A 115,343-nucleotide genomic window follows, 5' to 3' on the forward strand; every position below is an offset into this window, starting at 1 on the left:
CATTAATCCATGTTAAACACTGTATTCCTTAACAACATTTCGGTACAATACAACTACAACGATTTTAAATGAGGTGATGTTCATGGCAAAGCGCTATGAAAATATGGATAATGCAAGTACAAAAAAATCAATTCGCTCCTTCTTACGTTGGCGTAAAGAGAGAAAGCAAAACAAAAAAGACTTTTCTTTTCTAGTAGAACAATCACCTGTTAAACAAAGTAAATTTCTACTAAATAACTTTGAAAAAACGACTGTCACATGGATTGGTCATTCAACTTTTCTCATTCAAACGAACGGCTTAAATATTTTAACAGATCCAGTATGGGCAAATAAATTAAAGTTAGTTCCACGACTTACTGAGCCAGGGCTCACTATAAAAGAACTACCTAAAATCGATATCGTTCTTATTTCACACGGTCATTACGATCATTTAGACTTTTCATCTCTTCGTCAACTAAATGATGATACCTTATACCTTGTTCCTATTGGGCTAAAAAAATTATTTACTCGTAAAAAATTCACCAATGTAGAAGAATACAACTGGTGGGAAAGTACAACAATTGAGGAAGTCTCTTTTCACTTCGTACCTGCCCAGCACTGGACGAGAAGAACATTATTTGATATGAACACCTCTCACTGGGGAGGATGGATCATTGATAATATGACTTCTTCAGAAACCATTTATTTTTGTGGTGATAGTGGTTATTTCCAAGGATTTAAAGAGATTGGCAAACGTTTTTCAATCGATATTGCACTTATGCCAATTGGTGCCTATGAACCAGAATGGTTTATGAAAGTATCCCATGTTTCACCGGAAGAAGCTGTGCAAGCCTATCTAGATATAAACGCTACACACTTTATTCCAATGCACTACGGTACTTTTGCGCTAGCAAATGAAACGCCGAGGGAAGCTGTAACACGGCTTCGTAATAACTGGAATTTACGCATGCTACCGTGGGAACAACTTCATGTTCTCTTTTTGGGCCAAACTTTCACTTATAGCCCTACTGTTCCAGATAAAGAACTAGAAAAAATCACAGAAATCTCTCATGTATAACAGAACTACTTTTTTGAATAATTTATCATATACTATAGAAAATCGAAAAGGGTGTTTTCCATGAACGATTATTTACAGACTCGCTATATCATTAGCGGAAGCGCCTGTATTGCCCTTCTCATTTCTTACTTCATATACACATAAAAAAGCTACTTGAAAATTCATTTCAAGTAGCTTTTTTATTACTCTGCTAAATACATAAAACCAATTGCTCCTGGTCCTGTATGAGTACTGATAACTGGTGTTGTATAGAAAATCTCTGATTGAGTGAATCCATTCACTTTTTCAACAGCAGCTTTTACACTTTCTGCTAAAGGAATTGCTTTAGCATGTGGAATCGCAACAGCTTTCACTACTTTTCCAGCAGTATCTTCCTCGAATATTTTAGCCAATGTTTTTACAATCTGCCCTTGGCTACGTACTTTCGTTACCGGATTATATACGCCGCCTTCTAAACTTGCGATTGGTTTAATATTAAGTAAAGAACCAATAAGTGCTTTACCTTTACCAATGCGTCCACCTTTTACTAAGTTTTCTAATGTATCTACGACAACATATAAACGAGTATTCTTTCTTACTTCATCAATACGTTTTAAAATATCTTCTAGTGAGCATTCTTCTTTTGCCATTTTTGCAGCTTCAATTACTTGATATGCTAAAGCATGTGTAATGAATTGAGAATCAACAACTGTTACTTTCGTATCTGTCATTGATGCAGCGCTATTCGCTGTTGCGACAGTACCGCTCATTCCACCTGTCATATGAATGGAAAGTACTTCACTTCCATCTTCGCCTAGCTTGTCATACATTTCTACAAATGTACCCATAGCCGGTTGTGATGTTTTTGGTAATTCTTCTGATTTAATCATTTCTTCAATAAATTCATCCGGTTGCAAATCTACACGATCTAAGTATGTTTGTCCATTTACAGAAATAGATAATGGTAGAACATGAACATCATACTTCTCAATCACTTCTGGAGATAAATCTGCCGTTGAATCTGTTACAATTTTAATTTTTTGCATATTATATTCTTCCCTTTCCAATACGCTCTCCCTGTTATTATACTAGTATTCCCGATGCTTTCAACAATTTCGAATAAATTTCACCAAATTAATTATATTTTTATACCTAAAATGAAAAAGACAGAGCCTACCTAACTCTGTCCCTGCTGTGTATTATGCATTCTTTTCAAGAGTATTTGTCTTATATACATTTGAATAATCATTCCACTTCAAACAACTTTGTAAATATTCACGGAAAGAGTACGAGAATCTTGGGTTTTTATGTTTTTGAATTTTCGCAATAAATAATTGAAGACGAGACTGAATTAGAAACGCTAATGGATGCTGTGTTTGTAGGACAGGGATTTCAAATATTTTAATACAATTCCCTGTTGCATGAGTGAAATAAAAACTTTTCGTAATCACAATATCAATCCTCTTTTTCGTTGGATTTTTGAACTTCCTCCACTTTATTCTTTAACACGTTTTTTAGTGTAGGTTTCCTATGAATACTAAAATATCCTTAAGCTGCCCCATTTAGAAGTTAATACTTCATTTATATCCACCTAATTCGAACCCTGTCCTATATATCCTTTGAGACGGGAGTCTTATTACCCATATATAGCTTGATAACTTCAGTATAAACTTATAAAAATGAAAAGTTTGTCTAAATTTTGGAGATTCTATAATTTTTTCCTTCTATATATTGTATACAATTATAGCTAGAGTATAACAAATAAATTAAAAAGTGCCTTTATAACGAGGCACTTTTCGACTGTATTTCTTCTTCTCTTTTCTGTTTTCGTTTACTAACTATCTTTGATAAAGCGATACTGATTTCATAAATACAAATAAGCGGTACCGCTACTAAACTATGTGATAAAAAATCTGGTGGCGATATACATGATGCAATTATAATCAACACGACATAAGCATATCTTCTTATTTTCTGAAGAAATTCTGCCGTTAGAAGACCTATACTCGTTAAAAACATAACAACTACAGGTAATTCAAATATAACAGCAAACGGAACTGTTAAATTTAATACGAAATGAAAATATTTTTCCGTTGTAAACATCGTATTAAACATCTCATTACCAATTGTAGTTAGGAAATGAAATAAAAATGGCATGACGATAAAATAACCGAAAGATAGGCCTGCTATAAATAATATAGACAATACCGGTATATACATTAATGTCATTTTTTGTTCATTGGGATGTAAACCTGGTTTTACAAATAACCAAATTTGTATCGCAGCAAAAGGAATTGTACAAACGATAGCAAATACTGTAGCAATCGAGAAAAAAATCCACAACACATCACTTGGACCGAGAACAGTTAATTTCATTGGTAAATCTTTTACAAGCCAAAAATAAATATCCTTCGTAAAAGTAAATCCAATAATTAAAAATAATACAAAGGATAATACTGTATATATTACTCGTTTGCGAAGCTCAACAATATGTTCTACTACGCTCATTTCCCGATCTTCCATCTCGTTCACCACACTTTATTTATCCATTCCGAGAAAAACTTCAGCATATTCTTTTATTTATTTTTTTCTTTCTCTTGAAATGCCTCATCAGTCAATTCTTTTGTTGATTTTTTAAATTCTTTTAACGTTTCCCCTAAAGCTTTCCCAATTTCCGGTAACTTTTTTGGGCCAAATAAAATTAACACTGCTACTAAAATTAAAATTAACCCTGGAAAGCCAATATTTGAAAACATTTCCCCATCCCCTTCATAAGTAGATTCCTTGTCCTACTATTCCATAAGTTCATTTTGTCAAAAAATTTCGTAAACGTCAATGTATCCGTTGCCTTTTGTCAAAAAAATTCAAAAATATAATCAATTAAATATCATTTTCTATTCCTTTTGTATATGATATGGTTAAGGAAGATATAACTTATCTCAATACAGTGAAAGGGATTAACATTATGACGCAAAAAATTAAAAGAATGACCCAATTTGTAAAAGAAGAAATTGCGAATGCAATTATCCATGGTATCGGTGCCATTTTAAGCATCCCTGCCTTAATCATATTAATTATTCATGCTTCCAAACATGGCACAGCATCTGCTGTTGTTGGCTTTACCGTTTATGGCGTAAGCATGTTCTTGCTATACTTATTTTCTACACTGCTACATAGTATCCATCATCCAAAAGTAGAAAAGTTATTTACCATTTTAGATCACTCCGCCATATATTTATTAATTGCCGGCACGTATACACCATTTCTACTCATTACACTGCGTGGCCCGCTCGGTTGGACTTTACTCGCAATTATTTGGACCCTTGCGATTGGTGGCATTATTTTCAAAATTTTCTTTGTTCGTCGCTTTATTAAAACATCAACATTATGTTATATCATTATGGGTTGGCTCATCATCGTTGCCATTAAACCCCTTTATGAAAATTTAACCGGTCACGGCTTCTCACTACTATTAATAGGCGGCATTTTGTATTCTGTCGGAGCTATATTCTTCCTTTGGGAAAAGCTTCCGTTCAATCATGCCATTTGGCATCTCTTCGTACTAGGCGGTAGTACAATGATGTTTTTCTGCGTACTGTTTTATGTCTTACCCGCAGCATAAAAAAAGTTTCAGCTTGTTTAAGCTGAAGCTTTTTTTATTACTTATGTAATTGAGATGCAATAATATCTTTTGTATGCTGGGTTAACTCTTTAGCATCCATACTTGCATATTCTTCAGGTGTAATTGGCTTAGAAATTGTTAATGTTGCATGAGCTGGTTTCATACGATTTCCATTAGCCTCAAACATCTTATATGTACCATCTAAAGTTACTGGTAATATAGATACGCCAGATTTTACAGCAAGGTGAAAACTCCCTGCTTTAAACTCACCGATTTCGCCACCCTTACTTCTCGTTCCCTCTGGAAAAATCACGATAGAATGCCCGCTCTTTAACAGTTCAATTCCATCTTTAATTGCCTTAAGAGATTGACGACGATCGCTACGGTCCATAAACACACAATTCATTAGTTCCATCCATGTTGGCACAACCGGAAACTTTTTAATTTCCGCTTTTGAAACGAATCCAATTGGCTTATTTAAGTAACCTAGTAACACAGGAATATCCATATTACTTTGATGATTACTTACAACTAGCACTGGCTTGTCTTTCGGAACATTTTCAAGTCCCTTTACTTCTACAGTCGATCCAGTTACACGCACCATTTTCTTACCAAACCAGTTTGTTGTTTTATACACAACACTATCTTTTTCTTGCGGTGACATCGCATTTGCTTTTCTTTTTATACGCCACAACCTTGGTGTAATCGCAATTACGATTAAAATTAAATAAAAGATTTTAAAAAACGTTTGAATCATACAGAACCCCCACCTATTATCATTCCGACCTTCATTATACTAGACAAACGAAGGAAAAAGAAGAAAAAATGTCCAAACAACAAGTGTTTGGACATTTTGAAGTTTTCTATATTAGAAACGTTTTGCTAATTCGCGTGCACTTGCAATTGCTGCTTCTTTAATGTCTTGTGCTTTTTCAGGATTTGCATTCATTCCTTCAACTGCAATATATTCAGTGTCTGATACACCCATGAATCCTAATACTGCATTTAAATGATTGCGACCGAAGTCCATAGATGCGTATGCTCCTTCAGAGTAAACGCCGCCTGTAGCTTGAATATGAAGTGCTTTTTTTCCTTCTAGTAAGCCAACTGGACCATTTTCAGTATATTTAAATGTTTTACCTGCGATTGATAAGTTATCTAAGTATGCTTTCACTACTGCTGGGTAGCTGAAGTTCCACATTGGAGTCACGAATACATAACGATCTGCATGCATAAATGTTTCTAAGTTATTGTTCATTGCTGCAACTTTTTGTTGCTGATTTTCACTTAAAGCTTCGAATCCTTCGCCTGCTGCAAATTTACCCCAAGCAGCGAATACGTCTGCATCGATTGCTGGTACAGTTGTATTGAATAAATCAATTGTTACAACTTCGTCTTGTGGATGTTCGTTTTTATATGCTTCGATAAAAGCTTCCCCTACTGCCATACCGAAAGAACCTTCTGCTGAATTTGGATTTGCTGTAATAAATAGTAATTTTGTCATTATATTATCTCCCTTTTTCTAATTTATCTTTAATTTGAGATTTATTATTTTATAGTAAATAACTTACCTTATGTAAGTATAATACAAAAAGTTTTAATGACTGTCAATAAAAATAGCTACCTTTTTTTCGTAAGTTAATAAGTTATATTATTTCAATTAGTTTTTGTATATAAGTATTAAGGTTTTAACCAAATAAAAAAACTACCTCCATATTTCATGGAGATAGTTTTCATCAATTACTACTTTTGAAAAACATGTTTCACTTTTTCAGCCGGAATATTACTTCCACCTCTACCTTTTACATCTTCAATCATCATTGTAATGACCATATCAGGTGAATTTAAATCAAACGCAGCGAACCAACCTAGTTCTTTTCCCTCTGCCTCTTTTGATACTTTTAATTCTGCTGTTCCTGTTTTACCAGCAAGGGTCATACCATCAATTTTCGCAATTTTCCCCGTACCATCTGGATCGTTAATTACTTTCGTTAAAGCCGTTTTCAATATATCTTGATTTTCTTTAGAAATCACGTTCTCTTTCCAAGCTTTTGGTTGTTTATCTGTTTTAATAAGATACGGTGACGGAATCTTTCCATCATTTACAATCGGTGCATACGTTAAAGCTAAATGAAGAGGAGTCATTAAGACTTGTCCTTGTCCATATCCTGTATCTGCCATTTGAATATCATTTTTTATGCCATCATTTGCGATTTTAGAAGCTGGGAATCCATATTCAATTGGTAATTTCTCATCAAATCCGAATTTTTTCGCCTCAGCCATAAATTTATCTTTTCCAATTTTCAAAGCTTCTTGTGCGAAATAAATATTATCCGAGTATTTCATTGCCTTATCAAAATCAATCGGATTTGCATCTTTTACACGTGTTACGTAATAATTGCCCCAAGAAGAATCTTTCGTCCACTTCAGTCCTTCAATTTTCAATTCTTCTTTTGGATCGATTGTTTTTGTTTCAAGACCAATTGCACCTGTAATTGGCTTAAATACAGAACCTGGTACCGATAATTGTGTAAATCGATTCGTCATCGGTTTTTTCGGGTCATTATTCCAAGCCTCGCGCTGTGCTTTTGATGTTCCTCGTGCAATTAAATTAGGATTATAAGCTGGACTACTTACAAGAGCAATTGTTTCTCCACTTTTCGGATTAATTGCCGCACTTGAACCAGCTTCTCCCTTCATTTCATTATACGTTTTTTCTTGTACAACACTATCGATAGTTAAAGTTACATTTTCTCCATCAACAGCATCTGTTTTCGCTAAATTTTTAATTTCTTTTCCTTGTGCATCTTCCATGAAGACACGGCCACCTTTTTTCCCGCGTAGCTGTTCTTCCAATACTTGCTCTAATCCAGCCTTACCAACTGGTTCATCGGCTTGATAGCCTTTCTTTTGAAGCGTTTTTAAATCTTCAGCATTTACTTTTCCGATATAACCAGTAAGATGCGCTGCTGCTTCCCCTAACGGATATGTACGAACATTTACAGGTTTTGCTGCAACACCAGGTAAATCAATATACATATTTTGCGTTGTCCCTTCAGGTAAAATTCCAATTGGTACAAGATACCCTGGTTTTACCCATTTAGCAGCTAGTTTTTGATCAATTTCTTCTACAGACATATTTAACAACTTCGCTACTGCTTCTTTCGTTTGCGGAGCAGTTTCATCTAATTTTTCTGGAACAATTCCAATCTCAGAAGCTTTCCCATTCGTCGCAAGACCTTTTCCATTACGATCGTATATTTCACCACGTTTTGGTTGTGTTGTTTGCATACGCACTTTACTATCTTTTGTCATGCCAGGGAAAATGAAATCAGGTGTCCAATCTATTTTCCAAGACTCTTTATCTCCATCTTTTTCTTTCACCATTTTTGCTTCATGACCAAAAGTGATTTTACCACCAACTGTATCCATGCTTACTTTAAAAGGAACAGGGCCTTCATCTTTTTTATCTTCTTTTACTTCCCCTGTTTCTACCTTTAAGTCTTTCACTTCAATACCAGAATAAATTTTTTCATATTTCTCAGTAAACTCTTTCTTTGAAATATCTTTTTTTGCATTTTCTGATAATTGATCGTACATATCTGCAAATTTTTGTTTATTCCATGCTTTTACATATGTATCAAACGCTTCTTGTGGTTTTTCTTCTTTACCACATCCAACTAACATGAATGTTAAGCAAAGAAAAAGAATCCCCCATATTTTTCTCAACTGATTCTCCTCCTTTTATTACATGGCGTACTTCTAACGATTTATAGCATTCTATACATGCTAACTCTCATTATAGCACTATCGAATCCCATCTATAAAGATACATCTGATAATATAAATAAAAAGATTGATGTGAATGCTCACATCAATCTTTTTTTATTGTTGCTTTTCATAAATATGATAATAGTACGTGTACGGATTTTTTTCATCCGTTAAGCCCTTCTCCACAAAAACTTCTTTCCAACCAGTCATATCCATTTCCGGGAAGAATGTATCTCCATCAAATGCATGATGAATCTTTGTTATATACAACTTCTCCACATACGGTAAGAATAAATCATAAATTTGCGCTCCTCCAAAAATAAAGATTTCTTCTTCATCTTTGCATAGCTCAAATACTTCTTCCACAGAATGAGCAACTTCACAACCTTCAACATGATAATCACCGTTACGCGTTACAATAATATTACGTCTTCCAGGCAATGGTCTACCAATTGCTTCATAGTTCTTTCTCCCCATAATAAGTGGGTGACCCATCGTCGTTTTCTTTACATACTGTAATTCACTCGGTAAACGCCAAGGTAAGTTATTATCTTTACCAATCACTCTATTCTCGTCCATTGCGACCATAAATGAAACAATCATCTTGTCATCTCCTCTACAATTACACTGCAACCGGTGCTTTAATCGCTGGGTGTGGATCATATCCTTCAATCGTTAAATCTTCCATCTCAAAATCAAACACAGATTTCACATCTGGATTTAATGTAAGTTTAGGGAACGGGCGTGGTTCACGTGCCAATTGCTTTTCTACTTGTTCAAAATGATTTGTATAAATGTGTGCATCTCCAATTGTATGAACAAACTCTCCTACTTCAAGACCACATTCATGTGCTATTAAATGTGTTAAAAGTGAATAGCTTGCAATGTTAAATGGAATGCCAAGGAATATGTCACCGCTTCTCTGATATAACTGACAAGAAAGCTTTCCATCTGCTACATAAAACTGGAATAGCGTATGACAAGGCGGTAAAGCCATACTTGGTACATCTTCAGGATTCCAAGCAGAAACAATTAGACGGCGTGAATCTGGCGTTTTCTTAATCATTTCAATTACATCTTTTAATTGATCAAGTGTCTCACCAGCTGTCGTTTTCCAAGCACGCCACTGCTTTCCGTATACGTCTCCTAAATATCCAAATTTCGTTGAGAATTCATCGTCTTCTAAAACGTTCTTTTTAAACAATTCCATTTGCTCATCGTATTGCTTCTTAAATTCCTCATCTTGTTGTGAGCGGAGACCGAAATCTGTCATATCAGGGCCAGTATAATCATCGCTTTCTACCCAGCTCTTAAATGCCCATTCATTCCAAATATTATTATTATGCTGCAATAAATAACGAATATTTGTATCACCTTTCATAAACCAAAGCAGTTCACTTGCTATAAGGCGAAACGGCACTCTCTTTGTCGTTAATAAAGGAAAACCATTACTTAGATCAAAACGCATTTGATATCCAAATACAGATACAGTGCCTGTCCCTGTACGATCTTCTTTCTTCGTACCATGCTCCATTACATGGCGGCATAAATTTAAGTATTCATATTCAGCATGTTTCATATGTAGTAAAACCTTCTTTCAATCTTATATGAAATTTATCATAACATGAAAAACAGCGAATTTAATAATCCAAATTAATAAAAATTCTTTCAATATTTCTTACAAAATTATTAACTTTCAATATTAAAAAAGGTTTTCACTTTTCTATTACAGAAAGTATAGTGCGGAACATAAAAATTATATTTGGAGGTTGGAAGCATGTCTAAAATCAAAACTCCTGTTTTAAGTACGTTACAACATAATGTTGAGAAGATGATGAAGGATTTACACGTTCCTGGCGCTGCTGTAGCTGTTATAAAAGATGGTGAGGTCATTATTTCAGAAGGTTTCGGCTATCGTAACATAGAGAAAAAAGAGGCCGTTACCCCGCAGACACGATTCGCAATCGGTTCTGCGACGAAAGCATTCGGTACACTTTCATTAAGCTTATTAGCACAGCAAAAAAAGTTTAATTGGGATACTCCTGTCCAAACTTACGTACCTAACTTCTCTTTATCCGATATGCTCGCTAACTCGCAAGTTACAGGACGAGATTTAGCTTCTCATCGTACTGGGGTAAGTCGTCACGATGCTCTTTGGTACAGCTCTTCTTTAACTCGAAAAGATATAGTAGAAAAAATAAAATATTTATCACTTGATGCTCCGTTCCGCACAGCATTTCTTTATAACAACTTAATGTATGCGACAATTAGTTATATTGTGGAAAATATTACGAATCAAACGTGGGAGCAATACGTTGCAGAACATATTTTAGAACCTTTAAATATGGATCAAACAAACTTCTCTGTTACAGACTCACAAAATACAGATGATTATGCTTTACCTTATATTGAAAATGACGGTGAAATAAAAGAAATTCCATTCCGAAATATCGATACAGTTGGAGCGGCTGGATGTATTAATTCTACCATTGAAGATATGGCAAAATGGGTTTTGCTTCATTTAAACGAAGGAAAAACAGAAAATCATGATTTGATTTCTACTGAACTACTCCAAGAAATGTATACACCACACACTCCAATCCCGAATCAGCCAATGTTATCAACGAGTGAATCACCATTAAATAGCTATGGACTCGGTTGGTTTATTAGTGCTTACCGCGGTTATAAAATGATTCATCACGGCGGTAATATTGATGGATTTTCTGCACTTGCTTCATTTATGCCAAACGAAAATATCGGTATTATCGTACTAACAAATTCTGGACAAACTTTACTTCCTACTTATATTACAAAGCATATTTACGATGAACTTCTCGGACTAGAATATATCGAATGGCATGAACGTGCTGTAGAAGATAGTGAAAAAATGAAAGAAATGATGAAAGAGGCAACTACATCACTTCCCGAACCAATAAAAGGGACTATCCCTTCTCATGCATTAGATGACTACACTGGAACTTTTGAGCATCCCGCTTATGGAACACTGAAAGTATACAAACAAGATGATTTCCTACATGTACAATTTATGGATATGGAATTTCAGCTAAAACATCATCATTACGACATCTTCTCAGCATCAATTAGTTTGTTCCAAATGAAAATGGGGCTTTTATTCGCTTATGATATGAATGTAAATGGTGAATTCCCGACTCTTCAATTACACGTACCTGCAACTTTAAGTACTCAGCCTCTTACATTTACGAAAATTAAATAACAAATTAAATAGAGGGAAGATTGTGCTTCCCTCTATTATTTTGGAACTAGAAACCCTTCCATAAACCGATAATTCTGTTATTTAATTAAACAAATAAATTAAGGGTAGCCCAAATACTAACTTATTAATCAAAAACAACTTAATGAACAAGCTATCTATTAATTGTTATATAATCTCAAAGAAATAACTTTTTTATTATCGATTTCCTGAATGAAGAAGAACATCATTATTATTGGCGCGTTTATTTTTCTTATCTCTCCATATAATTTTTTTCAAACACATAAAAACAGTAACTGAAATAGCGACTCCAACTGTAACATCTGAAGCAAAATGGGCTCCTACCACAATACGACTCATTGGTACTAGTATCTTATTAGTTGGTTCATATAGACTATTGGATATTTATAAGTCTGTAGATACATAGTAAAATAGCGAAGCTGGAAATTAATATCACTTTTCTATTTCTCCTACTTTCCACTATGTTTTAATATAAAATTCCCCATCTCAATTGCTAAATCTTCACTTTGAGGATAGACACCTACGTTATCTCCATAAGCGTGCCCCAACCCTCGATAAAGAACTGTCTCAGTATCAACTCCTTTTTTAGTTAATTTAGCTGCATACGCTAAACATTCAATCATTAAAAAATCATGCTCTCCTACCGTAATAAATGTACTTGGATAGTCTGGGGATACATCAACATATGGACTTAAATACTTCGAATGAATTTCTTTCGTACCAAGTACTTCTGACATACCTCCAACCATTGAATGCATTATATTAAGCATTTTTTCTAATCCTTTTTTATACTTAGGAGCAATTTCATATTTATCTATACTCCAAGAATAAAATTCATCTTCATAGTCACACATATTAAGTGTAGGATACAGAAGCAACTGTCCCTTCACGTACTTCCTACCATCTTCCATATCTTTAGTTGTACAATACTGTGTTAAGTTCCCTCCTGCACTATCACCTGCCACAAAGATATTATTCTTATCCCCGCCTAATGTATCAGTATTTTCATAAATCCACTTTAAAGTAGTGTAGCAATCTGTATGCCCAGTTGGAAAAGGATTTTCCGGAGCTAATCGATAATCCACAGAAACGGCTAGTATATCTATTTTTTCTACTATCAATTTCACAAGTTCTTCTACTACATCTGGTGATCCTGCCATAAATCCACCACCATGAATAAAGTATAAAACTGGCGCATTCTCTTGTTTAGAAACACTGTTATAAATTCTTATCGGAATATCATATCCATCTTCCGCTTTCACTGTTTTATGCGTAATATTAACGTCTTTAGTGACAATTGGAACACTCTTAATTCCATTAAATTGTTTTCGCATATTCCTTACCGATTTTTCAGAAGCGTCCATTTTCATCATATTTTTAGGCATAAACCTCATTACATTCATTTGAACCTTCGTGTCCTTATAAAGACGTGGATCCATCGCTCCTTTTTCATCACAATCTGGTATGTTTTTTACTAAAACTTTCGCCCCCTGTACATTAATGATTTCTTGTTTTTCTTGAATTTTTTCTAATAGGTTTAAGTCATATTTTCTAGTCATCTAGTATTCATCCTCCCTTATTTTAAACGCTTTTATTTCTTCAGATTAGATAAATCTCTATTGAATCTCACTTCATTTACTATTACTAAATAAAAAACGTTCCATGTACAAAATGTAACATGAAACGTTTTTTTATTGTTGTTCCTATTTGATTCGATTATTGTCATTTTTTGATATGATATTTTTCCTATACTGTAATGGTGTATATCCGTATTTTTCTTTAAACTGTGAAATAAATGATTTTACATTTGGAAATCCGTGTTTCACTGCTATATCTTGTATAGAATTTGTACTATTAATAATATCTTCATACGCTTTATAGAGCCTGTATCTCGTTAAAAAAGTGGTGAAATTTGATCCGAACGATTTTTTGAACATACGAGAAAAATGTTCTTCACTTACAAAAAAATGTTTAGCTACATCTTTCAGTTTAAGTTCTTCATCATAATGTTTATAAATATACGTAATCATTTCTTTCTGTTTATTTCCAAGTTGATAATTATTGTCTATACTCTCTCCATCTTTGCAATATCGCAATAGAATATAAACAATTTCATAAATTAAATTATTAATTTTTATGTAACTTAAATCATCAAAATTTGTGACTAACTCCTTTAATTCATAAAATATTTGCTGGAGGTTAGTTTTCTGAACAACTGATTCTTTTATATTAAATCTATATTTATCAAAATCTCCATTTACCTCTTTAAGAAATTCATAAGAAATAATTAACATCATTACTGCACAACTTGTATTTTTAACTTTTTCGAATTCATGAACATCGCCACTATTCACAAAAATAAATTCGCCAGCGGATACTTTCTTTTTTTGCCCATTCACATACAAGAAAACCTCTCCATATACGACTAGGCTAATTTCAATACTTCTATGCCAGTGAGGAGGAATATAATAGTGAAAACCAGTAGGTAACATTGTATCCTATATATATTCAACCATTCCTGGAATTCTATCGCGTAATTTTATTTCTTCATATTTGCCTTGCCTGATTTTCAATTTCCCACCCCCTTTTTATATTATAAAGTAGACGTCAAGATTTTCATTCCTTCATAAAAAAACTACATACATAGTATGTAAAGAGACCGTCTCATGAGTTATTTACAAATAGCAGGTGTGAGATTTCCCACCTGCTATCCTTATTTTTTATTCATCATTTCACTATCAAACCAGATTGGCTTTGATAATTCAAAGTTTTTATGATCCTCTAAAACTATAGTAAGACGCTCTAACGTATCCTCTAACATATGTGGTGCTGCTCGTAAACTCCAGACAACTGAAGAAAAAACCGTCATGCCAACGTACACCGCATATAATTTCCAGAACTCCTCTGGTATTCTCCCATTAAAGTATCCTTCTATTTGTCCGATTGAATACGGGATACTAATGTCTCTTGCAAATAATGCTATTTTTACGAAATCATGAAGTGGGTCGCCCCAGTCGTAGCCATTAAAATCAACAACACCTACATATTTCGCATCACGTACAATTATATTTTCTAAATGAAAATCATCGTGTTGAAATCGATTTGGGCGGTTCTTTACATACATTTCATTTTCATCTATAAACTTTATGATTCTATCATCATTTTCAATTTTAATTCCGCATGTTTTATACGCATCTAAATATTTTCTATGTTTTTTCATTGCTCTTTCATACCATGGGAGTATATCCTTAGGAGCTTCATGTGTATGCATTGTTGCTAAGTCTTTTCCTGCTGCTATACCAATATCATATTGTTCTTTTGGCGTATATGTAGGCAATAGCTTCTTAGCATCTTCTCCTTCTAAATATGAAAAAATACTATAACATAAATCTTCTTCCTCCAATATACCGAGTTCAATTGGTCTTTGAGCCTGCACGTTACGTTTTACCATTTCATTTAAAATTTGAAACTCTATTTTTTTCCTATCATACTCTTTTATATCACCTGTCCGTAATAAATATTTTTCATCATCAGTAGTCGTAATAATATATTTTTTATCAGGAGAGAAACCTTTAGAGATTTCTTCAATATTTGCAGCATCTTTTACTATTTGTATATTGTTTTTCCACGTTGTAATTGTCTTCATGTCTATTCTCCTTACATTTCTGTATTCGCTGTATACGCAACCTCTACAATAAAGCCCTTCGGGTCATAAAAGTCTATTGTATAGCAACATCCGAATAATGATTCATTTCAATTGGACCACGTATAACCTTCACCTTATTGCCAGTAAGAAACTTTGCTACCTAAAATTCAATATGATGAATACCTGCTCAAAGTTTATTTATATTAAGAATGTGCCGCCTGTACTACTTGCACAATTTCCCCTGGCGTATTAACCATATAATCTGGCGCGTCTCCTTTTACTGTCTCAATTACGTCATACCCCCAAGAAACCCAAATGACATTCACACCAGCTTTTTTACAAGCTGCAATATCACGTTGTTCATCACCGACATACAACATATCTTGTTCTGTTAGCTTTTTCGACTTTAAAAATCTTTTAATCATTTTATCTTTACCAAACAAATTTTTAGAACAATACACTTCTTGAATATTTTCTATGCCATTACTATGTAAAAATACCCTAATATGCTCTTCTGAGTTCGAAGATATAATCGCAATCCCGTAGCCTTTTTTATGTAGTTCATCTAATACATCTTTCATCCCATCGAATAAAACGAGATCTTTTATGGTAGGTTGATATAGTTTATAAAACTCTAACGCCAATATAGGAAGTTTATAAAGTGGTACATCGAGTTTTTTACACCTTTCAGAAATAGTCAATTTTTGTAAAGGCTCAATTTCTTCCTCACTCACTGTCTTATATCCATGCTTTTCAGCAAGTTGATTATAAATCGGTACAAATATATTTTGTGAATCTACTAATGTGCCATCACAGTCAAAAACAATGTATTTTTGCATTCCCCTACTCCCTTTGCTTTTTTTCCTAAACCTATATTATTCAACAACATAGTTTACCCTTTTATCAACATAAAAAAAGAACAAGATTTTCTCTCGTTCTTTTTAAGACAACCATTTCGGCGGTACATTCGTATTCCAATAAATATTTCCTAACTCATGGTGTCCTGAATATCCATCATCAAAACGATGATAGTGGAAATTAAAATAATATCCATCTTGCGGTGGATGATCTCTCCTCACATGAAATCGCAGTAAGTCATTTCCTGATTTCGTGTCATAAACATGAAAAATCTTTTCATTATTTCCGCCAGCCGGTCTTTGAGAAATCGCTAATGATTGCAAAGATTCTTCTGGCACATCATTTGCGAGTTCCGCAATTGCCTCTTCAATTTTAGGTAATACAACATCTTTAAATTCATCTTCAATTACAGGCCCAATTTTAGAGCCGAATTTTTGCATAGATTGCTTCTCTGCTTCTTGCATCGCATAGTTAACAAAAGTATCGGTGGTTAACCTATCATTTGTTTCTTCATATGTATAGGACGTACTCTCCAAATTTTGTTGCCCAGCTGTGCTCGTAGGCTTGTCCGCAGCTTTGGCATTATCAAGTAATATGGAAGGAGGCGTCACTAAACCAAACGTAAATACGGTAATTAATGCGACTAAGGTTTTTCTAAACCAATTTGGCATTTATGTTCCCTCCCCTTTCACTCATTATATTTTATATAACGGTTGTTTCTTCTATTATACAAAATGATTGTAATTTTTGCACTTTACAATTTTGTTAACGTTCACATATTTTTCACTTGAATATGAAATTGTAAGATTTCATACACTATAAATACAACAACAATGAGGGGGCAATCAGATGACTTTAGATGTCGTGTACTCCGCCGCAAGCATACTTCTTTTAGTATATTTTATTTATCAGTGTGTTACAGACTAGAAAAAGAGCCATTTCCGGCTCTTTTTCTATGGTAAAAATACAATCCAACCAATGAATACTATAAAAATAACCCCAATAATTACTGCTGGTAATAAATAAAACTGAGAAAGGATGACCGTCCCGTATATGAATACGACTGGAAGGAGCAAATAACGATCCGCCTTCCACCTTAATAATAGTAATTCTCCTTCATCACAATATAAATGTAGAAACATTTTCTTCGTAAATTCATTCCAATAATCACGCGCATAGCGAGAAATAGCAACTATAGCAAATACAAGAATAATAGCTGTTATCCACTGCGGAGTCACGATAATACCTACAGTACTTATACATACAATTTGAACATAAAACATTAAAGCACTACTTGTACGCAAAAATTCTTTTAAAAAAGCTTCTACAATACGCGAATCAGAATTTTTTCCTAATATCTTTTTAGACCGAGGGAACATCCACGGTTTTTTATTCGAACTACTTGGCTTAGCTGCATGACCACCAACTTGCATAATCCCTACAGTCCAGCGCATACTTTCTTCTTTTTCTTTCTCAACTTCTTTAAAAAAGAACTTTTTATAATTCATCTTTTCTTTTACTAAGACTACAGTAAGTACAGCTACTAGGCCGGTAAATAATATGAAATACAATGGATTTTTAAAAATAAAAAATACACTGATTCCAAAATAGACTAAACTTAAAGAAAATATAACATCTTTTATAATCAATAAAACCCATCGTTTCCCCACACGTACATTTATGAATCTCGTCAACAACGATAGCATAAATCGAAAAACAGTAAAGAACATCCAGAACAGTGCGATTTGTATAATTGTCACTCCCATACTTTTCATCAATATAGGCAGCATAATGAATACTACAATTGCGTTCGTTATTGCAATCCGAATTAACGTATATATAATGCCAAGCTTCATTAATTTTCGCATATGATTTGGGTACGAAATTAAAAATAAACTATCTGCTTGTTCAAAAAATGAGCGAAGTCCTCTTGAAAATGTGACAAAATAAAACGCAAGTAAACCTAACCCAAAATAAATGGTCTCTTCCATCGATAATTCTTTCATCCATAGTGAACGATAATAGATCCCCGCAAATATAAGTGCTGGAATAATAATATATAATGCTACTGTCCAATCTGTTACAGAACGAATCGCTTTCCATTTTCTTTGCAATTCATGACGTAACCTTTTATTAAACTGTTGTTTAATCATTTTGTTCCCGCCTTACAATTGCATCGAAACAATCTAACAGTGTACTTCCTGGCATTTCTGCTAACGATTGGATCGCCTCTAAATGCCCATCTGCTACTAATGTACCTTGCGAAATGAGTAAAAATCTTTCACAAATTCTTTCAGCTGTATCCAGCACGTGCGTACAAAGTAATATACCTGCTCCTCGCTCTTTTTCCTTATATAAATAATTCAAAAAGTCTTTCGTGGCTACTGGATCTAAACCGATAAAAGGCTCATCAATAATATAAAAATCTGGCTCTGTTAAAAATGCTAATATTAGCATCGATTTTTGTTTCATACCTTTTGAAAATTTTGATATGTATTCGTGTATATGTTTTTCCATTCGAAACGTATGTAATAATTCCCTTGCTTTGTCCTCCCAATTTCCCACTTCATTTCCACGGGCAGCCATTAGCAATTCAATATGCTCCCACAAAGTTAAGTAATCATAATAAGTGGGGTGCTCCGGTACATAAGCATATGGATTTTTCTTTTCACCAAACGAGATTTCACCATCCATATTGACAAGTAGACCGAGTATCGACTTAATTGTCGTACTCTTTCCTGCACCATTTGCGCCAATAAGAGCAACTAATTCCCCTTGTTCAATCGAAAAAGCAATATCATGAATTGTCTTTTCCCCTATATCATATCCAGCAGAGCGGATATTCACTTCTAACATACATTCCCCTTCTTTCCATTTCCAATACAATCAAGGAAAAGAATAACATATAACTATCTATATATCATTATAAAATATCTATTTTCGTAGCAGGAATAAATACTTTTTAACAGAATACTTAATGTTTGATTACATTTTATTGGAGTGGATAATATGTCTTTTCAAATTCGTGAAGCTACGATAGACGATATAGATGCACTTTGTTCTTTAACAAAAGAATTAAAAGGTTCCTCTATTTCCTATGAAGATATGAACAACCGATTGCAATTCGTACAAATGAGCCCTTTTGATTTTTTATATGTATATGAGGAAGATAATACTATTTTTGGATTACTAGGATTTCGTATACGTGAAAATTTAGAAGATGTAACTCGTTATGGAGAGATTTCAATTATTAGTGTTGATTCTACAATACGTCGAAAAGGTATTGGACAAGTGTTAATGGATTATGCAGAACAATTAGCAAAAGAGCATGACTGTATTGGTACTTGGCTTGTTAGTGGAATGAACCGCAAAGAAGCACACCCCTTCTATGAAAAATTGGGCTATGAAGTAAATGGGTATCGATTTGTAAAATATTTTTAAACTACTGGTACGAAGAAAGGACTATAACTATGACAAACATTGAAGCAATATTTATTGATCGTGACGGAACAATTGGCGGTGATACTACAATACATTATCCAGGTTCTTTCACGTTATTTCCTTTTACAAAGGAATCTTTACAAAAGTTAAAAGCTCAAAATATTAAACTATTCTCTTTTACGAATCAACCAGGTATCGCGGATGGAAAAGCAACTGCGAATGATTTTGTGCAAGAATTAAAAAGGTTTGGTTTTGATGATATTTATCTATGTCCTCATAAACATGGTGGCGGATGTGAATGCCGCAAACCGAGCACAGGTATGCTCCTGCAAGCAGCGGAAAAACATGGGCTTGATTTAACAAAATGCGCTGTAATCGGTGATCGCTGGACAGATATTGTTGCTGGGGCAAAAGTAAATGCAACGACTATATTAGTTCAAACTGGTGCTGGATATGATGCTTTACATACGTTCCGAGATAAATGGGCACATATTGAACCAAATTACATCGCAAAAAACTTTGAAGATGCTACAAATTGGATTTTAAATCATCAATAAAAAATTAAATGAGACGTCTTCATTTTGAAAACGTCTCATTTAACTATATATATTTCAAAAAGTTAATTCATAATGGAAATAACGATTATCTCTTAAATATCCATTTTCAGCATATAATCGCTGTGCTGATAAATTATCAATCTCTGTTTGTAATTTTACACCTTTTGCACCATTTTCTAATGCGAATTCTTTTGCGGCCTCTAACAATTTTTTACCTGTTCCGGCTCCGCGCTTCGCCTTTTGTACAAACAGATCATTTAAAATCCATAACTCTTTCATCGAAATAGAAGAAAATGATGGATATAGTTGCGTGAACCCGATATATTCTCCATCTTCAACTGCCACGAAAATAATGGATTCTTTTCTCTCGATTCGATTTCGTAAAAATACTTTTGCTCCTTCAATATCGGAATCTTGTCGATAAAATACGCGATAGTTATTAAAAACAGATGCTAGTCCATCTAAATCTGCAATTGTTGCCTCATATATTCTCATTTTGTTTTATTCCCCTTCCAATATTGTTTCATAATATCCGTTACCCATTTAGGCTGTAGAATTTCTTCTTTCGGCATAAACTCTTTCATTATCGGCTTTATATCCAGTATAGGGGTGCCATCAATAGCATCTAGCCCCTCAACAATAATTGATTTACCTTCTCTTTTGATCACCTTTACAATTGTTGCTCCTATGCGATTCGGACGATTTTTCCCGCGCTGTGCAAAAATGCCTACTTTAGGATAATCATTATTATTTCTAGGATGTCTAGCAAAATATTGAATTTGTTCATCAGTTACTTTATGAAAATAAAAGAAAACTTCAATATGAGAAAAATCTTCAATCCCTTGTATACTTTCCTCTGTATACATATCAGTTAAAGTAATATAAGATCTTACTTCTCCCCACTCATCATCTTTTATTTCCTTTCTTTCATTATGTACAAATGCGATTGGCTGAACTGAAAACATCCGCATTCCCCCTTAAATGTAACCACTTACATTATAAGATATTTTCTGAATGTTTTCCACACATACGATTGTTGTTTACATAATAAAATTATCTTCACTTTTTAAAGACATATTCACAGCTTCAATTGCGTGTATCCGGGCTGTATCAAATAAATGAACTACTGAATCTTCCTGTTTTACTAATAGTCCTATTTCCGTACAACCTAATATTATGCCTTTTGCTCCTCTTTGCGCCAAATCTTCCATTACATTTTTAAAATACTTCCTTGATTGTGGGTTTATTTTCCTAAACATAATTCGTTATATATTATTTTATTTATTCTCTCTCTATCTTCTTCTGTTGGTACGATTACTTTTATATCATTTTCTTCTATACGTAATTTATAGAAATCCTGCTCCATTGTGTATTTTGTCCCCAGTAGACCAACTGATTGAATTCCATGTTGTTGTATTTCCTTCGCTGTTGCATCAGCAATATGTAATATTGGAATACTGATTCTATTTTTTATATGCTTAATAACTTTATGCATTGTATTTGTACAAATTATTATAAAAGCAGCACCACCCTTCTCCAAAGAAGAAGCTGCATTTCCTAATACTTCTCCCGCTTTATTCCAATCCCCTTCAGATTGATATCGCTCAATTTCTTCAAAGTCAACACTATAAAGCAGACATTTCGCTGAATGTAATCCACCCAATCTCATTTTTACTTCTTCATTTATCATTTTGTAATACTCAGTAGATGACTCCCAGCTCATTCCGCCAATAAGACCTATTAATTTCATATATTCTCCTTCAAAATAAAATTTTAAAACGTGTAATTCATACTGTAATTTATACACAATAAATAATGTTATACTGAAATATAATCAATAATTTTATAACCATTAAAAAGTTATTTTTCATTTCCACGGAAATAATTAAAGAATATTCAGAAAATAACCCTTGTAGTAGACTCATATTTATAATCAAAGCATTTTCGATAGAGCTCTTTTATTTCATCATAAGAAGGAACTCGTGGATTATTTCCTGGGCTACCACTTGCAATTGCATCTTTCGCCATTTTAGAAATAGCATTTTCAAATTCAACTTCGTCAATTCCGTATTCTCTTAAATTAGGAATACGAAGATCAAAACAAAGTTTCTTAATTTCAGCAATCGTGTAGTTCGCTACTTCTTCATCAGAATGAGAATACAAATCTTTGTTTAAGCTACGTCCTACTTCTGCTAACCTTTTTATTGCACTCATTTTTGTAAACTCTAAAACTGTAGGTAATAGTATTGCATTCGATATTCCATGTGGTACATGGAATAATGCTCCCACTGGACGGGACATACCATGCACTAATGTAACAGATGCATTTGAAAAAGCAATCCCAGCTTGTAATGAAGCAATCATCATTGCTTCCCTTGCTTCCATATTATCTCCATCTTCATATGCGATACGTAAATATTTCATAATGCTTTCAATAGCTGAAAGAGCAAGAACATCTGTAAGAGGTTGTGAAACTTTAGAAATATAAGCTTCAATTGCATGGCATAATGCATCTACTCCCGTTGCTGCAGTAATATGAGGTGGTACCGAACTTGTAAAAATCGGGTCTATTATAGCAACATGAGGGATAAAGCTTGGATGTTTTATCATCATTTTCACATCTGTTTTTTTATTTGTAATTACTGCTACACTTGTTACTTCCGATCCAGTACCAGAAGTCGTCGGGATTGCGATTAGCGGTAGTGGATTGTATTCTATTTCTATATCCTTTTGGACGTAATCTTCAATTTCTCCACCATTTGTATATAACACCGCTACTGCTTTCGCAGCATCAATACAGCTTCCTCCTCCAATACCTATGATAAAATCGCATTTTCCTTCTTTACAAATAGATAACGCTTCCAATACGTGTAAATTTGTAGGCTCAGTGTTTACTTCATTGTACGTAATAACAGTAATCCCTTTCGCATTTAAGTGATCCACACACCTTTCAACATAACCGAAACTCTCCATAATTGTATCACTGACAATAAAAGCCCTTTTCCCTAACTTTCTTGATTGATCCCCTAGTTTTTCAAACGAATTTCTTCCATATAATACAGACTTCGGCATACGAAACTCAGCAACTTCTTGCAAGTACTCCACCCCTTCTATCTATAATAAATATTTGCAACTACTCAGCCATGCATTTCATTCAGGAGTTTGATAAAGTCTATTATTCCAGTTAAAATAAGCCCCCTTATTAACTATACTTTGTTTTAAAACTTTGCGCGTGGCAGGTAAGGCCCTGACCGCTCCTATAAATAGCCAGGTCCTCTCTCGACCAACTTAAAAAACTTTTCTGCCGATTTTTCATAGAGTGACTGAATAGTTACAATAAATATTTTATTATGTAAAATATCAATCTAATAAATATTTTCTTTTCATATATTAACTAGTATTAATAGATCCCTGTTAAAGTATAGAATGCGATGACTGCAAATACAGCAATCGTTTTCAAAATTGTAATAGCAAATATATCTTTATATGACTGTTTATGTGTTAATCCTGTTACCGTTAGAATAGTAATAATTGCACCATTATGTGGTAATGTATCCATTCCGCCTGATGCCATTGATACAATGCGGTGCATAACTTCTAATGGAATATCATATTGATTGGCCGCTGCAATAAATTTATCCCCCATCGCACTTAACACAATTCCCATTCCGCCTGATGCTGAACCTGTAATTCCAGCTAAAATATTCGTCGTTACTGCCCCATTTACTAATGGATTCGTGAAAGTTGCAGAGATGCTATCTCTCATAATTGCAAAGCCTGGAAGTGCTGCAATAACACCACCAAATCCAAACTCCGCGCCTGTATTCATTGTTGCAAGTAGCGCTCCACCAATACTTGTATTCAATCCAGCTTGAAATCCAGTTACTACTCGTTTCCAATATAATAAAAGCGTTGATAAAATCCCTATAATAAGTGCCAATTCTACAGACCAAATCCCAACTACCGCACTTAATTCAACTTTTCCAAATGCTTTCATACCAATAGCTGAGAAATCAAAACCATCTGGATACCACTTTGGTATCATGATTGTGAAAACTTTATTCATTACACCTACTAAAATAAGTGGTACAAACGCAATTACTTGCTGTACTCTTGTAATTTCAATACCGCTTAATATCGGCATATCTTTTTGTTCTAATTGCAAAGATGCTGCCATTTCAGAATTTCCATCGTTAAAACCAAAATACCCTTCTCCTGCTGCTTTTGCCTTCTTACGCTTACTCTCTAAATAAAGTAAACCTAACGTTAAAACAAAAATTGCGCCTAAAATACCAAGTATCGGTGCTGCATAAATATCAGTTTTAAAAAAAGTTGTAGGTATTACATTTTGAATTTGTGGTGATCCAGGAAGCGCATCCATTGTAAATGTTGCTGCTCCAAGAACGATTGTGCCAGGGATTAAACGCTTTGGAATATCCGCTTGTCGAAACAACTTCGCCGCAAACGGAAATATAGCGAACACCACTACATACACACTAACACCGCTATACGTTAAAATAGCTCCCATTAAAACGATTGCTAAAATTGTACGTTTTTCTCCAACTAACTCTACAATCGTCTTTGCGATGGAATCAGCGATTCCTGACATTTCTACTACTTTCCCAAATATTGCTCCAAGTAAAAACACTGGGAAATATAATTTGATAAATCCTACCATTTTCTCCATAAAAATATTTGAAAAGAAAGGTAATACAAAACTAGGCTCTGTCAAAAATACCGCAAATAATGCAAAAATCGGTGCGAATAATATTACAGAAAATCCTTTATATGCTACAAACATGAGTAAACTAAGTGCCAATAAAATAATAACTAGCTCCAATTATAACCCTCCTTTTAAACTGAAAATTCAATCTTTTTATGACGAACTTTTACTCGTATTTCGAACCCTTTTATTTCATGACATTCCTCCTCTTTTTATCCCGCTATTTGCGGGCAGTAAGACTCCCACCTTAAAATTCAGCAAATGTGCAGAAGCTAGGCGGGATATCAACTGCTCGTAACAGCCCGATTGGTGAGGGCTGATAATCAGTGCCGGATGGACAAAACTTCCACTAATTAAAGTTTTACTTTATTACAAATTTTTCATGCTAAAATTGTCTAATTATAGTATTCGATTACATATGTAAAATCCCTTTAAACAAAAACGATTTCATCGTCATATGTTATAAAGGGATTTCTAGGTTCTATTTCTATAGTTTTATCGTACTATTCTCTATACAAAAGCTTTGTAACTCTTCGACATCTTTCACTATATGAATCGCCCCAGCATCACTCAATTCAATCTCACTACCATATCCATACAATACACCTATTGAAGCAATTCCGTTACTGTTCGCACCGATTACGTCATGCTTTCTATCACCAATCATCACCATTTCTTCTTTTTTGAGTTCTTCATTTGTTTGTAAAATATGAGCAATTATTTCTTCCTTTTTTATTCTTGTCCCATCTAAATTACTCCCAACAATCTCTTCAAAAAAAGATGTTAACTGAAAGTGCTCTATTACTTGTTTCGCAAATACAGTAGGCTTTGAAGTTGCTACAAACAAACGATTGCCAGCATCCTTTAATTCTTGCAATAGGGCTGTAATTCCATCGTATACTTTATTCTCTAATAAACCACTTTGCTTTAAATATTCCCGAAAGTAAAACACCGCTCGTTCTACTTCTATTTCATTCATATTATATCTATCTGCAAAAGATTGTTGAATTGGTGGACCGATAAATGAATCTAACTCACTTATATTCACTTCTTCAATCCCCATTTTTTCTAACACGTATAGAACAGCATTGATTATCCCTTCTTTCGGATCAGTTAATGTTCCATCTAAATCAAATAGAAATGTTGTATACATATTTAATTCCCCCACTGATTTTATATGTACCCCATTAAGGCCATTCTCCTACTTACCCCTTTACTACACTATCACTATCTAACTTTTCAGAGAATTACTTTTTCTAACCCTTATACTTTCAGTTACAAAATCACAAAAGATATGATAAAGTGAAAAAGTTATACTTAATTTAATAGAAACTGGTGAATCACATGTCAATTACGTTAATTTTTATAATGGCTTTCACAATTGTTATCCACGCAGTTGAAACTAGCTCTTATAGTATTCGATTAGCTGGTGTCCGTTTAAAAAAGATTGTCGTTGCCTTATCCATCGTAGGAATGGTACTACTTATTTCAAGAACATCTAACTTACTACAAGCTTTTTTAATTGGTGGTATTGTCGATGAAGCAAAGCTAGATTCTTCTATTGATTTAGAGCATATTATACGGCTCGTTCTATTATCTGCTTCTGTCGGTACATTGCTCGCGATTATACTCTATCCAACTTTGACAAAGCTATTTGGATACGTCATTCAAAACTTTGAAACAGATGGTTCATTCATTCGAATGATGAAGACGAATAACATTCAAAAATTAAAGTACACAAAAAAATATGTACGCTTTCCAAAGTTTGAGATGATTCATCGAATGCGTATTGGCGGAATTCCGAAGCGAATTATGCTTATTAATATGTTTGCCACTGCCATTTATACAGCTGGTGTTCTTTCCGCACTATATGCTTCTTTTTTAAATCCGACTTATGCAACAAAGGCTACTACAGCTTCTGGTCTTGTTAATGGTTTTGCTACTATTTTATTAACCGTTTTACTAGATCCACGTATTGCTCTTTTAACAGAACGGGCTCTTCAATCAGAAGAAGGTTCTGAAGCAATGAGTAAGATGTATGGTTGGCTCATGATTTCTAGACTTCTCGGTACATTATTAGCGCAACTATTATTCATACCAGGTGCTTACTGGATTACATGGATTATTAAGCTTATGAATTAATTCACTCTCTAAAAAAAGTAGGTGTACTATCAAATGACTATTAAAACCGAACAAGATATTATTCAATTGATCCAAAATGATCCGTGGATGATGAATGTATTACAAATGGCAAAATCACTAGAGCTACCTGATTGGTGGATTTGCGCTGGGTTTGTCCGTTCTAAAATTTGGGATACTTTACATAACTACGAAGTAAGAACGGCTACGCCAGATGTCGATGTCATTTATTATGATCCATTACATAAAGATGAGGCGTACGAACAATCATTAAAACAGAAGCTGGCGAATATGGATGCCTCTATCCCTTGGTCAGTAAAAAATCAAACTCGCATGCATGTAGTGAATGGAATGCCACCATACTCTTCTTCTGTTGATGCTATTTCTAAATTTCCTGAAACAGCAACCGCTCTTGGTGTTTCTTTGGACGAACAAAACAAAGTCATATTAACATCCCCATGCGGAATAGAAGATGTACTTTCATTACAAGTGAAACCTACACCTCATTTTCTTGAAACGAAAGAACGAATACATATGTACAACAAAAGAGTTAATCAAAAGAAATGGCAAAGCAAATGGCCTAACATTACAATCACTTATCCCGAAATTTAAAAAGGGTGCTTCTCATTATTAGAAGCACCTTTCTTTTTTATTTCAAAAAATGAATGATTGTTTCTGCGAATCTCTCTGCTTCTTCATAATGCGGTGAATGACCACTTTCTCCGAATACAATATACTTCCCATTTGAAGCATCATTATTAAATATTTCAATTTGTCTTTCACACGTTACTACATCGTATTTTCCTACAATTAATAACATTGGATTTTGTATATCTTTTATTTTAGATAATAATGACGTATGACATGCTCCCTCTAATTTTAATCTATCAAAATGAATTTTGGAGCGATTTGAAAATACTTCCCACTCTTCATCACTATATAAACTATCGTCTGTCTCATCTTTTTTATAATTGTAAATCTCCATTCTTTTTTCTTCTAATTCAGCACTTAATCTTATATAAGCTTCTAACAACTCTTCTGAACTAGCATTATTAGATGAATAAGCAAAGCAGTCTTCTGCTGCCGCTTCTTTTCCATACTTTTTTAATAACGTTCCTGTCTTTTGTAATAGAGCCCTACTTGTTAATGCAAAATCGAAAGTCGGACCTTCAAATATTATTTTCTCTATTGAATTTGGATACGCCCTTGCATATAACAATGCTACATATCCACCGAAAGAGTGCCCGATTACAGACCATTTCTCAATTTGTAGTAGTTTTCTTATTTCCTCACAGTCTTCAACTAAATCATTTAATCCAAAAGATTCTTCCTCAGTAATTCCTTCTGATCGACAAACTCCTCTTTGATCTATCATAATTACATATAAGGAATCTTTTAATCGTTCCGCTTGATGAAATGAAAAATCATAACAGCTTTCACCTGGACCACCGTGTAAAAATAATACTGGTTTATTTTTAGGACTTCCATGTGTTTCAACGTATAGCTTTTTCCCTCTAATGTTCATATATTTCCCAACTTCAATCAAATTCGTTTTTATGATCATCACCTTCTTTTTTACCGAATATTATAACATTTAATATTAAATAATCCCTATTACATTTAAAAAGACAATAATTATTGCAAGTGGTGCTACAAACCGAAGTAAAAATGCCCAGCAAGTAAATACTTTCTTTCCGTAATTTCCACCTACAAAAAATTCAGCTTCTAGCACTTTCTTTTCCATCTTGAATGATACGAAAATACTAATGAATAGCGCTCCAAGCGGCATTAATATATTACTAGATAAGAAGTCTACTGCATCAAAAATATTCTTCCCAAAAATCGTAATATCACTCCATACTCCAAATGATAAGGCAGATGGTATACCTACTAGGAAAATGCAGAAACCGATGATCCATGAAAGTTTAGCTCTTCTTTCTTGTTCACCATTTGCTAATGCTGAAACAACCGTCTCTAGTAGAGAAAATGCCGAGGTTAATGTGGCAAATGTAAATAGCGCAAGAAATACAGTTAAGAACAATCCTCCGAATGGAATTTGGCTAAATACAGATGGCAATACAATAAATAGTAAGCCCGGCCCCTCTGTCGGCTCCATTCCTAATGAAAATACTGCTGGAAATATAGCAAGACCTGCAAATAAAGAAACGAATAAATTCAATCCGACAATCGTAACTGCTGATTTTGGTAAACTTTCTTTTTTATTTAAATACGAGCTATACGTAACCATAATCGAAATCCCTATACTAATCGCAAAGAATGATTGGCCCATTGCGAATAAAATACTTTCTGAAGTAATCTTCGAGAAATCTGGTTGTAAGAAAAACTTCACGCCTTGCATCGCATTATCCAGTGTTAATGAACGAATAATAAGAGCGACAAATAAAACGAACAATGCTGGTAGCATATATTTACTTGCTTTTTCAATTCCGTTTTGTACACCTTTTGATACAACCCATATCGTAATGAACATAAAAGCGAAATGTCCAGTAATAGCCCAAAGCGGATTTCCAATTGTTTCAGTAAATAACGAACCGTAATTTTGTCCCGGAGTAATAAGCTGTCCTGTTACTCCCCTGAAAAAATATATTAAAACCCATCCACCTACAACGCTATAAAATGAAAGTAATATAAAACAAGTTCCAACGCCAAGACGTCCAATCCAGTGCCATCCTGTATTTGGTGCGATACTCTTAAATGCTCCAACTGCTTGTTTCTGTGTACTGCGTCCAATCATAAATTCAGCTATAAGTAGCGGTAATCCAATTAATACAGTAAATAATATAAAAATTAAAAAGAATGCTCCTCCCCCGCTCTTCCCAGCGATATAAGGAAATTTCCATATTGCGCCAAGTCCAATTGCTGATCCTGCTGCTGCCATTATAAAACCTAATTTCGAAGTCCATTGCTCCGTCTGTTTCATCCTATTTTCCTCCTGTTAAAATCATTTTATATCAATAAATAAATATTATTGATCAATCTGAATAAAACCTCCATTTCTTTTTCTATAAAATAAAAAAATGGCCCAACGTCTCTATATAAAGAGACGCTAAGCCATTTACTTAACGCGGTACCACCCTTATTGATTCCATTATGAATCCACCTTAGTAGTAATCGTTTGATTACAAACCTAATATCGAAGGTTAACCGTTAAGATTTACTAAGAATGTGATTCCGTTCCACCTTACTGCTCCTAGGCGAGTTCAGGATGTCATTTGACTATGTCGCACCAACCCATAGCTCTCTGCACAAATACATGACCTTACTACTCCTATTCAACACATTTTAATATTTAGAATATATTTTCTTTTGAAATTAATATGAAGTATATCGGTTATATTTATAACTGTCAAGGGATATATTATTTTTTTGTCGAAAAGGATTTTTATAAACTTTCAATGTAAAAATGAAAGAACAGTAAAAAAGCATCTTCGCGATAATGGCGAAGATGCTTTTTTATGGTATAAGACGTGTACAATCTCTCGGAAAAGCACTCGCCTCTCGGACGTTTGTTAATTCTAAAAGTTTATATACAACCCTTTCTAATCCTATCCCAAAACCACCATGTGGTGGACAACCGTATCGGAATGTATTTAAATAAGATTGAAATTTCTCTGGATGTAATCCTTTTTCTTTAAAAGAAGCAAGTAACATGTCATAGTTATGAATTCGCTGTGCACCTGATGTAATTTCTAATCCTTTATATAATAAATCGAATGAATCAGTAATAGTTGGATTTTCTTTATTCGGTATCGTATACATCGGTCTCGCTTCTTTCGGATAATGTGTAATGAATACAAATTCACTATTATATGTTTCTTTCACATATTTCCCTAGTAACTTTTCACCTTCTGTATCTAAATCCCCTTCAGGAGATTCTTTCCGATACTTCATTTTCAAAATTTCTTGCGCTTCTGCCAATGTGATTTTAGGAATTTCTGTAATGACAGGTACTTCTATTTGTAGTAGTTGTAATTCTTTTTCACAGTTTTTTGCTACTTGTTGAAACATATATCGTAAAACATCCGTTTCTAATTGCATTACTTCATGAAAATCATGAATAAATCCAAGTTCTACATCTAACGATATATATTCATTTAAATGTCTTGAAGAGTTATGATGTTCAGCCCGGTACACAGGAGCAATTTCAAAAACACGTTCGAGTCCTCCGGCTACCATCATTTGTTTATAAAACTGTGGTGATTGAGCTAAATACGCTTCTTTTTGGAAATATGGAAGTTTAAAAACATTCGCGCCTCCTTCTGCCCCCTGCGAAACAATTTTCGGAGTAAATATACGTGTGAAATCGTTCTCTATCAGAAATTCACTAAAGCTCTGAACGAGTATAGATTTCACTTTAAATATCGCCGCGATTCGCTCATGTCTTAACGATAATACTCGCTCATTCAATAATTGATCTAGGCCAACTTGTAACTTTTTTTTATTTATTTCAAATGGGAGTGATTCTGCTCCATTTAGTACTTTCACTTCATGTGCAAGTATTTCAACACCTAATTCTGTTTTCGGTGTCTCTACTATTTCTCCAATTATTTGGACCACACTTTCAACATCAACTTTGTATCCGGCTAACTCGTTTTCTAATACACATTGAATAACTCCCGTTCGGTCCCTTAATAATAAAAAACTAACATTCCCTAGATGACGAATCTTTTTTACCCATCCTTGTAGTAATACAACCTTCCCGCCATGTTCCGTACATTCTCGTGTGAGTGAACGCTTCATTATTTGATCCATTACATTTCCCTCCAATAGTTTTATTTTTATTTACATTATTGTTGTCATCGTCGTCATCCACGGTCACTCACCTCCTTTCAAAGAATACAAAAATCCGCCCCTATAAATAGGGACGGATTTTTCCGCGGTACCACCCAAATTGTCATAATGACCATCTTAGCCCTGATAACGGTAGGTACCGTTTGCTTTTACTAATTATCACGTTCAAAGCAACACTCACAGGTGTCTTTCCATCATGCGGTATCGCAATCTTCCCAGCAATCGATTGCTCTCTGTAGACCCCTGCATCATGTACTTTTCCTAATCATCACTTTTTATATTTGCAGAGTATTCTATCTCTTTATTTTATAAAACGCAAGCTTTTTTAAAATATATTCTGATTTTTCATATCCAATTTTGCACAATCTCCTCTAAAGCCATTCCACGAGGCCTTTCAATAATACGACATCCTTTTTCGTTATAATTTTCAATACTTCCTCTGCTATCTTAGCTTTATTATTATATGACTGTACTTTTCCTGTATCATATTTCTTTCTTGCTTCTTCCGCCACTATTTCTGCCATCTCTCCATAAGTAAACACATATGAAATATTCTCTTGATTTAACATTTTACCAATTTCTCTATGATAAGTTTCAGCTTCCTTCCCTAACTCCAACATATCCCCAATGACAATGATTTTTTTCTCATAAGCATTTAACTTCTCTAACGTTTCAATTGCAGCCTTCATTGAAGATGGACTGGCATTCCATGCATCATTAATAATCGTAAAACCTGTTTTAGCAGTTAAAAATTGAAAGCGCATATGAGTAATATTTATTTGCCTCAATGCATCCTGTATTTTTTCTGTAGGGACATTGTAAAATTGACCTACAGCGATTCCAACAATCGTATTTAAAATATTATGTTTTCCATGTAAGGGGACATCATACTGTATTTTTGAATCATTTAATTTAAAATGAACACCATATTCATCTAATTGCACGTTTGTTGGAAACAAATCATTTGTATCCTTTTCACCAAATGACTTACATTCTAGAACTAGTACATTATTTTTTCGAGAAAGTAACGCCTCATCACCATTATATAAGAGCAATCCTTCCTCTTTTAATCCGTCTATAATTTCTAATTTAGCCTTCGAAATCTCTTCTCTTGATCCAAGTGTTTCTAAGTGAGACTGTCCAATCATTGTAATTATCGCTACATCTGGCTGTGCTATTTGTGATAAATTTCGAATTTGTCCTTTCTCACTCATTCCCATTTCAAGTATTAAAAACTCTGTATCTCGTTTCATTTCTAAAATTGTTAACGGCAAACCGATTTGACTATTAAAATTGCCCTTTGTTTTATGCACACGATGAGTTGTACTTAAAATCGTGCTTATTATATCTTTTACCGTTGTCTTGCCATTACTACCAGTAATTCCGATTACTTTTACATCTAGCCCTTTTCGATAAAATTGCGCCAATTGTTGCAAAGCAAACAAAGTGTCATCTACAAATATAATTGGTATCCCTTTTGGCGGATTACCGTAAGACTTTTTCCATAATGAAGCGACAGCTCCATTATCCATTGCTTCTTTCACATAACCATGTCCATCCTTCACCCTAATGATTGGAACGAATAAATTTCCTTCTTTAATGTTTTTGGAATCTATGCAGACACCATGTATTTCTATATGATGAAACGATTCTTGTAATCCTTCTCCATCTACTACCTCTTCAAGTTTTTTCAAATTCATTTGAATCAAAGTATCACCTTTTTCCATTTTATTACATAAACTCCGTTTCATTTACGCATATTAATAAAAATTTTGTAGCGAGGTGTTTATATGAAAAAAACAATTAGTTTCTTTCTCCTATTATTATGCTTAGTTGTAGTTAATGAAACATACGCCTATTCACCAAAATCTTTACCAATCTCTCAAAACTCTGATCAATGGCAAGTGAATATTGATGAACCGAAAAAAACAAGTGAAAATATGCTTCAAGCTAAAAAAGATAAATTTCAAACATATCAATTTTCAGTAAAGAATGTTGGAGAAAACGAAGTATATAACGTACAAGTTGAAGTCTTCCGCAATGAACCAAATATGAAAACAAAATACGGACTCTTTTCTCTAAAAGAAGGTCGTCTAGCAAGTGGAAAAACTGGATTTGAACATGCTAATTTTCCAGTTTCTACAAAATCAGATAAGGTTGACGTGATCATTACGTGGCAAGAACATCCTTTCCGCTCCATGAGAAACGGTCAAAAAGTTGAATCTAGAAAATTTAAAGAGCATTTTGTTTTTAAAGAAGCAGTAAAGTGAACTTATCTGTATATGTATATTATTACCGCTACCAATAAATTTTCCAGTACCAGTTCTTAAGCAAATAAAAAGTCGTGGCTTTTAAACGCCACGACTTTTTATATTAATTCGTACTAATTCCTCTCGCTGTCCAAATTCGATCGATTTCCGCGGCATGTTGTCCGCCGTATAAAAGAGCATCTGCTTGCTTAATCGCTTTCGCTCCATCACGGAATTTCGCATTTGGCGTTAATGACCAATGTGATTGTAAAATAATTTTCGTTGCTACATCACGTCCAAAAGATTGCGCCATTTCGTATTGACCTTGAGCCCAAATTTCCCCATCATTATGCACTTCATTCGTTATATCTTTCGGGTATACTTTATTCGTATCTAATCGGCGTAAGCACGTCGGATCTGAACTAGAATAAGCAGCCGCATCCCATTCTCCAATACATGCTTTCCCGTATCCTGTTGTCGATACTGCATCTTCATAAGTAGCACCTAAGAAGTCTCCAAATCCTTCTCCCATCGCTCCACCTTCTGGTGAACTTCCGAAGCCTGGCACTTGATTATCTTGAATAGAATGACCATATTCATGCGCAATAATGCCAGCATCTTCTGCATCATCTACTCCGCCAGTACCGAAAGTTAAAGCTTTCGTTGATGGAGAATAGAATGAATTATCGTCAGTTGTACCATTTACATTCACTTTAATCGAACGTTTATTAATATTTTGAAAGCCTAATCCTTGAATGTAACGCTGTAATGTATCAATATGATAATATGACATAACATCTTCAAAACTATCATTTGCACGTGTATAGTTAAATTGTAAGTTTGTAGATTTCGTCTTCGCTTTTGAAGAAATCGTAACATACTCACCAATTAAAAATCCTGTACCATCTAAACCTTTTAACGTAACAGTTTTCAATTGATTCGTTAATGCTGTTGAATCTGCATCATTATTATCTTTTAACCCTGCTAAACTTCCACTAGATACGACAGGGTTAGGTAAAAATACTTTTCCTGTTCCTTCTGCTTTTCGGTTTATATCAACTTTTTTAATTAACTTTCCATTTTCCGCATCAATGAATGTTTCCCATGCACCGAATGGATTATTAGAATGGACTAACACTTTATATACAGGAATAGCGACTCCCTCTTCAACAATATATCCGAATTCTTTTTCTGTAGGAGCCCATAAGTTTTGCTCACTTTCTCCTCCAACATACGCCATCGATTTTTGTTCTGCATCTTTTTCACTAATTTTTTTCGTAACTTCCTTCACACCTGTAACAGGCTGATAATCAGAAACCGCAAGTAAGCCTTTTCCCTCTCCGTTAAGAGTAACTGTAATTTGTTTTGAAAATACAGGCGCACCATTGACCACTTGTTGGAACCTAACATATGAAGCTACTGATGTTTCTGTTGTAGCAATATATTGTAAGTCTGAAAGGTCTGCCTTCAATCCATATTCCGTAGCATGTCCTTTTAAATATTCAATTGCTTTTTTCTGTAGTGAATAAGCTTCTAGCTTTACTTGCTGTTGTTTTTCCAATGCTGAAACTGTGGAAATTGTCCCCATTACTAATGGTACAGTCATTGCCATTGCCACCATTTTTTTGTTTAACATAAAACCACTCCCCCTAATAAATTGAACCCTTTACCCCATTCCTATAAGGCTATTACTGTCCACAAGTAACGAAATAAAGTGAATCTACGAGTAATTCTATACAAACAATTCTATTACCTTTACATTTTGGGTAAGTGAAATTTTCTCAATATTTATGTGTAAACCGAGAAAAATACTGTAGAAATATATTTCTTTTGTAAATTTCTTTACATTATGCTTTTTAAAGTAATGTGTAAAAAAATAAGTTATTTTTTACCTAACGATAGGTTGAAAATAATATTAATGAATGATACGATTTATGTAACCTTTTTTATTAGGAGGACTTATCATGAGCAAAAGTGAAGAAACACTCTCTTCCATAGTCGAAGCAAGTTATCGACTATTTGCCGGTCACGGCATTGCCAAAACGACCTATACAATGATTGCTGAAGAAGTTGGTATTGCCAAGCCATCTATTTATTATTACTTTAAATCTAAAGATGCATTAATTGAAAGTATTTTTAATGAATTATGTGCAGCGATGCAGTTCTCCTCATTCTTTCATACAGAAGAATTTACGAAAGAGAATTTCATTGAGAAATGTGTTGAAATTGGCTTTAAAATGATAGACGAACAACAGAAAGATCCTTATTTTAATCGTGTATTACAAGATTATGTATTACTATCTTCAAGAAACGATATGTACAAAGATCGATTACTAACTGTACAAACAGAATATTTAAACGGATTTGAATCACTCCTAACAAAAGCAAATGAACTTCAACTCATTCAAAATAAAAATCTAGTTTCAAAAGCTCATATGTTAGCATTAGTTCTTGATAATATTGGGAATTTTATGATGTTACATTTAGATATGGATTATAAACAAATATGGATTGAAGCTGTAAATAGCATTTTTGAAAGCAGGGATTGAAGTGAATACAAAAAAGCGCATTATCGGCTTAGATTTTGCTAGAGCGTGGGCAATGTTTGGAATGTTACTAGTTAATTTCATGGTGATAACAGGGGCGGAAGGAAATGGACCTCCTCTGTTAAAAACCTTTATGACACTTTTTGAAGGTAGAGCTTCTGCCTTGTTTGTTATACTTGCTGGGATTGGCATAACTTTAATGACTAAATCATCTGTTGCTAGCCAAGAGAAAATAAAAATCAATACCAGCCGAATATTGATTTGGAAACGATCACTATTCTTATTTATTTTAGGATTATTATTGTATGTAATGGAATGGACGGGTGATATTTTACACTACTACGGCGTTTACCTTTTCATCGCTGCATTACTAATTACTGTACGAAGAACTATACTAATATGGCTTTCTATCATTATTTTACTTGCTGCACAATATCTCCAACTTACTTTCAACGCCTTCGAAGGATGGGGAGGCACAATCCCATTTATAAACTATATAGACTTTTGGACCTTAACAGGTTTTCTTCGCAACTTATTTTTTAATGGCTATCACCCTATTTTCCCATGGTTTTCTTTCTTCTTAATCGGTATGATAATTGGCAGGTTAGATCTTCATAATAGGAAAATTAGACATTGGTTGTTCTTACTGGGTTTAACAGTAACCGTAATTATAGAGCTATTATCAAAAGGGTTAACAAACCTTTTTATCCCATACATTGGTGAAGCAGCCTCTACATTTTTGTTTAACACAGGACCCATTTTGCCCAATATATTATACGTCGCATCCGCTACAGGATCTGCTATTGCTATATTAATAATTTGCCTCTACATTGCTGAAAAATATGAAAATAATTGGTTTGTTACTTCCATTATACAAACAGGACAATTAACATTAACGCATTATGTAAGTCATGTATTTATCGGTATTGGCGCATTGATTGTATTAAATCGTATGGAACATCAAACACTACTTTTCGTTTTATTATTTGCTACTGCATTTTTCATTTTCGGTATTTTATTTAGCGTATTATGGCGAAGGAACTTTTCTAGAGGACCTATCGAATGGATTATGCGGAAAATAACTGATTAATTTATCTTCATACAAAAAAGGAAGTTGGAATGATTCCAACTTCCTTTTTTCTTTAATTAGCCGCGTTTAATTTAATTCGGATCTTTGTCTCACCTAAAGAAAGTTCATCGTCCTCATTCGTTAAGTGACCAAATGTAAATTGCTTGACGAGTAAGTTTTCTTCCAATAAATCTTTATGATTCGTTAACGTTTGCTGTAGTTCTTCTTCTGTATCAAGAATTACATCCACTCGTAAATTAACTGGTAAATTCAACTGCTTACGATATTCTTGAACTGCACGAATAAATTCACGTGCTACTCCTTCTTGTAACAATTCTTCCGTTACATTCGTATCTAACATTACCGTATATTGACCGTTAGTCGTATTTGAAAATCCTGATTTCGCAACTTTCTCTACTAATACATCTTCAGCTGTTACAACTACTTCTTCTCCTGGTGCTACTTCGTAAACTGCTCTTTCTGTAGATACAAAGTGTTGTACTTCTTCTTTTGATAATTGTTTTAGCCAGCCATTTACTGCATTCACACTTTTACCAAACTTCGGCCCAGCCGTTTTAAAATTCAGCTTTAATTGATAGGACGTGTATTTCGTTTCATCGAGTTCAACATGGAACGCTTTTACATTTAGCTCATCCATGATGATATCACGATAAGATTCCCAATCCATATCATTTTCATTATGCGCTAGTAATACAAGTTCTGCTAACGGCTGTTTTACTTTTAATGAATGTTGATTACGATTACTTCTTCCAAGTTCAACAACTTGTAAAACAGCATCCATTTCTGCTTCTAACTCAGGCTGGATAAGTGATTCGTTTACAACCGGATAATCTGCTAAATGAACGCTGCTTCCTTCTAAATTCAGATGAATATCCTCAGCTACAAACGGTGTAAATGGTGCGATTAATTTACTAATTGTTACAAGCACTTCATGAAGCGTTTCATACGCAGCTGCTTTTTCAGGATTCATACCAGATTCCCAGAAACGATTACGTGATCGTCTTACGTACCAGTTACTCACTTCATCTACAAGCGCCGCGATTTCACGAGCTGCATTCGTAAATTGATAATCATCAAGTGCTGTTCTCACTTTTTTCGTTGTGCTATGCAATCTTGATAATACCCATTCATCTAATTTCGTACGTTTAACTTCATACTTTTCTTCTGGATTATACTCATCTAAATTTGCATATAAAACGTAGAAGCTATATACATTGACTAACGTATCTACAAATTTAGATTTTGCTTCCAGTACTGTTCTTTCAGAAAAACGCTTTGCATTCCACGGAGCACTGTCAACAAGTAGAGCCCATCTTAAAGCATCTGCACCAAACTGATTTACTAAATCAACTGGATCTAGTGCATTTCCTTTACTTTTAGACATTTTCTGTCCTTCCTCGTCTAGAACATGCCCTAGTGATAACACTCGTTTATAAGGTACTTTTCCTGTATATAGTGCGGATACTGCTAATAAACTATAAAACCAGCCGCGTGTTTGATCAATTCCTTCTGCAATTACATCTGCTGGAAACTGTTCTTCAAATAACTCTTTATTTTCAAATGGATAATGATATTGTGCAAACGGCATGGAACCACTATCAAACCAAACATCGATTACTTCTGGTGTACGATTCATTGTACTTCCGCATTTTTCGCAGCAAACTTGCACTTCATCTACATACGGCTTATGCAATTCTAAATCTTCAGGTGTTTCTTTCGTACTATGCTTTCTTAATTCGGCAATGCTTTTCGGTGCGAATTGATGATCGCAGCTTTCACATTCCCATACGTTTAAAGGTGTTCCCCAATATCTATTCCGGCTAATATTCCAGTCCACCATGTTTTCTAAAAACTTACCAAACCGTCCATGCTTCATATGGTCTGGATACCACTTAACAGAATCATTATTTCGTAAAAATGTTTCTTTAATCTCAGTTGTTCGGATTAACCAGCTTTCTCCTGCATAATAAAGTAATGGTGAATCACAGCGCCAGCAATGCGGATAGCTATGTTCATATTTTTCTTTATGATATAGTAACCCTTCTTTCGCTAAATAACGAACGATATCAACGTCACAATCTTTTACAAACTTACCTTTAAGAAATGGTACTGCATCCGTATACTCACCTTTCTCATCTACAACATGTAAGAACGACAATCCTTCACTTTGAACGACTTTATAATCGTCCTCCCCATATGCTGGAGCGATATGAACGAGTCCTGTACCACTATCTGCTGTTACAAAATCTGCTGCAATTACGTGGTACCCATTTGTAACTTCCTTCATCGGAAACGGTGCTGTATAAGATGTGTTTACTAATTCTTCGCCTTTGTGAACGGATACTACTTCATAGTTTTCTTTTAATACTTCTTGTACACGCTCTTTCGCAACAATGTATACATACCCTTCTTGTTTCGCTTTAACGTATTCCATATTTGGATGTACGGCAAGTGCAACATTCGCTGGAAGTGTCCACGGCGTTGTCGTCCATCCAAGGAAATATTCATTTTCACTATCTTTTACTTTAAACTTAACCGTTGCGCTTAAATCTTTCACTGTTTTATATCCTTGTGCAACTTCATGTGAACTAAGCGATGTTTGACAGCTTGGACAGTACGGTGAAACTCTATGCCCTTTATATAACAAGCCTTTTTCATGAATCGTCCCTAAAATATTCCATACACTTTCGATATATGGATTCTCTAGAGTAACGTATGGATCATCCATATCTACCCAATATCCAATGCTCTCCGTAAATTCACGCCACTGCTTCTCATATGTGAATACACTCTCTTTACACTTTTGAATAAATGGCTCAATGCCGTACTCTTCAATCTCATGCTTACCTGAAATACCAAGTTGTTTTTCAACGCCTAATTCTACAGGTAATCCATGTGTATCCCAGCCAGCTTTTCTTAACACTTTATATCCAGCCATCGTTTTATATCTTGCTACTAAATCTTTAATTGCCCGACCAAGTGCATGGCCGACGTGTGGTAAACCGTTCGCCGTTGGTGGTCCTTCATAAAACACAAACGATTGTGCGCCTTCTCTATTCTGAATTGATTGTTCAAAAATGCCCTGTTCGTTCCACTGCTTACGAATACGTGTTTCTCTCCCTACAGCTGACTCTTTTACATCTACTTTCTTCATGTACAATCACTCCTTTGAATGTTTTAAAAGCACACAAAAAACCCGCCCCTATGAAGTAGGGACGGGTTTACCCGCGTTACCACCCTAATTCTATTAGCTTTTCACTAATAGCACTTAGCAACGTACTAATATACGCGTTCTTTGTAACGGTAGACATCCGTCCGAGCTTACTTTATTCAGCCACGGCTCCTCGGAGATGATTTTCAAATAACGTCTGCACACCGGTTTTCAGCAATACACCGGCTCTCTGGAGAACAGCTCACTATTTTACTCTTTCTCGTCTTCAGATTTGTATACTTTATTAAAAGTTATTTTATGCCATTAAACAATTAATTGTCAACTAATTCGAAATATATTTTTATTTATACCCTTTTTCTCTATTCTTATACAATCACTTTTCAAATTCTCGCAATCCTGCTAAATCTTCTTCTTCCTCTGCAAGTTCAGCGAAAAATCCTGTTTCATCTTCACGAAGCACAATTTCAAGTTCATCTCTTGCCTCTTCATTTCTGTTTAATAATGTTAAATAACAAGCATGATCGTATCTTGCTAGCAAGTCAGTAGCATCAATTGCTAATATTTCACTTGTTATTTTTTCTGCCTTTGTCGTTTGCCCAGCTCTATGATACGAAGATGCTAAAGCAAGAAGAATTGCTGTTTCATTTGGATGATGTACAGAAGCGTCTTCTAATAACTGAATCGAGTCCTCAATTCTCTCTTGACTTTGATATATTTCTGCTAAAGCAAGGAATCCTCTACTTACAAATGGCGTTTTCTCAATTAATTGCAAGTGAATTTTTTCGGCTTTTCTTTCTTCGCCTAGCTTACATAATACATTCGCTTGTAAAAGAAGAGTATCATAATCATCCGGTAGCTCTCGAACCATTTGTTTCGTTAATTCAAAAGCGTCTCGTAACATATCTTCTTCTTCACACTCAATGAAAAGATTTACAAGTTGCTTCGCTACATCATAATCCCACTTATTTTCTAACGATGTTTGTAAAACCTCTATAGCTTCTTTATTCATCGCCGCATTCTCATAAAATATTGCGAAACGCTGCGCTGCCATACTATTTTTCGGATTTAACTTTAAGGAGATTTCAAATAAATCGATAACAACTGTAATCATTGAAATTTCCTTCGCACGATTTTTCATGCGATAAAATGCTCTTGTAAATATAGATTTTTTCGGTTGCTCATTTTGCTGTCTTTCTACTAATCTTTCGGCAACCGCAGTAGCTGCATACATAAACGCTGTACTTCTTTCTGCTTTTTTCACCTTTAGCGTATGAAGTACGTCTCGTATTTGGGATAATTTTTTATGTTGCTCCATTGCTTTTACGTACACACCAAAAATACGTTCACTTTCCAAATCTTTATGCATTACTTTCAGCGCAACTTCGATTGCTTCTGCACTCTGCTTTTTAACTAGCAATTTCGCATAATGATATAGTACTTCCACATGCGCTTCATCTATTTTCATTGCGCATTCGATATATTCTTTTTCTTTATCTATGTCATTCATCGCGCCAAACACGTATGCAATCGCATCTAAACGCCATGTTTCAGGAGCTTCTTCCTCCAATTTTTCTAGTTCAACTAGCAATTCTTCCTGAAGATTCATTTCTACTGAAAGCTGCGCTAAATATTCCATATTTATATGCATTGGTTCTTCTTTCATCGCCTGGACCATATGCTTTTGTTCTTTGGAACGATTCTCTTCTTTTTCGTATATTTCAGCAAGCTGCAAATGTACACCTAAGAAGTTCTTATCCATTTCTAAACATGTTTCATACGCATGCTTTGCTTCTTGAAATTGCCCTAACGCCATGAATGTTTCACCGATGCGGAAATACGGCAATGAATCTTGTTTTTTCTTAAGTGCATCATTATACCGTTTTATCGCCTGATCATACTGTCCAATAGATTCATATAAAACACCTGCGTAACAACCGTATTCAATTACATCCTCTTTTTCTTTTTCTAACGTTCTTAAAAATGCTATACCTCGTTGCACAAAAGCTGTGTCTTTTATTCGATTTACATACTCATCCAACACGCTCGCTATATTAGCGTATACACTTCGTATACCGTTCTCTAATTTAGAAAGTGCAAGTTTTAACTCTTTTTCATCCTCACCTAATGCCATTTCAGCATCCCATAGCACCATACCAGCATTCATAAGGAAATCTTGATTGTCTTCAAATTTCTTATTAATACTGACAATATAGTTTTTTGCATCCTTATATTGTTCCTTTGCCATATAAACTTGAATTAAACCGAAATGAGAATATACATCTTCATTATTTTCTTCTAAAGAACGCTTATATATAGTTTCCGCTTCTTCAAGTTCATCATTTTGAAAATGAAAATCTCCTAAACGAACATATAAAGACGCCTGATCTTCACAATTTTGAATTCCTTGTAATAGAATTCCCTTCGTATTTTTCTCATCATCCAAATCCGATTCATAGATTTCCGAAAGCTTCGTATATAAATAGGCTGCTGTTTTATCTAATTGAATCGCCACTTTAAGTCCTTTTACCGCCAAATACACTTTCCCTAAATACTGAGCACATCTTGCACGTTCATACCATATGTGCGCTTCATATTTATATTCTTTTAATAAATCATTAAAGAATCCATATGCTTCTTCATATCGTTCTAAATCTATTAAAATTAAACCGTGATTTACAAGTGTAAACCTTTCCGGGCTACGTTCTATAGCTGTTAGAGAATACTCAAGCCCCTTTTCGGATTGATCCATATACATGTATGATAATGCTAAGAAACTCCACGCAACTGGTTGATCTGCATCCAATTGTAATGATGAACGAAAACTAGCAATCGATTCTGCATAATTATCTTGCTCAAAAGAATAACGTCCATTTATAAAATGATACAACGCTTGATTGCTTTTCTTCTCCACACTTTGAAGCATCTGTCCTGCTTTTTCCATATCCTGCAGACGAATAAAACACTGTGCACTATGCAATTTCACAAAGTCAGAGCTCGGAAAATTTTTCATTAATTTTTCTATACAAAACTGAATAAAATCTTTATCTACTTCAGCATCTAAATGTTTAATCGTATATAACCAAGTATTTGGATTTTCACTTGTTTCTTTTAAAAATAGTACTAGCTTTTCAATTCCCTCTTTATCTTGCTCACCTAAATGATCTGTAAGAGAAAAGATTGTTTTATAATAAGTGTGTTCTTCCTCATTTAAAAATGAAAGTTGTTCCATTCTATCTTTTGGTATAAACGTAATAGCTAAACAATCTGTATAACGATATTTTTCTTGCAACTTATCATATTCCACAAGAATCGGTTCCAAGAAATTCGGATCTTGAATATAAAAAGCTTGCAGTACATCGTCATAACCAGAAAGCACTTGTACATGGGAAGCATGCTCAATATCTATACTTAATAAAACGGGAATACCTTGATTGAGTAATCTCTTATAATTTTCCTCATTCCCTTGAAAATAACGATATTCGTAACCTTGCTCTTCTATATATGTAACTGTATCTGAAAACTTAGAACCTGTTACATCAAAAATATGTTGAGCAATTTCATCTTGCGTACGTTTTTCTCCCCATACCCCTAACATCATTTCCAAACTTGTCGGAACGCAATAGTTATCCTTTTGTACAACCGGAACTATCGGTAAACGAACCTTTTTTCCATCAGGATTTTTTTCTATATGATGATATAGAGAATTTTTCAAACTCTTTTCACTTTTCAATAGTGCTTGCAAATCGTGAATATTATTCATTTTATAAAATGCTTCTGCACGTAAATGTATAAAATAAGTTGTATATGCATGATGCGGAAGCGTATGATTAATTTTATCTATTACCGCTAACATTTCTTCATAGCGCTCTAAATCTAATAAATATTTTACTTTTTCAAAATAGAAATATGGTACTTGAGGAAACTTTGCAATCGCATCATTAATGAGTTGTAACGCTCGCTGCTGTTCACCTTTATATGCATATAATTGCGCCAATAAGTACGTAGCTAACTCTTCACAATCTTTATGCTGCTGACCGGATAAAAGTTGTTCCTCTGCCTTCTCCCACTCACCAGTCTGTATATATAAGTAACCCCATTTATCAAAAACTGCACGCGTACTATACTTTTCCGCCTTTTGCATATAGGCATAGGCCTCTTCATTTCGCTTCATATCTAGCAAACATCTAACTAACGTAAAGTATGCTTTCGTTAAAACATCCGCATCAGTTTCCTCTTCATTTACCTTTTCCAAAGAATCTTTTAATAATTGTTCAGCATCAAGGATTTTACGCTCATCAATTAATTCATCACAATATAAAGAGAGCGTTCTCATATTTGGGAATTTTTTATAGGTATAACGAATTAAAAAGGAGCTATATTGATGCATCAAACCTTCATCAGCAAGACGAATTAATGTATCAAACTCCTTAGCTGACGAGACGTTAGAAAGCCATTTCTTCACGTATGATAACTTCTTCGTTTCTTTTATATGCGCAATTTCATTATTTATCTCATGTAATCCATCTAGGAATCTCTTTTCTTTCAAACAAATCTCTAATTGCTTAAAATCTAGCATGCATTCACCTCAAATTATTATTTATACTGCCATTTGCAAGCAGTATTCTAACCTACTTGCTTAGATTTTACACATCATATAGTATGCATTCAACTAAAACCTCATATAATGAACGATATTATTTAATATTATTCAAGTTTATAACTAAATATCTTAAAAACGATACTTTTTCTCGTTATTTTGTTTAATTTGATGAAATAACATATATTATTCGAAGATGGGTTTTATCTTCTTTTTTGAGGCTTCATTCAGTGGATGAAATTATATTAACGATTTCCTGAATATCTATTGTAACTTACAATAGATCAACGATTTGATAAGATATATCGATTTACCTAAAAAAATGACAATCATCCTATCTTTTATTTCACTTATCAAATTTTAAATCCATAAAAACGCCGTAATGATCACTTGGAAATACGTGTGATGAAGTTAATGCTAAATCTCCAAATACAGATACATTTTCTATATTTAGAGATTCAAACGAATCCTTCTCTTGTATCAAAATCCAATCATATCGTTCTTCTTGCTTTTCATCCCCTATTAAATTTGTATTCTTTCCATAATCTAAAGTTGGCTGAGCAAGAATGTTATCTTGATTTTCTTTAAGCTGAGCCACGTCTATCCATTGATTACTTATTAAGTATTGATGCACCCCTGAATGTGGATCATCATTAAAATCACCACATAATAATTCGTAGCCACTACCTCTGTTTTTAATCCAATTATTCACGGTATTCATTTGCTCTTTTCTTACCTTACTAGATTTCCAATTTAAATGAACATTCGTTATCCCGAGCTTATACTCTTTATATTTTAACATAATTCGAATGGCACAATAATTCGATTCCTCTATACCTGTTTCCCAAATAGCTTCTTCAGCTAAGATAGGAATTTTACTTAAAAAAGCTAGGCCTTCATCTGGAGAATCTGGATACTCTTTAAATACACAAACCGGATATCCAGATTGATCCGCTATATACTGCGCAACATTTTTCTTTGGTCCATAAGTAACACAACTTCTAACTTCCTGTAGAGCAAGAATATGAGGAGCAACATTTTGAACTTCCTCACAAATAGCCTCTAATCTTTCTGACCACAAAGTTTGATGATTCCAAATGTTGAGGGTAGCAATTCTCATTATATCCCTACTTTTCTAACATTAAATTTATCTCCTTATTTCACCGTATGTAATTTTCATATTAGGGGCATATACCAAAGCAGAATGTATATGAAACACTTCAAAAAATCGTAGTTCTGCTTCATATTGAGCGAGCGCTTCAGCAAATGTTAAGCCCCGACTCATTAAACGGTCTATAAATTGTTGTTTTTCACCTGGATTACTAGCAATCCCCTCTTCTTTTAGAGAATTATATAATCCCTGCTTATCATTTTGATTTAAATTAGGATCTAAAAAATTCACTTTATCACTTACTCTACATTCAATATTTTTAACACCTAATTCACTTAAATACATTGGTATTTTCATGCCAATATTGCCATCTTTACCACTTCTGTGTGCATCTTCTTCAAATAACTTCTGCAAAATACCAAGCTGGATAATTTCCGATTGAATTAATCTGTCTAGCATGTATGAGGACATATTAGAAATCCAATTCGGCTCAAAACATATTATCTTTCCTCCCTCCTTAATTGAATTTATCATTTTTTGCAACATCGTTTTGGGCGAATTCATATGTAATAAGAAAGCATGACTGACAGCTATATCATATTTATTTTCCAATTCAATTTCTGTGGCATCTCCTTCAATAAATTCTGATTCATATGGAAGCGAACGAAACAACTCTCTCGCTTCAGCTATTAATGCTTCCCCGCTATCAATACCTGTATACTTTGATCCATTTGGAAGTAACGGCAACAAAATTAAACCTAAATAACCATATCCACAACCATAATCAACAATATGCACCGGTTCAGTAATCTTCCAAACTGTATTCACTAAAAAACTTAAATAATCATCGTTATAATATAAATCTCTCGTATTTCTTAAATACGCTAGCTTACTATTCCAATCATACTCTTCCAATTACAACTCCTCCTTTTATATACAAAACTAAAGTTATCCATTCAATAAACGTATTCCTATGTTTCTAATATTTTTAGAGATTTTTAGTTCTAATTATTGCGTTAAATCGTACATGTTCTTTACTCTCCACCTATTTGACAAACTAATTTTTCAAAAAAATAAAAAGGATTACATACCTGAAACGATATATAATCCTTTTCATAAAAAAGAAATACATAGAAGTTTAGATAGTACAATCACAATCTGAGCAATCGGTACAATCTATTACGTCACAATCCAAATTTCTCTTTTTTTTGCTTCTTTTTAAATAAAAATATAGTAGCACCATAAATAATACGCAAATAACAAAAGCTATTGTTGCTTCTATATATTTTTCATGAATGATAAAACCAATTCCACTTCCACCTGCTATAAAAATTAGAATTATGTAAATCCAAAACATGTAAGTAGCTACCTCCGTTGATATGTGGTTTAAGATGTAATCCATATAATACTAGATGCAATAAATACTCCCATACCATTACCGCTTAATAAGCCAGTAGTTACTCTTAGCAAATTTGTGCTGCTTCGCCATTTCCACTTTTGGGTGAATCCATCAATTAATAATGGAATTTGAGCAAAAAAGGATAGCATTAATGAGAGACTAAACGAAGGTGTTATTAAAAAGTAAATTGGAAACATACATAAGCCAATAAACATACCTGTGCATCGCGCACATAAAGGCAGGTATTTTTGTAGTTTAAGAAAACTCCTTTCTGGTAGTCTATGACAAGGAATTTTTAAAATGAAACTTCGAATCAATACGGACCATCCTCTCTACAAATATTTTAATTGATTTAGTAACAAAATTATAGAATTCTTACACTTCGTAGCGTATAACACTTTATAAATAAGAATTTATTTAAGAAAATACAAAAAGACAAATCAGGTTAATGACCGTCTGATTTGCCTTTTTGTTACAAATTTTTTATTTTACATCTCCTCAGGTGCCCCTACCCCAAGTAAACGTAATCCCTCTTTTAATACAACCGTCACAGCGTAAGCTAATGCGAGTCTACTCTCTTTCTCTTCGTTCTCTTCTAATATACGAACATTTCCATAATATTTATTGAACGCTTGTGCTACATCTAATACGTATTTTGAAATAGTAGATGGCTCATTTTTGTTGAAGGCCGCTTCAATTACTTGCGGGAATTTATTAAGTAATTTTACGACACTCCAGCTATAATCATCTTTTAATGCAAACGTACAAGTTTCAAATTCTACACTTTCTTTTCTTAAAATTGAACAAGCACGCGCATGTGTGTACTGCACATATGGTCCTGTTTCTCCTTCAAATTTCAACATATTTTCTAATGAGAATTCGATATTATGCATACGCTCATTTTTTAAATCGTGGAAGATAACTGCTCCAACACCGACTTGCTTTGCTACTTCTTCTTTTTGTTTTAAATTCGGATTTTTCTCTTCAATATTTTGTTCCGCAAGCGCAACAGCTTCTTCTAACACTTCTTCTAATAAAATAATTCTGCCCTTACGTGTCGACATTTTCTTACCATCTTTTAATATGAACCCGAACGGTACATGTTCCATCCCGTCAACCCAGTTGTAGCCGAGCTTTTTTAATACAGTGAAAAATTGATTAAAATGTAAACTTTGTTCTGGGCCAACTACATATAGTGCTTTATCAAATTCGTATGTGTTTTGACGATACAATGCCGCTGTTAAATCACGCGTTGCGTAAATAGTTGCACCATCTGATTTTCTAATTAGGCAAGGCGGCATACCTTCTTTTTCTAAATTAACGACTAATGCGCCTTCTGATTCTTCAAGTAAATCGTGCTCTTCTAAAATCCCAATAAAGTCTTCCATTTTATCGTTATAGAAAGCTTCTCCTTGAAAGTTTGTAAATTCCACACCGAGAAGTTCATAAATACGAGAAAATTCTTTTAAAGACTCATGACGGAACCAATTCCAAAGTTCGACTGCTTCTTCATTTCCTTCTTCTAGTTTTTTAAACCATGATCGTCCTTCTTCTTCTAGTTCTTTGTTCTCTTTTGCTTCTTCATGAAACTGAACATATAACTTAAATAACTCACGTATCGGATCCTCTTTAACTACCTCTTCATTTCCCCATTTTTTATATGCGGTAATTAACTTTCCAAACTGCGTGCCCCAATCGCCAATATAATTGATTCCGACAACTTCATACCCACATTTTTCGGCGATATGTTTCAGCGAATTACCAATCATTGTAGAACGTAAATGCCCCATTGAAAAAGGTTTCGCGATATTAGGAGAGGAATAATCGATAACTACCGTTTTTTCACATCCAAAGTGATTTTGACCGTACTCTTCTTTCTCCGCTAAAATTATTTTTAATACTTCATCACTTACTGTTTCACGATTAAAAAATACATTTACATAAGGACCAACAGCCTCTACTTTCGTAAAGAACGGATCATTTAATTTCTCCGCCAATTCCTTCGCTATAATAGCTGGTGATTTTTTATATTGCTTCGCTAGTGAAAAGCATGGGAACGCTGCATCTCCGAATTCATCTTGTTTTGGTGTTTCGATTAAATCTAAAATTTGATTTTGTGTTAATTCATTCGTAAAAATATTCGATAAACTTTTCGCAAACTGCGTTTTATAATTCATACTATAACCTCCTTATTTTTTAAAACACAAAAAACTCGTCTCTAAAAAAGAGACGAGTTTTAACCCGTGGTACCACCCTTGTTGTTCATTTCGAACCACTTTCCCGTTTATAACGAGGACAGGGGACCTCGGCTTACTCTACTATTCATTCAAGAAGCATCTCCGAAGTGCGTTTCATCTTTTTCTTCCGCGCTAGGCTCACACCATCCCCAGCTCGCTTTCCTTCTGAAAAAGACTACTCTCTTCATCACAGATAGTATATTTAATTAATTATTGCTTATTATACATCTTTTCAAACAATTAGCAAGGGTCAATTACACCAAAGTGAAACTTAGCACTTTTTCTTTTGTATACGTGAAAATTATGTTTTTCAAATCTAGAACTACGGAAATGATCTTTCAGAACGACACGCTTTCTCGCCACACGCTTCGCTTCCGCAATTGTTTCGTCAGTAATATCATGATACAAAGCGAAGTGTTTTAATCCTTTAATTCCATCTGATTCTATGACAGTTTCTTCAAACATCGGATCAAGGTAAACGACATCATAACTATTATCTTCACATTGTGTTAAAAATGCGTAATGCTCCGTTTGCTTCACATCGATTTGTTGCATTGCTTCATCAATTTCAGAAACGAATGAAGACCATGTTTGCAAACCTTTTTTCATGATATAAGCCATATATTCGTTTCCTTCAAGCCCTGTTACTTTTCCATTCTCACCAACGATATAACTAGCTACAATACTATCTGATGCCATACCGAGCGTACAATCTAATACTGTCATTCCGCTCTCTAATTTAGCAGCTTGTACAAACGGATCGTGCTCTCCGCGCATTAGCCTTTTCACACGAAACATTGCTGAGTTTGGATGAAAGAAAAACGACTCTTCCGTACCTTTTGGATAAATGGCTAATCGATTTTTCCCTACGACAAGTACATCTTGTTCATACTGCTCATGCAGTTTATGTACTGGTATGTCATTACGTTTAACGAAAGAAAGATTTAATTCTGCTGCTACCTTGTTTGCATAATCTTTCATTTCTTTATTTGTTCTTCCTGCTGTTGTTACTATCATTTTTTCACCTCTATATAAAGAAAAGAGGGAGATTCACTCTCCCCCTACTTTAGCAATTCTTTTCGAAAGCTTGTTCTAAGTTTGTAATAATTTCGTCCATTGTTGCGCCTTCAATTTCATGACGGTGAATGAAGTGAACAACTTCTTTTCCTTTTAGTAATGCCATAGATGGTGAAGATGGAGGAATTTCTCCGAAGTATTCACGCATTTTTACAGTAGCATCTTTATCTTGACCTGCAAATACAGTTACAAGATGATCAGGTTGTTTTTCAGCACGTACAACCGCTTGACCTGCTGATGGGCGTGCTAAACCAGCTGCACAACCACAAACAGAGTTTACAACTACTAAAGTTGTACCTGATGCATTCTCCATAAATTCTGTTACAGCTTCTTCTGTAGTTAACTCTTCAAATCCAGAACGCACTAACTCTTGGCGCATTGGAATTACCATTTGACGCATGTATTCTTCATATGCATTTGACATCTTGTATCTCTCCTTCAACTTTCATTCCAAATTCATCATATCACGCTCTATTAATAGGTGCAAAAGAAAGATAACGATGATTTCATTTTTTTGAAGGGATTTCACAAACCCCTTCACGACAGTGTCCAACTGGGACAAGTTTTCTATTGTTGGCAATATAATCGTATACTTTATTTCCAAATCCAAGGACGATAGATAGTTTTATAAAAGGTACTGCAAACCAATAAGATGGAACGGCCTTTGCTAATACGTTAATGCTATGAATTCCGTCATACCACTTATTATTTTTTAAAATATACAATCTTTGTTCCATCTTACTTTGTAATTCTTGAGAAAGTTCATACTTCTCAACTACATCTTCATCTCGAAATGAAACAAATTTCATCTTACCCTTTTTATCTAATCTTTTCGTACGTTCTGCAACCGCCGTACACATCGGGCACCAACTATCATAGAAAACAATCATAAACTATTCCCCTTTACGAGACTCCGTCATTTGCTTCCATACTGATCCTTTTGCTTCTTCGCCGCCTTCAATACGTTCTAAAGCTAAACGTGCTTGCATCGCCACTTCAAACTCCGGATCATCTTCTGCTGCTTTTAGTGCCGGAATTGCACTTTCATCACCAAGTTCAAATAAGAACATTGCTGCACGCCAGCGTACTAATTTACTTGAATCTTTCAGAGATTTAATCATAACGAACATCGCTGCTGGATCACCTACGTCCGATAAGCAATCTCCTGCTGTACGACGAACACTTACTGAACGATCTAATAACGCTTTATATAATAACGGCAATACTCCATCACCTTTTACCATACCTAAATAAGCTGTTGCTAAACGGCGGATAGATACTTTCTCATCATCTAATGCCATTTTCAATACCATCATATCTTCTTCCGTTGGATCCATTTGTTCTAAAGCTGCAAAACGGTTTTTCCAGTCAGAATCTTTCATCATCTCTTCTGTTACTTTATATGGCTCACGCTTTTGAATCGTTACTTCAACAGCACCTGCTTGATCTAATAATTCTTTAACCGTTTCATTTACACGTTCTTCTGAATAAGCAGCAATAATTTCTTCTACTACTTCTTTCCCGATTTCTTCAAAATTACCGTAACGTGTACTTTGCTCTACCCACTTACGCTCTTTCACAACGTTAGGTGCAGACATTTGCACTTTCATAATTGATTCTTTAAAACGATCAGGTAAACCAACACGCTCTTCTGAGGTTCCATCTGTTAACTTCACTTGCATCGGAATTGTAAAGAACATTTGAACAAACACTTTCACTTCTCCAAAATGAGAAAGTTGTTGTTCTTCGCTTTCTTCCACTATTTCTTCACCGAAAACAGCACGAACTTGTTGTAATAAAACTTTCCAGTCATACTTCGCATTTCGCTCCACTGCTAAAAAGTCTGCAACATGATACACACCTTTAATGCCTTCAATCTTCAAAATTTCTTGCACTTGCACTGGTGCTTGTTCTTTATTTTCATTTGTATAATTATTACGCGCTCCTGATGGTAATACTTCATTCAAAATAACTTTCATTGTATTTGGACTTGGCGTCGGTTCAATTGCTTTAATCTTCACGTAAAAAACTCTCCTTTATTGCGTGTTCTTAGCTGTATTGTAACATGTTACCCCTTTATACTCCTACTCGGATGCTTAATTTTATTGATTTCTTCCCATCATCATACTTTCTCTTTCCACCTAATTAATCCGAAACTATCATTAAAATTCTAATATTATTGCGATGCACTCTCCCGCCTTCTCTCCAAAAAGGTAATACTCTCAATCACAACTTCAGTTCTATATATTTTCTTTCCTTTCTCATCATCGTAATTATTCGTATGAATACGCCCTGTAATCCCAACAAGTGACCCCTTCGTACAATATTCTGTTACATTTTCCGCCGACCTTCGCCAAACAACACAATTAATAAAATCTACTTGTTGTTCACCTAAACTATTTCGAAAACCTCTATTCACCGCAACACATATCCGTGCATAAGCGACACCCTGTTTTGTGTAGTATAATTCTGGCTCCTTTGTCAATCTACCGATTAATACAACTCGATTCATCATAAGTTATACCACCTCACATATTTTTCTTCATTGTAAAGAAAAATGTTTGAAGGGTAAAAAGCGCAAAATAATATGTTTGTAAGTAAAAAGTATTACTTTATATCTTACAAAAGTAAAAAAGAAACCCTACATATTTTAAACATGTAAGGTTTCAAAAAATATTATACTTCACTGCAAGAGATGTAATATCCACCGCGAGCCATCTTTATTTCAGCACAGTACATTACATTTTCTAAGTAAAAAGTAATCGGTTTAGCTTTACTCTCAAATGTTAGCCTTTCATTGCATTCAGCTGCGTATCCTTCAATCGCTGAAGTAATAACTTCTGATGATGGATACGTTAAAGCTTCATCTAGTTCTATGAAAAAACTTTTAGAAAATAGTTTTTTCATAATCCCTTTCTTATCTTTCATCATATTCCATCTCCTTCAATTCAAGTTGCCAATATCCATATTATACCACAAACTCGATTTATCTTTGAAAATAAAAAAATCCTGCACATTTCATGCAGGATTTTTTCATTAGTCATTTTTCGTAAAGTAAGAAACGAAACGAAGAATTTCTAAGTATAGCCATACTAGAGTCATCATTAGACCCATTGCACTGTACCACTCCATATATTTTGGAGCTTGGCTACGTGCACCGCTTTCGATTAAATCGAAATCTAGTAATAAGTTTAACGCAGCAACTACGATAACAACTGCACTAATGATAATACCAATTGTACCACCTTGGTGAATATACGGAACAGAAACACCGAACATGTTTAGTAAGAATACGATTAAATACATTACCGCAATTCCCATTGTCGCCGCAATTACACCTGTACGGAATTTATCAGTTACTTTTACTACGCGCGTTGCATATAAAACTAACATCGCAAATAGAATAGAAATTGTTAGTAATACAGCGTTTAAAACGATAGTATCGCCAAATTTCATTGTATAAACCGCTGAAATACTTCCTAACACTACCCCTTCTACCGCTGCATAGATTGGCGCACCGATAGGTGATATGCGTGGGAAGAATATAGACGCAAACGCAACGATTGCCGCAATAACTAAAGCACCAATTAATACTGGCATCTTCATCGTACCTTGCGTCATTTGTATGTATGAATAGACAGACGTTGCAAGCAGCAAGATAAGCATGATAAACGTTTTGCCTACTGTTCCGCCAATAGTCATCGCAGAAGTATTTGCTCCCTCTTTACGGAATGCCTCTTTTTTCAACATTGGATTAGATGTTCTCATTTTTTCCCTCCTAAAATAGGTTCTACCAATAGTGTAAAGTTTTTCTCTTTACTTTTCAATATATGCAGCTTGTTTTTATTTTAATCCTTCAACGATGTCGGATAGTTCACTCCATCGTTCCATCGTTTTTTCTAGCTCTTCTTCTATCTTCTGCCCTGCTTCAGATAATTCTTGGGCCTTTGTGAAGTCAGATCCAACATTCGTAAGTTCTTCTCCAATTGATTCAAGTTTCTCTTCTAGTTGTGCAATTGTATCTTCAATTGTTTCCCATTCACGCTGCTCATTGTAAGAAAGTTTACGTTTACGTTGTTGTTTCGGAGCCTCTTCTACTACTTTTTTCTCCTTTTGAACTTCTGCTTTCTCAATGAGTTCTCTCGTTTTTTCCATTTCTAAATACTCTGTATAACTACCTAGGAATTCACGCACTTCGCCTTCGCCAGTAAAGATGAACAATTCATCTACTACTTTATCTAAGAAGTAACGGTCATGCGATACAGTTAAAACGACACCTGGGAAATCTTCTAAATAATCTTCTAGCACTGTTAATGTTTGTGTGTCTAAATCATTCGTAGGCTCATCAAGTAATAGTACGTTTGGTTCTCCCATTAAAATACGCAATAAATATAACCGTCTTCTTTCGCCACCAGATAGTTTACCAAGCGTTGTTCCATGTGAATGCGGTAGGAATAAGAAACGTTCTAGCATTTGAGATGCGCCAATTACTTTTCCGTCTGTCGTATGAATAACTTCCGCAATTTCTTTAATGTATTCAATCATACGCTGGTTTAAATTCATCTCTTCATTTTCTTGCGTATAATAGGCAACTTTTACAGTTTGTCCTACTTCAATTTCACCACTATCAGGAGAGAATTTTCCTGCAAGCATATTTAATAGTGATGATTTTCCGCTTCCATTTGCTCCGATGATTCCGATACGATCACCAGGCTTCACAATATGATTAAAGTTATGTAATACTGTTTTATCACCAAATTTTTTCGTTACATCTTTTAATTCAAGTACTTTCTTTCCTAAACGACTTCCACTTAGTGCAATATCAACTGATTGCTTCGCTGCTGGTCCTTCTTGTCCCTTCAGCTCATCAAAACGCTGAATACGCGCCTTTTGTTTCGTAGAACGGGCTTTTGCACCACGGCGAATCCAAGCAAGTTCACGACGATATAAATTTTGGCGTTTTGATTCTTGTGCCGATTCTTGCTCTTCACGAAGTGCTTTCGCTTCTAAAAATGTACTGTAGTTTCCTTCGTAGCTATACAGTTTACCGTTATCTAATTCAAAAATACGGTTTGTCACACGATCTAAGAAATAACGATCATGGGTTACAAGTAATACCGCACCTGTATATCTTGCTAAATATTCTTCTAACCATTCAACTGTCTCATGGTCAAGATGGTTCGTAGGCTCATCCAAAATTAATAAATCAGGTGTTTCAATAAAACATTGCGCCATTGCAATACGCTTTTTTTGTCCACCAGATAGGTTTCCAACAGTTGCTGTAAAATCAGTAATTCCTAATTTCGTTAATAACGATTTTGCATTCGCATTTGCTTCCCATGCACTCATCGCATCCATACGTTGCTGCACTGCAAATAATTGTTCCTGTACTTTTTCATTACTTGGATCTTTTTCGATATTTAATAACGATTGTTCATAATCACGAAGAAGACGAATTAAAGGTGTATCACCATGGAACACTTGCTCTAATACTGTTAGTTTTTCATCAAACTCTGGTTGCTGTGATAAATAACTAATTGTATATCCGCGTGAATGCGTCATATCACCTGTATCAGGAGTTTCTAATCCTGCAATAATTTTTAATAACGTTGATTTACCAGTACCGTTTACACCGATAATTCCGACACGTTGTCCTTCTGTAATACTACATGATAATCCATCAAATAACGGTTTTTCTCCGTATGATTTCGATAAGTTCTCCACAGTTAACATTTTCATATTTGTGCATTCCACTCTTTCATAAATTGTTCAATAAACTGTTCCATATAACGATGACGAACTTCAGCCTCTTGTTTTGCTGCGTTCGTGTTCATTAAATCTTTTAGTTTTAAAAGCTTTTCATAAAAATGATTTAAAGATGGATCATTATTTTTTCTATATTCATCTTTCGTCATCACTTCTCGAGGAGGGATAGTTGGATCATACATTAATCTCCCTTTCGCTCCTCCGTATGCAAACGTTCGAGCTATTCCAATTGCACCAAGAGCATCTAAACGATCCGCATCTTGAACAATTCTCCCTTCAAGTGACTCAACTGTGCCACCATGACCGCCCTTATAAGACATATTGGCGATGATATGAAGAACATGCTTACTTTCCTCTTCTTCAACACGTAACTCTTCTAACCAATCAGAAACTTTTCTCATTCCTGCTTCTTCACTCTCATTTAACTTCTCATCTGCTACATCGTGAAGTAATGCTGCCATTTCAATTATAAAACGATTTCCCCCTTCTTGCTCGGATAAAGAAATCGCCAATTTATGTACGCGCTCAATATGATACCAATCATGCCCACTCGCATCTTTTTCTAAAATATGCTTTACGAAAGTTATTGTTTTTTGTATTTTTTCTTGTTTTATCATTTTATCTTCACCCAGTTACTTATTGTAACACGCCCGCATTTTTTCATCACATATTTTCTTGTCCGCCCATACACTAGGTGGTAGGCATCATTATGAAGGAGGAATAAAAATGTTCTATAATAACCAACCGCCTTACCCACAACAACCTCTTTATCCTCAACATCAGGAACAAAGATATGCTGAACAATATGAGGAGCAAGAATTACAACAGCAAGAACAACAATACGAACAAAATCCATACGCTACACCGCAAACTCAAGAACAACAAAATCCATATGACACACGTCCAAATTATGAATATCCTCAAAATCCATATGCAGCACCGCAAACTCAAGAACAACAAAATCCATACCCAACTCAGCAAACTCAAGAACAACAAAATCCATACCCAACTCAGCCACAACAACCACAATACCAACAACAAATGTATCAACCCAACTACGACGCACGTGTCTCACCACCAAAACCACCAACAATCGATCCGACGCAACCTCAAATTTTACCACCTGGACCTACATTCGATATTACGCAGCCTCAAATTTTACCACCTGGACCTATTACAGAACCAACGCAACAACAAATCCAACAAGTTGTCGGCACACAGTTTTTACCTTTAAAGAAACCTGTACTTGATTTCGTAAAACCTTGGGTAGATTACGGTTTAAATGAAGCGAAACATACCTCACACAAACATGCTTTAACAGAAGTTGCTGCGATTATGTTCTTAGTTGGTAAAGGATTTAATCCGACGATTGCACATTATATTGTGGAATCTTGGGAGAAGAATGAGCAGTTTTAATGGTGTTCATTTTGTATAATATAAAAAAATACAAAAGTGCCATGAATGCTTATTTAACAAGCATTCATGGCACTTTTCATTTGTCACATTACATTTTATTATAAAAATATATTTCATATTTTTTCACGTGTTTTTATATCATTTGTGAGCAAAAAACATCCTTTGTTACACTGTACTAGATAACTGAATCATAGCAAAACAAGCCGGCCAACTCTAGCGTTTAAGTATAGAGGTGATGAAGTTATTGATTGATCTATTGTAAGAGGATTTGAAAATGTTTTAGAGGTAACTAATGCTAAAATTATCTAAAAAAAAGACGGGCAAGGAAGTTATATTCGAACAGGATATCCCGTAAGATAGAAATTTAGGAGGATACTTATGAATGATAAAGATTATATGTATGAAGAATTAAGTGATTTTTTAGATGGAACATTTCATCAAGATATGGGGACAGCAGAAAAAGCCTTAAATGAATTTATAGAAGAAGCTCATAAAGTTTGTATAGAAAATACTATAAATTACATAACTGAATTTTTAAAAAGTGATTTATCTACACAAAAAAAAGAAAAGTTCATTAAAGACTATACTGAAGTTTATTTTCCTTCTTTAAAACTTAATCCTATAGAATGGCTTGAACAAACAGTTGAAACGTTAAAACAAGCATTAAAAAATAATTAGTAAAAATCCACCGCCCGTAATAGGCGGTCTTTTCTTCGTATTACTTCACATTCACGTACGCATCACTAGCCGTAATATAAGTATGTTGTGCCTCTGCTATTGTGTACTTTATATCCTCGTACACCACTAACCATTATCCTTCACCCACTTTTCAAATTCGGATAGCTTTGGTTCGTATAATCCACCAATAATGTAGTAGAATTGACCGTTACTAATAAATGGTTCAACCCACCATTTTCTTTCCAGAGCATATTCAAGAAGTTTTTTAGCTGCTTCAGAATCACTAAAACCTCCAGTTTTTACTCTTACGCCATTATCAACCGACGCTGTAGTTAACGATTCACTCATACCGGTAAACCATGACAAAGGTTTGTCTCCAACTAAATAATTCTATACTATTTTTTCAAATCTCACACGAATTATACACTTTTGGCATTATAAAAGAGCAATCATGTGTCAGTTGCCCTTTCGTCAAAATCTTATGCTATTACTATAAATACGGTAAATGAAGTTTTATTCTTCTTCCAACCACCTAACGTTGTTTACACTTATCTGGGTAACAATATTAAGTAACTGGAAGAAGAGCAAAAGCCCTTCTCCGTTTACACAACGTGAATTGCAATTGAATGTGAAAACAAGAAACGACTGTTCATCCAATCTACAACCATCGCCACCGGTTATGACGATCCATTTTCAGTTATAAGGAATTTTGCGAGCAATGTTCTCCGCCATTTCTCACAATACAAATATATCACTTTGATTTCAAAACAAACGGCACATTTACTGCCAAAAAACGGTCACGACTCTGCCACTTATTTTAATTCGCTAATAACCTTTATTTTCCTAGACTACTTCAATACAACAGCCATAAAGAGTCGATTAAAATTTATTTAGGTATTATGCTTGATCGGATTGTAGAACATGTAATGGAGGCGGAATAATCCAACCTTTTTTCTTATTCAGACGAAGTAATATAGCTCCAGCTTGTGCTTTTTTCATATGAAATTGGCCAAACATCATTCCAACATCTTCTCGAAGAGATTGCCCCATAGCTTGACTACATGCTACTAAGCCAGCAGCAAGATCCATAGAAACTTTAGCTGCAATTTCTGCATCATTAATACGAGCACCAGGAGGGATCGTTTCAATAGATGCAACTGGTCTTTCTGGAGGTGCTGGTGGTAATGCAACTCCATTTAATTTTAATATATTTTTTAATTCTTCAACTTCTGACTGGATATCATTCTCTACAAGGTTTTCTAAAAATTTCTTTAAATCCTCGTCTCCTGTGTGGTTAATAAGAACTTGATATCCAGCAATTGCTCCTTGTGCAGCTGCAAGGTAACTCCAAATCCCAAAGACTTCTCCGTAGTGCATTGGTTCATTTTGTGGATTTCCACTTAAAATACCCATAAAAATATTCCTCCTTAAAGAAATTAGACTTTTAGCAACAATACTTACTATAGAAAAAATTTTCCCAACCATGTTCTGGATTAAAGAAAATAAATTCTTATAACTCATAAGGAACACCTTACCCAAATATAGTAATTACCTCTCATAGAATGTACCGTTACCAAAAATTTATTCTTATAAAGAATAAATACATTTCAACTAACTTAATCCATTATTATAAGTACTTTTAATAATAAAAATTAAAGATGTTTATCGGAATTTCAATTCAAATGGTTTTATATATTTTCAACCGAATATTGTCTAAAGGAACTGGAGACATTACTAAATACGAAAGGAGGGGAAAACCATGAAGAAAAAACTTTCATCTATTTTAGGTGCCCTATTACTAACTATTATGGTTTTTGGTACAAGCGTCCATGCTGAATACGATGGATATAATACGAATAGAGTTAACAATAACAATATTACAACTCGAGTTAATGACTATAACACGAATAGAGTTAATGACTATCACATGAATAGAGTTAATAATGATGTGAGAACTCGAAATGTAAATACGACAAATGATTTAAATAATAATCGTAATAAAAATAATAATTGGGCTTGGCTTGGTTTATTGGGACTAGTAGGATTATTTGGTCTTAGAAAAAAAGACAATGATCCCGAAAGACGTTAATGTAGAACATTGTATTTAATTTTAAAAGATATTTATTTTTTAAAAATCAATATCAATTGTGATTTGAACCATAATTTTGCCGCTTGGGCAGGCTTATGGTTCTTTCGGTTTGTGGCGATTCTCCTATAACCTCAATGTTTGCCTATAATGTCCAAGACTGTTTCACCTATCGCTTGTTAAGAACAGGAGGTAATTTCTATGACTGTCAAAATATATGTAAACCACATCCACAGTAAAGAGTATACCCTATGGAGGACTGTCCTCTTTGAGCCCCTCAATCCTTGAAGGGCTCCCACGCTAGTTAATCAAATAATCTCTTTGCTTCGCTAAATCCGTTTTGATTGATCAACATCCTTTTTTCTTATAACAGGGTTCTTGCTACTACACCAAGTACTCCTGTTAACAATCCGCTTATGATTAATCGTAAAATCCATGTAGTATTTGCACTAATTTTATCTAATTGTTTATTAATAGTTAAAACATCCTTTTCAGCTACTAGTATTCTTGTTTCTAAATTTTTCATATCATGTTGTATAGCTTTTAAATCTAGTTTCATTTGATTAAAATCTTTTTCTAGTTCCTCCAATTTTGTCATATAATATATTTCTCCTTTTAAATTTAATTTTAATACTTTATATGTATATGATAATTAAAGAATAGTGATACAAAGAGAGGTCCCAAATCTATTAGGGTTGCACCACCTGCCCATCAAGCTACATTAATAAAAAACATGGCAAGTTTATGAGTAAAAAAAGATTTATGGCAATATTATGGTTCAAATTGTGGCGGACTTGTGATTCAAATCACAACAATCACAAAAAACGGATGCAATTAATCGGAAACAATGAATTTCTTAACTTAAAAGTAATAGAGCATTACATCTGTTTGACGAACTACGCTCCTTTTTTATGCCTTTTCTTCACTTACCCATATCTTATATTGTGTGTAACTGAGCCAATCACAAAATCCCTTGCTATCATTGAATTCATAAGACTTTCTCTTTTGAGTTACACAGTACAAAGATTATGAGTAACTGTATGAACTAAAAAGAAAAAACAACACTTAGATTTTAAATCTACTCATTGCTTTATCCATTTACTTAGGAAAGAAAATAAAACAACTTTTAGTTAACGGCACAATGTTAACAACTTCTATATTTGTAGGTTTCCATAATAGATCATGCCTGGCTACATTTATAGATGAAAACGGAGATATCACTGTAGTTAACTGTGAGAGTATTGATGCGATTCTACTCTAATTGTGAAGTTACATTTGAATAAATAAGCATTATTTTCAGGATACACTTGTAGTTCTTACACATAACGCCAGACTGATACTAGTAAGAGACTTGGTCCGAAGAACACTAATATACAGTTCTTTTTGAGCTCGACCGAATAAAACTCAATACTCCGTCAATAATGTAGATAGGCTGTATGCCAAAACTCATTTAAAGTAGTTTTCTCTGTATCTCCTTGTATCGAGCAGTTAACTTTTGCTAGCTGCTTTTTTTATATTCTCAATTTCATTACATATACTGCTTACATGCCAGCTAAAAGGGGCATTTCACCCTCTAAACTCATGGACAAGTAAAATTTCTTGTCTTTTGTTATTCTTATACAAATTTTGTTTTATTCCACGCTCCTTAAACATATCTTAGTATCGCAAGAACCTCACTCAAAGAGTTACCTCCTTATCGATGGGCACTTGTTTACAGTGCTCTTTTTTTACATGTTGATTTTATTTTCAAATGAATTTTTTGCTTAGTTCACTTTACCCACTGAATAAACTTTTAAGTTTTCACCTATACTACCCATGAGCTATTACAGATGTAGCTCAATCTTTCCAAATCACAGCTGTTCATTCATTTGGCAGGCAGTTTTCACTTACCAACTGTCTGCCATATTATTTTCATTGGTTCTTTATTATAAAATCCAAGAATAAATCCCTAAAAATTTTACATACTATAGGTGGGCTAACAGCCATAATTGTTTTCCCATGAAATTGTGCCGAATCACATATCCTTTAGAGACAGTACTGAGAACATCGCAGTTAGCTTAATTAGCTAGCTGCTTTGTTGTATTAAAATTCAACATAAGTACATACTATTTATGAAATGCTTGATTGATTGTCATTTGAGATGCACTTCAAATTCAGTATTCCCGCTCCTTAGGAGAACAGCCTATGTATCTGTTCTCCTATTTTACGTTTAATTTTTACCTTAAAATAAGAAAATCATCAATTCAATTGAATCGATCTCTTGTTATTATTGATGCTCGTCTTTCAAGAGCACTTACAAATAGCGCTCTTTTTTTGTTATAAAATAAATTCTTTATCTTCTTTTACATATCTTTTAGCTAAACTGCACACGATACTTATAAGCCATTCGAACTAGTGGCTTCACTCTTCTTGTAAAAGAAATGGATATAGGACACGTTCACTCATATGCCCTCACATTGAAAGAGGGCGTTTTTTATTATATATTCAAATAACTTTTTGTTAAATAACTTTTCACGTTTAAACTGGACAAGCATATGTTATTGTATGGAGACTCTCCACTCATAGAAATCAACTTTTCTTGTTTAAGAGCATACTTATATGTGTGCTCTTTTTATTTGTTATTCAATGAAGATTAAGCTTTAAAATCACACCATTCTAAAACATCATGCATATAATGTCATGTTTCCTCTTTCAATATACATCTTGGTGCAGGGCGCTTTTCTTAAGCGCTCTTTAGCTTTAAAATAACGCTTTTGTTTAATCTTCTAGACCTACCACCAAATATGGTGTGTCATCCGACCAACCTGCTTCTTTCTCCATATGAATTTAAAGCTGCTACAAAAACTAAGTCTTCAAATAGAAGCGTTAGTATCTCTTCTTTTGTTATAGGGCAGTTACAATCCTACTATTCCTATAAAAAGAAAGAATTTTTCCGCTGGGGTATACACTTGAATGAAGAGGCCTTTATTTTCACCGGCAATACGATACATTCGCCCTTACATATAGATGCTCCTCATCGCTTTTTGAATGATCACTATAAAAAAGCTGGTGTTCCTCGAATTCGTATACACGACTTACGAATACTCACGCTACACTCATGCTTCAAGCTGGAGAGCACCCTAAAATCGTTCAGGATCGCTTAGGCCATTCTTCCATTCAAATGACTTTAGACAAGTACAGCCATATCACACAAAACATGCAGCAACAAGCCGCAGAAAATTTTGAGAATGTAATAAAACCTTATGAAAAAATCAAATAAAAGCCTAAAAATTCTAATGTGAGCATCAGGGGAAAACAATCCCTATAAACATTGATATACCAATGTTTATAGGGATACATCGTAGAATCTTGGGAGAAGAATGAGCAGTTTTAGGATTGTTTATTTAAAAAAACATAAAAACTTCAAAAATGCCAAATCCCTTATGTCACAAAGGATTTGGCATTTTTAAACTTCTAGAAGAACTCGCTAAATCAAAGGGGAAATTAAAAGTCATGAGTCCGGTACAATACCGTGTCCAAGGAACTACCAAATGAAATAACGTGTCTAACTTTTTGGAGTCTATTGGCCTTTTCAAATCCCCTTATATTAGTGTTCGCTATTAAGACCTTCTCCTTCTAGGACCTACAATTAATTTGATTGCTGTTCTTTCTTGATTATCGATAGTAACCTCTTGAAACGCTGGAACAAGAACCAAATCAATTCCACTTGGAGCGACAAAACCTCTTGCAATCGCAATTGCTTTAATCGCTTGATTTAAAGAACCCGCTCCAATTACTTGAATTTCTACCTTGCCACTTGCTCTTAGTACACCGGCTATTGCACCTGCCACTGAATTTGGACTTGATTTTGAGGATACCTTTAATATATTTTCCATGTACGTTGCTCCCTCTATTATTTAATCTCTCTTTTCTTACGGTTTGAAATATAACTAACGTATCTTTAACTACTATTCATACCAAAAGCAAACAATTCTGTATAATTACATTCATTCGATATCTTTTGTCTTCTTCCTGCTCAATTGCATAAATAAAAAGCGACGACTAAGTTGGAAACTTAATCATCGCTTTTTCCATTTCTCTGTTTCATTAAAATGCTTTCCTTTTTCTATTCATCTAATAAACATGAAAAAGTGCCGAAATCCTTCTTCCACAAGAATTCGGCACTTTTTTTATTAAAACCGATTCATTCTTTCCTACTTCTCCACATAAACCGATTTAACTATCGTACGATTATAAGGTTGTCCTTCCTTATTCATTCCTTTCATATCAATTGTAACGTTATATACACCTGGCTGTTCTATATTTTTCAAAGCACCTGTAAATGTAGTTGTATTAATGTTTTTCGATTCATTTGATTCAGAAACTAATTTTCCATCTTTATTAATTACTCGTACTGTTACTGAAAGATCGCCTTTCATTTCTGGAGCTACAGGTGATTTTTTGAGTTTATACTCTGCTTTATTTACTTTAACCTTTGCCGGCATTTGAAGGACGAACGGAGCATCTTTTTTGTAATCGGTCACGATTAAATATGCATCTTTCGGCTGCTTCGCCATCATTTTAACTTGCCATTCTCCTGCTTCCATTTTATCAAATTTAAATGTTCTTATAGTGGCTCCTTTAAAGAGAGATTCACCTTCACCAGTAGATACAGCACTATCTTTATTTGTATAAACTTTTCCTTTTGGAGATATTAGTTGTATTTCTACATCTGAAGAAGCTGTTAAAATAGAAACTACCCCTTCTGCTTTTTTATCAACTGCGACAGTTTGTCCTACCCACTCATTTTGTGACAACTCTCCTCCTAAAATAGCTTGATTAGAAGTTGTGTTTAATTGTTCTACCTTATCCTCTGAACTATTACTCGGGGCTAATAAAGCTGGTACTGGTACATTTACTGTCCGTAAATATGGTTCAATTCGTGCGAAAACGGCTGAACCTTTTCGTATATTATCATGATCAAATCGTGAATCTGTAAATAAATGTGTTCCATATGGTAACTTAGCACTCCATTCGTTCACCAATCCATCATTAGAACCGTATGATGACAAATACAACCCGCCCATAGATAGTGCTGAAAAAACAGGTCCCCAGCTTGTCCCAGTAGCCGTATAGTAACGGTTTAATTTAGCTGCAGGATTATTATCTATTGTAGAACGAAACTTTGCCATTTCACCTATTTGCAATGAATATGTCCCATCATCTTTTTGACCTAATATAGAGGCAAGCCATCCTGCCCACCAACTATATGATAAATCCGCTAAATTGGATCCGTAATGCGGAGTGGCAAGCGTAATAACATTTCCAACAAATCGATTCGCTCCATATCCAACTAACGCAGCTTGTGTATCAATACCACCTTTACTGTGAGCTACAATATTTACTTTTTTGCCAAAATGATTATAAATCTCTTCAAGCTTTTGTGCTAACAATTTTCCATTGTCCCATTGGCTAGCTGATCCTTTCCCCGAGGCATCATATAATTGAATAAATACAGTTTGATAGCCTGCTTTCAAAGCATAATCGTACATATCATTCATCTCATGATATACTGTCTTTCCATACCAACTATCCGCATTACCATTTCTTCCTTGTACAAAGAGAATTGGTGTTTTATTCTCATCATAATTAGCAGGTTTCTGACCTAAAAACCATTCTCCAGGAGTAAATACTTCTTGATCTGGAAAGCCAGTCTTAAGCTCTGTTACAACCTCCGCGTGTACATTTGCACTAAAAACCAGCGGACTCATAAAACAAAGTACAATAAATAATGCGATACTCCTTTTCATAATTCCCATTAACATCCCCCTTTTTCTCCTGAAAGAAAACGCTGCCATTCCGTTGAACACCAATTGTTTTAAATTCCATTTAATCAATTACTTTTACGTTACAATATAATAAGAAATTAATAGCCGCATTCCTTTCTTATCAAACGTTATTCTCTCAACATTTCTTCATTCCTTTTTACAATAAGCGTTTTGAATATTTCTCAATAAAGCTTTCTCTTTACAAAAAAAACTGCGTATAAAAGGTCTCTTTAATAACCTTTTATACGCAGCTTCTTTGTTTAAAACTCGATGATGTACTCATCATCATATTTATCGTATTGCAAACCCGCTCCTATTTTGAATTCTGTAACTTGATCTCTTAGAAATGGTGCATCTTCTATTTTACTAGTTGCTATTTCAATCCCATATTTTTTTGTTAAATGCGCTAATTCTATTAAAAACCATTCTCTTCGTAATACGACTGGAATATCATACGTTCGTCTTTTCATATATACTAGCACCTCTTCTATTTTCATTATTGAAAAGAATATCACTTCTACTTTCGATACACTTTTTAAAACTATCGTTCATCATCAAAGGCCAATGAAACATTATAGTATATGCATGTCCGTTTTAAACGTGCTATGGCAAAAATAATATTAAAAAACTTAAAAAGCCTTATTTAGTTTACATAAAAAAATTATGTAATAGTAAAAGGGGAAGGCTTGTCCCTCATCCTTTTACTATCAAAAGCTAAATTAAGAACATCTTGGTACACCTAAAGCTAAGAATAAACCTGCTACTCCTGCTGTAATTGGCACTTTCAACGTAATAACATCGTCTACTTTTGTTACTAAAAAGTAAGCATTCCCTTCTTGTAACACGCAATTCACTAATAATTGAAATTCCATTCAAATCTCCTCCTTTCAATCGATATACTATAATTTATGAAATCTCTTTCAAAATGTAATAGTAAATATATCTATTTTTCCTTATATACGAAATAAATGTTTATACATCTATTAAAAATATTAATTTTCTAAATTAATATAAAACGTGTAATATCCAATAAATCCCTATATAATCAATAGAGAAAATCTTACAAATGGAGGTATGAAAATGGCAATTTTGAGTAATATTGGTGTAGCTTTATTTTTTATAGCTTTTATTCTTTTAATCTTATGTATCATTTCATTCTTTAAGAAAAATGGAAAAGCAAAACAATATGGTCGTCCTACTGTTATTCTTTTTATGATTTCAATTATATTAATAATGACTGGCTCAACAAAATCTGAACACCCAGTCGTAGAATTTTTTTCTACTTTAAGTTTCATTCTATTTATATTTTTCCTTGTTCTAGCAATCTTATCTGTAATTAAGAAAACCGGTGTAGCAAAAAAGCAATTTATAATTACAGCTGTTTTATTTGTCATTTTTGTTGCGCTATCAGGTATTTCAAGTCCTTCTTCTGAAAAAACGATAGCAACGAATAAACAAGTCGCTTCTAATAGTGAAGAGAAAAAAGATGACAAAAAGAAAAAGGAAGTAGAAAAGAAAGAAGCGGACGAAAAAACTCGTAAACAACAAGAAGATGAAAAACGCCAAGCCGAAGAGCAAGAAGATGAAAAGCGTCTAGCTGATGAACAAGCTCGTAAACAACAAGAAGAGCAAAAACGTCTAGCTGATGAACAGGCTCGTAAACAACAAGAAGAGCAAAAACGCCAGGCTGATGAACAAGCTCGTAAACAACAAGAAGAGCAAAAACGCCAGGCTGATGAACAAGCTCGCAAACAACAAGAAGAGCAAAAACGCCAGGCTGATGAACAAGCTCGCAAACAACAAGAGGATCAGCAAAAAGTACAGCAAGCTCAAACACAACCAGCTGCAAGTAACAATAGTAATGTAACTTACAAAAATTGTACTGAAGTTAAAAATGCTGGAAAAGCTCCATTATATAGAGATCAACCAGGTTATAGCTCTAAACTTGATCGTGATGGCGATGGAGTTGCATGTGAAAAATAGTAGTAAAAAAGAAGCTTCTAGTAAGCTTCTTTTTTTATTATCAGAAACTATTGCGACGAATTACCCTCCCTCTCCCTTTTATAAAACTCATTTTATTATTCTCAAAAATGACACATAATAAGTGATTTCAATCACCACATTGATTTTAAATTATCGCTATTCTTGATTTAGATATTACATTTAAACTTTATGGAGGCATTCACATGGAACATACATTTACTGGAACTTCAATTGTTGGTGAGATTGTTACACAATTTCCGAAAGCTAGTGATCTTTTTAAATCATATAGAATAGATTTTTGTTGTGGTGGTAGTAGACCACTTATTGATGCAATTAATGAAAGAAATTTATCAGCATCAGAGGTAATAACAGAGTTAAATACGCTTTATCATAAAACAAAACTATTAAACGAATCTGAAATTGATTGGAAAAATGCTTCTTATCAAGAATTGATTGATTATGTTGTAAATAAGCACCATCGCTATTTAAATGAAGAATTGCCACAGTTAAGTCCATATGTGACGAAAGTATTACGCGTTCATGGGGTAAGTCAGCCTCATTTAGCTCAAATTCATAAACTATTTCATGAACTTAAAATGGAATTAGAACAACATTTAATTAAAGAAGAAACGGAAGATTTCCCATTAATTTTAGAATTCGAGCAAAATCCAACTGATGAAAACTATGCAAAGTTACGTAAAGTAGTAGATGAGCTCGAAAATGAACATAACCACGCTGGCAATATTATTAAAGAACTTCGTAAGGTGACAAATGACTTTACTCCACCAGAAGGAGCTTGCGGCACTTATCGCCTTGTTTACCAGCGCCTTGAAGCCATTGAATCTGATTTATTTGAGCATATTCATTTAGAAAATAATATTTTATTTCCGCGTGCAATTTCAAGAGCATAAATAAAGTGCAGGACATGAGTATAAATGCTCCTGTCCTGCTTTTTCATTGTGTAAAAAATATTTACACTTCCCCTCTACCCATATAACCATATTCCCTTTCGCTTCTCCCTTCACATAAATCCGAATTTTAACAATTTGTGAATCATTATAAAAATGTGATAAATATCACATCTCCCTCTTTTTTAATTTTCTATAATGGAAATATAATTCTTTGTTCAACTCTTCACATAGAAAGGGAAATGAATATGAAAAAACGTTTAGTTATGATCGGGAATGGTATGGCTGGCATACGCTGTATGGAAGAAATATTAAAACATGATAGTGATTCATATGAGATTACTATTTTTGGAGATGAACCACATCCAAACTACAATCGCATTATGCTCTCTCATGTTCTACAAGGCAAAACAAATATGCAAGATATCATTATGAACGAATATAGTTGGTACGAAGAAAACGAAATAACTTTATATACAAACGAGAGAGTTCAAAGTATTAACCGCGAGGAAAAGGTCATTATCACAGAAAAAAATCGTACTCTTACATACGACAAACTCATTATCGCAACAGGTTCTAGTGCTTTTATTTTACCAGTTGAAGGTTCCACCCTTCCTGGTGTAACAGGATTTCGAACAATTGAAGATACACAATTTATGATGGATACCGCTAAAGAAAAGAAAAAGGCCGTTGTCATTGGTGGTGGATTACTCGGTTTAGAAGCCGCAAGAGGTCTTATTGACTTAGGAATGGACGTACATGTTGTTCATTTAATGCCTAGCTTAATGGAGCAACAACTAGATACGAAAGCAGCTTCCCTATTGCGTGAAGATTTAGAAGCGCAAGGCATGAAGTTTCTAATGGAAAAGAAAACTGTAAAGATTCTTGGTACAGACCATGTTGAGGGCATTCAATTTGAAGATGGTGAAGTTGTAGATTGTAATTTAATCGTAATGGCTGTCGGAATACGCCCAAATACTCAAATAGCAAAAGATGCTAGTTTACTTGTAAATCGCGGCATTGTAGTCAATGACTATATGCTAACAAATGATGAATCCATTTATGCAGTTGGAGAATGTGCAGAACATGACGGTATCGCATATGGACTTGTTGCCCCTCTTTATGAACAAGGCGCAATATTAGCAAAACATATAACGAATTTACAAACTAATGGATATACGGGCAGCATCGTCGGTACACAGTTAAAAGTTGCAGGTTGTGATTTATTCTCTGCTGGTCAAATTTATGAAGATGATCAAACGAAAGCAATTTCAATCTTTGATGAATGTAAACGTTCCTATAAAAAAGTATTAATTCGTGACAATAAAGTCGTCGGTATCGTTTTATATGGTGATGCAACTGATGGTACACGCCTCTTTAGCATGTTAAAGAAAGAAGAAGATATACAAGAATATACAGCCGCTTCCCTTCTTCACAAAGCTGGTGAAGAAAGTGAACTTGACGTTGCTACAATGAGTGCGGATGACACAATTTGTGGATGTAATGGCGTTACGAAAGGTACAATCGTTCATGCCATTTTAGAACAAGAGTTAACTACTTTTGAAGAAGTTAAAGGATGCACGAAAGCCGCAGGGTCTTGTGGTAAATGTCGTCCGCTTGTGGAACAAGTTCTAGCTCATACACTCGGAGATGCTTTTGATGCTTCTGCGCAGTCTGCTGGTATGTGCGGATGTACAACTTTATCACGTGACGAAGTCGTAGCCGCCATTCACGAGAAAGGTTTAAAATCGCCAAAAGAAGTACGAAATGTACTAGGTTTTGCACATGAAGACGGCTGTTCGAAATGTCGTCCTGCTTTAAATTACTATTTACGTATGGCGATTCCGGAAGAATATGTAGATGATAAATCATCCCGTTACGTTAATGAAAGAATGAATGGTAACATCCAGCATGATGGTACATTCTCTGTTATTCCACGTATGTACGGAGGCGTTACAACCGCAGATGATTTAATGAAAATTGCTGAAGTTGCGAAAAAGTACGATGTTCCTCTTGTGAAAATTACAGGTGCAAGCCGCATCGGCTTATATGGTGTTAAGAAACAAGATTTACCTAACGTATGGGCTGACTTAAATATGACTTCTGGATATGCGTACTCAAAATCGCTTCGTAATGTAAAATCATGTGTTGGTTCTCGCTTCTGCCGTTTCGGTACGAAAGATTCATTAGGACTTGGTATGCTCCTTGAACAGTCATTAGAAATGGTAGATACACCTCATAAAATGAAAATGGGTGTAACAGGTTGTCCACGTAACTGTGCGGAAGTACTTATGAAAGATTTCGGCGTTGTGTGTGTTGAAAATGGATTCCAACTGTATATCGGTGGAAATGGTGGTACGGAAGTACGCGAGGCTGATTTTGTAATGATCGTCCCTACTGAAGACGATGTCCTTCGCATCGCTACAGCTTACATGCAATATTATCGTGAAACTGGTATTTACGGGGAGCGTACTGCCTATTGGACAGAACGATTAGGCTTCGATCATATAAAAGAAATACTACAAGATACAAGTATGGTCACGATGTTAAATGATCGTTTCCAAACAGCTCGTAGCACATATACGGAAGCTTGGGGACAAGCACTAGAAACGAAGTCTTTAAAAGCGATGTATGAAGTAGAAACTGTGAAATAAGGAGCTGTGATCTATATGATACAAACGAAAGAAAAAATAAAAGTTATGCGTGCGGAAGACCTTCCTATTCAAATTGGTAAAGAAGTACAAATGAAAGACATGTCTATCGCCCTATTCCGCCTTTCAAATGGTGATATTCGAGCTGTAGAAAATCGGTGCCCTCATAAAAATGGACCGTTAGCGGAAGGAATTGTATCTGGGGAATTCGTCTTTTGCCCACTGCATGATTGGAAAATCTCATTACTAACAGGTGAAGTTCAAAAACCTGATGACGGCTGTATCCAAACGTACGAAGTAGAAGTTATTGATGGTGACATTTATATAAAGTGAAACTTTAATCAGCGGGGATTGGTTCATCCCCCGCTGATTATTAGCCCTCACCAATCGGGCTTTTACGGGCAGTTGATCCCCACCTAACTACTTTGCTTTCGCTGAATTTTGAGGTAGGGGTCTTACTGCCCGTTAATGCGGGATATATATGTAATTTACAAAAGGAAGCCTCCCTGGCTTCCTTTTAAATAAAAATAAACGAGGTGCGAATATGAACGGATATGTATATTTAGTTGGTGCAGGACCAGGGGATGAAGGGCTTATTACAAAAAAAGCGATAGATTGCTTAAAGCGTGCAGATATTGTCTTATATGACCGCTTATTGAACCCTAACTTTCTTAGCTATACAAAGCCAACTTGTGAACTTATTTATTGCGGTAAAATGCCAAAGAATCATACTATGCGTCAAGAAATGATTAACGCCCACCTCCTTCAATTTGCGAAAGAAGGAAAAATCGTTGTCCGCTTAAAGGGCGGAGATCCATCTATTTTTGGCCGTGTTGGTGAAGAAGCAGAAGCTTTAGCGGCTGTGAACATTCCATACGAGATTGTGCCAGGTATTACAGCTAGCATCGCCGCTAGTAGTTATGCAGGTATCCCCCTCACCCACCGTGACTATAGTAATAGTGTAACTTTACTAACTGGACATTCGAAAGGTCCTTTAACCGATCATGGAAAATATAATTCATCCCACAATAGCGACACAATTGCCTACTACATGGGTATAAAAAACTTACCTACAATTTGTGAAAACTTACTACAAGCAGGAAAACAAGAAAATACACCCGTAGCAGTCATTGAGTGGGGTACAACTGGAAAGCAACGCGTTGTCACAGGAACACTTTCAACCATTGTTCCTATCGTCAAAAACGAAAATATTTCTAACCCTTCTATGACAATTGTTGGTGATGTCGTTTCCTTACGGGATCAAATCGCTTGGAAAGAACGTAAACCATTGCATGGTAAAAAAGTTTTATTTGCATCCGCAACAAATAAAACCAGTTTCATAAAGCAAAAGTTACAAGAATGCGGTGCAGAAACATATCAAATTCCAACTTTCAAAAGGGAAGAATACACATTAACATCTGAACAAATCAATGAAATTTTTAACGTTGATCGCCTTGTATTTTGTTCAGATGAAAGTGTAGAAATCTTGATGCGATCATGTAGTAAACACCAGAAAGATATTCGTTCCTTACAGGCGAAACTGCAGTATATGAACGTTGCCACTCAAGAAAAACTTATGCAATATGGGCTACTAAGTAAACAAGCAGAGTTCTCTTCCGATACAACTGTTTATTTAGGCAGAAATATTAATCGAATTGGTTTTATTCAAGAAAAAATTGGTGCTGGGTCTTATATGATGACTCATGAGTATACAATTGATCATCGCTTCGATGAAATTCATTCTCGTATGCTTTCTGAATTCTCATGGGATAGCATTGTATTTGAAGGACGTGCTTCTATTGATACGTTTCTAGCAGAAATAACACGCCTTAACTTTATCAATATTCTTACTCTACCATTCTCGTATACCGATATTCCAACTTTACACTATGCAAATAAAGTTGGGTTTCATAATGTAGATGAGCAATTACAAGACATTATTATGAAGAAAGATTTGGTGGTACGATGAAAGGAATTGTATATGTTGGACACGGTAGTCGCCTGCAAGAAGGTAACGAACAATTCATTCACTTTATTCAATCTGTTATGAAAGAACGTAACGAACGGATTCAAAAAATAGCTTTTCTAGAGCTAACAACACCTACCATTTCTAATGCAGTTACAGAAACGATACTAGAGGGCGCAACTGAAATATTGATTGTACCTGTTTTATTATTTGCAGCAGCTCACTATAAACATGATATTCCTTTTGAAATAGAGCAACTACAAAAGAAATATCCACATATAACATTTTCAGTTGCACCACCTTTTAGTACGCATCCAAATATGGTGGAACTTGTAGTGAAAAGAATACGTGAAGCTATGCCAATGCAAAGTAGTAGCGTTTTACTCGTAGGACGAGGTAGTAGTGATCCACAGCCGATACATGAGTTACAACAAATCGGAGCAGTTGTCGAACGAAAACTCGGTATGCCAGTATGTTGTTCCTTTTTAACGAAAGGAACTCCCTCTTTTACCGCTGAGCTCAAGACTATAACATCGACTGCGTCCCATGTATATGTCATGCCGTATCTTCTCTTTACTGGATTGTTGCTTCAAAAAATTAAATTGCATACAAAAAAATATGATCACGTTACGACTTGCAACTGTCTTCAGTTTGATACATATATGAAGTTAACATTATTAGAACGAATGGAGGAATGTGTGTATGTATAACATGTGCCCTCTTATGTTTAATTTAGATAAAAAAGTAGTTGTTATAGTTGGTGGTGGTAAAATCGCATATCGGAAAGCGTCTGGATTAAAAGATACAGGCGCTTTTGTCACCGTTATCAGCCCAGAGATTTGCGAGGAAATGAAGGAACTTCCTTATATTACTTGGAAGCAAAAAACTTTTAGTAATGATGATATTAAAGATGCTCACCTTATTTATGCAGCTACAAATCAACATGATGTCAATATGATGGTCAAACAAGCCGCACATGATTTCCAATGGGTTAACGTTGTAAGTGATGGTACAGAATCATCATTTCACACACCGGGTGTCATACGAAATGGTGAATATGTTGTAACGATTTCCACTTCTGGTAAAGATCCATCGCTTACGAAGCGTATGAAGCAGGAACTAACATCTATACTTCCTAAACTTATAAAAAAGCTTTCTCGTACACATAAATCGTAATCTACCTCCTATCTAACTATGAATTTACTTTGGACAAACGTTTTTTACAGGCGTTTGTTCTATTTATTATTAAACAAATAATTGACACTCCTACCGCTTAGTGGAAGTTCTTTTCTCATATCCTAGACGTGTAAGAGGCGGAGTGCCTTTATCTACTTGTTCTGTTAAAGGTCCTATTATTTAAGTTCATACATTTATCTCTTCATTTTTTTATCTGTAGGCAAAACAATTGCAGCTATTATATAAAGTAACACCGTAAATCCACTAGTAAAAAAGGCTGATAATGCAGTGACTATGCGAAGGATACTTACATCAATTCCATACTTATCGCTTAAGCCACCTAATACACCTGATACTTGTTTATCTTGAGTGGACTTATATAATTTTTTCATCTAAACACCCCGATCCAATTAAGTATTTGTATGCTAAAAATTAGTTCTATCTTTGGAAGAGATTTAAACTTTCTTTAACTAACCCTTTAATTGAATAACATCTGATATCTATATTTTAACATAAAATTCCATAAAACTTCTGTTTTTCATTTTTAAACCACATTATTTTAGAATACAAGTGTTTGTTAAGTTAGCAATAAAAAACATATCGAAGCCTATTACTAAAAGAACCCTCCTAGATTACTTTAGGAGGGTTCTTTTTCTTTATTAATGATTCTTTAACATCACTAACAGCTTTTCTTGGCTATACATCCATACTGTAATGATTAAACAAGCAAGTGCGACTTCTGATAATGCCATAAATCCAATTGCATAATGACCTGTTAGTTGGAATAGTAACGTTAAAATTAATGGTGGGAAGAACCCTCCTAATCCACCTAAAGCTGACACAACCCCATTTACAATCCCTGCTTGCTCAGAGAAGTACATTGGAACAAGCTTAAAGATTGTTCCATTTCCAATACCTGCACAGAATGCAACTAGTAAGCAACCAAACGTATACACGTTCATACTGGGCATAAATGATAAAACAATACCAGATAGTGTTAAGCCGATAAATACGAAGATTAATATTTTAAATGGATTAAATTTATCACCGAGCCAACCACCAATCGGGCGCATCATTGTTGCTAATACGATGAATCCAGCTGTCCGCATGCCTGCATCTACTTTCTCTAATCCGAAGTGAGATACTAAAAAGTTTGGTAAATATACTGTAAATGCAACAAATGATCCAAATGTTAAAAAGTAAAAGATACATAGAAACCAAAGTTTTTCATTTTTATATACACCTTTTATTTGTTCCATTAATGGTGTATTCACCTTTTTTTCCTTACGATCGCCTAATAAAAAGTTCATAAGTGCAAATGCTGCAAGTAAAACTAAATAACACTGTACTGTTGTTCTCCAGCCAACTGATGTCGCAATTACAGGTGCTAAAAATGAAGTAATTGCTGTTCCAGCGTTACCCACACCGTAAATACCATTTACAAAACCGTGACTCTCTTTCGGGAAGTATTTCGGTAGAGAAGTTACTCCTACAGAGAATACAGCACCACCAATCCCTACAAATAATCCACCAATAATTAAATCCATCATAGAATTGGCAACACTAATGTAAAAGACAGGGAATAATAAAAGTATAAAACTAATAAAGAACAATTTTCTTGCTCCGTAACGATTTGTCCAATAACCAATTGGAATGCGAAGAATAGAACCTAAAATAACCGGTACTGCTGTGACCATAGAAATTTGTCCCGCAGTTAATGGAATATCCGCTTTAATATATGGCATTAATGATGATAAGATAACCCATACCATAAAACCGATAACTAGATTAGAAGTTTGTAAACTTAATTGAAAATTAGGACTTTTCACCCTGTTCCCTCCTATGTATGCATAGTTATATTCATTCTCTCCAGCCTAATCACGTCCTAACATGATTAGGCTGAAAAGAATCAACCACCACTTACTGGCGAAATCATTGCTACTACATCGCCAGTTTGAATAATGTCATCCTCATTTGCATACTCTTCATTTACGGCGACCATTATCTCGTTTGAAATCGCTACGCTGTATTTCTTAATGAGAACTTCCTTTAGTTCAGTAACCGTAATATTTTCACAATCTATGTGCAAGGCAGGTTTGCTTGCTTCTTCTTGCAAATGTGCAAATAATAGCACTTCAATCATGTTCTCATCTCCTTTTCAGGCTCGCCATTTACATATGCTACTTTCTCTGACTGATCACCTATCCATGACTCACCATCTTCCCAAAACTCTTTCTTCCAAATCGGAACAATTTTTTTTATACGCTCCATAATATATTCATTCGCCTCATAGGCCGCTTTCCGATGTGGTGTAGCAACAGCGACAACAACAGCAAAACCAGAAATTTCCAATGTACCAATGCGATGTGTAATTGCTACATATGTCCCAGGCCACTTCTCTTCTACTTCATTACCAATTTTCTCAAGCTGTTTTTCCGCCATTGTTTTATATGCTACATACTCTAAATATAGCGTACGACGTCCTTTCGTAAATTCTCTGACGGTACCAATGAAAGTAGTAACCGCACCACACTCACACCGAATTACTTTGTTTGTAACTTCTTCAATTGAAATAGGTGTATCAATTACTTCATAATACGTATGTGTCATTTTGCACCTCTTACCTTTGTATAAGTTAGCAATCTATTTTTCTATTACTTGTATGATCGAAGTGGTTCTTTCCACAGCCACTCACTTCCTATGTTCGATTCCAATAATAATACCGAAACAATTATTCCTGCTTCAAATCCTCTCGTTCCTCCCGGCAGGGCGATAAATGCATTCGCCTCTACAAGTGAAGAAATTGCACTAGAGTTATCTAAACCAACTGGTGTAGCTTGCAATTTTCCATCTACACTTTCCACTTTCCCTCGTACAAAACGAGTAAATGGGTTTGCTTTTGGAAAGTCTTTCTGTAAAATTGCTTCTGCTCGATATACGTGCGGATCTTTTCTATGCAAATATGTTCCAATGACTGGCCGAACATATAATTCACATCCGACATAACAAGCTGAAGGATTACCAGATAGACCAAATAATAGTTTTCCTTCTAGCTCAGCTACAGTTGTCACACTTCCTGGTCGCATCGCTATTTTGTTGAAAAGTACATTAGCTCGTAATCTCTCATAAATAGCAGGTAAATAGTCATAGTCTCCTACCGAAACGCCACCAGTTGTAATTAAAATATCGACTTCTTTTATTGCTCTTTTTACGGTCTCATAACACGTCTCTAAATCGTCAGCAAATTGTCCATAATAGCGTACAATTCCACCTGCTCGCTCAATTTGAGCAGCAATCATATAGGAATTACTATTTCGAATCTTCCCCGGTTTAAGCTGTTCATGTACTTCTAAAAGTTCACTTCCTGTCGCTACAATTCCAATAACCGGCTGTTTTACAACATGTACGGAACTATAACCAAACGTAGCAAGAAGCGCCGCTACTCCAGGGTTAATAGAAGTCCCTTTTTTCACAAGTATGGCATTTTGTTTTACATCTTCTCCTTTAAAAGAAATGTTATCACCAGCAGCGAAAGAGCGTTTTAATTTCATATAAGTCTTTTCTTTTTCTTCAAATCCTTCCGTTAGCTCTAACATAACAACCGCATTACATCCTGCTGGAATTGCAGCTCCTGTCATAATACGTACAGCTTGAAATGCTTTCACCTCTTCTCTAAAAACAGAACCTGCCCCGATCTCACCAATCACTTCAAACTGAATCGGGTTACTGCTATTTGCTTCTTTTGTATCTTCCGCGCGAATCGCAAACCCGTCGTACGGAGAGCGATCGAAATGCGGGACATCATGATCTACAATAACATCTTCTCCAAGCATTCTACCGTAGCTGTCTATAAGAGAAACCTTTTCTATTTCACCTTGATGGGCATACTCCATTATGCGTGCAACTGCTTCTGCTACTGGAATTGGTTTACGTTTTTCTAGCATTCTTTTTTCACCTCGTTTTGATAAGGATAAACTCTCTTTCTGTTCATCCTATATATTTTGCGTATAATCGTTTTGCCATTTTTACATCATTTGTCCCATGAATAAATGCCCTACCGTCTGTAAATAAAACAAAACGATATTCATCTACTAGAAACGATAGTAAATATGGAGTTTTTTTGACACTCACGCTTTTTTGTAAGCGCTTTTGAACTTCTTCTAAATTAAGAACTCGCTTTATCCCTGGACGGATTTGAACCGTATTCCTTCCGCATAGCACTTCTATTTTTATCTGTGCTTCAAATGTTAAACTTGGATACGTTCGTGATTTCCCACAAGATGGACATGTACTTTTTTTCTGCCTGTTTACTTTTAATGAGATACATTGATTGTTCCAAATATCAAATGATAACATTGTTCCTCGCAACGCCTTATAATCGTCCACCAATATTTTCATCGCTTCTGTTACTTGGTGAGCAACTACCATTTGTACAGCTGGCTGAATAATTCCTGCTGTATCGCATGTTGCACCACCCATAGGATGATCCATTAGGCAGCGAAAACATGGTGTTTCCCCCGGAAGAATTGTATACGTTACACCGTAACTCCCAATACATCCACCATATATCCAAGGTATATTTTCTTTTTGTGACATGTCATTTATAAGTAGGCGCGTATCGAAATTATCAGTCGCATCTAAAATGAGATCCACTTCTTTTACTAACTCTTCCATTTCTTGCATTGTAACATCCGTTACAACTGGTACAATTTCCACTTCAGAATTAATCTTTCTTAAATGTTCTGCCGCTGCAATTGCTTTTGGTTTACACTGCTGTGCATCTTCTTCTGTATATAACTGTTGCCGCTGTAAATTACTCCATTCGACGTAGTCACGGTCAGCAATTGTCAATTTCCCAATCCCCATCCTAACGAGCGCTTCCGCATTTGCAGCTCCTAGTGCACCCGCACCGATTAGGAGCACATGCTTTTCTCTTATTTTTCTTTGTCCCATTTCACCAATTCCAGAAAACAATACTTGCCTAGAATAACGCTCTTGCATAGGGAATCCTCCTTTCGCTATCCACCAATATAAGACATTTCAACTTTTGGACGTTTATTTGTACTTTCAGCCGTTCTTTCATCCGAATACCGATCTGTTCTGCACTCCCATGTATGTTGGAGAATTTTTAATAATGAAGCATCAGAAATATTTTCTCGAAGAAGCGTTCGCAAATCGGTTCCTTTCGTTCCAAATAAGCACGTAAAAAACTTACCGTCTGCCGAAATACGAGCTCTCGTACAAGAGGAACAAAAAGATTCAGAAACAGAAGTAATAAATCCAACTTCTGCATCGCTCCCTACATATCGATACAATTTCGCAACTTCTCCAAAGTAACGAGGTTTAACAGGCTCAATCGGATATACACGATTAATTTTCTCTATTAATTGTTCCTTCGTAATAACTTGTTCAAAGTTCCATCCGTTCGTACTGCCCACATCCATAAATTCGATAAAACGAAGCTGAATTTCTTGTTCTTTAAAATAACGAGCCATAAGAAGAATTTGACTATCATTCATCCCTTTTTTTACGACCATATTTACTTTTACTTCTAATCCAGCTGCTTTTGCTGCTTCAATTCCTTTCAATACAGGTTTTGTACTTACATTTCGTCCATTAATTTTTCGGAAGACATGATCTTCTATCGCATCTAAACTAATGTTTACACGTTTTAATCCCGCTTCTTTTAATGCCCTTGCCTGTTTTGCTAAATGAATACCGTTTGTTGTGAGTCCAATATCCTTTAAGCCTTCTAGCTTTGCAAGCCTTGCAATTAACTTCGGTAAATCTTTACGCAATAAAGGTTCACCGCCAGTAAGTCTAATTTTATTAACACCCATACTTATATATAATCTCGCTAACCTTTCTATTTCATCGAACGTTAATAAAAACTCTTCCTGTAAAAAAGCATAATCAGGTCCGAACACTTCAGCTGGCATACAGTACGTGCACCTAAAATTACAACGGTCAATAACTGAAATACGTAAATCTTGAAGTGGCCGCTCTAAAGAATCTTTCATCTTCTCGTGCATCTATATCCCTTCTTTTCTACTGCAATCATTAGTAAGCTTTCAAATTTTTTATTTGCCTTCATTATAAAAAAGAAGCTACATATTCAATGTGACTTTTCTCACATTACTTTCCCCATTCAAAAATTCTTCACAAATCCGTTCGAATTTTGTTCACATCTCTAGTCCCATTCTCTTTACATACTAAAATTTCTTAAACTAAAAAACTTATATTCGTATAATATAAACCCTTACTATAAGTAGCTTTTTAGACATTTAAGGTCGTTTTTCCTTACGGTCATTGAAATTTTACTTTATTTTCAAAAATATCTCTTGCAATTTCATCATGATTACATCCAAAATAAGAAATATACTGCTTATAAGAAGAAAGGTGATTGCTGTGGCAAACAGTACGGCATTATCCAAAGATTTAAAGGAGTTACTTTCATCTGTTGAATATAAAATGCAAATCAATAAGGGGAGTTTTATTTTTCAAGAAGGTATGGAAGCAACAGAAATTTATATCATTCACTCTGGAAAAGTGCAAATCAGTAAACTTAGTGCTGACGGACAAGAATTAACACTTCGCATTTGTTCACAAAATGATATTATTGGGGAATTAACATTGTTCACGGAAAATGCAAGGTATTTATTAAATTCAAAATGCCTTGAAGATGTTGAAGTAGGCGTTATAAAGCGTGAAGCCTTAGAAAAAGCATTACTCCAAAAACCCGCTCTTGTATTTGAATTTATGAAATGGATTAGTGAACATTTAAGAAGAATGCAAACGAAGTTCCGAGATCTAGTATTACACGGCAAAAAAGGTGCCCTATATTCTACTCTCATTCGAATGACAAATAGTTATGGTGTGTTAAAAGAAAATGGGATTCTCATCGATTTACCATTAACGAATCAAGAACTTGCAAACTTCTGTGCAACTTCGCGTGAAAGCGTAAATCGAATGTTAAATGATTTGAAAAAAAAAGGTACGATTTCTATTCATAAAGGAAAGATTACAATCCATGATTTACAATTTTTAAAATGTGAAATTGCTTGTGAAGATTGCTCTGCCTCTGTTTGTAGCATAGAGTAGCATCTTATTTAGATGCTACTCTTTTTTTCTTGCATACAGTTATTTCCTAAAAAAGACGAGGCCTTCCATTAGACCTCGTTTCATGTTAGTTGCTAACTTCTATTCGTTTACTGTGGCATTATTTTTTCAATTCATTAGGAATACGTCTTCTGTAAATTACATAACTACGGCTTAAGTATTTAATTGGGGCACTAAATACATGGACAAGTCTAGTAAATGGCCATACTGCGAATAGACCCATACCTGCAATTATATGAATTTTAAACCATACTGGTACTTCCATCATATATTCAACTTTCGGTTGGAAAATAAAGAGACTTCGGAACCACGGACCGATTGTTGTACGATAATCAAACCCTTTTGAGTTGATATTTAAAAAGGTTGAAGAAAGTCCCGCTAGCATTACGATTAGTAATAAAATAAGCGCAATATAATCTCCCCTTGTACTCGTTGCAATGATGCGTTTTACTGTTACACGGCGGTACGTTAATATAATTAAACCGATGATAGAAGCAACACCTGCCGGAAGCCCGAAACTAATTGCTACTACATGATACATATGCTCAGAAATACCTATTGAACGGTATACAGACTCTGGAATTAAAATCCCCATAACATGACCACCAATGACGAACATGATCCCAAAGTGGAATAATAGACTTCCGATTCGGAGCATTTTCTTTTCTAATAGTTCACTAGATTTTGACGTCCATCCAAATTGATCATAGTTGTATCTGAAAATATGTCCACCGATAAAGATTGTAAAAATGATATAGGGAAACAATACCCATAGAAATTGATCCATCATTTTGACAACTCTCCTTTCTAATTTGCCTGTACACCCCATGTATTGATAGCGAGTAGAACAGCGGCGAGAATTGGTTCATACATACAGTTTGCTTCTTTTAATTGCCCGTGCAACGCTTGTATATTTTCCGTGTATTTACTCATAATTGGCTCGCTATCTTTTTCATTCGCGTTTGCAAGAAACTCAAGTAGAAGCGGTAAATAATCAGGTAGTTCTTTATCTGTTACGTTAAAACCAGATTTTTGATAATGCTGTTTTAACTCTAATAATTCAATTCCACGCTCTCTTTGTTCACCTGTTTTCATGTAGGTAAGATACATATTTGTCTTCTTTCCAAAGTCGAATGTATAGACGTAAGAATCAATAAGTTGATTGTCTGTTTTATTTAGCGCTTCTTTTATAAATGTTGTAAGTGATGCTCTGATTTCTTCCTGTTCAATTTCTTGAATCTCTTCCTGTAATTCTAGTAAAGCTTCCCTCCAACCTAGTTCAGGATAGGAGAGAAGAAAAGAAGAACAAGAAAAAGCTGTTTGTAAACTTTGTTTCATAGTTTTCTGCCCCCTTTTTTTTAAGAAATTGTCGTACAAGAGCCTGGCCCACCTGCGAAAGATAAACCACAACTTCCTTGCTCGCTATATAAATCTGCAACTTGTTCGCGGTGAGACGTCGGGATAACAAAGCGATCTTTATATTTCGCAATAGCAAGAAGACGATACATATCTTCTACATCTTCTTTCGTTAAACCGAGTTCTTTTAATACAGCTTTATTTGGTTCTTTATTAATTTGCAATGCTCTCATATGTGTTCGCATGACAGCCAATTTTTTCAATGTAAGACGAATATGTGATTCATCTCCTGCAGTGAGTAAATTCGCTAAATATTGAATTGGAATACGCATATTATCAATAGCAGGGAAAATCTCTTCTGCTTTCCAGTTACTTCCTTTCCCTTCCACCATATTCATAATTGGGCTCAGCGGTGGGATATACCAAACCATCGGCATTGTACGATACTCTGGATGAAGAGGAAGAGCGATTTTCCAATCGATAATCATTTTATAGATTGGTGACTGTTGTGCCGCTTTAATCCATTCTTCAGGAATCCCTTGTTTTTTCGCTTCAGCTGCTACTTCTGGATTATTTGGATCTAGGAAAACAGTAAGCTGAGATTCATATAAATCTTTTTCATTTTCAACAGAAGCCGCTTCTTTTACTTTGTCAGCGTCATATAGCATTACCCCAATATATCGAATACGTCCTACACATGTTTCAGAACAAATTGTTGGCATACCAGCTTCAATACGAGGGAAACACATTGTACATTTTTCAGCTTTATTTGTTTGCCAGTTAAAATATACTTTTTTATACGGACAAGACGATACACAAAATCTCCATGCACGACATGCATTTTGATCCACAAGAACAATCCCATCTTCTTCACGTTTATACATCGCACCCGATGGACAAGAAGAAACGCAAGATGGATTCATACAATGTTCGCAAATACGTGGTAAATACATCATAAAGACATTTTCAAAATCCGTTTTAATTCCTTCTTCCATTTTCTTGACGTTCGGATCTTGTAACCCTGTTATATGTCCGCCTGCTAAATCATCTTCCCAGTTTGGACCCCATTCAATTTTGTCGATAAATTCACCCGTAATTGCTGATTTCGGACGAGCAACTGGTTGATGCTTACGCTGCGGGCTATTTGTTAATGTTTCATAATCATAATTCCAAGGTTCAAAGTAATCATCAATTGTTGGTTGATCTGGATTGTGAAAAATATTCATAAGACGCTTCATTTTCGAACCGGATTTCAGCTGAATTTCACCATTTTTCAATTCCCAGCCGCCTTTGTATTTCTCCTGATTTTCCCATTGTTTCGGATAACCAATTCCAGGTTTCGTTTCTACGTTATTGAAGTACATATATTCAGCACCTGGACGATTCGTCCAGGTGTTTTTGCATGTTACGCTACAAGTGTGGCAGCCGATGCATTTATCTAAGTTCATTACCATTCCGACTTGCGCTTTAATCTTCAAGCCAATCTACCTCCTTCAGTTTACGGATTACAACGTTTAAGTCACGCTGGTTCCCAGTCGGACCATAATAGTTAAATCCATAGCTTAATTGGCCATATCCACCAATCATATGTGTTGGTTTAACGTGAATACGGGTTGGACTATTATGTGTTCCCCCGCGGGTGCTTGTTAATTTCGTACCAGGCACGTTAATGTGACGATCTTGCGCATGATGCATAAATGCCATCCCCCTCGGTATACGGTGCGTTACAACAGCACGTGCTACGACTACGCCGTTACGGTTAAAGCATTCAATCCAATCATTATCAGCAACACCAGCTTCATTCGCATCATCTTTATTCATCCAAACAGTTGGACCACCTCTAAACAGCGTTAACATTGGCAATGAATCGAAGTACATACTATGAATCGACCACTTATTATGCGGTGTTAAATAGTTTAGTGTAATTTCTTTCCCTTCTACTTCAGGGCGTGATTTACGGAATGGTTTATGTTGCAGTATTGGTTTAAATGTTGCCATCGTTTCGCCAAATTCTTTCATCATGTCGTGATCTAAGTAGAAAGATTGTCGACCAGTTATCGTTCTCCAAGGGATGAGACGTTCAACATTTGTTGTAAATGGTGAGTAACGGCGTCCACCTTTTTCAGAACCCGTAAAGGCCGGAGAAGTAATTACTGTTTTAGGCTGCGCTGTAATTTGTTCAAATGTGAAGCATTCTTCTTCACGTTCTTCTGCTAAGTCACGTAGTTTTAAATCGGTTTGTTTTTCAAGCGCTTCCCATGCTTTTACCGCCATATGACCGTTTGTTGTAGAAGAAAGTGTTAATACCGCCTCAGCAGCATTAATTGCTTCTTTTATGTCTGGGCACCCCTTCGCAATAGAATCCGTTCGAACAACTCCTAATCGACTCTTTAATTGCTCATATTCTTTTTCTGCCGACCAAGAAATCCCTTTCGTACCAATCGGTTGTTTTCCAGTATTTGGTCCAAGCGCTGTCATCTTGTCATAAATCGTTTTATAATCCCTTTCGACAACATGAATTTGCGGCATTGTTTTACCTGGGATCGGTTCACACTCACCTTTGCTCCAGTCTTTAATCTTGCCAAGTGGTTGCGCTAATTCTTGCGGTGTATCGTGAAGAAGTGGTGTTGCAACGACTTCTTTCATTGGTTCAAGATCGATTTTCTTCGCTAAATCTGACACAGCTTTAGAAAGAGAGGTGAAAATATCCCAGTCAGAGCGTGCTTCCCACGGTGAACCGATTGCTGGATTAAATGGATGCACAAATGGATGCATATCCGTACTGCTTAAATCATGCTTTTCATACCAAGTTGAAGCAGGTAAGACGATATCAGAATAAAGCGCCGTTCCAGCCATACGGAAATCTAAATTAATGAGTAAATCTAACTTCCCTTCAGGTGCATCTTCATGCCACTTAATTTCTTCTGGTCTTAATGAGTCACTATCGTCATTCATTAATCCGTTTGTTGTACCTAATAAATGTTTTAAGAAATATTCGTGTCCTTTACCGGAACTTGAAATTAAGTTTGCACGCCATACGAATAAGTTACGCGGGAAGTTGTTTTTATTATCTGGGTCTTCAATCGCAAATTTCAGTTCTTTTTCTTTTAGTTTTTGTGCAACGTATTTTCCGATTTCTTCTTGTGTTGTTGCACCAGCAGCAACAGCTTCTTTATATAATTCAATTCCATTCTTCTCGAATGTTGGATAAGAAGGTAACCAGCCAAGTCGTGCTGCTAATACGTTGTAATCACCGTGATGTTGATAACGAGAGTTGCCCTCAACTGGTGATGCTAAATGTCCAACAGGTGTATCTTCATAACGCCATTGATCTGTTACGAAATAGAAGAAAGATGTACCGTTTTGTAATTTCGGTGGCCCTTGCCAATCTTTCGCCATCGCGATTGTTTGCCATCCTTCTGCTGGTCGTAATTTTTCTTGACCAACATAATGTGCCCAACCGCCGCCGTTTACACCTTGTGCCCCAACAAGAAGAACAAGATTTAAAACTGCGCGATAAATCGTATCAGAGTTAAACCAATGGTTAATACCAGCTCCCATAATAATCATCGAGCGGCCATTCGTATCAACTGCATTTTGCGCGAACTCACGAGCAATTTGAATAATAAGCTCTCGCTTTACTCCGGTCATTTTCTCTTGCCATGCAGGTGTAAACGGTACATCATCATTGAAATCTTTCGGTTCTTGCCCGCCGAGCCCTCGGTTCACACCGTAATTTGCTAACGTTAAGTCATATACAGTTGTAACGCATACTTCGCCTTCTTCTGTCATAACTTTTTTCACTGGAATTGTACGTTCTAATATTGTATTTCCATCATCAGAGAAGTACGGAATTTGCACTGTTTCAACACTATCTTCCATTCCAAGTAAAGAAAGACGTGGATCAATCGTCTCACCTGTCTGTTCATCTTCTAAACGTAAGTTCCATTTCTTTTCGTTATCCCAACGTGATCCCATTGTGCCGTGAGGTGTTGCAAAATCATTCGTATTCTCGTTCCAAATTACAGGTTTCCATTCCCCTAACTTCGTTTCGCGTCCAATATCAGAAGCATTTAAGAAACGATCAGCGACGAATTGATCTCCTTTTTCTTTCAATGTGACAAAGAAAGGAAAATCAGTATATTGCTTCGCATACTTTGTGAAGTATTCTACTTGATTATCTACGTAAAATTCTTGTAAGATCACATGCCCCATTGCCATCGCAAGTGCACCGTCTGTACCTTGTTTCACACTAATCCAATCATCCGCAAACTTTGTAGACTCGGCAAAGTCAGGACTTACAGAAACGACTTTCGTTCCTTTATATCGAACTTCGGCTAAAAAGTGTGCATCTGGCGTTCTCGTCATCGGTACATTTGAACCCCATGTCATAATGTAACCAGAATTATACCAGTCACTACTTTCTGGTACATCTGTTTGATCCCCCCAAATTTGCGGAGAAGCTGGTGGTAAATCCGCATACCAATCATAGAAGCTAAGCATTGGTCCACCCATAAGTTGCATAAAGCGGCTACCAGCTGCATGACTTAACATCGACATTGCTGGAATTGGTGAAAAACCAACATTTCGGTCTGGACCGTATTTAATTACTGTGTATAGTAATGAAGCAGAAACGAGTTGTAATACTTCATCCCAATTCGCACGAATGAATCCCCCTTTACCACGCGCCTGCTTATACGTACGTGCCTTTTCAGGGTTTTCCACAATGCTTTTCCAAGCATCTAATGGTGACTCGTTATTTTGTAGTTCTTCTTGCCACATTTCCCAAAGCACACCACGTACATATGGATATTTCACACGAAGCGGACTATAAATGTACCAAGAAAAGCTCGCTCCACGCGGACATCCTCGTGGTTCAAAATCAGGCATATCAGGACCTGTTGTTGGATAGTTAAGCTCTTGACCCTCCCATGTTACAATTCCATCTTTCACATAAATGTTCCAGCTACAAGAACCAGTACAGTTCACACCGTGTGTAGAACGGATTACTTTATCATGCTGCCAACGCTTTCTGTACACATTTTCCCATTCACGATCTTCATATGTTTCTTGTGTATGATTATCGTTATAACGATCTATTGGTGAAAAATATTTTAAACGTCTCATTAATGCTGAAGGTCTCTTCTTCATACTGTTCACTCCTTTAATACGTCTCTCTTACATACCCTTACTATAAGAGAGGTTTTAAAATACAGATGTGACATTTCGCACAGTTCAAGAGATTGTCATAAATTCATTTGGAAATCGGTTTAAGGAGAAACATTTATAAGTAAAGATTACTTTGTTTTGTTGTGAAGATTTCGGTCAGCGGTGAGCTTATTAGGAGAATAGTATTTGGAGGATTCACCTTTTTTTGCATAAGAAAAAACGCAGGAGAAATTCCTACGTTTTTATATAAATATATTAAAAAGAGTTTTGATACTACTTCAATAATGCTATAAGGAATTTACTTTTCTGCAACGATACTATTATCAAGACATATTTTATATAAAGTGAAACTTTAATCAGCCCGCAAATAGAGGGATAAAACTACAAATCATTATTTACTGTATTGCCCTTAATTACGGAAACAATTATACTAGATGTTATCCGTATGTATAATCTGAATATTCATAAAATTACGAGTAGGATTTCCTTTGGGGACATAGAAATTATAAAGTATATCACCATGATTTTTTAACATTTAAGTTTTTCCTATTTATATAAGTTCTCAATATGAACTTATATAAACCATTCCTACTTACCTCTTAGATTACTATTATACTGCATTAAAATGAAGGAACTCCTTTTCTTTAACATAAAAATGAATTAGAAAACGATAATAAAATTAGGAGGATTACGATGCCCCAGCTTGATTCATTACATCCCATAGTAGAAAGAATAATCAACAATATTGAAAAATTAATGGTCGGAAAACGAAAAGAAACGACCTTAGCCTTGACAGCTCTCTTAGCTGGAGGTCATGTACTATTAGAAGATGTTCCCGGTGTCGGGAAAACAATGCTAGTACGTGCTCTTTCTAAATCAATTGATGCCGATTACAAGCGTATTCAATTCACACCTGATTTACTGCCGTCAGATGTAACAGGTGTTTCTATTTACAATCCAAAAGAGCTCCAATTTGAGTTCAAGCCTGGACCAATTATGGGGAATTTTGTACTTGCTGATGAAATTAATCGTACATCTCCAAAGACACAATCTGCCTTACTTGAAAGTATGGAAGAAGGCACTATCACAATAGATGGCATTACAAGATCGTTACCAAAACCTTTCTTTGTCATGGCTACACAAAATCCAGTCGAATATGAGGGAACATATCCTTTACCAGAAGCTCAACTCGATCGTTTCTTGTTGAAGCTAAAAATGGGATATCCTACACCAGAAGAAGAATTTGAAATTTTAAACCGGATGAAAAAAACAAACCCACTCTCCCATTTACAAGCTATTACAACAATAAAAGAATTACTTTATTTACAACAAAGCGTACGGGAAGTAAGTATGGACAAAGCAATCAAGCATTACATTGTAAAGCTTGTTAATCAGACTCGTTCTTATAGTTCTATACAGCTAGGTGCAAGTCCACGTGGCTCAATTGCTTTAATGAAAGCTTCACAGGCTTATGCATTCATCCATGGCAGAAATTATGTTATTCCAGACGATGTTAAATTTTTAGCTCCTTACGTTTTAGCTCACAGACTCATTCTAAAAATGGAGGCAAGATTTGAAGGAATAACAGGAGAACAAGTTATCGCCAAAATCGTGGCACGAACTACCGTACCGACTCAAAGGACGAAAAACCTTTGATGAAGCGACTACTACGGGCGCTATATCACGTTACGAAGTTATTGCTAATACCTTTATGCCTAGTCTTAACATTTGTATACGCTATGCTTCAAGGAGGGTTTGTAAGTTGGTTTTTGTTTTACAGTACGATTCCTATTGGTCTTTCTTCACTTCTACTTCCCTTCTACGCTTTACGAGACGCTGAAGTAAAACGAATAACAAACCAAAATGAATATGCAGCAGGAGAACAATTTTTAAGCACCATTACAATAAAAAGAAGATTTCCTTTTCCCTTACTTTATTTAATTATAGAAGATGAACTGCCATCACAATTTACAAATTGTAGACAAACGAAGGTGAATAAGGTAATACTCTTTCCAGGATTCAAACGGAATATTTCGTTTCAATATGTTATTGACACAATCCCTAGAGGAGAGCACACTTTTTCAAGCGTACGTGTCAAAACTGGTGATCTATTCGGTATGATGGAGAAAGAAGTAACTTTTTCAGTTCCAGATACATTTTTAATCTATCCCCAGTATGTAGATATAACGTATCGACAATTGGAAAATCATTTCGAACAAGGAGCGCTTTCAGCAAATATAAATTTAGCAAAAGACTCTACAATCTCTGTCGGTGTCAGAGACTATAAACCTGGTGACCGCTTTTCATGGATTGATTGGAAAGCAACTGCCCGAACAAACAATATTATGACGAAAGAGTTTGAACAACAGCGCAGCCATAATATTATGATATTTATGGACAGAACTGAGTCCCCTCTATTCGAATCAGTCGTAACATTTTCCGCCTCTATTGTAAGGGCTGTCTTGAAGCAAAATTCACCAGCGTCATTCGTGTCTGTCGGAAAAGAACGAACTTTTTTCCCTTTAGACAATGGAGATAGTCAGTTACAACAAATCTTTTGTCATTTAGCGAAAGTACAAGCGGACAGTGTATTCCCGCTCTCCCGGAGTGTAGAAATGGAATTAAGAAAAATTTATGAGCCCGTAACGATTATACTCGTAACAAGCGATCTTTCTCCCGATATTCAAAAGGCGGCTGACTTTGCCGCTATTAAAAATAGAAAATTAATGGTGTTTGTCGTGAAAGAAAAAGCAAATCAACTCTCACATCGAGAACTAAGTATTCTAGAAACGCTACAAAAACGAAAAATATTTGTAAATGTGGTTTATGGGAACCGGTATACAAACGTGTTTTTTGAGGTGAGCAAATGATAACATTACGAACAAAATACAAATGGGATATGAGCAGATTCTTCATGCATGTATGTGCACTTCTACTTTTACTAGAATGGCTAAGACCCCTTATAGGTATTACAAACGTAGGTAGATTAGATATTTTTGTAATATTTATAGGAATTTGCTTCACTCTCTCTTTTTTTCAAACAAGGTGGCAGATTCCAATAAAGATTGTCACGATCTTATTCATCATTCATTTCCTGTATTATAAAAATGCTTTTATAAATCCATCTTGGCTAACAAAATTTTTTGCTGATATTTCTCGAAATTCCTCTCTGTTTTTCCAGGGGGATTTGCTAGATATTTCTCCAGTTTTTCCAACATTATTATTTTTTCTATCATTTTGGTTTTTGAGTTCTTTCAGCTCTTTTTGGGTTATTCATAAAAAACGTGGGTTGTTATTTCTTGCATTGACTATTATTTATATCACAACTTTTCATAACTTACATTTATACAATGCAAACTACGCTATTATTCGTACTGTTGTCATCGGCTTTTTTATGCTTAGTCTTCTTCAAATAGAACGAATAAAAGAGATTGAACACTTACAAAATTATGCTAGAGTAATCTCAAAATTACTTAGACCTCTTACAATATTTATTGTATTGTCAGCAACCATCGCATACTTCGCTCCAAAATTTGGCCCTCAATGGCCAAACCCAATGAATTTTTTAAAATTCAACACATCTGAAGCAAGTAAAGAACAAGAAGTTTCTAAAATTGGGTATGGTTTATATGACTCGCAATTAGGTGGCCCTTTTAAGGCCGATAATACAATTGTTTTTACAGCACAAACGCAAAACAAACAATATTGGAGAGTAGAAACAAAAGATTTTTATACAGGAAAAGGCTGGGAGGTTTCTGAAAACCCGAAAAAGGTTTCTTTTAAAAATAAAAACGACGTCGTGAGTTGGTACGAACAAAATACAAAAACGGCGACAACCGAAGCAACAATCACCATGCAAAAAAGTTATCCTCACCTTACCTATCCAGCAGGATTAGTATCTGTTGATGCTTCTACTGATGTATCATACAGTGTTGACCCATTTTCAGAAAAAATCTATACGATGCATGGAGACTCTTCTACTACTTTAAATTCGTATAAAGTAACATATGAGATCCCGGAGTTTTCCATAGAAAATTTGAAAGCTGTAAAAACGAATGGAGGTCATGAAACAAGTTCTTATTTCATGACAAAGTACACACAACTTCCCGAATCATTACCGCAGCGAGTAAAAGACTTGGCTGTCAATCTTACAAATGATAAAGACAACCGATATGATAAAGTATTAGCTATTGAAAATTACTTTACAGACAATTCTTTTGTATACGAAACAATGAATGTCTTATACCCTGCCAAAAACCAAGACTATGTAGATCAATTCCTTTTCGATACAAAAAGCGGTTACTGCAATAATTTTTCGACATCTATGATCGTGTTACTTCGTTCTGCTGGGATTCCTGCTCGCTGGGTAAAAGGATTTGCAGAAGGAACTCTGGAGAATACACTTGCTAGTACAGAAGGTGAGAATGTTTATAAAATCGCGAACAATAACGCACACTCTTGGGTCGAAGTATATTTCCCAGGATACGGATGGATTCCATTCGAACCAACAAAAGGATTTACCAATCCCTATAATTTTACAAATAACACTCCTGCTTCTACTTCACAAAATAACGAAATAAATAATTCTAATAACGAGCCAATACACCAACGGAACAATGAAGCAAAGCTCAAAAGTTTAATAGAAAATACAGAAGAAGCCTCTACTAAAAAGATCAAAAATTCCAAAAATGATTTTTCTTGGTGGTACGTATTCCTCTCTACGATACCGATTAGTATCATCGGATACATTCTCTTCACCACTAGAATGAAATGGATTACATTTTTTATTATTCTTTTCTATAAATACCGAAAAGATGATGCTGTTTATCAAAAAGCTTACGGTGCACTTTTAAAACAATTTGCGAGAATTGGCATACCACGGGGTGAAAGTCAAACATTCCGAGAATACGCTCTCCACATCGATACACTTTACAATTCGGCCGATATGCAACAACTTACTTTCAGTTATGAGAACGCTATGTATCAAAAGGAACAGGCCGCAGCCGAATGGAAGACATCCGTACACTTATGGGAAGTGCTTATGAAAAAAGCAGCTTCTCTGCCTAAATCAAACGACTACGATAGAGTGATTTAATCTTGATAATGTGAGTTTAAAGAAAACACCTCAAAGAGCTACTTTGTTCTTTGAGGTGTTTTTTAGTAAACATAATAAAAGATAGCTAACTCCTAATTATTCCCCAAGCACCTTCTCAATCTCAACCTCTAAATCCACCGGCTTCGTCTGCGGTGCAAAACGCCCTACTATTTTCCCGTCTTTTCCAATTAGAAACTTAGTAAAGTTCCATTTCACTGCTTTCATACCGAGTAAACCTGGTGCTTGTTCTGTCATGTATGTATAAAGAGGATGAGCCTTATCACCTTTCACATCAATCTTCGCAAACATTGGGAAGTTCACACCGTAGTTCAATTCACAAAAACTAGTAATATCAGCTTCTGTGCCTGGTTCTTGTCCCCCAAATTGATTACAAGGGAAACCGAGTATTTCTAGTCCTTGGTCTTTATATTTATCATATACTTCCTGTAACCCTTTATATTGTGGTGTAAATCCACATTTACTAGCTACATTTACAATAAGAAGTGCTTTTCCTGCGTAATCTTTTAACGATTTTTCTTCTCCTGTTATTGTTTTAGCTGAAAAATCATAAACTGTCATTGTTCCTACCCCTCTCTTCACTATCATTCTATGTTTATACTATACTACATTCGTGAATATACAGCTTTTATTACGTACTCACATACCGGAATGATAGCGCTTTATTTCCGTTCGAAAATTCGACACAATATACTAGACTTTTATGATGGAAAGTTTTACAATTAATTTGTGAACAAAATGTGACAGTTTATATTTCCATTATAATAGAAAAGGATGGTGTTCATTATGAAAACTGCACAACATGAAACGATTTCAAATCGCGAGTTTTATTTCGTACTATATATGATGTTATTGTATGTTATTGGCTGGGTAATCGATGTAAATGGTTTATTTTTAAGCTCCTACTTTAATTTAGCAGGAGAAATTATGCTTCCGATCGTTGGCGGCATTGTTGGACTGTTCGTTATGTCTATCAATAAAGAACAAACGAAATAACTACATTACAAAATGGCAGAAGACGAGCTTTCGTTTTCTGTCTTTTTCTATTTTTAGCGTATAATAGATACATACCGTATATAAGGAGTGGTAAGTATGAAAAAAGTAGAACAACTATCTTCTCATCTATATCTTATTGATGATTATGACTTACAACATGATGAACGCACAGGTACATACGTTTTATTAGGTGACGATATTACTTTAATTGAAACTTGTGCGGCCCCTTCTCTTCCCTATATTTTAGACGGCTTACAGCAATTACATATTAATTTAAATGATGTAAAAAACATTATCGTTACACATGTTCATTTAGATCACGCAGGCGCAGCAGGGTTAATGATGGAAAAGTGCCCAAATGCTACTCTATTTGTGCATCCGCGCGGGGCTCGTCATATGATTGATCCAACAAAACTAATTCTTGGCGCAAAAGCTGTGTACAAAGAAGATTTTGATAAACTTTTTGATCCAATTCTTCCAATTGAAGAAGAACGTGTTCATATTGTACAAAATGGTGATACATTAAAAATTGAAGAAGACCGTACACTCACATTTTATGATACACCGGGACATGCGAAGCACCATATTAGCATTCACGATTCATTAACAAACGGCATTTTTACTGGCGATACAATAGGAATTTATTATAGAGAACTCGCAGACCTTGATGTAGAACTATATCTACCATCAACGTCTCCTTCACAATTCCAGCCAGATGCGATGATTGCTTCTAAAAATCATATTCAAAGTATGAATGTAGATACTATTTATTTCGGTCATTACGGCGCATCATCCAATGTTACAGAAGTATATAACCAACTTGAACATTGGTTACCTGTTTTCGTTCATACTGGTAAAGAGGTCTTTGAAAAGTATAATGATTTCGATGAGGCCACTAAAGCATTACAAACTTTATTAATGGATAAAATCTCTTCTCATCTTACAAAGTTAAATGTTCCATCCAATCATTCTGTTTATAACATTTTACATCTTGATTTAGAAATTAGCGCGATGGGAATTATTGATTACTTAACGAAGCAAACAAAATCCACAATTAACTAATAGAAAACGAAGATATATACAACGTCATTATCGTATATATCTTCGCTCCTTGAATATATTTTTTAATAAAGGATGGTGGAATAGAATGCAAAAAGTGATACTATACCTCTGCTTTACATTATTTATCATCTTATTATTAGTTGTAGGTGTTAAAATTCAATTTTATTTAGATACAGACGCGCAAGTGAACTTTAACGTCTATCCAAGATTATTCTACTTTACACTCTTCCCTCTTTTGGTCGGCATTTTATTACGATTCCTACAATCAATTAATCGCGAAACGAGTAAACAAAACTGGAACTTTCAGCCGGATAAGTTTATCGCTATTACGTTGCCAACACTATTCATTGCCTTTTCTCCAGCTCTACTCTTTTCACCAGTTGGTGAATACCTACCTTATTTAACTAATATTATTCTTGTGAATACAACTTTCGTTACCATTATTAGTTTAATAGCTGGTTACTCACTTTTAGATTGTTTTATACAAAAAGACAAGGAGAATAGTAAGGAATATAACTAAGTGATTTCTCACTTTCACTTTATTAAGCAAGTCAAGGTAATTCTGCCCCTGACTTGTATGCAAAAGAACCTAATGTTCAATTTTTAAGTGCCGTTGGTTATGGTGGGTTATTTATAAGTACAATACTCCTTGTAAGAGTTGCTATACATGTGGTAAGGAAATTTAAGTAATAACAAAACGAGTATGAAATCGCATAGATTTTATACTCGTTTTTTATTGTTCATATATTTAATTGGTAATAGGAAATTTATGTTAAACTAAAGAAAGTCGCGCACTAAATCAAAATACATTTCAAACAAGGGAGACTTATTATGAAATTAGGGACTTTCTCGTTTCTAACGTTTATCACAAGTATATGTTCTTTCTTTATTTTAAGAGGACCTAATGCAAATTTAACATTAATTATTGTGCTTCTAAGTATTCTTTCATTACTCGGTATTATTTTTGCGATCGCATCAAAGAATTGGCTATTTAAAATAGTTGGTACGACATTAAATGGAGTCATACTAATATTTGTATATTTCTTATTGCTAGCAAAAGGAATAGGTGGTTAATATATTTACGTTTCAATAAGAAAAGCTCACAGCTTAAGCTATGAGCTTTTTTACTTATCTCACCTTTTCATCTACATACTCCATAAACTGTTCTGCTTTAATAAATCTTTCTTTATACGCTTCAGGTACTTCTTCTACTGTTATCCCACCACTCGATTTCGCTTTTACTAATACAGTTTGATATGACATTAACGCTTCCATATATTGTTCATACTCTTCTGAAGTTAATACTTCTTTACTAGATTTATGGCCATTTAATTTATCAAAATACGGCTGAAGTTCCATTTCTACCTTTTTCATTTCCTCTTTTTTAGCTGGTGATAATTGATCATAATCAATATTACCGTTCGAATCCCCGTACTCAAGCTTTGCATTTGTTAATTTCTTTAGTTCTTTTGTAAACTCTTCATATTCCTTCACACCCATTTCGTCTTTCGCTTGTGATAACTTTGCATTAAAACGCATGTATCCTTCTAATGTCATCGCTCCGGCATGTTTTTTTAAGTTCTCAAACGACCCGTATATACCATCCGCCATAATAGATTGGTAAGCAAAACCAGTCGTCGGGATTAAAAATGCTGCTGCAAGTACTCCTGCAATAAGGCGCTTCTTCCTTTTGTTCCCCCCTCGCTTCATTTTAATCTGAACAATTACTTTTTCTTTTAACTCCGGCGGGGCAATAATCCCCTTCGCTTCTTCTTGTATAGATTCTCTAACTCTACAATCTAAGCTCATTTCACATTCCCTACCTCTCCTAAAAAGATTTCTTCTACTTGTTCTTTTTGGCGTAGTTTCTTTAATGCCGCATGAATTCTAGACTTCACTGTACCGATTGGAATATGTAATATTTGTGCTACTTCTCCTTGAGAGTAATCGTGTAAGTATCTTAAGATAATAACTTGTTTCAATTTATACGGTAACTTATGAATGAGTTCGATTAATTTTTGATTTGATATTTTACTTACAACATCGCTAGAAAAATCAATTTGTACTGGTTTTCTTTGCTCTTCTGCTTTTTTTATAATTCGTAATCGCATCCACCTCATTCTTCTATAAGAATGAATTTGTTTAATCGCAAGTCCAATTAGCCAAGGGCGAAATGGCTTCTCGACATCATATTTACGAAGCGATTCATATAGTTGTATGTATATTTCCTGAACGATATCATCTACATCCGTTTTATCTTCTATTAAAAAATGTGCTGTCTTATATACTTCTTGAATCGTTTTATCATACAATTCGCTATATGCTTCTTTATTGCCTGATAAAGTTAATTGGATTAAATCTGTATACACTGTTTCATCCTTCATGTACCATCCCTCCTTTGTCCTACACTATATATTGGCAAGTAATTGATATTTCGTTCGATTTTTTCAAAAAGTTTTTTATATACATTAATACAATGATCCAATGACTTCATAAGCTTCACTTATAACCTTGCATAACAATTATATAATTTTCCAATTCCTAATGAAGATTTAAAATAATATATATAGTCAAATTTAGGAGGATGTATATGAAAGCTATCGTTGTAACTTCGTTCGGTGGTCCTGAAGTGATGAAATATACAGATGTGGATATGTCGACTATTTCAGACAATCAAGTGTTAATACGCGTTGTTGCTACTAGTGTTAATTTTGCCGATATTAAATCACGTTATGGCAAAAAAGGAAACAAAGCCTTACCTTTTATCCCAGGGATAGATGCAGCTGGTATTGTAGAACGCGTAGGTTCTCATGTAAAAAACATTTATCCTGGCCAACGAGTCATTGCTTTTCCTCAAAATGGTTCATACTCTGAATATGTTGTCGCGAACGAAAATCTTACTTTTGTATTACCTGATGAAGTTGATTTCCAAACTGCAGCCGCTTGCCCTATCGTATCTTTTACAAGCTACAATTTACTTGCAAATGTTGCAAGACTTCAACAAGGTGAATCTGTTCTAATTCATGCAGCTGCTGGAGGAATTGGTACTACAGCGATTCAACTTGCAAAACTATTAGGGGCTAAAAAAGTTATCGGTACTGTTGGAAGTGAAGCGAAAAGAAAAATCGCTTTTGATGCAGGAGCCGATTATGTTATTTGTCATCAAGATGAAGATTTTGTAGAGAGGGTAAATCAGCTTACAAACGGAGAAGGCGTTAATATTGTTTTAGATTCTATTTCTGGTACTGTGTCCGAAAGAAGTTTAGAATGCCTTGCTTATTACGGTCGTCTCGTCCAATTCGGCAATGCTAGCGGAGAAGTTGGTATTTTTCAAACGAAAGATTTACACGCAAGTTGCCGTTCTATACTCGGTTTCAGCTTTGGCACTACACGGAAAAAACGTCCTGAATTGCTTCAAGAAACTGCGAATCAAGTTTTCCGTTATTTACGCGATGGAAGTTTACAAATTAAAGCTACGAAATCTTTTCCTCTTCAAGATGCAGGGAAAGCACATGAATGGGTCGAAAGTAGACAAAGTACAGGGAAAGTAATACTCCACGTTCAGACAGCTCCCTAAAATGAATACATGAAATAGAGGTGTTATTCATGGGATCACGAATTATGCATATCATTATCGCGAGCGGTATTGCAGAGAAACTATCTATTCAAGATAAAACTTCTTTCTTACTTGGTGGTGTAGCTCCTGATGCTGTTCATTCAAAAAAAGAAAAAGGAACTTCACATTTTTACGCTGGTACAACGAAGAACTATACGAGAAGAATAGATTATGATTCATTTATTCATAAATACGAAGATCATCTGGATTCCCCTTATATTTTAGGTTATTATACCCACCTCATTGCCGATGATAATTGGCTAAGCGGCTTTTTTCTACCTTGGCTTAAAAACAGAATAGAAAACGACGAAACTATCGCACCTATGTACTATAACGATTTTAAATTATTGAACGCACAATTGTTGCATCATTATGATAAAGAACAGCAGCTCTTCGCCCTACTTAATCAAGAGGCTAACATTGTGAATATAGAGGAGATTTCTAGAAAGAATGTTTTAGCTTTTCGGCAATATATTTTTGAAGATATGCTATATCCTGAGCAACACTTGCACGAAAACTTACAAGTGTTTTCATTTGATCAAATCGTTGGTTATATTGAGACTGCAATTGAAAAAGGAACATTTTTTATAGAACAACTCGTTAATAAAAAATTGACTTCAAATATTTAATCCCCCTCATTATTTACGAGGGGGATTTTCACATAACTATATAATTATTTATTTTTTCCCATTACTGCAAAGTAATTCCCTTCACTATCAGCAAAGTTAAACAATTTACCAGAAGGCATAGTTACCATTTCTCCAACAGTAACATTTTTATTTGTTAGCTCTTTATATAATTGATCAAGATTTTCTGAGAAGAACATTAAGGACGGTGTACCAAGATTTAATTCTGGGCTCATGTTCGAAATAACTTCTTTATTATGTAGTATAATACTCGTTTCTGCACCCTTAGTCGGAGCGATTTCAATCCATCTCATTCCTTGCTTGTTATCTTCCTCTGCAACTACATGAAATCCTACTTTTTCCGTCCAAAAATTTACTGCCTCATCTTGATTATTTACGTATAACATAATTTGTCCAACTTTATGGATCATTTGTTTTCCCCCTAATGGTTTTTATATTCTATGTAGGTTTCTACAAGTGCTATTGTTATTCCTTTTGAGTTTATATGTACCTCTTCACAAAATTTATCGACTGATTCATCCCGTCAAGTTCGTTAAAATAATCATTTCTTTCAATCATGTAATAACCGTCGAATCCGATTTCATCTAGTGCCTTGAAGAATATATTGAAATCTACTTCACCGTTTCCTGCTGCGACTTCTATATACTTACTTGAACTATCGCTTTTCAATTCTTTACAGTCTTTAATATGCGTTTGTACTATATAATCTTTTAATAGGAATAAACTTTCTATCGGATTTTCATTTACATCACTTATTAAATTCGCTGGGTCAAAGTTAACTGCTAGTCCTTTTGAGTTTATATTTTCTAAAAATCTTTTTAACACTATTGCTTTTTCAGATCCCGTCTCAATAGCAAAGACTCCCCCTAATTTTAATGATAAATCCCCTATCTCATAACAAGCCCTTTGCATCTTTTCATATCGCTCGCTCTTTTCAACATCTGGAATCTTTCCAATGTGAGCCGTTATTATGTTTGCTCCTAATTCTAATCCCTTATCAGCAACACGTTTCAACTGCTCTATTACACTTTCATCTTCCGCCCCTACAATTCCACTTTCTCCAAAACTAATTGCTAATGATGGGACTTTAATCCCATTAAAAGATAAGCTATCCTTTAAAGTAATCCATTCTAACTTTGAAATATTAGCTAAATTGAAATTCTCATTCATAGCATATAGTTGAATATATTCTAAATCCCATTCTCTCGCCTTTCTTATTCCTTCGTTTACTTCAATATGTTTCGTATTTAAAAACATTCCTAATTTCCTAGCCATACATGTACCTTCTTTTTATTATTTCGTATCATGTTAATATTCGACTCTTTTTATGTTACTTCCTTGTACAAACTAAACTAGAAATGCTACACCTTTATCAATATTCCCTGTAGAATCGTTAATATTTTTAAAGTTACGATAGATGAAATTTTAATAGTCGTTAATAAAATTCCATCTATTATTCCACAAAAAAAGACGTAACTACGCATAGTTACATCTTTCCATTCATTTATCTAGGTTTTTTCTTACCAGTAAAAGCTGGTTTCTTTTTCTTTGGTGCTGGTGGTTTCGATTCTACAAATGTTCCTTTGAACATTTCTTGTTTCGTAAACACGATACCTAATTTTTTCGCAAATTGAAGTAATTTACGCTCTTCTTGTTCTGTTACAAGAGAAACAACTGTTCCTTCTTTACCCATACGTCCAGTACGTCCTGAGCGGTGAATATATTGGTCTACTGTGTCTGGTAACTCTAAGTGGATTACGTGTGTTAAATCATCGATATCTAATCCACGTGCTGCAATATCAGTAGCAAGTAATATTTCTAATTTCCCGCTACGGAACGCGCGCATCGTTACTTCACGCTCTTGTTTGCTTGCCTCTGCATGAAGTGCTGCTGCTTTCATTTTACGGAACTTCAGTTTTTGAGTAATTTCATCTAAACGGAATGGATCATTTAAGAAGGCAACTGCTTTTACATTTCCCATATGCATAACTCTTCTAATATAATCATTTTTTTCACGACGCTCACAAACGATATACGTATGTTCAACTAGGCTCTGTGCCTCTGAACGTGTTACACGTACTAATTGTGGTTCAACTGTCAAATCACGTGCCGCATCTTCTGCAGCTTTTGTTATTGTCGCCGAGCAGAATACTAATTGACGATCGCGCATCGTTGATTTAATTACATCAAGTACAGCACCCATCATCTTTTGTTTTACAATTTGATCAAACTCATCAAATACAATCGTTTTCACTTCATGCATCTTTAATTTTTTCATGCGAATCAACTCTAAAATACGTCCTGGTGAACCGACAATAACTCTCGGATGTTTCTTTAATTTTTCAACTTGGCGCTTAATATCCGCACCACCAATTAAAGACGCACCTGAAATATCCGTTCCTGCTGTAAACTTTTGAACCTCTTCATGAATTTGCATAACAAGTTCACGAGTTGGCGCTAAAATTACAACTTGAGGTTGTTTAACTTCAGGATTAATTTTATGTAAAAGTGGTAATAAGTACGCTAATGTTTTTCCTGTTCCAGTTGGAGATTCAGCAATAACGTCTTGTCCTTCTAAAATAGTTGGAATCGCTTGTTTTTGAATTTCAGTAAATTCTTTAAAACCAGCCTTTTCCCAAGCTTGTTGTAAAAATGGTTGCATATCTTTTATCATTTGTTTTTCTCCTTTATCTCTATTTTTGAAGAAAATGTTGTATTGTTCGCACCGTTTCTATCATGTGTGAAATAACAGCTATTAAATCATCAACATGGTCTTCTGTAATCGATTTTTGAAATAGAACCTCTACCTTATTATGATATGAAATCGCTTGCTTATTATATTCGTATGAAATTTTTTGCGTAATCATTCGCTCTTTTCCCCATATAGAATGCAATAAAGTTTCAATTTCTTCGCATCCTATCTCTGGTTGCTCCATTTCGAACGAGAATTCCAGCTTCATTTCACAACCTGGTATAAACTGAGGTACTTCTAATATTTCACCTGATAAATTCTTTGCATCAACAGATAGTGAAAATGTCGCCTCTACCATCGTTTTAAATGTTTCTGTTAGTTGAAATGAAATACTATACATACGACTTAATGAAGCAAGGTCCATCACATCTTTTCGATCCGTTACGAGAATATCACCGTGTAAATCGAAATCATAGACAGCTCCTTCCACAATTACCTTTAAATTTTCAAAAGCAGTTGGATCAAACATAATTTCCTCCAAAAAACAGGCGCCTTTCGATGGAAAGGCGCCACTTGATGTATATATAGTTTACAGATAAACGAGATGAATTACAACCTTTTAGAATAAACCTACTGCTTTTCCATCTTCATTTACATCCATTTGTAGTGCTGCTGGTTGTTTAGGAAGGCCTGGCATTGTTAACATTGTTCCTGTTAACGCAACGATAAACCCTGCACCGATAGATGGTTTTAATTCACGAATTGTAACGATAAAGTCAGATGGGCGACCTAATTTTGTTGCATCATCTGAAAGAGAGTATTGTGTTTTCGCCATACAAATCGGTAGGTTACTCCAACCTTCTCCCTCATATTGAGCTAATTGCTTACGTGCTTTCGGAGCAAATTCAATATCTTTTGCGCCGTACACTTTTTGAGCAATTGTACGAATTTTTTCTTCTAATGGTAATTCTAATTCATAAAGTGGTGCGTAGTTGTTTTCACCTTTTTCAATTTCTTTTAACACTTTCTCAGCAAGGTCAACTCCGCCTTGGCCACCTTTCTCCCAAACTTCTGTTAAGGATACTGCATAGCCACGCTCATTGCACCATTCTTGTAAGTATGCAACTTCTGCATCTGTATCAGTAATGAATTTGTTAATGGCAATTACGAAAGGAACACCGAAGCTTTGAATTGTTTCAACATGCTTCTGTAAGTTCTCCATACCTTTTGCTAACGCATCTACATTTTCTTCTTTTAATTGATCTCTCGCCACACCACCGTGCATTTTAAGCGCACGAATAGTCGCAACAATAACTACCGCTTCTGGTTTAATACCAGCTGCACGTGCTTTAATATCTAAAAACTTCTCGGCACCTAAATCTGCACCGAATCCAGCTTCTGTAATAACATAATCACCTAATTTTGCTGCCATTGTCGTAGCGATAACACTGTTACAACCGTGAGCGATATTCGCAAATGGTCCGCCATGAATGATAGCTGGTGTATTTTCTAATGTTTGTACTAAGTTCGGTTTTAATGCATCTTTTAATAGAAGTGTTAACGCTCCTTCTACTCCTAAATCTTTAACTGTTACAGGTTGATTTGAAAAATTATAAGCGACAACAATGCGAGATAGACGTGATTTTAAATCTTGAATATCTGTTGCAAGGCAGAATACGGCCATAATTTCAGATGCTACTGTAATATCAAAACCATCTTCACGTGGTACACCTTGAACCGGTCCACCAAGGCCAATTACTACGTTACGAAGGGCACGATCATTTAAGTCAACACAGCGTTTCCAAACGATTTTACGCGTATCAATTCCAAGTGTGTTTCCTTGTTGGATATGATTATCAATGAACGCCGCTAATGCGTTATTGGCAGTTGTAATCGCATGAATATCTCCAGTAAAGTGAAGGTTAATATCTTCCATTGGTACTACTTGAGAATAACCGCCACCTGCTGCTCCACCTTTTAATCCCATTGTTGGTCCAAGAGATGGTTCGCGAAGTGCAATTACTGTTTTCTTACCAATTTTATTAAAAGCTTGACCTAAACCAACTGTTACTGTTGATTTACCTTCTCCTGCTGGAGTTGGGTTAATCGCTGTTACTAAAACAACTTTACCGTCTTTCTCATCTTGTAAACGCTTAAAAATATCAAGAGATAACTTGCCTTTATAATGTCCGTATGGCTCTAGTTCTTCTTCTAAAATATTTAAATTAGCTGCAATTTCTTGAATCTTCTTCATACTTGCTTCTTGTGCGATTTCAATATCAGATTTAACTGTTGTAGTAGTTGTCATGTACCCTAGTCCCCCTTTAATTGATTCTGATGATATTGTATCAGTTTTTTGTATTTTCTGCACTTATTTACCTCCTAAAATTCTTCTATTTCGTCATACGTTTTTTAACATAAATACCCATAAAAATGTTAGCGCTTGTTGTAACTCTGTAGGTAGCTGACCTAACATCTTCTCATTTACTCCACGCTTATATACGCCGGTACCATCTACAACTTCAAATCCTTGTTCTTTTGCTAACTGTTCAAATTCCCAAGGCATCATCGTATTGCAAACAACGTCTTTGCCATATAGGCGCGGATAACTGTTCTCTCTCGGTTTTGCTGTCGGTCCTAAAATTGCAATACATGCGTATCCATCTTTCTTTAAAACACGCTTTATTTCATTTAATGCTCGCAACGGCTCCTCGGTCCATTCTAAAGAATTAATTGCCATAATTGCTTCAAATTTCTCATTTTCAAATGGTAATGAAGAAAGATCACCTTTTATAAAAGATAAGTTTGGGTCTTCTCCGCGCTCCTTACCCTTTTGAATCATAACTTCCGATAAGTCCACCCCAACCGCTTTGTAGCCAGTAAGACTTAATTTATATGTACCATACCCATCACCACAGCCAACATCTAACACTTGTACTTCCTTTTCCACGTACTGCTCAAAAAATGGAATGATTGTACTCCTGCTCCCGCTATCCCACATTTCTTGACTATTTTGATTCCAAAACTCTGCATTGTTATCCCATTTTTTCTCTGCCGATTCATGCCAATTAAACTTCGCCATACATTCCCCTACCTTCACGTATTATCATTCAGTTCATTCTACATCATGTTCCAAAATCCCTGTTTATCTTCATAAGGAGATAAAGTGAAACTTTAATCAGTGGGGGTGTTTGTTCGTCCCCCACTGATTATTATTTGAACCAATCGGGCTTTTACTGGCAGCCCGACTCCCATCTAACTTCTTTGCTCCAGCCGAATTTTGAGGTGGGGGTCTTACTGCACGGCAAATAGCGGGATAAACAGGATAACAACGGAATCTATTTTCTCCAATTTTTGCTTTACTTGGGTTTAACTCATACTCATGTTCTGCTCCTTATGAAAGATACTATAGATACACCCAATTGAAAGAGAGGGATGTACATGCGAAGAAAGAGAAATCATCATTTTAAAAGTGGTGAAAAAAACGAAGAGTATGCAGCTGAAATATCTCCGGCTGGTATTCCGATTAGACATGAGCGCAAAGAAATTGCAAATGAAATAGAAGGTACAAATACCGGTGCAATGATCGGCTATGTCGCATTATTTCTTTCGTTATTCTCCATTGCTTTTTATCCTGTTACCCTCGGCTCCCTTGCTATTTTAGTTGGCTTATTAGCTGTCAATTTTGGAGCGAGAACACTTGGATATACCGCAATTGGTTTTGGTAGTTTTTCTGTTTTATTTACTTTACTCTATCCGCTTGCTTTGTCAGCGTTTTAAAAAAAACACACCAAGTTATACTTGGTGTGTTCATTCGTGATACAACATAATATGACCGCATCCACAACAATGCTTCGCTGTAATTTCTTGAAAAACTGGATAATTTTCTTCATCTCTACGCTCAATAAACACCTTTTCAAATCGGTACATGTTTGGCGCATATGCCCAATCTTGTTTCGTACGTGCATATAATGTTGAAGAAAAAAACTCCTCACCACCACAAACGATACATCCCTTCTTCATCAATACCCCTCCTATGCTTGTCTTACTTCATCTATATGAACATAAGCATAAAAAAAAGACCTTCTATTACTAGAAAGTCTTCTCTGAAACAAAAAGAAATGTACCGAATATACCTACTCCGCTATATTCTTTCGTAACACCAGCTTCTGTTTTATACGTTTGCTTTACAGTCATAAAGAAAACACCATTTCGTGCATCAATACTTTCAAACTGTAATTTCTCTTTTTTTTCATCTACATTTTGCGTGCATTCAAAGCTACTCTCGTCACATTTCAATGTATACTTATCCTCTAAATACAATTTAAAATCTGATTCTTTCGGACAAGTTATAAGTAATATTGCCACGAGAATAATACTTACAATACCCACAATTGTATAATATTTCTTCATTTGTTCTCCTTTCAAAAGACAAGAAAACTTGACTTCATGCGCCAAGTTTTCTTAGTCTACAACCCATTGCCACTCTTGTTCTTTCTTATCAAAAATGAGCCAACCCGTTTCTGTTGCTTCCGCTTTCAATTCATCGATATTATCTAGTACCTCATCCGTACTTTCGAATGATCCTACTACATATACCGGAATTTCAAGACCTCTTCTCGACTCAATTTTCCCCGCTAAATCAATGTATAACCCATCTTCCATTAACGGCATAAGCCCAAGGATAACTTCCTTTGAAATTGCTGGGAAAATTTTTGATTTTTGGAAGAAAGTAAAACGTTTCTTTCCAAACGAACCGAGTTTATATGGAATCACTTTACTTAGCATTCCTACAAAATCACCGATTCTACGGTAATACACTTTGTTGTACCAACCGTCATCATGTGAAAAATAAACGAATCTATTCTTCAACAATGGGAAGAACGTTCTTCCAAGTGGTTCTTTTTTGTGAGCCAAATATAATAATTCTGCAATTTCTTTTGGCTCTAACTCATCTAAATCGCTTGCATCATCGAAATCTACCCAACAAAATTCATCAAATTCATCAATCTCTGCTTGAATGAGTTTATGTATGTTTTCTTCCTCAACATATTCAAATAAAGTATGATAATGAAAATCTGTCCACTCAAAATTATGCTTTAAAAGCAATACTTGATGAAGCGGTGAAGGGATGTTACTTGCAAACTCTTTAAACGTAATTCCAGATGTAATAAAACAATGACCCCGACGATTACCATTAATATATATCATATTGTTTACTTGGTCAGATCCTCCAGACAAAGCACCTAGCCACCTTCGTTTTATATGTTTCAATTCTATAGCATATTTTAACATGAAAAATTTTAGAAACATAGAAAAAACTTCAAAAACTATTTACAATTTCATGTGTTTTATTACATACTGATTACAAGAAAAAACGCCTGCTTATGAGCAGGCGTTTTTAAAGGATTTCATCTGGGTTTTGAGGGTGATGATTTCCCTCTTTCTTTTCATCTGTTTGGAACATCGATTGAATTTTATCAATTGTTTGTGGAGCTAATTCAATTATTTTTTCTGCTAAATGTGTCGCATTTTGTAGATGCAGAATATTTACTCCATCTTTATTCACTACAAGAAATGCTACTGGTGTAATAGAAACACCACCCGCGCTACCGCCACCAAATGCAGGGTTACCGTTCGCTCTTTGTCCATCATTCGTTTGGAAATCAGAACCTCCTGCTCCAAAACCGAACGCTACTTTAGAAACCGTTAACACTACACCACCGTCAGCCGTTTGAACAGGCTCTCCAACAATCGTATTTACATCGACCATTTCTTTTAAATTTTCCATTGCCGCTTTCATTAACCCTTGAATTGGATGATCCACCGTTCATAACCTCCTTTGTCATATCTTTCCTAGTTTTTCCGAAAGTTGGTGAACTAAACATAAAATTTTATATTGATTTCAAAAAACTTAAGTTGTAATATTTAGAAAAATAAAAAAGAGGTAGATTTTTTATGATGAGAAAATTAACAAAGAAAGATCATGAACAAGTATTCGCTTACCTAAAAGAAGAAGCAGCCCTTAACTTGTTTATTATTGGGGATTTAGAAGCTTTCGGTTATGAAACAGACTTTCAAGAATTATGGGGCGTATATAAAGAGAATGGAACATTAAAATCGATTTTAGTTCGCTTTCACGATACATTTATACCGTATAGTAAAGAAGAGTTTGTGGTTACTGACTACGAGGCACTTCTTTCCGCATATAAGCCGCTTAAACTCTCTGGCAAGTCAACTATTGTAGAAAGATTTGAAACTGCTCCAAGTGTACAACTAGGCGCCAAAAATGAAATGTATTTTTGCGAATGTCTAAATGACAGCAACTTACCTAGCACACCAATTCATGAAACAATTAAACTTGCCTCACTCGATGATATAGAACGAATTATGAAATTACGAAGTGACATCGCTGAATTCCCGACTGCTAATGAATCAGAAAAAATGTTAAGGCAAGCTATCGAAACAAATACAGGACGTACATATTATATTGAAAAAGACGGCGCAATCATCGCATCCTCCTCAACTTCCGCTGAAAATTCATTATCTGCTATGGTTGTTGGCGTATGTACGCATCCGAACTACCGCGGAAATGGATATGCTTCGCTTATATTGCAAAAAATGATTCAGGACTTTACGAAAGAAGGCCGAACACTTTGTTTGTTTTATAACAATCCAGCAGCTGGACGTATTTATAAACGACTAGGGTTTAAAGATATTGGAATGTGGACGATGTATCGATAATAAGGGGTACTCTATAAGCGGAAATAGTTGTAACTTAGCAATAAAGCAGATTATAAAAAAAATTCACACCGTTATTATGACGATGAAGAAACTACTTGCGAAGCCATGACTTTAACTAATAAATATTATGTACTCAAACTAAATTTAGACAGATAAACGCCCCTAATTGTTGCATCTACTCCAGCAATTGGGGCTAACTGTTTATTCTCAAATTCTTTCCACTACAAATAGAAAAATTTATGAAACATTTATCACACTTATGTCGCTATTATCTTTACATGCAAATGCCCTTCTTAATATTACTGCTTCTTATTATACTGTGCTTTAAAATCAATATATTCCTGTCTCGCATCCTGATTATTACCTTGGTGACTATCAAAAGATGTATGTATTTGTGATATATATTTTACTAACTTGCCCTCATCATTTCTCTTCTTATAATTCACTACAATACTTACTTCCAATATCTGCTTTGAACCATGTTTAGAATCAATATGCAATGCGATTGATCCACCACCATATTCATCAAATTGTATTTTCAACTTATCATTAATGATACTCTGAAACTCTAATTCAGTTAGTTTGTATCCAACAGTACTAGGCTGATCAAACTTTTTTATATCACCTCCGGGCTTCATCTTTAGTTTCCCTATCCCTTTTAAACGATCTACAATTAAGTTCACATATGAAACATCCAGATTCGATTCTGGACTTTGTACCTGTCCATTTTTATACATAATATTGGTACGATAAACAACTTCTTCTTTATTATCTTTGCTGTCTACTGCTGAAGTAACTTCTTGTGTTGTGTTGCCATATAAACTTTTATCTTTCGTATTATATATTCCTTCCGAAGTTTGATAGATTGTTTTTCGGTGCTCTCCATCTTCTTTTTGTTCATATGTACTATATATACCTCTTTGTTCCACAAAAGCATACCCATCATCACTCGCAGACATAACCTTTTTCATGTCACCTTCATCCATTGCCTTAACAAATGGCTCATACTCTATCTTTTCTTCAAAAAAACTACATGCTTGTAGTAGGCTGATTGCTATTATGATAGGAATTATTTTAGAAACCCTTTTTTTGTTCATTTCATCATCACACTACCCACTCTACATTTTCGATCAGATAACCTTCTAATCACTTTAATCACCTTACATAATTAAATTTTCTTTTAGAAGTTAAAATACTCTCCTGTAAATTATTACTTTTCTATCATCAAAACTTACAATACTCACTTTTTTATGCCTTACGTTTCGATTTACTTTTTTTATTTTTCTTTTGATATCTTGGAGTTTCTCTTCTATGTTGCTCCCATGAAATGTTAAATGACGGAAATTTAAACCTGCAATATGCTAATAGCTGAAATTCAGCTGCACCAATAGCCACTGAATACATTAAAATATTCCCTACTACGCCCCCAAATATAAAATTGTCTAAGGCAAAATCATTATGAAAATAAATCAAAATAAGCAGAATTAGTACGTATATTGTGGCCACCCTCATCATAGTTCCTTTTGTTTTACTAAAAAAGGAAGTGGACCTTTCATCCATACTAAACGCACCTTTACTCGCTTGTTTAAATGTATCGATTGTTGCCATAATATGGACAATCACCGCACCTAAAAATAATAACCCTGCATATATTAATGTAATCTGGTCAATTGAAGAATTAGCTATTTCAAAAACAATAAAAACAGTGAATCCTATAGTCCCTAATTGAAATGCATATAATAATACGACAAATGTTTGTAACTTTTGAAATTTAAATTGAGCTTTTGGAAATAAATATAGAATGAAAAAAATTACTTGCAGAGCATATAACAACACTTCTAGCTTAACAATTTCAATATCATTGAAAAGAGCTATGCAGTAATCCCAACCAGCTGATAAAGCAATAGAAAAAATAGCTATTGAATTATACAATATTCCTCCAAATATAAACGCCGTTGCACCTTCAGGACTTAAACGCCCTTGACATGTCATTCGAAACTTATCTAAATCTTCTTCTTTTATATCCCACACCCTGACATTTCACCTTCTATACAGTTTAAATAATTTTCTTGCACTAAAATTCTATTACATTCTTAATATTTTTAAGTACATAGATCTTTGTACAACTAAATTCAGATAATCTTTTAGGTATTTCATTATCACATTAATTACCATAATCATATACTCAGAATGCTTTTTGATAGTTCAAATAGTATCCTTTCTCCTCAAAAGTTCCAAATATTCTTCTTTCAATCTCTCCTAATCATTTATTATTTTGTGTAATCTTCCTTATAATTTAAATATTCTTTTTTCCCATCATGAATATTATTTTGTTTCTTATCAAAATATGTTATTATCTGGATCATATTTTTCACTATTTTTCCATCTTCATTTTTTGTTTTATAATCTATATCAATACTTAATTGTAATATCTGTTTGGGGTTTTTTGCAGAGTCAAAACTTAGTGAAATTGTTGATCCATCATATTCATCATAATTTATTTTCAACTTACCATTAATAATACTCTGGAATTCGGATTCAGTTAGTCGATATCCCACTGAATTAGGTTGATCAAACTTTTTTATATCATCTCCAGGTTTTATCTTTAGTTTCCCTATTCCTTTTAAACGATCTACAATTAAGTTCACGTATGAAACATCTAGATTTGAATCCGGACTTTGCACCCTTTCATTTTCATACATAATATTTGTACTATAATTAACTTCTTCTTTATAATTTTTATCATCTACTTCCGAGGTAATTTCTTGTGTTGTATTCCCATATAAACTTTTATCTTTTATATTATATACGCCTGTCGAAGTTTGGTAGATTGTTTTACTATGTTCTCCATCTTCCTTTTGTTCAAATGTACTATATATACCTCTTTGGGTTACATACGCATACCCATCATCACTCGCAGACATAACTGTCTTCATATCCCCTTCATCCAACGCCTTTACTAATCTCTCATACTCTATCTTTGTCTCTCCAAAACCACATCCACCTAATAAACTTGATACTATTGACAGAACTATCATCATCTTAGCTTTCTTCTTTAACTTCATACTGACACCCCGTTGATTTCTCTAGGCATTTTTTAATTCATTATGTTCCTTTTTGGAAAATAATACATTTCACCTTTACTTACTGGTATTTATTTACTCATACAGATTATATTGGAGATACTTTAATTTTTAATAGCATCGATTTATATACAAGCCTTAATTGCTTATATTTTCTATTTGAATTTTCAGAATCCAAAACTTATTTTATTTCTTTCGCTTGCTTTTTTCCCCTCTCTTCATAAAGCTTTACTCTTTTATGACATTCTCTTTCATGTTCCTCCCACGAAATATAAAATGATGGAAATTTAAATCTAAAATTTTTCATAAAATGCCTCTCCTTGGTCATATTGTTTTACTTTTAATTCATGTTCCCAATTACTAAATGCTAATTTATTTGCATTTGTTAAATTGTGAACACCTATCTCTGCATCTACTACTACATCACTATTATTATCTTTTCCAGCTTCCGTCCCAACATATGAAATAATAACTTCTCCTGTTACATTATCTTTAAATGCATAAGCGGCAAACCCAGTGTCTTTATCTTCTGCAGAATCTATTAGTGTTGCATTAAATTTTTTTCTAAGAGATCTTCGTTTTTTTCTTAGGCGTCCTCCCCAATATTATTATACGGTTCTTCGCCATCTCTAAAATTATATATATCTTGCCCAGCGAGCTCTAACTTTCCCATATCAGAGGTTATTCTTAAATCCGCTATTTTCTTCACACCTTTATTCAAAACAAATCAGCTCCCTTAGAATCACTTATTATTTTGAAAATACTTTTCATATTTTACATAATCTTGTTTAGCTTCCTGGTCATTATCCCTTTTACTACTAAAATTCACAGATATTTGCTGAGTATGTGTTAATAATTTCCCCTCACTATTTTTCGTTTCATATACAATTAGAATTGTTAATTGAATTATTTGCATCGGATGCTGTTTCGTATCTTTAGAATCATTAAAATTAAATGCAATTGATGCTTTTTCAAAACTATCATATTGCAAATTCAATTTATCGTTAATTATTTCTTGAAATTGTGATTCCGTTAACGTAAAACCGACTGTATTTGGTTCATTAAATTTCTTTTTATCTCTCCTTACTTTCAGTTGTAAATTCCCAATGCCTTGCAATCTATTAAAAATTAGTTTTACATGTGAAACATCCAAGCTAGAATCAGAACCGTAACCCTTTCTATCTTTATACATGAACCTAGTGCTATATTTTTCTTCTTCTTTATATTTATTATCCTTATGTCTATCTTTTATGTTCTTAATACCATTTGTTATTTTTTGAGTAGTTTCTCCATATAATAAATTTTCTTCCAAATTAAATATACCTTCAGTAGTTTGATATAGTGTATTATGAATTCTGTCCTCTCCATTTTTTTCTGTGGTAAAATCAATAACCCGTTCTTTCACATACGCATACCCATCATCACTCGCAGACATTACCGTACTCATGTCCTCTTCTTCTAATGCCTTAACAAATCTCTCATACTCTATCTTCGTTTCCCCAAAACCACATCCACTTAATAAACTTGCTACTATTGACAGAACTATCATCATCTTAGCTTTCTTCTTTAACTTCATACTGACACCCCGTTGATTTCTCTAGGCATTTTTAAGTTCATTATGTTCCTTTTTGGAAAGTAAAACATTTCACCTTTACTTACTACTGGTATTTATTTACTCATACAGATTATACTGAAGATGCTTTAATTTTTAATAGTATCGATTTATATACAATCCTTTATTGCTTATATATTCTATTCGAATTTTCAGAAACCAAAACTTATTTTATTTCTTTCGCTTTCTTTCCCTCTCTCTCCTTATAACGCTTTAAGAATTCCTGGCGTTCCCTTTCATGTTGCTCCCAAGAAATATAAAATGATGGAAATTTAAATCTAAAGTGCACCAATAATTGGAATTTTTCTGCACCAACGGCTACTGTGTACAGTAAAACAGTACCTATTACATATCCAATCAA

General features: G+C 34.8%; 108 protein-coding genes, 7 pseudogenes and 4 other annotated features (1 of these 119 running past the window's edge). Of the genes and pseudogenes, 33 read left to right on the top strand and 82 right to left on the bottom strand.

The window, feature by feature from the left end:
* Positions 1-82 precede the first annotated feature (82 nt).
* On the top strand, positions 83-1,057 hold the full coding sequence (locus B5P42_RS14925) for an MBL fold metallo-hydrolase (RefSeq protein WP_113734535.1): 975 nt from the start codon (positions 83-85) through the stop codon (positions 1,055-1,057).
* A 182-nt stretch (positions 1,058-1,239) separates the two neighbouring features.
* Here the strand turns inward: B5P42_RS14925 and B5P42_RS14930 are convergent, their stop codons facing one another.
* The 4 genes from B5P42_RS14930 to B5P42_RS14945 all read right to left on the bottom strand — a co-directional run bounded on the left by B5P42_RS14930 (position 1,240) and on the right by B5P42_RS14945 (position 3,792).
* Positions 1,240-2,082, bottom strand: a complete 843-nt coding sequence (locus tag B5P42_RS14930) for a DegV family protein (protein WP_060750483.1) — start codon at positions 2,080-2,082, stop codon at positions 1,240-1,242.
* 153 nt (positions 2,083-2,235) lie between these two features.
* Positions 2,236-2,487: a DUF2535 family protein gene (locus B5P42_RS14935; RefSeq protein WP_002012715.1), complete on the bottom strand. Its 252-nt coding sequence runs from the start codon at positions 2,485-2,487 to the stop codon at positions 2,236-2,238.
* Positions 2,488-2,815: 328 nt separating this feature from the next.
* A complete protein-coding gene (tatC, locus tag B5P42_RS14940; RefSeq protein WP_012260868.1) occupies positions 2,816-3,559 on the bottom strand; it encodes a twin-arginine translocase subunit TatC in 744 nt (247 codons plus the stop codon).
* A 53-nt stretch (positions 3,560-3,612) separates the two neighbouring features.
* Positions 3,613-3,792 carry a twin-arginine translocase TatA/TatE family subunit gene (locus tag B5P42_RS14945; RefSeq protein ID WP_002012719.1) on the bottom strand — a complete coding sequence of 60 codons (180 nt, stop codon included), beginning with the start codon at positions 3,790-3,792 and terminating at the stop codon, positions 3,613-3,615.
* Positions 3,793-4,001: 209 nt separating this feature from the next.
* Here B5P42_RS14945 and trhA point away from each other — a divergent pair, with 209 nt between their 5' ends.
* On the top strand, positions 4,002-4,658 hold the full coding sequence (gene trhA / locus B5P42_RS14950; protein ID WP_113734536.1) for a PAQR family membrane homeostasis protein TrhA: 657 nt from the start codon (positions 4,002-4,004) through the stop codon (positions 4,656-4,658).
* Between the two features lie 37 nt (positions 4,659-4,695).
* On the opposite strand, the gene B5P42_RS14955 is transcribed toward trhA, so the two are convergent.
* From B5P42_RS14955 to B5P42_RS14975, 5 genes are all read right to left on the bottom strand, one after another.
* Positions 4,696-5,415, bottom strand: a complete 720-nt coding sequence (locus B5P42_RS14955) for a lysophospholipid acyltransferase family protein (RefSeq protein ID WP_002141628.1) — start codon at positions 5,413-5,415, stop codon at positions 4,696-4,698.
* A gap of 111 nt (positions 5,416-5,526) precedes the next feature.
* A complete protein-coding gene (locus B5P42_RS14960) occupies positions 5,527-6,162 on the bottom strand; it encodes an FMN-dependent NADH-azoreductase (RefSeq protein WP_044441917.1) in 636 nt (211 codons plus the stop codon).
* A gap of 239 nt (positions 6,163-6,401) precedes the next feature.
* The gene (pbpC, locus tag B5P42_RS14965; protein WP_113734537.1) at positions 6,402-8,387 is read right to left on the bottom strand and encodes a penicillin-binding protein 3; all 1,986 of its coding nucleotides are present in this window, start codon (positions 8,385-8,387) and stop codon (positions 6,402-6,404) included.
* Between the two features lie 156 nt (positions 8,388-8,543).
* Positions 8,544-9,032: a dihydrofolate reductase gene (locus B5P42_RS14970; RefSeq protein WP_113734538.1), complete on the bottom strand. Its 489-nt coding sequence runs from the start codon at positions 9,030-9,032 to the stop codon at positions 8,544-8,546.
* A 19-nt stretch (positions 9,033-9,051) separates the two neighbouring features.
* Positions 9,052-10,008: a thymidylate synthase gene (locus B5P42_RS14975; RefSeq protein WP_113734539.1), complete on the bottom strand. Its 957-nt coding sequence runs from the start codon at positions 10,006-10,008 to the stop codon at positions 9,052-9,054.
* A gap of 198 nt (positions 10,009-10,206) precedes the next feature.
* Between B5P42_RS14975 and B5P42_RS14980 the strand changes: the two genes are divergently transcribed.
* On the top strand, positions 10,207-11,664 hold the full coding sequence (locus B5P42_RS14980; RefSeq protein ID WP_113734540.1) for a serine hydrolase: 1,458 nt from the start codon (positions 10,207-10,209) through the stop codon (positions 11,662-11,664).
* A gap of 195 nt (positions 11,665-11,859) precedes the next feature.
* Here the strand turns inward: B5P42_RS14980 and B5P42_RS32695 are convergent.
* From B5P42_RS32695 to B5P42_RS15025, 9 genes and pseudogenes are all read right to left on the bottom strand, one after another.
* Positions 11,860-12,033: pseudogene (locus B5P42_RS32695) on the bottom strand (phosphatase PAP2 family protein); the annotation flags it as partial.
* A gap of 98 nt (positions 12,034-12,131) precedes the next feature.
* Entirely contained in the window at positions 12,132-13,241 is a 1,110-nt protein-coding gene (locus tag B5P42_RS14990; RefSeq protein ID WP_113734541.1) for an alpha/beta hydrolase, read from the bottom strand.
* A gap of 144 nt (positions 13,242-13,385) precedes the next feature.
* Positions 13,386-14,255, bottom strand: a pseudogene (locus B5P42_RS14995) (AraC family transcriptional regulator).
* A 140-nt stretch (positions 14,256-14,395) separates the two neighbouring features.
* Positions 14,396-15,328, bottom strand: coding sequence for an aminoglycoside phosphotransferase family protein (locus B5P42_RS15000; RefSeq protein ID WP_113734542.1), 933 nt, complete (start codon positions 15,326-15,328; stop codon positions 14,396-14,398).
* An 11-nt stretch (positions 15,329-15,339) separates the two neighbouring features.
* Positions 15,340-15,488: pseudogene (locus B5P42_RS33520) on the bottom strand (VOC family protein); the annotation flags it as partial.
* Between the two features lie 43 nt (positions 15,489-15,531).
* Positions 15,532-16,167, bottom strand: a complete 636-nt coding sequence (locus B5P42_RS15010; protein ID WP_113734543.1) for an HAD family hydrolase — start codon at positions 16,165-16,167, stop codon at positions 15,532-15,534.
* Positions 16,168-16,269: 102 nt separating this feature from the next.
* Positions 16,270-16,857: a YpjP family protein gene (locus B5P42_RS15015; RefSeq protein ID WP_002031682.1), complete on the bottom strand. Its 588-nt coding sequence runs from the start codon at positions 16,855-16,857 to the stop codon at positions 16,270-16,272.
* 282 nt (positions 16,858-17,139) lie between these two features.
* Positions 17,140-18,339, bottom strand: a complete 1,200-nt coding sequence (locus B5P42_RS15020; RefSeq protein ID WP_113734544.1) for an ABC transporter permease — start codon at positions 18,337-18,339, stop codon at positions 17,140-17,142.
* Positions 18,332-19,042, bottom strand: a complete 711-nt coding sequence (locus tag B5P42_RS15025; protein WP_044441941.1) for an ABC transporter ATP-binding protein — start codon at positions 19,040-19,042, stop codon at positions 18,332-18,334. Before B5P42_RS15025 ends, B5P42_RS15020 begins: the two co-directional genes overlap by 8 nt.
* 153 nt (positions 19,043-19,195) lie before the next feature.
* Between B5P42_RS15025 and B5P42_RS15030 the strand changes: the two genes are divergently transcribed.
* The gene (locus B5P42_RS15030; RefSeq protein WP_107887459.1) at positions 19,196-19,627 is read left to right on the top strand and encodes a GNAT family N-acetyltransferase; all 432 of its coding nucleotides are present in this window, start codon (positions 19,196-19,198) and stop codon (positions 19,625-19,627) included.
* Between the two features lie 29 nt (positions 19,628-19,656).
* The gene (locus tag B5P42_RS15035) at positions 19,657-20,184 is read left to right on the top strand and encodes an HAD-IIIA family hydrolase (protein WP_002065170.1); all 528 of its coding nucleotides are present in this window, start codon (positions 19,657-19,659) and stop codon (positions 20,182-20,184) included.
* 54 nt (positions 20,185-20,238) lie between these two features.
* Here the strand turns inward: B5P42_RS15035 and B5P42_RS15040 are convergent, their stop codons facing one another.
* The 6 genes and pseudogenes from B5P42_RS15040 to B5P42_RS15070 all read right to left on the bottom strand — a co-directional run bounded on the left by B5P42_RS15040 (position 20,239) and on the right by B5P42_RS15070 (position 26,060).
* Complete coding sequence (locus B5P42_RS15040) at positions 20,239-20,679, bottom strand: GNAT family N-acetyltransferase (RefSeq protein ID WP_002085894.1); 441 nt, start codon at positions 20,677-20,679, stop codon at positions 20,239-20,241.
* Positions 20,676-21,149 carry an SAM-dependent methyltransferase gene (locus tag B5P42_RS15045; RefSeq protein ID WP_107887458.1) on the bottom strand — a complete coding sequence of 158 codons (474 nt, stop codon included), beginning with the start codon at positions 21,147-21,149 and terminating at the stop codon, positions 20,676-20,678. Before B5P42_RS15045 ends, B5P42_RS15040 begins: the two co-directional genes overlap by 4 nt.
* A 75-nt stretch (positions 21,150-21,224) precedes the next feature.
* Positions 21,225-21,934: pseudogene (locus tag B5P42_RS15050) on the bottom strand (aspartate/glutamate racemase family protein).
* 146 nt (positions 21,935-22,080) lie between these two features.
* Positions 22,081-23,280, bottom strand: coding sequence for an iron-containing alcohol dehydrogenase (locus B5P42_RS15055; protein ID WP_113734545.1), 1,200 nt, complete (start codon positions 23,278-23,280; stop codon positions 22,081-22,083).
* Between the two features lie 304 nt (positions 23,281-23,584).
* The gene (locus B5P42_RS15060; RefSeq protein WP_033709030.1) at positions 23,585-25,024 is read right to left on the bottom strand and encodes a GntP family permease; all 1,440 of its coding nucleotides are present in this window, start codon (positions 25,022-25,024) and stop codon (positions 23,585-23,587) included.
* Positions 25,025-25,394: 370 nt separating this feature from the next.
* The gene (locus B5P42_RS15070; protein WP_088292691.1) at positions 25,395-26,060 is read right to left on the bottom strand and encodes an HAD family hydrolase; all 666 of its coding nucleotides are present in this window, start codon (positions 26,058-26,060) and stop codon (positions 25,395-25,397) included.
* A 191-nt stretch (positions 26,061-26,251) separates the two neighbouring features.
* Between B5P42_RS15070 and B5P42_RS15075 the strand changes: the two genes are divergently transcribed.
* Both B5P42_RS15075 and B5P42_RS15080 read left to right on the top strand, forming a co-directional pair.
* On the top strand, positions 26,252-27,049 hold the full coding sequence (locus B5P42_RS15075; RefSeq protein ID WP_113734547.1) for a lipid II flippase family protein: 798 nt from the start codon (positions 26,252-26,254) through the stop codon (positions 27,047-27,049).
* 33 nt (positions 27,050-27,082) lie between these two features.
* The gene (locus B5P42_RS15080) at positions 27,083-27,658 is read left to right on the top strand and encodes a nucleotidyltransferase family protein (RefSeq protein WP_113734548.1); all 576 of its coding nucleotides are present in this window, start codon (positions 27,083-27,085) and stop codon (positions 27,656-27,658) included.
* 37 nt (positions 27,659-27,695) lie between these two features.
* On the opposite strand, the gene B5P42_RS15085 is transcribed toward B5P42_RS15080, so the two are convergent.
* The 4 genes and pseudogenes from B5P42_RS15085 to B5P42_RS15100 form a co-directional block, all read right to left on the bottom strand.
* Positions 27,696-28,610 carry an alpha/beta fold hydrolase gene (locus tag B5P42_RS15085; RefSeq protein ID WP_113734549.1) on the bottom strand — a complete coding sequence of 305 codons (915 nt, stop codon included), beginning with the start codon at positions 28,608-28,610 and terminating at the stop codon, positions 27,696-27,698.
* 36 nt (positions 28,611-28,646) lie between these two features.
* Positions 28,647-29,987, bottom strand: coding sequence for a sodium-dependent transporter (locus B5P42_RS15090; RefSeq protein ID WP_002165897.1), 1,341 nt, complete (start codon positions 29,985-29,987; stop codon positions 28,647-28,649).
* A 116-nt stretch (positions 29,988-30,103) separates the two neighbouring features.
* Positions 30,104-30,352: a binding site (T-box leader), on the bottom strand.
* A gap of 168 nt (positions 30,353-30,520) precedes the next feature.
* A complete protein-coding gene (gene aspS, locus B5P42_RS15095) occupies positions 30,521-31,819 on the bottom strand; it encodes an aspartate--tRNA(Asn) ligase (protein ID WP_002127176.1) in 1,299 nt (432 codons plus the stop codon).
* Positions 31,820-31,924: 105 nt separating this feature from the next.
* Positions 31,925-32,136 (bottom strand) — a binding site (T-box leader).
* A gap of 67 nt (positions 32,137-32,203) precedes the next feature.
* Positions 32,204-33,585 (bottom strand): annotated as a pseudogene (locus B5P42_RS15100) (UDP-N-acetylmuramoyl-tripeptide--D-alanyl-D-alanine ligase).
* 63 nt (positions 33,586-33,648) lie between these two features.
* On the opposite strand from B5P42_RS15100, the gene B5P42_RS15105 reads away from it, so the two are divergent.
* Positions 33,649-34,128 carry a hypothetical protein gene (locus B5P42_RS15105; protein WP_113734550.1) on the top strand — a complete coding sequence of 160 codons (480 nt, stop codon included), beginning with the start codon at positions 33,649-33,651 and terminating at the stop codon, positions 34,126-34,128.
* A 103-nt stretch (positions 34,129-34,231) separates the two neighbouring features.
* Here the strand turns inward: B5P42_RS15105 and B5P42_RS15110 are convergent, their stop codons facing one another.
* On the bottom strand, positions 34,232-35,743 hold the full coding sequence (locus B5P42_RS15110) for a M36 family metallopeptidase (RefSeq protein WP_113734551.1): 1,512 nt from the start codon (positions 35,741-35,743) through the stop codon (positions 34,232-34,234).
* A gap of 328 nt (positions 35,744-36,071) precedes the next feature.
* On the opposite strand from B5P42_RS15110, the gene B5P42_RS15115 reads away from it, so the two are divergent.
* A complete protein-coding gene (locus B5P42_RS15115; protein ID WP_113734552.1) occupies positions 36,072-36,656 on the top strand; it encodes a TetR/AcrR family transcriptional regulator in 585 nt (194 codons plus the stop codon).
* Position 36,657: 1 nt separating this feature from the next.
* The gene (locus B5P42_RS15120; protein ID WP_113734553.1) at positions 36,658-37,743 is read left to right on the top strand and encodes a DUF418 domain-containing protein; all 1,086 of its coding nucleotides are present in this window, start codon (positions 36,658-36,660) and stop codon (positions 37,741-37,743) included.
* A 52-nt stretch (positions 37,744-37,795) separates the two neighbouring features.
* On the opposite strand, the gene ileS is transcribed toward B5P42_RS15120, so the two are convergent.
* The 16 genes from ileS to B5P42_RS15200 all read right to left on the bottom strand — a co-directional run bounded on the left by ileS (position 37,796) and on the right by B5P42_RS15200 (position 57,719).
* Complete coding sequence (gene ileS / locus B5P42_RS15125) at positions 37,796-40,897, bottom strand: isoleucine--tRNA ligase (RefSeq protein WP_113734554.1); 3,102 nt, start codon at positions 40,895-40,897, stop codon at positions 37,796-37,798.
* A 54-nt stretch (positions 40,898-40,951) separates the two neighbouring features.
* Positions 40,952-41,190 (bottom strand) — a binding site (T-box leader).
* Positions 41,191-41,288: 98 nt separating this feature from the next.
* The gene (locus B5P42_RS15130; protein ID WP_113734555.1) at positions 41,289-45,491 is read right to left on the bottom strand and encodes a bacteriocin-processing peptidase family protein; all 4,203 of its coding nucleotides are present in this window, start codon (positions 45,489-45,491) and stop codon (positions 41,289-41,291) included.
* 367 nt (positions 45,492-45,858) lie between these two features.
* On the bottom strand, positions 45,859-46,632 hold the full coding sequence (locus B5P42_RS15135) for an endonuclease/exonuclease/phosphatase family protein (protein WP_113734556.1): 774 nt from the start codon (positions 46,630-46,632) through the stop codon (positions 45,859-45,861).
* Positions 46,633-46,659: 27 nt separating this feature from the next.
* Entirely contained in the window at positions 46,660-47,538 is an 879-nt protein-coding gene (locus B5P42_RS15140; protein ID WP_113734557.1) for a class I SAM-dependent methyltransferase, read from the bottom strand.
* A gap of 223 nt (positions 47,539-47,761) precedes the next feature.
* Positions 47,762-47,980: a hypothetical protein gene (locus B5P42_RS15145; protein WP_002189452.1), complete on the bottom strand. Its 219-nt coding sequence runs from the start codon at positions 47,978-47,980 to the stop codon at positions 47,762-47,764.
* Positions 47,981-48,009: 29 nt separating this feature from the next.
* Positions 48,010-48,339 (bottom strand): DUF2085 domain-containing protein, encoded by a 330-nt coding sequence (locus tag B5P42_RS15150; protein WP_113734558.1) that lies wholly within the window; start codon positions 48,337-48,339, stop codon positions 48,010-48,012.
* A gap of 171 nt (positions 48,340-48,510) precedes the next feature.
* The gene (gene argS, locus B5P42_RS15155) at positions 48,511-50,199 is read right to left on the bottom strand and encodes an arginine--tRNA ligase (RefSeq protein ID WP_113734559.1); all 1,689 of its coding nucleotides are present in this window, start codon (positions 50,197-50,199) and stop codon (positions 48,511-48,513) included.
* 45 nt (positions 50,200-50,244) lie between these two features.
* Positions 50,245-50,459: a binding site (T-box leader), on the bottom strand.
* Positions 50,460-50,499: 40 nt separating this feature from the next.
* Entirely contained in the window at positions 50,500-51,276 is a 777-nt protein-coding gene (locus B5P42_RS15160; protein ID WP_063219648.1) for a class I SAM-dependent methyltransferase, read from the bottom strand.
* 49 nt (positions 51,277-51,325) lie between these two features.
* Entirely contained in the window at positions 51,326-51,760 is a 435-nt protein-coding gene (locus tag B5P42_RS15165) for a BrxA/BrxB family bacilliredoxin (protein ID WP_002012568.1), read from the bottom strand.
* Between the two features lie 82 nt (positions 51,761-51,842).
* Entirely contained in the window at positions 51,843-52,226 is a 384-nt protein-coding gene (locus B5P42_RS15170; RefSeq protein ID WP_044441980.1) for a thiol-disulfide oxidoreductase DCC family protein, read from the bottom strand.
* Positions 52,227-52,229: 3 nt separating this feature from the next.
* The gene (locus B5P42_RS15175; RefSeq protein ID WP_016094150.1) at positions 52,230-53,357 is read right to left on the bottom strand and encodes a conserved virulence factor C family protein; all 1,128 of its coding nucleotides are present in this window, start codon (positions 53,355-53,357) and stop codon (positions 52,230-52,232) included.
* 155 nt (positions 53,358-53,512) lie between these two features.
* Positions 53,513-53,851, bottom strand: coding sequence for a single-stranded DNA-binding protein (locus tag B5P42_RS15180; protein ID WP_113734560.1), 339 nt, complete (start codon positions 53,849-53,851; stop codon positions 53,513-53,515).
* Positions 53,852-54,012: 161 nt separating this feature from the next.
* Positions 54,013-54,267, bottom strand: a complete 255-nt coding sequence (locus B5P42_RS15185; protein ID WP_097831901.1) for a DUF4318 domain-containing protein — start codon at positions 54,265-54,267, stop codon at positions 54,013-54,015.
* Positions 54,268-54,372: 105 nt separating this feature from the next.
* Positions 54,373-55,104: a Bax inhibitor-1/YccA family protein gene (locus B5P42_RS15190; protein WP_113734561.1), complete on the bottom strand. Its 732-nt coding sequence runs from the start codon at positions 55,102-55,104 to the stop codon at positions 54,373-54,375.
* Positions 55,105-55,179: 75 nt separating this feature from the next.
* A complete protein-coding gene (locus B5P42_RS15195; protein WP_002127139.1) occupies positions 55,180-57,075 on the bottom strand; it encodes an ABC-F family ATP-binding cassette domain-containing protein in 1,896 nt (631 codons plus the stop codon).
* Positions 57,072-57,719 carry an HD domain-containing protein gene (locus B5P42_RS15200; RefSeq protein ID WP_113734562.1) on the bottom strand — a complete coding sequence of 216 codons (648 nt, stop codon included), beginning with the start codon at positions 57,717-57,719 and terminating at the stop codon, positions 57,072-57,074. The genes B5P42_RS15195 and B5P42_RS15200 overlap by 4 nt, the downstream gene beginning before the upstream one ends.
* A gap of 109 nt (positions 57,720-57,828) precedes the next feature.
* On the opposite strand from B5P42_RS15200, the gene B5P42_RS15205 reads away from it, so the two are divergent.
* A complete protein-coding gene (locus B5P42_RS15205) occupies positions 57,829-58,518 on the top strand; it encodes a hypothetical protein (RefSeq protein WP_113734563.1) in 690 nt (229 codons plus the stop codon).
* 378 nt (positions 58,519-58,896) lie between these two features.
* A complete protein-coding gene (locus B5P42_RS15210) occupies positions 58,897-59,196 on the top strand; it encodes a contact-dependent growth inhibition system immunity protein (protein WP_113734564.1) in 300 nt (99 codons plus the stop codon).
* A gap of 126 nt (positions 59,197-59,322) precedes the next feature.
* Here the strand turns inward: B5P42_RS15210 and B5P42_RS15215 are convergent, their stop codons facing one another.
* Together B5P42_RS15215 and B5P42_RS15220 are read right to left on the bottom strand one after the other, a co-directional pair.
* Complete coding sequence (locus B5P42_RS15215; protein ID WP_258397501.1) at positions 59,323-59,562, bottom strand: hypothetical protein; 240 nt, start codon at positions 59,560-59,562, stop codon at positions 59,323-59,325.
* Between the two features lie 531 nt (positions 59,563-60,093).
* The gene (locus B5P42_RS15220; RefSeq protein ID WP_000512143.1) at positions 60,094-60,609 is read right to left on the bottom strand and encodes a DUF3231 family protein; all 516 of its coding nucleotides are present in this window, start codon (positions 60,607-60,609) and stop codon (positions 60,094-60,096) included.
* A gap of 346 nt (positions 60,610-60,955) precedes the next feature.
* On the opposite strand from B5P42_RS15220, the gene B5P42_RS15225 reads away from it, so the two are divergent.
* Positions 60,956-61,285: a WGxxGxxG family protein gene (locus B5P42_RS15225; RefSeq protein WP_113734565.1), complete on the top strand. Its 330-nt coding sequence runs from the start codon at positions 60,956-60,958 to the stop codon at positions 61,283-61,285.
* Between the two features lie 361 nt (positions 61,286-61,646).
* On the opposite strand, the gene B5P42_RS15230 is transcribed toward B5P42_RS15225, so the two are convergent.
* Positions 61,647-61,880: a hemolysin XhlA family protein gene (locus B5P42_RS15230; protein ID WP_002165181.1), complete on the bottom strand. Its 234-nt coding sequence runs from the start codon at positions 61,878-61,880 to the stop codon at positions 61,647-61,649.
* A gap of 2,227 nt (positions 61,881-64,107) precedes the next feature.
* On the opposite strand from B5P42_RS15230, the pseudogene B5P42_RS15235 reads away from it, so the two are divergent.
* Positions 64,108-64,541 (top strand): annotated as a pseudogene (locus B5P42_RS15235) (tyrosine-type recombinase/integrase); the annotation flags it as partial.
* 340 nt (positions 64,542-64,881) lie between these two features.
* On the opposite strand, the gene B5P42_RS15240 reads toward B5P42_RS15235, so the two are convergent.
* From B5P42_RS15240 to exsG, 4 genes are all read right to left on the bottom strand, one after another.
* On the bottom strand, positions 64,882-65,157 hold the full coding sequence (locus B5P42_RS15240; protein ID WP_002035358.1) for a stage V sporulation protein S: 276 nt from the start codon (positions 65,155-65,157) through the stop codon (positions 64,882-64,884).
* A 318-nt stretch (positions 65,158-65,475) separates the two neighbouring features.
* Positions 65,476-67,086: a lipase family alpha/beta hydrolase gene (locus B5P42_RS15245; protein WP_370445710.1), complete on the bottom strand. Its 1,611-nt coding sequence runs from the start codon at positions 67,084-67,086 to the stop codon at positions 65,476-65,478.
* Between the two features lie 263 nt (positions 67,087-67,349).
* Complete coding sequence (locus B5P42_RS15250; RefSeq protein WP_002085943.1) at positions 67,350-67,559, bottom strand: hypothetical protein; 210 nt, start codon at positions 67,557-67,559, stop codon at positions 67,350-67,352.
* 249 nt (positions 67,560-67,808) lie between these two features.
* On the bottom strand, positions 67,809-67,961 hold the full coding sequence (gene exsG, locus B5P42_RS15255) for an exosporium protein ExsG (RefSeq protein WP_000395676.1): 153 nt from the start codon (positions 67,959-67,961) through the stop codon (positions 67,809-67,811).
* Between the two features lie 208 nt (positions 67,962-68,169).
* Between exsG and B5P42_RS15260 the strand changes: the two genes are divergently transcribed.
* From B5P42_RS15260 to B5P42_RS15290, 7 genes are all read left to right on the top strand, one after another.
* Positions 68,170-69,072: an excalibur calcium-binding domain-containing protein gene (locus B5P42_RS15260; protein WP_113734567.1), complete on the top strand. Its 903-nt coding sequence runs from the start codon at positions 68,170-68,172 to the stop codon at positions 69,070-69,072.
* A 203-nt stretch (positions 69,073-69,275) separates the two neighbouring features.
* Positions 69,276-69,983 (top strand): iron-sulfur cluster repair di-iron protein, encoded by a 708-nt coding sequence (gene ric / locus B5P42_RS15265; RefSeq protein WP_113734568.1) that lies wholly within the window; start codon positions 69,276-69,278, stop codon positions 69,981-69,983.
* 245 nt (positions 69,984-70,228) lie between these two features.
* A complete protein-coding gene (gene nirB, locus B5P42_RS15270; RefSeq protein ID WP_113734569.1) occupies positions 70,229-72,634 on the top strand; it encodes an NADPH-nitrite reductase large subunit in 2,406 nt (801 codons plus the stop codon).
* Between the two features lie 15 nt (positions 72,635-72,649).
* A complete protein-coding gene (nirD, locus tag B5P42_RS15275; protein ID WP_002031610.1) occupies positions 72,650-72,964 on the top strand; it encodes a nitrite reductase small subunit NirD in 315 nt (104 codons plus the stop codon).
* Between the two features lie 211 nt (positions 72,965-73,175).
* Entirely contained in the window at positions 73,176-74,600 is a 1,425-nt protein-coding gene (locus B5P42_RS15280) for a uroporphyrin-III C-methyltransferase (protein WP_113734570.1), read from the top strand.
* Entirely contained in the window at positions 74,597-75,307 is a 711-nt protein-coding gene (locus B5P42_RS15285) for a sirohydrochlorin chelatase (protein ID WP_113734571.1), read from the top strand. Before B5P42_RS15280 ends, B5P42_RS15285 begins: the two co-directional genes overlap by 4 nt.
* Complete coding sequence (locus B5P42_RS15290; RefSeq protein ID WP_113734572.1) at positions 75,300-75,773, top strand: precorrin-2 dehydrogenase; 474 nt, start codon at positions 75,300-75,302, stop codon at positions 75,771-75,773. The genes B5P42_RS15285 and B5P42_RS15290 overlap by 8 nt, the downstream gene beginning before the upstream one ends.
* A 194-nt stretch (positions 75,774-75,967) precedes the next feature.
* Here B5P42_RS15290 and B5P42_RS15295 read toward each other — a convergent pair whose 3' ends face one another.
* The 7 genes from B5P42_RS15295 to moaA form a co-directional block, all read right to left on the bottom strand.
* Positions 75,968-76,165 carry a PspC domain-containing protein gene (locus tag B5P42_RS15295; protein WP_113734573.1) on the bottom strand — a complete coding sequence of 66 codons (198 nt, stop codon included), beginning with the start codon at positions 76,163-76,165 and terminating at the stop codon, positions 75,968-75,970.
* A 267-nt stretch (positions 76,166-76,432) separates the two neighbouring features.
* Positions 76,433-77,602, bottom strand: a complete 1,170-nt coding sequence (gene narK, locus B5P42_RS15300; RefSeq protein WP_002031603.1) for a nitrate transporter NarK — start codon at positions 77,600-77,602, stop codon at positions 76,433-76,435.
* Positions 77,603-77,682: 80 nt separating this feature from the next.
* Complete coding sequence (gene moaD / locus B5P42_RS15305; protein ID WP_113734574.1) at positions 77,683-77,916, bottom strand: molybdopterin converting factor subunit 1; 234 nt, start codon at positions 77,914-77,916, stop codon at positions 77,683-77,685.
* Positions 77,913-78,383 (bottom strand): molybdenum cofactor biosynthesis protein MoaE, encoded by a 471-nt coding sequence (locus B5P42_RS15310; RefSeq protein WP_113734575.1) that lies wholly within the window; start codon positions 78,381-78,383, stop codon positions 77,913-77,915. The genes moaD and B5P42_RS15310 overlap by 4 nt, the downstream gene beginning before the upstream one ends.
* 44 nt (positions 78,384-78,427) lie before the next feature.
* Positions 78,428-79,717: a molybdopterin molybdotransferase MoeA gene (locus B5P42_RS15315; protein ID WP_113734576.1), complete on the bottom strand. Its 1,290-nt coding sequence runs from the start codon at positions 79,715-79,717 to the stop codon at positions 78,428-78,430.
* 43 nt (positions 79,718-79,760) lie between these two features.
* Complete coding sequence (locus B5P42_RS15320; protein WP_113734577.1) at positions 79,761-80,774, bottom strand: molybdopterin-synthase adenylyltransferase MoeB; 1,014 nt, start codon at positions 80,772-80,774, stop codon at positions 79,761-79,763.
* Between the two features lie 17 nt (positions 80,775-80,791).
* Positions 80,792-81,805 (bottom strand): GTP 3',8-cyclase MoaA, encoded by a 1,014-nt coding sequence (gene moaA / locus B5P42_RS15325; RefSeq protein ID WP_113734578.1) that lies wholly within the window; start codon positions 81,803-81,805, stop codon positions 80,792-80,794.
* A 376-nt stretch (positions 81,806-82,181) separates the two neighbouring features.
* Between moaA and B5P42_RS15330 the strand changes: the two genes are divergently transcribed.
* Positions 82,182-82,874 (top strand): Crp/Fnr family transcriptional regulator, encoded by a 693-nt coding sequence (locus B5P42_RS15330; RefSeq protein WP_016120121.1) that lies wholly within the window; start codon positions 82,182-82,184, stop codon positions 82,872-82,874.
* 118 nt (positions 82,875-82,992) lie between these two features.
* Here B5P42_RS15330 and narI read toward each other — a convergent pair whose 3' ends face one another.
* The 4 genes from narI to B5P42_RS15350 are packed head-to-tail and all read right to left on the bottom strand — an operon-like array spanning position 82,993 to position 89,399.
* Positions 82,993-83,682, bottom strand: coding sequence for a respiratory nitrate reductase subunit gamma (gene narI, locus B5P42_RS15335; protein ID WP_113734579.1), 690 nt, complete (start codon positions 83,680-83,682; stop codon positions 82,993-82,995).
* Positions 83,683-83,699: 17 nt separating this feature from the next.
* Positions 83,700-84,230, bottom strand: a complete 531-nt coding sequence (gene narJ / locus B5P42_RS15340; protein ID WP_002031591.1) for a nitrate reductase molybdenum cofactor assembly chaperone — start codon at positions 84,228-84,230, stop codon at positions 83,700-83,702.
* Positions 84,231-84,250: 20 nt separating this feature from the next.
* Positions 84,251-85,726, bottom strand: coding sequence for a nitrate reductase subunit beta (gene narH / locus B5P42_RS15345; protein WP_113734580.1), 1,476 nt, complete (start codon positions 85,724-85,726; stop codon positions 84,251-84,253).
* The gene (locus B5P42_RS15350) at positions 85,716-89,399 is read right to left on the bottom strand and encodes a nitrate reductase subunit alpha (RefSeq protein WP_113734581.1); all 3,684 of its coding nucleotides are present in this window, start codon (positions 89,397-89,399) and stop codon (positions 85,716-85,718) included. Before B5P42_RS15350 ends, narH begins: the two co-directional genes overlap by 11 nt.
* Positions 89,400-90,110: 711 nt before the next feature.
* On the opposite strand from B5P42_RS15350, the gene B5P42_RS15355 reads away from it, so the two are divergent.
* From B5P42_RS15355 to B5P42_RS15365, 3 genes are read left to right on the top strand one after another with little or no spacing between them, the layout of a single operon-like run.
* The gene (locus B5P42_RS15355; RefSeq protein ID WP_113734582.1) at positions 90,111-91,073 is read left to right on the top strand and encodes an AAA family ATPase; all 963 of its coding nucleotides are present in this window, start codon (positions 90,111-90,113) and stop codon (positions 91,071-91,073) included.
* On the top strand, positions 91,073-92,287 hold the full coding sequence (locus tag B5P42_RS15360) for a DUF58 domain-containing protein (protein WP_113734583.1): 1,215 nt from the start codon (positions 91,073-91,075) through the stop codon (positions 92,285-92,287). The genes B5P42_RS15355 and B5P42_RS15360 overlap by 1 nt, the downstream gene beginning before the upstream one ends.
* A complete protein-coding gene (locus B5P42_RS15365) occupies positions 92,284-94,512 on the top strand; it encodes a transglutaminase TgpA family protein (RefSeq protein WP_113734584.1) in 2,229 nt (742 codons plus the stop codon). Before B5P42_RS15360 ends, B5P42_RS15365 begins: the two co-directional genes overlap by 4 nt.
* 96 nt (positions 94,513-94,608) lie before the next feature.
* Here B5P42_RS15365 and bsaA read toward each other — a convergent pair whose 3' ends face one another.
* Positions 94,609-95,091 carry a glutathione peroxidase gene (gene bsaA, locus B5P42_RS15370; protein ID WP_088032689.1) on the bottom strand — a complete coding sequence of 161 codons (483 nt, stop codon included), beginning with the start codon at positions 95,089-95,091 and terminating at the stop codon, positions 94,609-94,611.
* Between the two features lie 225 nt (positions 95,092-95,316).
* Between bsaA and B5P42_RS15375 the strand changes: the two genes are divergently transcribed.
* From B5P42_RS15375 to B5P42_RS15395, 4 genes are all read left to right on the top strand, one after another.
* Positions 95,317-95,526, top strand: coding sequence for a DUF3925 family protein (locus B5P42_RS15375; RefSeq protein WP_002127081.1), 210 nt, complete (start codon positions 95,317-95,319; stop codon positions 95,524-95,526).
* Positions 95,527-95,622: 96 nt separating this feature from the next.
* The gene (locus B5P42_RS15380) at positions 95,623-96,588 is read left to right on the top strand and encodes an MBL fold metallo-hydrolase (RefSeq protein ID WP_113734585.1); all 966 of its coding nucleotides are present in this window, start codon (positions 95,623-95,625) and stop codon (positions 96,586-96,588) included.
* Between the two features lie 85 nt (positions 96,589-96,673).
* Positions 96,674-97,108 carry a hypothetical protein gene (locus B5P42_RS15385; protein ID WP_016126826.1) on the top strand — a complete coding sequence of 145 codons (435 nt, stop codon included), beginning with the start codon at positions 96,674-96,676 and terminating at the stop codon, positions 97,106-97,108.
* A 311-nt stretch (positions 97,109-97,419) separates the two neighbouring features.
* Positions 97,420-97,662, top strand: coding sequence for a hypothetical protein (locus B5P42_RS15395; RefSeq protein WP_003188879.1), 243 nt, complete (start codon positions 97,420-97,422; stop codon positions 97,660-97,662).
* Positions 97,663-97,716: 54 nt separating this feature from the next.
* Here the strand turns inward: B5P42_RS15395 and B5P42_RS15400 are convergent, their stop codons facing one another.
* Both B5P42_RS15400 and B5P42_RS15405 read right to left on the bottom strand, forming a co-directional pair.
* Positions 97,717-98,397: a DUF3600 domain-containing protein gene (locus B5P42_RS15400; RefSeq protein ID WP_113734587.1), complete on the bottom strand. Its 681-nt coding sequence runs from the start codon at positions 98,395-98,397 to the stop codon at positions 97,717-97,719.
* The gene (locus B5P42_RS15405) at positions 98,394-98,972 is read right to left on the bottom strand and encodes a sigma-70 family RNA polymerase sigma factor (RefSeq protein WP_113734588.1); all 579 of its coding nucleotides are present in this window, start codon (positions 98,970-98,972) and stop codon (positions 98,394-98,396) included. The genes B5P42_RS15400 and B5P42_RS15405 overlap by 4 nt, the downstream gene beginning before the upstream one ends.
* Before the next feature lie 206 nt (positions 98,973-99,178).
* Between B5P42_RS15405 and B5P42_RS15410 the strand changes: the two genes are divergently transcribed.
* Together B5P42_RS15410 and B5P42_RS15415 are read left to right on the top strand one after the other, a co-directional pair.
* The gene (locus B5P42_RS15410; protein ID WP_113734589.1) at positions 99,179-100,165 is read left to right on the top strand and encodes a quinone oxidoreductase family protein; all 987 of its coding nucleotides are present in this window, start codon (positions 99,179-99,181) and stop codon (positions 100,163-100,165) included.
* A 29-nt stretch (positions 100,166-100,194) separates the two neighbouring features.
* Positions 100,195-100,833 (top strand): zinc dependent phospholipase C family protein, encoded by a 639-nt coding sequence (locus tag B5P42_RS15415; RefSeq protein ID WP_002135913.1) that lies wholly within the window; start codon positions 100,195-100,197, stop codon positions 100,831-100,833.
* Positions 100,834-100,877: 44 nt separating this feature from the next.
* Here the strand turns inward: B5P42_RS15415 and B5P42_RS15420 are convergent, their stop codons facing one another.
* The 6 genes from B5P42_RS15420 to B5P42_RS15445 form a co-directional block, all read right to left on the bottom strand.
* Positions 100,878-101,261 carry a VOC family protein gene (locus B5P42_RS15420; protein ID WP_113734590.1) on the bottom strand — a complete coding sequence of 128 codons (384 nt, stop codon included), beginning with the start codon at positions 101,259-101,261 and terminating at the stop codon, positions 100,878-100,880.
* Between the two features lie 70 nt (positions 101,262-101,331).
* Positions 101,332-102,126 (bottom strand): sugar phosphate isomerase/epimerase family protein, encoded by a 795-nt coding sequence (locus B5P42_RS15425; protein ID WP_113734591.1) that lies wholly within the window; start codon positions 102,124-102,126, stop codon positions 101,332-101,334.
* A gap of 229 nt (positions 102,127-102,355) precedes the next feature.
* A complete protein-coding gene (locus B5P42_RS15430) occupies positions 102,356-103,525 on the bottom strand; it encodes a DEAD/DEAH box helicase (protein WP_002012513.1) in 1,170 nt (389 codons plus the stop codon).
* 19 nt (positions 103,526-103,544) lie between these two features.
* Complete coding sequence (locus tag B5P42_RS15435; RefSeq protein WP_002065080.1) at positions 103,545-104,072, bottom strand: hypothetical protein; 528 nt, start codon at positions 104,070-104,072, stop codon at positions 103,545-103,547.
* Between the two features lie 90 nt (positions 104,073-104,162).
* Positions 104,163-105,851, bottom strand: coding sequence for a formate--tetrahydrofolate ligase (locus B5P42_RS15440; protein WP_002031556.1), 1,689 nt, complete (start codon positions 105,849-105,851; stop codon positions 104,163-104,165).
* Between the two features lie 93 nt (positions 105,852-105,944).
* The gene (locus B5P42_RS15445) at positions 105,945-106,625 is read right to left on the bottom strand and encodes a class I SAM-dependent methyltransferase (RefSeq protein WP_002085991.1); all 681 of its coding nucleotides are present in this window, start codon (positions 106,623-106,625) and stop codon (positions 105,945-105,947) included.
* 359 nt (positions 106,626-106,984) lie between these two features.
* On the opposite strand from B5P42_RS15445, the gene B5P42_RS15450 reads away from it, so the two are divergent.
* Positions 106,985-107,323 carry a hypothetical protein gene (locus tag B5P42_RS15450; protein WP_001253195.1) on the top strand — a complete coding sequence of 113 codons (339 nt, stop codon included), beginning with the start codon at positions 106,985-106,987 and terminating at the stop codon, positions 107,321-107,323.
* Between the two features lie 30 nt (positions 107,324-107,353).
* On the opposite strand, the gene B5P42_RS15455 is transcribed toward B5P42_RS15450, so the two are convergent.
* The 4 genes from B5P42_RS15455 to ytfJ form a co-directional block, all read right to left on the bottom strand.
* Complete coding sequence (locus B5P42_RS15455) at positions 107,354-107,566, bottom strand: hypothetical protein (protein ID WP_113734592.1); 213 nt, start codon at positions 107,564-107,566, stop codon at positions 107,354-107,356.
* A gap of 69 nt (positions 107,567-107,635) precedes the next feature.
* Entirely contained in the window at positions 107,636-107,956 is a 321-nt protein-coding gene (locus B5P42_RS15460; protein ID WP_113734593.1) for a hypothetical protein, read from the bottom strand.
* Positions 107,957-108,007: 51 nt separating this feature from the next.
* Positions 108,008-108,784, bottom strand: a complete 777-nt coding sequence (locus tag B5P42_RS15465; RefSeq protein ID WP_002085994.1) for a hypothetical protein — start codon at positions 108,782-108,784, stop codon at positions 108,008-108,010.
* Positions 108,785-108,944: 160 nt separating this feature from the next.
* Positions 108,945-109,370: a GerW family sporulation protein gene (gene ytfJ / locus B5P42_RS15470; RefSeq protein ID WP_002127061.1), complete on the bottom strand. Its 426-nt coding sequence runs from the start codon at positions 109,368-109,370 to the stop codon at positions 108,945-108,947.
* Between the two features lie 131 nt (positions 109,371-109,501).
* Here ytfJ and B5P42_RS15475 point away from each other — a divergent pair, with 131 nt between their 5' ends.
* The gene (locus B5P42_RS15475; RefSeq protein ID WP_113734594.1) at positions 109,502-110,287 is read left to right on the top strand and encodes a GNAT family N-acetyltransferase; all 786 of its coding nucleotides are present in this window, start codon (positions 109,502-109,504) and stop codon (positions 110,285-110,287) included.
* Between the two features lie 299 nt (positions 110,288-110,586).
* Here the strand turns inward: B5P42_RS15475 and B5P42_RS15480 are convergent, their stop codons facing one another.
* The 6 genes and pseudogenes from B5P42_RS15480 to B5P42_RS15505 form a co-directional block, all read right to left on the bottom strand.
* Entirely contained in the window at positions 110,587-111,384 is a 798-nt protein-coding gene (locus B5P42_RS15480) for a DUF3952 domain-containing protein (protein ID WP_181458802.1), read from the bottom strand.
* 151 nt (positions 111,385-111,535) lie between these two features.
* Positions 111,536-112,318 carry a hypothetical protein gene (locus B5P42_RS15485; RefSeq protein WP_113734595.1) on the bottom strand — a complete coding sequence of 261 codons (783 nt, stop codon included), beginning with the start codon at positions 112,316-112,318 and terminating at the stop codon, positions 111,536-111,538.
* A 239-nt stretch (positions 112,319-112,557) separates the two neighbouring features.
* Positions 112,558-113,352 carry a DUF3952 domain-containing protein gene (locus B5P42_RS15490; RefSeq protein ID WP_113734596.1) on the bottom strand — a complete coding sequence of 265 codons (795 nt, stop codon included), beginning with the start codon at positions 113,350-113,352 and terminating at the stop codon, positions 112,558-112,560.
* Positions 113,353-113,669: 317 nt separating this feature from the next.
* Positions 113,670-114,091: pseudogene (locus tag B5P42_RS33135) on the bottom strand (lipase); the annotation flags it as partial.
* A 21-nt stretch (positions 114,092-114,112) separates the two neighbouring features.
* Positions 114,113-114,946, bottom strand: a complete 834-nt coding sequence (locus B5P42_RS15500) for a DUF3952 domain-containing protein (RefSeq protein ID WP_113734597.1) — start codon at positions 114,944-114,946, stop codon at positions 114,113-114,115.
* A 202-nt stretch (positions 114,947-115,148) separates the two neighbouring features.
* Positions 115,149-115,343 carry the end of a polysaccharide biosynthesis protein gene (locus B5P42_RS15505; protein ID WP_113734598.1) on the bottom strand. It continues 600 nt past the right edge of the window, so the window shows 195 of its 795 coding nt (coding positions 601-795); its start codon lies beyond the right edge, outside the window — the gene reads right to left on this strand; the stop codon is at positions 115,149-115,151.

Origin of the sequence: Bacillus sp. SRB_331, from assembly GCF_003264175.1 — a bacterium.
In the GTDB taxonomy this organism is placed as follows: Bacteria; Bacillota; Bacilli; order Bacillales; family Bacillaceae_G; genus Bacillus_A; species Bacillus_A mycoides.

Coding starts and splice junctions, on each gene's coding strand:
- B5P42_RS14925 (WP_113734535.1), top strand. CDS start 83: ATGGCAAAGCGCTATGAAAATATGGATAATGCAAGTACAAAAAAATCA.
- B5P42_RS14930 (WP_060750483.1), bottom strand. CDS start 2,082: ATGCAAAAAATTAAAATTGTAACAGATTCAACGGCAGATTTATCTCCA.
- tatC (WP_012260868.1), bottom strand. CDS start 3,559: ATGGAAGATCGGGAAATGAGCGTAGTAGAACATATTGTTGAGCTTCGC.
- B5P42_RS14945 (WP_002012719.1), bottom strand. CDS start 3,792: ATGTTTTCAAATATTGGCTTTCCAGGGTTAATTTTAATTTTAGTAGCA.
- trhA (WP_113734536.1), top strand. CDS start 4,002: ATGACGCAAAAAATTAAAAGAATGACCCAATTTGTAAAAGAAGAAATT.
- B5P42_RS14955 (WP_002141628.1), bottom strand. CDS start 5,415: ATGATTCAAACGTTTTTTAAAATCTTTTATTTAATTTTAATCGTAATT.
- B5P42_RS14960 (WP_044441917.1), bottom strand. CDS start 6,162: ATGACAAAATTACTATTTATTACAGCAAATCCAAATTCAGCAGAAGGT.
- B5P42_RS14970 (WP_113734538.1), bottom strand. CDS start 9,032: ATGATTGTTTCATTTATGGTCGCAATGGACGAGAATAGAGTGATTGGT.
- B5P42_RS14975 (WP_113734539.1), bottom strand. CDS start 10,008: ATGAAACATGCTGAATATGAATACTTAAATTTATGCCGCCATGTAATG.
- B5P42_RS14980 (WP_113734540.1), top strand. CDS start 10,207: ATGTCTAAAATCAAAACTCCTGTTTTAAGTACGTTACAACATAATGTT.
- B5P42_RS14990 (WP_113734541.1), bottom strand. CDS start 13,241: ATGACTAGAAAATATGACTTAAACCTATTAGAAAAAATTCAAGAAAAA.
- B5P42_RS15000 (WP_113734542.1), bottom strand. CDS start 15,328: ATGAAGACAATTACAACGTGGAAAAACAATATACAAATAGTAAAAGAT.
- B5P42_RS15010 (WP_113734543.1), bottom strand. CDS start 16,167: ATGCAAAAATACATTGTTTTTGACTGTGATGGCACATTAGTAGATTCA.
- B5P42_RS15015 (WP_002031682.1), bottom strand. CDS start 16,857: ATGCCAAATTGGTTTAGAAAAACCTTAGTCGCATTAATTACCGTATTT.
- B5P42_RS15020 (WP_113734544.1), bottom strand. CDS start 18,339: ATGATTAAACAACAGTTTAATAAAAGGTTACGTCATGAATTGCAAAGA.
- B5P42_RS15025 (WP_044441941.1), bottom strand. CDS start 19,042: ATGTTAGAAGTGAATATCCGCTCTGCTGGATATGATATAGGGGAAAAG.
- B5P42_RS15030 (WP_107887459.1), top strand. CDS start 19,196: ATGTCTTTTCAAATTCGTGAAGCTACGATAGACGATATAGATGCACTT.
- B5P42_RS15035 (WP_002065170.1), top strand. CDS start 19,657: ATGACAAACATTGAAGCAATATTTATTGATCGTGACGGAACAATTGGC.
- B5P42_RS15040 (WP_002085894.1), bottom strand. CDS start 20,679: ATGAGAATATATGAGGCAACAATTGCAGATTTAGATGGACTAGCATCT.
- B5P42_RS15045 (WP_107887458.1), bottom strand. CDS start 21,149: ATGTTTTCAGTTCAGCCAATCGCATTTGTACATAATGAAAGAAAGGAA.
- B5P42_RS15070 (WP_088292691.1), bottom strand. CDS start 26,060: ATGTATACAACATTTCTATTTGATTTAGATGGAACATTAACTGATCCG.
- B5P42_RS15075 (WP_113734547.1), top strand. CDS start 26,252: ATGTCAATTACGTTAATTTTTATAATGGCTTTCACAATTGTTATCCAC.
- B5P42_RS15080 (WP_113734548.1), top strand. CDS start 27,083: ATGACTATTAAAACCGAACAAGATATTATTCAATTGATCCAAAATGAT.
- B5P42_RS15085 (WP_113734549.1), bottom strand. CDS start 28,610: ATGATCATAAAAACGAATTTGATTGAAGTTGGGAAATATATGAACATT.
- B5P42_RS15090 (WP_002165897.1), bottom strand. CDS start 29,987: ATGAAACAGACGGAGCAATGGACTTCGAAATTAGGTTTTATAATGGCA.
- aspS (WP_002127176.1), bottom strand. CDS start 31,819: ATGGATCAAATAATGAAGCGTTCACTCACACGAGAATGTACGGAACAT.
- B5P42_RS15105 (WP_113734550.1), top strand. CDS start 33,649: ATGAAAAAAACAATTAGTTTCTTTCTCCTATTATTATGCTTAGTTGTA.
- B5P42_RS15110 (WP_113734551.1), bottom strand. CDS start 35,743: ATGTTAAACAAAAAAATGGTGGCAATGGCAATGACTGTACCATTAGTA.
- B5P42_RS15115 (WP_113734552.1), top strand. CDS start 36,072: ATGAGCAAAAGTGAAGAAACACTCTCTTCCATAGTCGAAGCAAGTTAT.
- ileS (WP_113734554.1), bottom strand. CDS start 40,897: ATGAAGAAAGTAGATGTAAAAGAGTCAGCTGTAGGGAGAGAAACACGT.
- B5P42_RS15130 (WP_113734555.1), bottom strand. CDS start 45,491: ATGCTAGATTTTAAGCAATTAGAGATTTGTTTGAAAGAAAAGAGATTC.
- B5P42_RS15135 (WP_113734556.1), bottom strand. CDS start 46,632: ATGAGAATTGCTACCCTCAACATTTGGAATCATCAAACTTTGTGGTCA.
- B5P42_RS15145 (WP_002189452.1), bottom strand. CDS start 47,980: ATGTTTTGGATTTACATAATTCTAATTTTTATAGCAGGTGGAAGTGGA.
- argS (WP_113734559.1), bottom strand. CDS start 50,199: ATGAATTATAAAACGCAGTTTGCGAAAAGTTTATCGAATATTTTTACG.
- B5P42_RS15160 (WP_063219648.1), bottom strand. CDS start 51,276: ATGATAGTAACAACAGCAGGAAGAACAAATAAAGAAATGAAAGATTAT.
- B5P42_RS15165 (WP_002012568.1), bottom strand. CDS start 51,760: ATGTCAAATGCATATGAAGAATACATGCGTCAAATGGTAATTCCAATG.
- B5P42_RS15170 (WP_044441980.1), bottom strand. CDS start 52,226: ATGATTGTTTTCTATGATAGTTGGTGCCCGATGTGTACGGCGGTTGCA.
- B5P42_RS15180 (WP_113734560.1), bottom strand. CDS start 53,851: ATGATGAATCGAGTTGTATTAATCGGTAGATTGACAAAGGAGCCAGAA.
- B5P42_RS15185 (WP_097831901.1), bottom strand. CDS start 54,267: ATGATGAAAGATAAGAAAGGGATTATGAAAAAACTATTTTCTAAAAGT.
- B5P42_RS15190 (WP_113734561.1), bottom strand. CDS start 55,104: ATGAGAACATCTAATCCAATGTTGAAAAAAGAGGCATTCCGTAAAGAG.
- B5P42_RS15195 (WP_002127139.1), bottom strand. CDS start 57,075: ATGAAAATGTTAACTGTGGAGAACTTATCGAAATCATACGGAGAAAAA.
- B5P42_RS15200 (WP_113734562.1), bottom strand. CDS start 57,719: ATGATAAAACAAGAAAAAATACAAAAAACAATAACTTTCGTAAAGCAT.
- B5P42_RS15205 (WP_113734563.1), top strand. CDS start 57,829: ATGTTCTATAATAACCAACCGCCTTACCCACAACAACCTCTTTATCCT.
- B5P42_RS15210 (WP_113734564.1), top strand. CDS start 58,897: ATGAATGATAAAGATTATATGTATGAAGAATTAAGTGATTTTTTAGAT.
- B5P42_RS15220 (WP_000512143.1), bottom strand. CDS start 60,609: ATGGGTATTTTAAGTGGAAATCCACAAAATGAACCAATGCACTACGGA.
- B5P42_RS15225 (WP_113734565.1), top strand. CDS start 60,956: ATGAAGAAAAAACTTTCATCTATTTTAGGTGCCCTATTACTAACTATT.
- B5P42_RS15230 (WP_002165181.1), bottom strand. CDS start 61,880: ATGACAAAATTGGAGGAACTAGAAAAAGATTTTAATCAAATGAAACTA.
- B5P42_RS15240 (WP_002035358.1), bottom strand. CDS start 65,157: ATGGAAAATATATTAAAGGTATCCTCAAAATCAAGTCCAAATTCAGTG.
- B5P42_RS15245 (WP_370445710.1), bottom strand. CDS start 67,086: ATGTTAATGGGAATTATGAAAAGGAGTATCGCATTATTTATTGTACTT.
- B5P42_RS15250 (WP_002085943.1), bottom strand. CDS start 67,559: ATGAAAAGACGAACGTATGATATTCCAGTCGTATTACGAAGAGAATGG.
- exsG (WP_000395676.1), bottom strand. CDS start 67,961: ATGGAATTTCAATTATTAGTGAATTGCGTGTTACAAGAAGGGAATGCT.
- B5P42_RS15260 (WP_113734567.1), top strand. CDS start 68,170: ATGGCAATTTTGAGTAATATTGGTGTAGCTTTATTTTTTATAGCTTTT.
- ric (WP_113734568.1), top strand. CDS start 69,276: ATGGAACATACATTTACTGGAACTTCAATTGTTGGTGAGATTGTTACA.
- nirB (WP_113734569.1), top strand. CDS start 70,229: ATGAAAAAACGTTTAGTTATGATCGGGAATGGTATGGCTGGCATACGC.
- nirD (WP_002031610.1), top strand. CDS start 72,650: ATGATACAAACGAAAGAAAAAATAAAAGTTATGCGTGCGGAAGACCTT.
- B5P42_RS15280 (WP_113734570.1), top strand. CDS start 73,176: ATGAACGGATATGTATATTTAGTTGGTGCAGGACCAGGGGATGAAGGG.
- B5P42_RS15285 (WP_113734571.1), top strand. CDS start 74,597: ATGAAAGGAATTGTATATGTTGGACACGGTAGTCGCCTGCAAGAAGGT.
- B5P42_RS15290 (WP_113734572.1), top strand. CDS start 75,300: ATGTATAACATGTGCCCTCTTATGTTTAATTTAGATAAAAAAGTAGTT.
- B5P42_RS15295 (WP_113734573.1), bottom strand. CDS start 76,165: ATGAAAAAATTATATAAGTCCACTCAAGATAAACAAGTATCAGGTGTA.
- moaD (WP_113734574.1), bottom strand. CDS start 77,916: ATGATTGAAGTGCTATTATTTGCACATTTGCAAGAAGAAGCAAGCAAA.
- B5P42_RS15310 (WP_113734575.1), bottom strand. CDS start 78,383: ATGACACATACGTATTATGAAGTAATTGATACACCTATTTCAATTGAA.
- B5P42_RS15315 (WP_113734576.1), bottom strand. CDS start 79,717: ATGCTAGAAAAACGTAAACCAATTCCAGTAGCAGAAGCAGTTGCACGC.
- B5P42_RS15320 (WP_113734577.1), bottom strand. CDS start 80,774: ATGCAAGAGCGTTATTCTAGGCAAGTATTGTTTTCTGGAATTGGTGAA.
- moaA (WP_113734578.1), bottom strand. CDS start 81,805: ATGCACGAGAAGATGAAAGATTCTTTAGAGCGGCCACTTCAAGATTTA.
- narI (WP_113734579.1), bottom strand. CDS start 83,682: ATGATGGATCAATTTCTATGGGTATTGTTTCCCTATATCATTTTTACA.
- narJ (WP_002031591.1), bottom strand. CDS start 84,230: ATGAAACAAAGTTTACAAACAGCTTTTTCTTGTTCTTCTTTTCTTCTC.
- B5P42_RS15350 (WP_113734581.1), bottom strand. CDS start 89,399: ATGAAGAAGAGACCTTCAGCATTAATGAGACGTTTAAAATATTTTTCA.
- B5P42_RS15355 (WP_113734582.1), top strand. CDS start 90,111: ATGCCCCAGCTTGATTCATTACATCCCATAGTAGAAAGAATAATCAAC.
- B5P42_RS15360 (WP_113734583.1), top strand. CDS start 91,073: ATGAAGCGACTACTACGGGCGCTATATCACGTTACGAAGTTATTGCTA.
- B5P42_RS15365 (WP_113734584.1), top strand. CDS start 92,284: ATGATAACATTACGAACAAAATACAAATGGGATATGAGCAGATTCTTC.
- bsaA (WP_088032689.1), bottom strand. CDS start 95,091: ATGACAGTTTATGATTTTTCAGCTAAAACAATAACAGGAGAAGAAAAA.
- B5P42_RS15375 (WP_002127081.1), top strand. CDS start 95,317: ATGAAAACTGCACAACATGAAACGATTTCAAATCGCGAGTTTTATTTC.
- B5P42_RS15380 (WP_113734585.1), top strand. CDS start 95,623: ATGAAAAAAGTAGAACAACTATCTTCTCATCTATATCTTATTGATGAT.
- B5P42_RS15385 (WP_016126826.1), top strand. CDS start 96,674: ATGCAAAAAGTGATACTATACCTCTGCTTTACATTATTTATCATCTTA.
- B5P42_RS15395 (WP_003188879.1), top strand. CDS start 97,420: ATGAAATTAGGGACTTTCTCGTTTCTAACGTTTATCACAAGTATATGT.
- B5P42_RS15400 (WP_113734587.1), bottom strand. CDS start 98,397: ATGAGCTTAGATTGTAGAGTTAGAGAATCTATACAAGAAGAAGCGAAG.
- B5P42_RS15405 (WP_113734588.1), bottom strand. CDS start 98,972: ATGAAGGATGAAACAGTGTATACAGATTTAATCCAATTAACTTTATCA.
- B5P42_RS15410 (WP_113734589.1), top strand. CDS start 99,179: ATGAAAGCTATCGTTGTAACTTCGTTCGGTGGTCCTGAAGTGATGAAA.
- B5P42_RS15415 (WP_002135913.1), top strand. CDS start 100,195: ATGGGATCACGAATTATGCATATCATTATCGCGAGCGGTATTGCAGAG.
- B5P42_RS15420 (WP_113734590.1), bottom strand. CDS start 101,261: ATGATCCATAAAGTTGGACAAATTATGTTATACGTAAATAATCAAGAT.
- B5P42_RS15425 (WP_113734591.1), bottom strand. CDS start 102,126: ATGGCTAGGAAATTAGGAATGTTTTTAAATACGAAACATATTGAAGTA.
- B5P42_RS15430 (WP_002012513.1), bottom strand. CDS start 103,525: ATGATAAAAGATATGCAACCATTTTTACAACAAGCTTGGGAAAAGGCT.
- B5P42_RS15435 (WP_002065080.1), bottom strand. CDS start 104,072: ATGTTTGATCCAACTGCTTTTGAAAATTTAAAGGTAATTGTGGAAGGA.
- B5P42_RS15440 (WP_002031556.1), bottom strand. CDS start 105,851: ATGACAACTACTACAACAGTTAAATCTGATATTGAAATCGCACAAGAA.
- B5P42_RS15445 (WP_002085991.1), bottom strand. CDS start 106,625: ATGGCGAAGTTTAATTGGCATGAATCGGCAGAGAAAAAATGGGATAAC.
- B5P42_RS15450 (WP_001253195.1), top strand. CDS start 106,985: ATGCGAAGAAAGAGAAATCATCATTTTAAAAGTGGTGAAAAAAACGAA.
- B5P42_RS15455 (WP_113734592.1), bottom strand. CDS start 107,566: ATGAAGAAGGGATGTATCGTTTGTGGTGGTGAGGAGTTTTTTTCTTCA.
- B5P42_RS15460 (WP_113734593.1), bottom strand. CDS start 107,956: ATGAAGAAATATTATACAATTGTGGGTATTGTAAGTATTATTCTCGTG.
- B5P42_RS15475 (WP_113734594.1), top strand. CDS start 109,502: ATGATGAGAAAATTAACAAAGAAAGATCATGAACAAGTATTCGCTTAC.
- B5P42_RS15480 (WP_181458802.1), bottom strand. CDS start 111,384: ATGAACAAAAAAAGGGTTTCTAAAATAATTCCTATCATAATAGCAATC.
- B5P42_RS15490 (WP_113734596.1), bottom strand. CDS start 113,352: ATGAAGTTAAAGAAGAAAGCTAAGATGATGATAGTTCTGTCAATAGTA.
- B5P42_RS15500 (WP_113734597.1), bottom strand. CDS start 114,946: ATGAAGTTAAAGAAGAAAGCTAAGATGATGATAGTTCTGTCAATAGTA.